The sequence below is a fragment of the Acinetobacter sp. YH12023 genome (assembly GCF_013420135.1).
Classification (GTDB): domain Bacteria; phylum Pseudomonadota; class Gammaproteobacteria; order Pseudomonadales; family Moraxellaceae; genus Acinetobacter; species Acinetobacter amyesii.
The window spans coordinates 1-115,343 of sequence record NZ_VOYU01000004.1 but is presented as its reverse complement, the minus strand read 5'-3'; the positions used below and the strand labels follow the sequence as shown (position 1 = coordinate 115,343).

Annotated in this window: 101 protein-coding genes, 7 tRNA genes and 1 pseudogene (1 of these 109 running past the window's edge); 69 read left to right on the top strand and 40 right to left on the bottom strand. The window is 41.9% G+C overall.

The genetic code is table 11. The annotated features are described in order from the left end of the window. A protein-coding gene (gene hisB / locus FTT92_RS05830) for an imidazoleglycerol-phosphate dehydratase HisB (protein ID WP_078190487.1) crosses the window boundary here: on the bottom strand, positions 1 to 199 show its beginning. 395 nt of this gene lie to the left of the window's left edge; only the first 199 of its 594 coding nucleotides appear in the window; its start codon is at positions 197 to 199; its stop codon lies off the left edge, out of view. A gap of 97 nt (positions 200 to 296) precedes the next feature. Here hisB and FTT92_RS05825 point away from each other — a divergent pair, with 97 nt between their 5' ends. The 10 genes from FTT92_RS05825 to FTT92_RS05780 all read left to right on the top strand — a co-directional run bounded on the left by FTT92_RS05825 (position 297) and on the right by FTT92_RS05780 (position 7,057). Then, positions 297 to 686, top strand: coding sequence for a GNAT family N-acetyltransferase (locus FTT92_RS05825; RefSeq protein ID WP_078190486.1), 390 nt, complete (start codon positions 297 to 299; stop codon positions 684 to 686). Positions 687 to 892: 206 nt separating this feature from the next. Continuing rightward, a tRNA-Phe gene (locus tag FTT92_RS05820) sits at positions 893 to 968 on the top strand. A gap of 138 nt (positions 969 to 1,106) precedes the next feature. Next, a tRNA-Phe gene (locus FTT92_RS05815) sits at positions 1,107 to 1,182 on the top strand. Positions 1,183 to 1,338: 156 nt separating this feature from the next. Then, positions 1,339 to 1,788, top strand: a complete 450-nt coding sequence (locus FTT92_RS05810) for a hypothetical protein (protein ID WP_180025927.1) — start codon at positions 1,339 to 1,341, stop codon at positions 1,786 to 1,788. Next, positions 1,788 to 2,510 carry a hypothetical protein gene (locus tag FTT92_RS05805; RefSeq protein ID WP_180025928.1) on the top strand — a complete coding sequence of 241 codons (723 nt, stop codon included), beginning with the start codon at positions 1,788 to 1,790 and terminating at the stop codon, positions 2,508 to 2,510. The genes FTT92_RS05810 and FTT92_RS05805 overlap by 1 nt, the downstream gene beginning before the upstream one ends. A 104-nt stretch (positions 2,511 to 2,614) precedes the next feature. Then, positions 2,615 to 3,349 carry a class I SAM-dependent methyltransferase gene (locus FTT92_RS05800; protein WP_180171644.1) on the top strand — a complete coding sequence of 245 codons (735 nt, stop codon included), beginning with the start codon at positions 2,615 to 2,617 and terminating at the stop codon, positions 3,347 to 3,349. A gap of 193 nt (positions 3,350 to 3,542) precedes the next feature. Beyond that, a complete protein-coding gene (locus FTT92_RS05795; RefSeq protein ID WP_257231611.1) occupies positions 3,543 to 4,070 on the top strand; it encodes a hypothetical protein in 528 nt (175 codons plus the stop codon). Positions 4,071 to 4,262: 192 nt separating this feature from the next. Continuing rightward, positions 4,263 to 5,012 (top strand): hypothetical protein, encoded by a 750-nt coding sequence (locus FTT92_RS05790; protein WP_180171643.1) that lies wholly within the window; start codon positions 4,263 to 4,265, stop codon positions 5,010 to 5,012. A gap of 79 nt (positions 5,013 to 5,091) precedes the next feature. After that, positions 5,092 to 5,370, top strand: a complete 279-nt coding sequence (locus FTT92_RS05785; protein WP_078190480.1) for a hypothetical protein — start codon at positions 5,092 to 5,094, stop codon at positions 5,368 to 5,370. A 376-nt stretch (positions 5,371 to 5,746) separates the two neighbouring features. Further along, positions 5,747 to 7,057 carry a GGDEF domain-containing protein gene (locus FTT92_RS05780; RefSeq protein WP_180171642.1) on the top strand — a complete coding sequence of 437 codons (1,311 nt, stop codon included), beginning with the start codon at positions 5,747 to 5,749 and terminating at the stop codon, positions 7,055 to 7,057. A gap of 106 nt (positions 7,058 to 7,163) precedes the next feature. Here the strand turns inward: FTT92_RS05780 and FTT92_RS05775 are convergent, their stop codons facing one another. Beyond that, positions 7,164 to 7,751 (bottom strand): hypothetical protein, encoded by a 588-nt coding sequence (locus tag FTT92_RS05775; RefSeq protein ID WP_180171641.1) that lies wholly within the window; start codon positions 7,749 to 7,751, stop codon positions 7,164 to 7,166. A gap of 297 nt (positions 7,752 to 8,048) precedes the next feature. Here FTT92_RS05775 and tehB point away from each other — a divergent pair, with 297 nt between their 5' ends. Continuing rightward, positions 8,049 to 8,921, top strand: a complete 873-nt coding sequence (gene tehB / locus FTT92_RS05770; protein ID WP_180171640.1) for an SAM-dependent methyltransferase TehB — start codon at positions 8,049 to 8,051, stop codon at positions 8,919 to 8,921. 149 nt (positions 8,922 to 9,070) lie between these two features. On the opposite strand, the gene FTT92_RS05765 is transcribed toward tehB, so the two are convergent. The 3 genes from FTT92_RS05765 to fadB all read right to left on the bottom strand — a co-directional run bounded on the left by FTT92_RS05765 (position 9,071) and on the right by fadB (position 13,499). Beyond that, positions 9,071 to 9,790, bottom strand: a complete 720-nt coding sequence (locus FTT92_RS05765; protein ID WP_180116105.1) for a hypothetical protein — start codon at positions 9,788 to 9,790, stop codon at positions 9,071 to 9,073. A 370-nt stretch (positions 9,791 to 10,160) separates the two neighbouring features. After that, a complete protein-coding gene (gene fadA / locus FTT92_RS05760; RefSeq protein ID WP_180036233.1) occupies positions 10,161 to 11,333 on the bottom strand; it encodes an acetyl-CoA C-acyltransferase FadA in 1,173 nt (390 codons plus the stop codon). A gap of 12 nt (positions 11,334 to 11,345) precedes the next feature. Then, complete coding sequence (gene fadB / locus FTT92_RS05755; protein ID WP_180171639.1) at positions 11,346 to 13,499, bottom strand: fatty acid oxidation complex subunit alpha FadB; 2,154 nt, start codon at positions 13,497 to 13,499, stop codon at positions 11,346 to 11,348. Between the two features lie 471 nt (positions 13,500 to 13,970). Here fadB and lpxO point away from each other — a divergent pair, with 471 nt between their 5' ends. From lpxO to FTT92_RS05740, 3 genes are all read left to right on the top strand, one after another. Continuing rightward, positions 13,971 to 14,885 (top strand): lipid A hydroxylase LpxO, encoded by a 915-nt coding sequence (gene lpxO / locus FTT92_RS05750; protein WP_078190472.1) that lies wholly within the window; start codon positions 13,971 to 13,973, stop codon positions 14,883 to 14,885. A 366-nt stretch (positions 14,886 to 15,251) separates the two neighbouring features. Further along, complete coding sequence (locus tag FTT92_RS05745) at positions 15,252 to 16,334, top strand: diguanylate cyclase domain-containing protein (protein ID WP_180171638.1); 1,083 nt, start codon at positions 15,252 to 15,254, stop codon at positions 16,332 to 16,334. A 181-nt stretch (positions 16,335 to 16,515) separates the two neighbouring features. Then, a complete protein-coding gene (locus FTT92_RS05740) occupies positions 16,516 to 16,929 on the top strand; it encodes a PH domain-containing protein (RefSeq protein ID WP_180171637.1) in 414 nt (137 codons plus the stop codon). A gap of 53 nt (positions 16,930 to 16,982) precedes the next feature. On the opposite strand, the gene FTT92_RS05735 is transcribed toward FTT92_RS05740, so the two are convergent. Beyond that, positions 16,983 to 18,029, bottom strand: a complete 1,047-nt coding sequence (locus FTT92_RS05735) for an AAA family ATPase (RefSeq protein ID WP_180156565.1) — start codon at positions 18,027 to 18,029, stop codon at positions 16,983 to 16,985. Positions 18,030 to 18,207: 178 nt separating this feature from the next. On the opposite strand from FTT92_RS05735, the gene uvrC reads away from it, so the two are divergent. The 3 genes from uvrC to pgsA all read left to right on the top strand — a co-directional run bounded on the left by uvrC (position 18,208) and on the right by pgsA (position 21,630). Continuing rightward, positions 18,208 to 20,007, top strand: coding sequence for an excinuclease ABC subunit UvrC (gene uvrC / locus FTT92_RS05730; protein ID WP_180171636.1), 1,800 nt, complete (start codon positions 18,208 to 18,210; stop codon positions 20,005 to 20,007). Between the two features lie 136 nt (positions 20,008 to 20,143). Further along, entirely contained in the window at positions 20,144 to 20,938 is a 795-nt protein-coding gene (locus FTT92_RS05725; protein WP_180171715.1) for a thioesterase family protein, read from the top strand. Between the two features lie 104 nt (positions 20,939 to 21,042). Then, complete coding sequence (pgsA, locus tag FTT92_RS05720; RefSeq protein WP_078190467.1) at positions 21,043 to 21,630, top strand: CDP-diacylglycerol--glycerol-3-phosphate 3-phosphatidyltransferase; 588 nt, start codon at positions 21,043 to 21,045, stop codon at positions 21,628 to 21,630. 991 nt (positions 21,631 to 22,621) lie between these two features. Here the strand turns inward: pgsA and FTT92_RS05715 are convergent. Both FTT92_RS05715 and argH read right to left on the bottom strand, forming a co-directional pair. Continuing rightward, complete coding sequence (locus FTT92_RS05715; RefSeq protein WP_078190466.1) at positions 22,622 to 22,891, bottom strand: oxidative damage protection protein; 270 nt, start codon at positions 22,889 to 22,891, stop codon at positions 22,622 to 22,624. Positions 22,892 to 22,918: 27 nt separating this feature from the next. Continuing rightward, positions 22,919 to 24,349, bottom strand: coding sequence for an argininosuccinate lyase (argH, locus tag FTT92_RS05710; protein WP_180171635.1), 1,431 nt, complete (start codon positions 24,347 to 24,349; stop codon positions 22,919 to 22,921). Between argH and FTT92_RS05705 the strand changes: the two are divergent. The 30 genes and pseudogenes from FTT92_RS05705 to FTT92_RS05560 all read left to right on the top strand — a co-directional run bounded on the left by FTT92_RS05705 (position 24,340) and on the right by FTT92_RS05560 (position 53,719). After that, positions 24,340 to 25,493, top strand: a pseudogene (locus FTT92_RS05705) (sensor histidine kinase). The gene argH and the pseudogene FTT92_RS05705 overlap by 10 nt on opposite strands. Before the next feature lie 53 nt (positions 25,494 to 25,546). Next, positions 25,547 to 26,287, top strand: coding sequence for a LytTR family DNA-binding domain-containing protein (locus tag FTT92_RS05700; RefSeq protein ID WP_078190465.1), 741 nt, complete (start codon positions 25,547 to 25,549; stop codon positions 26,285 to 26,287). Between the two features lie 95 nt (positions 26,288 to 26,382). Beyond that, the gene (hemC, locus tag FTT92_RS05695; protein ID WP_078193127.1) at positions 26,383 to 27,300 is read left to right on the top strand and encodes a hydroxymethylbilane synthase; all 918 of its coding nucleotides are present in this window, start codon (positions 26,383 to 26,385) and stop codon (positions 27,298 to 27,300) included. A gap of 3 nt (positions 27,301 to 27,303) precedes the next feature. Next, a complete protein-coding gene (locus tag FTT92_RS05690) occupies positions 27,304 to 28,083 on the top strand; it encodes a uroporphyrinogen-III synthase (RefSeq protein ID WP_180109658.1) in 780 nt (259 codons plus the stop codon). Next, the gene (locus FTT92_RS05685; RefSeq protein WP_180171633.1) at positions 28,080 to 28,922 is read left to right on the top strand and encodes a hypothetical protein; all 843 of its coding nucleotides are present in this window, start codon (positions 28,080 to 28,082) and stop codon (positions 28,920 to 28,922) included. Before FTT92_RS05690 ends, FTT92_RS05685 begins: the two co-directional genes overlap by 4 nt. A gap of 6 nt (positions 28,923 to 28,928) precedes the next feature. Next, on the top strand, positions 28,929 to 30,122 hold the full coding sequence (locus FTT92_RS05680; protein WP_180130426.1) for a heme biosynthesis protein HemY: 1,194 nt from the start codon (positions 28,929 to 28,931) through the stop codon (positions 30,120 to 30,122). Between the two features lie 9 nt (positions 30,123 to 30,131). Continuing rightward, positions 30,132 to 30,563, top strand: coding sequence for a thioesterase family protein (locus tag FTT92_RS05675; protein WP_180171632.1), 432 nt, complete (start codon positions 30,132 to 30,134; stop codon positions 30,561 to 30,563). Positions 30,564 to 30,705: 142 nt separating this feature from the next. Further along, positions 30,706 to 31,032, top strand: coding sequence for an H-NS family nucleoid-associated regulatory protein (locus FTT92_RS05670; RefSeq protein WP_078190459.1), 327 nt, complete (start codon positions 30,706 to 30,708; stop codon positions 31,030 to 31,032). Positions 31,033 to 31,199: 167 nt separating this feature from the next. After that, positions 31,200 to 31,943 (top strand): type II secretion system protein N, encoded by a 744-nt coding sequence (gene gspN / locus FTT92_RS05665; RefSeq protein WP_180171631.1) that lies wholly within the window; start codon positions 31,200 to 31,202, stop codon positions 31,941 to 31,943. Continuing rightward, complete coding sequence (locus FTT92_RS05660; RefSeq protein WP_180171630.1) at positions 31,943 to 32,809, top strand: type II secretion system protein N; 867 nt, start codon at positions 31,943 to 31,945, stop codon at positions 32,807 to 32,809. The genes gspN and FTT92_RS05660 overlap by 1 nt, the downstream gene beginning before the upstream one ends. Positions 32,810 to 32,851: 42 nt before the next feature. After that, a complete protein-coding gene (gspD, locus tag FTT92_RS05655) occupies positions 32,852 to 35,083 on the top strand; it encodes a type II secretion system secretin GspD (RefSeq protein WP_180171629.1) in 2,232 nt (743 codons plus the stop codon). A 77-nt stretch (positions 35,084 to 35,160) separates the two neighbouring features. Next, a complete protein-coding gene (locus tag FTT92_RS05650; RefSeq protein WP_180171628.1) occupies positions 35,161 to 35,910 on the top strand; it encodes an FHA domain-containing protein in 750 nt (249 codons plus the stop codon). A 77-nt stretch (positions 35,911 to 35,987) separates the two neighbouring features. Next, positions 35,988 to 36,656, top strand: coding sequence for a phosphoglycolate phosphatase (locus FTT92_RS05645; protein WP_180171627.1), 669 nt, complete (start codon positions 35,988 to 35,990; stop codon positions 36,654 to 36,656). 117 nt (positions 36,657 to 36,773) lie between these two features. Further along, on the top strand, positions 36,774 to 38,267 hold the full coding sequence (gene trpE / locus FTT92_RS05640; RefSeq protein ID WP_078193306.1) for an anthranilate synthase component I: 1,494 nt from the start codon (positions 36,774 to 36,776) through the stop codon (positions 38,265 to 38,267). A 98-nt stretch (positions 38,268 to 38,365) separates the two neighbouring features. Further along, positions 38,366 to 38,441: transfer RNA gene (locus FTT92_RS05635), tRNA-Thr, on the top strand. A gap of 54 nt (positions 38,442 to 38,495) precedes the next feature. After that, positions 38,496 to 38,579: transfer RNA gene (locus tag FTT92_RS05630), tRNA-Tyr, on the top strand. Between the two features lie 38 nt (positions 38,580 to 38,617). Next, positions 38,618 to 38,693, top strand: a tRNA-Gly gene (locus tag FTT92_RS05625). 23 nt (positions 38,694 to 38,716) lie between these two features. Further along, a tRNA-Thr gene (locus FTT92_RS05620) sits at positions 38,717 to 38,791 on the top strand. 155 nt (positions 38,792 to 38,946) lie between these two features. Beyond that, a complete protein-coding gene (gene tuf, locus FTT92_RS05615) occupies positions 38,947 to 40,137 on the top strand; it encodes an elongation factor Tu (protein ID WP_180077405.1) in 1,191 nt (396 codons plus the stop codon). Between the two features lie 55 nt (positions 40,138 to 40,192). Beyond that, a tRNA-Trp gene (locus FTT92_RS05610) sits at positions 40,193 to 40,268 on the top strand. 76 nt (positions 40,269 to 40,344) lie between these two features. Then, positions 40,345 to 40,785 (top strand): preprotein translocase subunit SecE, encoded by a 441-nt coding sequence (gene secE / locus FTT92_RS05605; RefSeq protein WP_078189832.1) that lies wholly within the window; start codon positions 40,345 to 40,347, stop codon positions 40,783 to 40,785. 7 nt (positions 40,786 to 40,792) lie between these two features. Continuing rightward, a complete protein-coding gene (nusG, locus tag FTT92_RS05600) occupies positions 40,793 to 41,326 on the top strand; it encodes a transcription termination/antitermination protein NusG (protein ID WP_078189831.1) in 534 nt (177 codons plus the stop codon). 115 nt (positions 41,327 to 41,441) lie between these two features. Next, the gene (rplK, locus tag FTT92_RS05595; RefSeq protein WP_004868049.1) at positions 41,442 to 41,870 is read left to right on the top strand and encodes a 50S ribosomal protein L11; all 429 of its coding nucleotides are present in this window, start codon (positions 41,442 to 41,444) and stop codon (positions 41,868 to 41,870) included. 3 nt (positions 41,871 to 41,873) lie between these two features. Further along, positions 41,874 to 42,569, top strand: a complete 696-nt coding sequence (gene rplA, locus FTT92_RS05590; RefSeq protein ID WP_078189830.1) for a 50S ribosomal protein L1 — start codon at positions 41,874 to 41,876, stop codon at positions 42,567 to 42,569. A gap of 301 nt (positions 42,570 to 42,870) precedes the next feature. Then, the gene (rplJ, locus tag FTT92_RS05585) at positions 42,871 to 43,377 is read left to right on the top strand and encodes a 50S ribosomal protein L10 (RefSeq protein ID WP_111885844.1); all 507 of its coding nucleotides are present in this window, start codon (positions 42,871 to 42,873) and stop codon (positions 43,375 to 43,377) included. A gap of 48 nt (positions 43,378 to 43,425) precedes the next feature. Beyond that, positions 43,426 to 43,797 carry a 50S ribosomal protein L7/L12 gene (gene rplL / locus FTT92_RS05580; RefSeq protein WP_078189828.1) on the top strand — a complete coding sequence of 124 codons (372 nt, stop codon included), beginning with the start codon at positions 43,426 to 43,428 and terminating at the stop codon, positions 43,795 to 43,797. Between the two features lie 304 nt (positions 43,798 to 44,101). Next, a complete protein-coding gene (gene rpoB, locus FTT92_RS05575; RefSeq protein WP_180024736.1) occupies positions 44,102 to 48,190 on the top strand; it encodes a DNA-directed RNA polymerase subunit beta in 4,089 nt (1,362 codons plus the stop codon). Between the two features lie 140 nt (positions 48,191 to 48,330). After that, entirely contained in the window at positions 48,331 to 52,530 is a 4,200-nt protein-coding gene (gene rpoC, locus FTT92_RS05570; RefSeq protein ID WP_078192842.1) for a DNA-directed RNA polymerase subunit beta', read from the top strand. 159 nt (positions 52,531 to 52,689) lie between these two features. Then, positions 52,690 to 53,232 (top strand): hypothetical protein, encoded by a 543-nt coding sequence (locus FTT92_RS05565; protein ID WP_180101530.1) that lies wholly within the window; start codon positions 52,690 to 52,692, stop codon positions 53,230 to 53,232. 130 nt (positions 53,233 to 53,362) lie between these two features. Next, positions 53,363 to 53,719: a DNA transfer protein p32 gene (locus FTT92_RS05560; RefSeq protein ID WP_078192840.1), complete on the top strand. Its 357-nt coding sequence runs from the start codon at positions 53,363 to 53,365 to the stop codon at positions 53,717 to 53,719. A 50-nt stretch (positions 53,720 to 53,769) separates the two neighbouring features. Here the strand turns inward: FTT92_RS05560 and FTT92_RS05555 are convergent, their stop codons facing one another. Beyond that, positions 53,770 to 54,252, bottom strand: a complete 483-nt coding sequence (locus FTT92_RS05555; RefSeq protein WP_078189823.1) for a DUF4442 domain-containing protein — start codon at positions 54,250 to 54,252, stop codon at positions 53,770 to 53,772. A 128-nt stretch (positions 54,253 to 54,380) separates the two neighbouring features. Here FTT92_RS05555 and FTT92_RS05550 point away from each other — a divergent pair, with 128 nt between their 5' ends. The 6 genes from FTT92_RS05550 to FTT92_RS05525 all read left to right on the top strand — a co-directional run bounded on the left by FTT92_RS05550 (position 54,381) and on the right by FTT92_RS05525 (position 60,588). Beyond that, positions 54,381 to 55,256 carry an alpha/beta fold hydrolase gene (locus tag FTT92_RS05550; RefSeq protein ID WP_180101528.1) on the top strand — a complete coding sequence of 292 codons (876 nt, stop codon included), beginning with the start codon at positions 54,381 to 54,383 and terminating at the stop codon, positions 55,254 to 55,256. A 96-nt stretch (positions 55,257 to 55,352) separates the two neighbouring features. Continuing rightward, on the top strand, positions 55,353 to 56,720 hold the full coding sequence (locus tag FTT92_RS05545) for a Na+/H+ antiporter family protein (protein WP_180007047.1): 1,368 nt from the start codon (positions 55,353 to 55,355) through the stop codon (positions 56,718 to 56,720). A 306-nt stretch (positions 56,721 to 57,026) separates the two neighbouring features. Next, positions 57,027 to 57,617, top strand: coding sequence for an OmpW family protein (locus tag FTT92_RS05540; RefSeq protein WP_078192836.1), 591 nt, complete (start codon positions 57,027 to 57,029; stop codon positions 57,615 to 57,617). 158 nt (positions 57,618 to 57,775) lie between these two features. Further along, positions 57,776 to 58,123 carry a lysozyme inhibitor LprI family protein gene (locus FTT92_RS05535; protein ID WP_078189819.1) on the top strand — a complete coding sequence of 116 codons (348 nt, stop codon included), beginning with the start codon at positions 57,776 to 57,778 and terminating at the stop codon, positions 58,121 to 58,123. Positions 58,124 to 58,240: 117 nt separating this feature from the next. Beyond that, the gene (gene htpG, locus FTT92_RS05530; protein WP_180065892.1) at positions 58,241 to 60,160 is read left to right on the top strand and encodes a molecular chaperone HtpG; all 1,920 of its coding nucleotides are present in this window, start codon (positions 58,241 to 58,243) and stop codon (positions 60,158 to 60,160) included. 152 nt (positions 60,161 to 60,312) lie between these two features. Next, positions 60,313 to 60,588, top strand: a complete 276-nt coding sequence (locus FTT92_RS05525; protein ID WP_180092879.1) for a hypothetical protein — start codon at positions 60,313 to 60,315, stop codon at positions 60,586 to 60,588. 68 nt (positions 60,589 to 60,656) lie between these two features. Here FTT92_RS05525 and FTT92_RS05520 read toward each other — a convergent pair whose 3' ends face one another. The 5 genes from FTT92_RS05520 to FTT92_RS05500 form a co-directional block, all read right to left on the bottom strand. Continuing rightward, positions 60,657 to 61,766, bottom strand: a complete 1,110-nt coding sequence (locus tag FTT92_RS05520) for a hypothetical protein (RefSeq protein WP_373684099.1) — start codon at positions 61,764 to 61,766, stop codon at positions 60,657 to 60,659. Between the two features lie 149 nt (positions 61,767 to 61,915). After that, the gene (locus tag FTT92_RS05515; protein ID WP_180171625.1) at positions 61,916 to 63,364 is read right to left on the bottom strand and encodes a hypothetical protein; all 1,449 of its coding nucleotides are present in this window, start codon (positions 63,362 to 63,364) and stop codon (positions 61,916 to 61,918) included. Positions 63,365 to 63,375: 11 nt separating this feature from the next. Further along, positions 63,376 to 63,555 carry a hypothetical protein gene (locus FTT92_RS05510; RefSeq protein ID WP_078189814.1) on the bottom strand — a complete coding sequence of 60 codons (180 nt, stop codon included), beginning with the start codon at positions 63,553 to 63,555 and terminating at the stop codon, positions 63,376 to 63,378. 350 nt (positions 63,556 to 63,905) lie between these two features. After that, a complete protein-coding gene (locus FTT92_RS05505; RefSeq protein WP_180171624.1) occupies positions 63,906 to 64,094 on the bottom strand; it encodes a hypothetical protein in 189 nt (62 codons plus the stop codon). A 234-nt stretch (positions 64,095 to 64,328) separates the two neighbouring features. Next, entirely contained in the window at positions 64,329 to 64,577 is a 249-nt protein-coding gene (locus FTT92_RS05500) for a glycine zipper domain-containing protein (protein WP_218951560.1), read from the bottom strand. Positions 64,578 to 64,814: 237 nt separating this feature from the next. On the opposite strand from FTT92_RS05500, the gene FTT92_RS05495 reads away from it, so the two are divergent. Beyond that, positions 64,815 to 65,015, top strand: coding sequence for a dodecin family protein (locus FTT92_RS05495; RefSeq protein ID WP_067761311.1), 201 nt, complete (start codon positions 64,815 to 64,817; stop codon positions 65,013 to 65,015). Positions 65,016 to 65,091: 76 nt separating this feature from the next. On the opposite strand, the gene FTT92_RS05490 is transcribed toward FTT92_RS05495, so the two are convergent. From FTT92_RS05490 to ompR, 5 genes are all read right to left on the bottom strand, one after another. Further along, positions 65,092 to 65,778 carry a DsbA family protein gene (locus FTT92_RS05490; protein WP_180171623.1) on the bottom strand — a complete coding sequence of 229 codons (687 nt, stop codon included), beginning with the start codon at positions 65,776 to 65,778 and terminating at the stop codon, positions 65,092 to 65,094. A gap of 149 nt (positions 65,779 to 65,927) precedes the next feature. Beyond that, positions 65,928 to 66,347: a GNAT family acetyltransferase gene (locus FTT92_RS05485; RefSeq protein WP_180084369.1), complete on the bottom strand. Its 420-nt coding sequence runs from the start codon at positions 66,345 to 66,347 to the stop codon at positions 65,928 to 65,930. Positions 66,348 to 66,473: 126 nt separating this feature from the next. After that, positions 66,474 to 67,991, bottom strand: coding sequence for an acetyl-CoA hydrolase/transferase family protein (locus tag FTT92_RS05480; RefSeq protein WP_078192882.1), 1,518 nt, complete (start codon positions 67,989 to 67,991; stop codon positions 66,474 to 66,476). 206 nt (positions 67,992 to 68,197) lie between these two features. After that, complete coding sequence (locus FTT92_RS05475) at positions 68,198 to 69,658, bottom strand: ATP-binding protein (RefSeq protein ID WP_111885830.1); 1,461 nt, start codon at positions 69,656 to 69,658, stop codon at positions 68,198 to 68,200. A 246-nt stretch (positions 69,659 to 69,904) separates the two neighbouring features. Then, a complete protein-coding gene (gene ompR / locus FTT92_RS05470; protein WP_078189809.1) occupies positions 69,905 to 70,669 on the bottom strand; it encodes a two-component system response regulator OmpR in 765 nt (254 codons plus the stop codon). Between the two features lie 335 nt (positions 70,670 to 71,004). Between ompR and FTT92_RS05465 the strand changes: the two genes are divergently transcribed. Together FTT92_RS05465 and FTT92_RS05460 are read left to right on the top strand one after the other, a co-directional pair. Next, on the top strand, positions 71,005 to 73,368 hold the full coding sequence (locus FTT92_RS05465; protein ID WP_180171622.1) for a Tex family protein: 2,364 nt from the start codon (positions 71,005 to 71,007) through the stop codon (positions 73,366 to 73,368). 246 nt (positions 73,369 to 73,614) lie between these two features. Then, a complete protein-coding gene (locus FTT92_RS05460; protein ID WP_180035013.1) occupies positions 73,615 to 75,795 on the top strand; it encodes a SulP family inorganic anion transporter in 2,181 nt (726 codons plus the stop codon). 70 nt (positions 75,796 to 75,865) lie between these two features. Here the strand turns inward: FTT92_RS05460 and FTT92_RS05455 are convergent, their stop codons facing one another. The 7 genes from FTT92_RS05455 to FTT92_RS05425 all read right to left on the bottom strand — a co-directional run bounded on the left by FTT92_RS05455 (position 75,866) and on the right by FTT92_RS05425 (position 82,165). Next, positions 75,866 to 76,180, bottom strand: coding sequence for a hypothetical protein (locus FTT92_RS05455; RefSeq protein WP_078189807.1), 315 nt, complete (start codon positions 76,178 to 76,180; stop codon positions 75,866 to 75,868). Between the two features lie 72 nt (positions 76,181 to 76,252). Further along, on the bottom strand, positions 76,253 to 77,332 hold the full coding sequence (locus FTT92_RS05450) for a patatin-like phospholipase family protein (RefSeq protein ID WP_180035012.1): 1,080 nt from the start codon (positions 77,330 to 77,332) through the stop codon (positions 76,253 to 76,255). A gap of 106 nt (positions 77,333 to 77,438) precedes the next feature. Then, positions 77,439 to 77,846 carry a hypothetical protein gene (locus tag FTT92_RS05445; protein WP_180035011.1) on the bottom strand — a complete coding sequence of 136 codons (408 nt, stop codon included), beginning with the start codon at positions 77,844 to 77,846 and terminating at the stop codon, positions 77,439 to 77,441. Positions 77,847 to 77,957: 111 nt separating this feature from the next. Next, a complete protein-coding gene (locus tag FTT92_RS05440; RefSeq protein ID WP_180035010.1) occupies positions 77,958 to 79,577 on the bottom strand; it encodes an AarF/ABC1/UbiB kinase family protein in 1,620 nt (539 codons plus the stop codon). 18 nt (positions 79,578 to 79,595) lie between these two features. Then, positions 79,596 to 80,264: an SCP2 domain-containing protein gene (locus FTT92_RS05435; RefSeq protein ID WP_180115931.1), complete on the bottom strand. Its 669-nt coding sequence runs from the start codon at positions 80,262 to 80,264 to the stop codon at positions 79,596 to 79,598. 16 nt (positions 80,265 to 80,280) lie between these two features. Then, positions 80,281 to 81,225, bottom strand: a complete 945-nt coding sequence (ubiE, locus tag FTT92_RS05430; protein ID WP_078192823.1) for a bifunctional demethylmenaquinone methyltransferase/2-methoxy-6-polyprenyl-1,4-benzoquinol methylase UbiE — start codon at positions 81,223 to 81,225, stop codon at positions 80,281 to 80,283. A gap of 226 nt (positions 81,226 to 81,451) precedes the next feature. Then, a complete protein-coding gene (locus FTT92_RS05425) occupies positions 81,452 to 82,165 on the bottom strand; it encodes a hypothetical protein (RefSeq protein WP_180156614.1) in 714 nt (237 codons plus the stop codon). 205 nt (positions 82,166 to 82,370) lie between these two features. On the opposite strand from FTT92_RS05425, the gene FTT92_RS05420 reads away from it, so the two are divergent. Beyond that, entirely contained in the window at positions 82,371 to 83,789 is a 1,419-nt protein-coding gene (locus tag FTT92_RS05420; protein WP_180171621.1) for a phosphate--AMP phosphotransferase, read from the top strand. Positions 83,790 to 83,930: 141 nt separating this feature from the next. On the opposite strand, the gene FTT92_RS05415 is transcribed toward FTT92_RS05420, so the two are convergent. Further along, positions 83,931 to 84,452 (bottom strand): hypothetical protein, encoded by a 522-nt coding sequence (locus FTT92_RS05415; RefSeq protein ID WP_180024754.1) that lies wholly within the window; start codon positions 84,450 to 84,452, stop codon positions 83,931 to 83,933. A 179-nt stretch (positions 84,453 to 84,631) separates the two neighbouring features. Between FTT92_RS05415 and FTT92_RS05410 the strand changes: the two genes are divergently transcribed. The 6 genes from FTT92_RS05410 to FTT92_RS05385 all read left to right on the top strand — a co-directional run bounded on the left by FTT92_RS05410 (position 84,632) and on the right by FTT92_RS05385 (position 99,011). After that, positions 84,632 to 88,417, top strand: a complete 3,786-nt coding sequence (locus FTT92_RS05410) for an exodeoxyribonuclease V subunit gamma (protein WP_180171620.1) — start codon at positions 84,632 to 84,634, stop codon at positions 88,415 to 88,417. Then, positions 88,414 to 92,184, top strand: coding sequence for a UvrD-helicase domain-containing protein (locus FTT92_RS05405; RefSeq protein ID WP_180171619.1), 3,771 nt, complete (start codon positions 88,414 to 88,416; stop codon positions 92,182 to 92,184). The genes FTT92_RS05410 and FTT92_RS05405 overlap by 4 nt, the downstream gene beginning before the upstream one ends. Before the next feature lie 194 nt (positions 92,185 to 92,378). Further along, a complete protein-coding gene (recD, locus tag FTT92_RS05400) occupies positions 92,379 to 94,106 on the top strand; it encodes an exodeoxyribonuclease V subunit alpha (RefSeq protein ID WP_257231617.1) in 1,728 nt (575 codons plus the stop codon). An 867-nt stretch (positions 94,107 to 94,973) separates the two neighbouring features. Continuing rightward, positions 94,974 to 95,243, top strand: coding sequence for a 30S ribosomal protein S15 (gene rpsO / locus FTT92_RS05395; RefSeq protein WP_067761248.1), 270 nt, complete (start codon positions 94,974 to 94,976; stop codon positions 95,241 to 95,243). Positions 95,244 to 95,516: 273 nt separating this feature from the next. Further along, complete coding sequence (gene pnp, locus FTT92_RS05390; protein WP_180092946.1) at positions 95,517 to 97,604, top strand: polyribonucleotide nucleotidyltransferase; 2,088 nt, start codon at positions 95,517 to 95,519, stop codon at positions 97,602 to 97,604. 138 nt (positions 97,605 to 97,742) lie between these two features. Further along, on the top strand, positions 97,743 to 99,011 hold the full coding sequence (locus FTT92_RS05385) for a magnesium transporter CorA family protein (protein ID WP_180171618.1): 1,269 nt from the start codon (positions 97,743 to 97,745) through the stop codon (positions 99,009 to 99,011). 35 nt (positions 99,012 to 99,046) lie between these two features. Here the strand turns inward: FTT92_RS05385 and FTT92_RS16700 are convergent, their stop codons facing one another. The 11 genes from FTT92_RS16700 to FTT92_RS05335 all read right to left on the bottom strand — a co-directional run bounded on the left by FTT92_RS16700 (position 99,047) and on the right by FTT92_RS05335 (position 108,621). Beyond that, positions 99,047 to 99,253, bottom strand: a complete 207-nt coding sequence (locus FTT92_RS16700; protein ID WP_249748506.1) for a DUF2147 domain-containing protein — start codon at positions 99,251 to 99,253, stop codon at positions 99,047 to 99,049. Continuing rightward, a complete protein-coding gene (locus tag FTT92_RS16695; RefSeq protein WP_257231603.1) occupies positions 99,250 to 99,495 on the bottom strand; it encodes a hypothetical protein in 246 nt (81 codons plus the stop codon). The genes FTT92_RS16700 and FTT92_RS16695 overlap by 4 nt, the downstream gene beginning before the upstream one ends. A 158-nt stretch (positions 99,496 to 99,653) precedes the next feature. Beyond that, positions 99,654 to 99,917 carry a YdcH family protein gene (locus FTT92_RS05375; protein ID WP_078192816.1) on the bottom strand — a complete coding sequence of 88 codons (264 nt, stop codon included), beginning with the start codon at positions 99,915 to 99,917 and terminating at the stop codon, positions 99,654 to 99,656. Between the two features lie 81 nt (positions 99,918 to 99,998). After that, complete coding sequence (locus tag FTT92_RS05370) at positions 99,999 to 100,337, bottom strand: chaperone modulator CbpM (RefSeq protein ID WP_111885626.1); 339 nt, start codon at positions 100,335 to 100,337, stop codon at positions 99,999 to 100,001. Positions 100,338 to 100,347: 10 nt separating this feature from the next. After that, positions 100,348 to 101,310: a DnaJ C-terminal domain-containing protein gene (locus FTT92_RS05365; protein ID WP_078192879.1), complete on the bottom strand. Its 963-nt coding sequence runs from the start codon at positions 101,308 to 101,310 to the stop codon at positions 100,348 to 100,350. Positions 101,311 to 101,451: 141 nt separating this feature from the next. Next, entirely contained in the window at positions 101,452 to 101,916 is a 465-nt protein-coding gene (locus tag FTT92_RS05360; protein ID WP_180171617.1) for a DUF2147 domain-containing protein, read from the bottom strand. Between the two features lie 188 nt (positions 101,917 to 102,104). After that, positions 102,105 to 102,569 (bottom strand): DUF2147 domain-containing protein, encoded by a 465-nt coding sequence (locus tag FTT92_RS05355; RefSeq protein WP_180171616.1) that lies wholly within the window; start codon positions 102,567 to 102,569, stop codon positions 102,105 to 102,107. 284 nt (positions 102,570 to 102,853) lie between these two features. Further along, on the bottom strand, positions 102,854 to 103,306 hold the full coding sequence (locus FTT92_RS05350; RefSeq protein WP_180171615.1) for a DUF2147 domain-containing protein: 453 nt from the start codon (positions 103,304 to 103,306) through the stop codon (positions 102,854 to 102,856). A gap of 245 nt (positions 103,307 to 103,551) precedes the next feature. Beyond that, entirely contained in the window at positions 103,552 to 104,427 is an 876-nt protein-coding gene (hslO, locus tag FTT92_RS05345) for an Hsp33 family molecular chaperone HslO (RefSeq protein ID WP_111885623.1), read from the bottom strand. Between the two features lie 50 nt (positions 104,428 to 104,477). Then, complete coding sequence (locus FTT92_RS05340; RefSeq protein ID WP_180035001.1) at positions 104,478 to 106,319, bottom strand: monovalent cation:proton antiporter-2 (CPA2) family protein; 1,842 nt, start codon at positions 106,317 to 106,319, stop codon at positions 104,478 to 104,480. A 79-nt stretch (positions 106,320 to 106,398) separates the two neighbouring features. Beyond that, the gene (locus FTT92_RS05335; RefSeq protein ID WP_180171614.1) at positions 106,399 to 108,621 is read right to left on the bottom strand and encodes a primosomal protein N'; all 2,223 of its coding nucleotides are present in this window, start codon (positions 108,619 to 108,621) and stop codon (positions 106,399 to 106,401) included. Positions 108,622 to 108,771: 150 nt separating this feature from the next. Here FTT92_RS05335 and gspF point away from each other — a divergent pair, with 150 nt between their 5' ends. From gspF to FTT92_RS05315, 4 genes are all read left to right on the top strand, one after another. Then, positions 108,772 to 109,977, top strand: coding sequence for a type II secretion system inner membrane protein GspF (gene gspF, locus FTT92_RS05330; protein WP_180089615.1), 1,206 nt, complete (start codon positions 108,772 to 108,774; stop codon positions 109,975 to 109,977). Positions 109,978 to 110,013: 36 nt separating this feature from the next. Further along, entirely contained in the window at positions 110,014 to 110,451 is a 438-nt protein-coding gene (gene gspG / locus FTT92_RS05325; protein ID WP_078189784.1) for a type II secretion system major pseudopilin GspG, read from the top strand. A 283-nt stretch (positions 110,452 to 110,734) separates the two neighbouring features. Further along, entirely contained in the window at positions 110,735 to 111,070 is a 336-nt protein-coding gene (locus tag FTT92_RS05320; protein WP_078189783.1) for a hypothetical protein, read from the top strand. A 236-nt stretch (positions 111,071 to 111,306) separates the two neighbouring features. Next, positions 111,307 to 111,645 carry a tRNA-binding protein gene (locus tag FTT92_RS05315; protein WP_180171613.1) on the top strand — a complete coding sequence of 113 codons (339 nt, stop codon included), beginning with the start codon at positions 111,307 to 111,309 and terminating at the stop codon, positions 111,643 to 111,645. Positions 111,646 to 111,728: 83 nt separating this feature from the next. On the opposite strand, the gene lnt is transcribed toward FTT92_RS05315, so the two are convergent. Beyond that, complete coding sequence (gene lnt / locus FTT92_RS05310) at positions 111,729 to 113,288, bottom strand: apolipoprotein N-acyltransferase (protein WP_180171612.1); 1,560 nt, start codon at positions 113,286 to 113,288, stop codon at positions 111,729 to 111,731. Further along, positions 113,285 to 114,124, bottom strand: a complete 840-nt coding sequence (locus FTT92_RS05305; RefSeq protein WP_078189781.1) for an HlyC/CorC family transporter — start codon at positions 114,122 to 114,124, stop codon at positions 113,285 to 113,287. The genes lnt and FTT92_RS05305 overlap by 4 nt, the downstream gene beginning before the upstream one ends. 200 nt (positions 114,125 to 114,324) lie before the next feature. Here FTT92_RS05305 and tusA point away from each other — a divergent pair, with 200 nt between their 5' ends. Both tusA and FTT92_RS05295 read left to right on the top strand, forming a co-directional pair. After that, positions 114,325 to 114,582 (top strand): sulfurtransferase TusA, encoded by a 258-nt coding sequence (gene tusA / locus FTT92_RS05300; protein WP_078189780.1) that lies wholly within the window; start codon positions 114,325 to 114,327, stop codon positions 114,580 to 114,582. A gap of 133 nt (positions 114,583 to 114,715) precedes the next feature. After that, on the top strand, positions 114,716 to 115,343 hold a 628-nt coding region (locus tag FTT92_RS05295), incomplete at its 3' end, for a phage late control D family protein (protein WP_180171611.1).

Genomic DNA, 115,343 nt, shown 5'->3' with positions numbered 1-115,343 from the left:
GATGATCGTCAATTTCAAGATCGCCATCACAATGAATATCAATATCAAACAGACCATGTCGCTTGATTTGATCAATCATATGATCTAAAAATGGAACACCAGTGTTTAAAGTGCCTTGACCAGTACCATCAAGATTCACACGAACTCGAATTTTGGTTTCGTTGGTGTTTCTTACCACTTCACTGATACGATCTGTCATAGACACGTTCCTCAAATACGTCAAAATGATTGATGTAAAAATATTTTCGCTGTGACGAAAAGTCACCGCATATTAGATTGCTCAGGAGGGTTTATCAATGCCTATTACCGTACATGCCTATACTTCTTTGGAAAATGATGAAGTGCGCAGCCAGCTTGAGCGACTGTATGACACCAGCCCTGAGTTTAGCGACGGTTCCGATGCGATTGAACAACTTGAGCAGAACTTAGCTCAGTATACCTTAGTTTATACTGCAGAATTTAATACAAAATTGATTGGCGCGATTTGGTGTACAGGCCAAGGTGAAAGCAAAACCCTTGAATATATTGTGGTACACCCTGCAAATCGTGGGCGTGGTGTTGCAGAGCGCTTGGTCAGTGAGGCTACCCGTATGGAAGAAGAAAAAGGGGTGAAGACTTTTGAGCCGGGTTGTGGCGCGATACATCGCTGTTTGGCGCACATTGGTAAAATTACTGCGGCTGAATAACTGGTCCCCCAATTGAAAGCAGCCATTGAGCTGCTTTTTTGTTGGATAAATACGTTGTCGTCACAGTAATTTCAGCTGTGGAAATTTAAAAGCACTCAAAAAATAAGCAAATAATGTGAAATATTGATTTAAAAATAAACATTTGCACAAAAAAGTGCAACGGATGCTTGACGCCATGAGACTGAAATTGTTTAATACGCCCCATCGGCGTGATAGCTCAGTAGGTAGAGCAACGGATTGAAAATCCGTGTGTCCCCAGTTCGATCCTGGGTCTCGCCACCATATTCAAAACTGATTTTTCAGTTTATCAATCCCTGATCCCATCAGGGATTTTTTTTTGCCTAAAAAATATGCATACGAAAAATATTTTTATAAATATGATTGACTAATTGACTGAGATACGGCTTAATACACCGCATCGGCGTGATAGCTCAGTAGGTAGAGCAACGGATTGAAAATCCGTGTGTCCCCAGTTCGATCCTGGGTCTCGCCACCATATTCGAAAAAACCTCAAACCATTGTTTGAGGTTTTTTTTTGCCTGTTGTTTTTTCGGTTGTTTATCATTTACACAATTTAACTGCTACAATCTACCGAATATAATTTGACTAATAGTTAAAAAAATTTTTAAAAATAAAAGGTATGACAATGCATATGAACAAAATGTTAATGGCTTTAACTGTAATGACAAGTGCTTTATTAACAGCATGTGGTGGTGGAAGCAGTGGGAGTTTTAATTCATCTTATGAAAAAGAATTTACTTTTGGTACTCAAACCTATATTTGCCGCAGTGAAAAAGCAGCAAATGCATGCGGTAGTGCAAGTCGAGATTGTTCAGCGTGTGATCTTAAAACACCGTCTACAAATGTGATCACGGCAATATGTACTCAACCTGTAGCAAATACCCATAAAGTGACAACAGCAGGCTGTGTATTAAAGCTAACAAATGATACCCAGACAGGAATCTGTACATCAGAAGGATTAAGATTATTGTCAGGCAGTAATCGAACTAAAGAAGAAGTGAATCAGGGGGCATTATTTACAAATGGAAGTTTGAAAATCACGCTGGCGAATAACGTGACTGAAACGATTACGTGTAATTAATGCTGATGAAATTCATTGTGCCAATGTTGATTGGACTCGTCTGTTTTGGATTGGGCTATTTAATAGCCCCGTCTAATACTGTATCTGATGATCCTACAGTTATAGAAAGTAATAGAGATCAGACAGGGATTAGGTTTATTCAAAACCTTCAGCAGAATATACCTGAGCAGTCTGAAAATAATATCGAATTACAACAGCAACTTAAAAATCAAATGACTCAGGTGAATGCCGTCATTGATCAGGCGACACCACAACAGTTGGATCAATATTTAAAACAAGCTTTTCCCAGCTATGATTTATCGGCAATAAAAAACAAACGCGAATTTGCGAAGCATCTTGTACGCGAATTTGTTGATGCAAAAAATAATCCTCATGAGCCTATGAGTGGACGAGCCGCGGTTATGGCACAGCAAGAATATGGGGTTGAAAATGTACTGCCGCGTGACATTTATGCAGAGCAGCAGTTGTTTGCTCACTTTGATACTTTAGGAAAAACTCCGAATAATGAGCAGGTTTTTGTACGTTGGAGCGATCAATCTACTGGAGAAGTGCTGTTTTTTATGCCTCAACGGATTAGTGCTCAGCGTGAACAGAATTGGGTCAGTTTTAGTCCTGTCGCTGGCTGGAAGCCAGGGCACTATGATGTGAAATATTATCAAATGAATGATCAATTAAGCCCGATTGCACAGACCAGTTTTTATATACAGCACGTGATTGAGTAAATATTTGAAGCTCAAATTTTATCGCTGAAGCTATGACTTAAGTGCTAGTTTCCGACCCTAAAAATTCGATTAAACTGATAAAAAACGACCAATGAATCCCCGCAATGAAAGATCTTTTCTCTACAGGGAGTGCGCTGTATCAACAAGCACGTCCAAGTTATTCTGCTGAAGTCGTCGATAGCATCTTGCAGCATGTTGCCGTGCGTGAACTGGCATGGGACTGCGGTGCAGGTTCAGGTCAATTTACCAAAGGTTTAGCACCCTATTTTCAACAGGTTTTAGCGACAGATCTGAGTGCTGAACAATTGGCACACGCACACCAATTAGACAATGTGCGTTATGAGCAAGCCAGCGCAGAACATTGTCCGCTTGCAGACCATTCAGCGGATTTAATCACAGTTGCGCAAGCGATTCATTGGTTCGATTTTGCTGCCTTTTATGCAGAAGTACGACGAGTATTGAAACCCCATGGTCACATCGCCATTGTGGGCTATGGTCTGATTCAATTTGAACATGCGGAATTGAACCAGCTTTTACAGGATCTGTATTTTGTCACCTTAAAAGGCTATTGGGATGCTGAACGTCGTTACATCGACGAAGAATATCGCAGTATTCCGTTTCCATTTCAGGAGTTAGCGACACCTCAACTGTTTTTAAATTATAGGTGGAGTGCACAGCAAATTTTAGACTATTTGCAAACATGGTCTGGATTAAAACACTATCAACAGCAACATCCAACACATCAACCGTGTGCAGCTTTGAACGACTTCTTTAGCCGTCATCCGCAGCAAGAGTTTGCTTTGTCATTTCCTGTGCTATTAAGAATCGGGACCGTATAAAAAAGAAAAAGTAGCCGCAATATAGATAGATAAAGGATGAAATCTTAAGTCTAGAATGAGCAACGTGAGGTTTGAATCGGCTGTACTTTCGTGCCGTTTGTCGGGGTTAAATCTAGTTAATTGATTAATTGTTGTACAATAATAGCAGTATAAATTTTTTCAATTTTCTATTTTTAAATCTCTCGGAATGAACATGATGAATCTCCCTAAATCTATTTCCTTTTTGGTTTTTGTTAGTGCAGCAATGACGGCTATGAGTACTTTGGCTGCGGAAAAAGCCATTACAAAAGCTGAGGATACCGAACAACAAGCTATTCAGATGCCTGCTTTAACCATTATGGCAGAGCGTGAAATGCGTGCAGAGACGGGCATTGTTGAGTATCAAGAGCAGGTGGATCGCCGTAAAGCCTTACAGCAACGGGTGATGCAACTTGAGCGCGATACGCAAAACAAAGGTGTCGATGCAACAATCGTGTCAAATGTAGATGTCTTGCCTGCCACAGCAGTGCCTGATATGTCGAATTTATCGCCTTTGATGCAGCAGCATGTTTTAGATATTGCCGCAGGTTTGCAGTCTTCTGACCCACGCAATGGTTTATATATTATGTTGCAACCCTTTGGGATAGACCGAAATTCGACCAATGTGCAAATCAGTCGTGATCAAATCAATCTCGGCAATATTGACCGTCAGTTAAATACCAATCCGATCAAGACCCCATAATCGAATACATCTCTACAGCAAATTGAAGGCGAAAATTCATGTTTTATCCATGAATTTTCGTTTTGATGACATGCGCAATTTAAGACTTTCTATATTGATGCTTTCAAATAGCCTCCTTAAAAAGCATGGCTATTTTATCGTCAATCTTCAAACTTTTGGTTAAACTGAATAAAAGGGCATTCGGAGCTCATTATGCCGCGTATCTTTGTTGTCTTAGCCAGTGCTACGGTATTGGTCTTTGGATGGATGTTTTATCAATATTCAGTACAGCAAAAAGAAGCTGTGCAACTCTCGACCTATGAAACGGTTTTGCGCGAAAAAACCGAGCAAATTTTTCAGCAAGCTCAGCACTGGGAAGAACCGATACAACTTAATGTGACAGATGCACGGCTAACGGGTGATTATAAAATCATGTCGGATTTTATTTTGAGCCAAATGCTGCAGCGTGCAGAAGCGCGAAATCAATATATTCGTGATCTTAAAGCACTGAATTGGGATAAATTTCTCGACATCGATCGCTTGTTGCAAGATAAAAAAAACCAATATCAAGAGACTGAGCAAATGCTGCAGCAGGTGCATGCAGTGGTCGATGCTTATGAACAAAAAACCACTCAACAAGAGGAAAATGGTTTAGCTCAGGCCAAACAGTTGGCGGTCAAACAGGTGTTTCGTCAGCAAATTGCCCAGAGTTTAAGAGACAGTCGTGATAGTGATGAGTCGCATGCTTTATTTGAGTTAGAAAAGCAAAGCTTGGCGAAGGCTGATGAGGTCTTTGATGTGCTGAAAGCCAATAAATGGGAAAAGAAAAATAAATTATTTATGTTCTATGAAGATGCGCCTTTAAAGCAGTTTAATCAGCTTTATACAGAGATGTTGGCGCTCAATGCGCAAATGGATGAGATCCGCCAAAAGAACCGTTCAGAGTTGAAACAAAAGCTTTAACTGACTGTCATCACTCTTTCAAATTTGCGCGATAAAGTGGCTTATAGCAGGGTTTTACATCATATAGAGGTTCATGCTCATGCGAGCTATTCAGATTTTTGATGATATTCAGCAGGTCTATATCGACTTTATTGCGAACCGCCAATATCCACGTTTGGAAAGTTTAAACAATTGGGGCAAGAACCGTTTTTTCTTCAGTCAGTATTTTCGCATGATTGAAGATTGGCATCTGACTGAACAGATTGTGATTGAATTTAATCAACAATTTTATAGTTTGGATACAGGGACGGCGCCTGACTTTATGGATCAAGATAAATACATGGCTTGGTTGATGGAACAATTACAAATATTAAAATAAGTCCTTTTCATTCAAATTATTCAGCACAGCTTCAAGACATGTTATGCAATTGAAAGCCATCCTTTAGCGGATGGCTTTTTTGTTGCTATCGAGCATCATTTTGGGAACTGAGTTCCGAACTAGCATGAATAACGCAAAAAACATTGGCTTTAAAACAGTCTTCGATTGTTTAAATTGCAAATTTAATACAACTATTAATCAATAGTGTGACTTAAATCACTTAAAATGCGCCGAAAATTTAAACATAAATTTTTAGCCAGCAGCCCATAACGCATAAGAAGCTGAGCTGTATTGAACTTGCAAACATTCTAACCTTAGACCGATTGGCTTTGAATGAAAGGTTTATCGCCATTTTTAGAGACGATTTTTTTAGCGTATGAAAAAATTAATACTGCTATGGCTTGCCATATGTGCGGTTTCATTGGTGTCGATAGGCTATACCTATGAATTATTCATTAGCCCTGTTTGGGTGGTAAATGTATTCGCGGCCTATGGCATGATTTTAGTGCGGAAGCATTTAAGCCACGATTTACTGATCGTGCTCTATGCTTTTAGTGCGATCTTTGTGGCTTCGCTGATGGTCGATCCCGCCAAAACCTTAGAAGATAAATTTCTCCTGTGTGCGATTTCAGCATTTCAGATTTGGGTATTTATTAAAGCCTATTTGGCACTGAGCCATTTAAAAAAACGACGCTTTAAGCGAACCCTGATGTTGGCTGTTCCGAGTATCGTGAGTGCTTTTGCAGGCAGTCTATTGTTCGTGGCGTGCTTTCAGATGGACAACCAATACTTTGCCTTTGTTGATTATTTTCTAGAGCAATTTGCAACAAGTTTGGCTGTGGTGTGTTTATTATTTGGTGTTCAGCGCTGGATGAATGTACCGTGGATGGATTATGGCTATCTGATCGTGGCACTGGCAGTGCAATATGTGATCTCAAATGATCAAATCTTCTATGCCTGCATGGTTTTGCCTTTATTGATGTGTTACTACGCGATCAAATACGACCTCAAAACCTTTTGCTGGCTGATTGGCTTAATGACGCTGATCTGTGGTTGGTATGGTGCCATGCCATTGGCTGGGGAATATTGGTCGGATGCACAGGTACATATGCTCTCGCGGATCAGTTCTTATCGTTTGGCATTGGGTATTTATCTGATTATTTTTCTGTTTATTTGTGAGCTGTATGCACGAAATAAACGCCTGTATTTGGCTTTGCAACGTGTAAGTTTTTGCGATGAGTTGACGGGGCTGAAAAATCGCCATGCCTTTAAAGAACAAATATTTATAGAGGGTGCGGTTGATAAAGGCTGTGTCATTTTGCTCGATGTCGATAATTTTAAAAAAATTAATGACCAATATGGGCACCAAATGGGGGACTGTGTTTTGGTGCATTTGGCAAAAATCTTAAAAAATTGTAGTCCACGCGCGAGTTTTATCAGTCGCTGGGGCGGTGAAGAATTTTTAATTTTGCTCGAAGGTGCCGATTTGGAGCAGGGTAAAATGTTGTGTGAAGCAATTTTGGAACGCTGCGAACATGTACCGTTTCGAAAAGATCAATTAAGGCTAGATGTCAGCTTTAGTATGGGCTTGGCCGAGTTTCAACAGTTGAGTTTGTCTAATTACTCCACGACTCTACAGCATGTCGATGCCTGCCTATATCAGGCGAAATCACAGGGGAAAAATTAGTTTGTTTATCAAAAGATTATTCCGTTAGCAGAAAGCAGTATTGCAGTCTAAATCGGCATAAAAAAAGATGCCGTGAAGGCATCTTTTTTTAGCATTTAATCAACGATTAAGCTGCTTTTTTGAACCAAGAAAAGAAACCTTTTTTCTCAGCTTTTGCTGCTTCAGCTTTTTTCTCTGCACATTTTTTAGCGCAGTCTTTTTTCGCTTCAGCTTTTACTTCTTCAGTTTTAGTGTCAACAGCTTCTTTTGCATCAGTTGCTTTTTCTACAGCTGCATCTTTTGCTTCAACAGTTTTTGCTACAGTCGCGTCTTTTGCTGCAACAGTATTCGCAACAACAGCGTCTTTAGCCGCTACAGTTTTTGCTACAGTTGCATCTTTTGCTGCAACTGCAGTTTCTTTAGTTGCTGCTGCTTTTTCTACAACTGCTTTTTTCATGTCAGCAGTTTTTGCTTTAGTAGTTTCTTTCACTGTTAAAGTTTTAGTTTGAGTCGCTTTTTCTGCAATAGCCACTTGAGTTTTAGCAGCATCTTGAGTTGCTTGAGCAGCAGCTACAGTTGCAGTTTTCGCTTGTGCAGCTTGAGCTTTTACAGCTTCAACAGCAGTCGCAGGTTTTTGTTCTACAGCAGTAGTTGCCATAGCAGAAGTTGTAGCAGCAACTAAAGCAACAGCTAAAGTAGTTTTGATCGCGTTCATAGTCATCACTCTATAAAACTTAGTTAAAATAAGGCATTGTAAATTTTATGCCTTATCAACAGCGCTTAGGTTACACGGCACAGAGTGAGGGATTTGATTGTGTGAATATTCCACCAATGTTACAAACGAATAACATGGTGTTACGCAGAAAAACAAACAAAAACAGCGTGCATTGCACAGCATTCGAAATTTTCAATTCAAAGCTGATTTAAAATCACTGTTAAAGCCGTTATGGTGAATATACATTTCCGCCATTGGTATGGCATAAAAATAACGTCGCTTGAGGGATAACTACAGATGCAGCAGCTTATTTGTTATAAACAGCTCCCTGTGTGGACGCAGCAATCGATTCCACAAGGTTTTAAACAACAGCACAATACCAAAGCAGGGACATGGGCAAAACTCACCGTGCTGCAAGGTGAAGTAAATTTTGCCATGTTAGATGCGTCTGGAAATGTCCTCTCGACGCATGTATTTAGTCCAGACCTACCACCGCCGTTTATCGAACCGCAGGCGTGGCACAAGATTATCTCTGCGAGTGACGATGTGCAATGTCAGTTGAGTTTTTATTGTTTAGCGCAGGACTATTTTTATAAGAAGTATCAACTCAGCCCAACACATTCAGAAATTTTGGCTGCAACACCGTATTTGCATGGTGGACGTGCTTTGGATGTCGGCTGTGGGCAGGGGCGTAATTCGCTGTACTTAAGTCAGCTGTCTGAGCAGCGTTTTGAGGTGGATGCATGGGATGTCAATCCACACAGTTTGCACAAGCTGCAAGAGGTGATCGCTGCGGAAGGCATTGAAAATATTCATGTACAGCAGCGTGATCTAAACGCTGACCCAAGCATTACAGGTACATACGACTTTATTTGCTGTACCGTGGTGATGATGTTTTTAGAGGCCAATACAGTCAAGCCGCTGATTCAGCAGATGCAGCAAGCGACAAATATCAATGGTTATAACCTGATCGTTTGCGCGATGGATACGCCTGATCTGCCTGCGCAGCCTGACTTTCCTTTTGCGTTTAAAGCAGGGGAGTTAAGTGCGTTGTATGAAGGCTGGAATATTGTGAAATACAATGAAAATGTCGGTGAGCTGCATCGGGTGGATGCTGAAGGGCAGCGGATTCAACAGCATTTTGCGACTTTGTTGGCGCAGAAAATTTAAGCCAAGAATTGTAGGATGTTGAGTTGAAGGATTGGTGATCAACTCAACACTTACTTTACTTAAATTGGAAAAAGGGAACCATTTTTGAGCTAGTCAGGGTGTATGTGTACTTAGAAAATTCAACCAATTGAATATGATCATACTCTGATTTAAGGCTGATAAATAAAGCCTAAAGCTTTTAAAGGCAATTGAATGATGTCGATTGTGAGTGTTAAAGGCAATAGTGGTAATTCTGCCAATTTTTCTTGCCCTGACTTTTTGACATAGCCACTTTGGTCTTCGTAATGCTGGATACGGATCTTATATGGATGGCTTAAGGGCTTTAAATCTGCGGCATTCGCAACTTTTGGGTAAACCGTACCTGCAATTTCTAAGTTAAAGAGATGATCTTGCTGTTCTGCCTTTGAACAATCACATGGTGCTACGCCATATTGGTTGAATAATGCCCTTTCCGTAGGACTTAGTGTTCCATTGGGAGGCGCATAATAAAATTTAAAGCTTCCGCTAAATTTAGTGCTGTTCGGGCTCGGAGAATTAAAGTCAAGTTCTCGATGGAGACGAATATATTGTGGATTGAGTTGGCTAATCAGTTGAATAAAATCAGCACCGCCTTTATTGATCACATAGCTGTATTTATTGCCTGCGACTACGATGCTATCGATTGGTTCATTGGGTATTGCTTTAGCGGGTTTGCCAAATGCGATCACATCATCTTCAAGGATTGTTCTCCATGCATATTTTGTTTCGTATTTTTGAAACAGATCACGGGAGAGTTCACCGATTTCATTATTTGTAGCGCAAGCTGTAAGAAAAATAAAAGTGCTTAGGCAGCTCATCTTTAAGAGGTAGTGAAGTCGTTTATTTATCATTGTTATGCATATTTAAGTTTTAGTTCAGGCCTTACCATAATTCAAAAATCGCTGAAAATCGAGAATTAACGTATTAACTTTAAAAATATGCTGAGACGTTTTTACGGTTTGTTTAGCACGGTTTATTGTTGAAGATTTTTGAACAAAATTTATTTCACTATGAAATTTCCCTCTCCTTTTAAGGAGACTTGCGCAGAATACCGCTCAGGGAGAGGATTTATATGAAAAAATTCCCTCATCCTCTTGCGGAGCATGCTGCTCATCCTAGAGGGAGAAGGGATTTTCAGTATGTATTCATGTGAGTTTAGTTAACAAATAAAAAAACCCCGCAATAAGCGGGGTTTCTTTTATCTCAGTATTTAATTAAACATTAAACACGTTCGATAATGGTCGCGATACCTTGACCAAGACCGATACACATGGTCGCAAGACCGATTTGCGTATCTTGCTGCTCCATTACGTTTAGAAGCGTAGTCGTGATACGCGCACCAGAACAACCCAATGGGTGACCAAGTGCGATCGCACCACCGTTCAAGTTCACACGGTCTTGTTGGTCATAAATGCCTAAGCCTTTAAGAACAGACAAACCTTGTGCTGCGAACGCTTCATTCAATTCAAACGTTTGAATATCAGCAATTGACAAGCCAGCACGTTTAAGCGCTTTTTGAGTTGCTGGTACAGGACCATAACCCATGATCGCAGCATCACAGCCTGCAACCGCCATAGAACGAATCACAGCACGTGGCTTAAGACCTAAAGCTTGAGCACGTTCAGCAGACATCAGCAACATTGCAGACGCACCATCAGACAATGCTGATGAAGTCGCAGCAGTTACTGTACCGCCTTTCGGATCGAATACTGGACGTAAAGCTTGGAATGCTTCAAGGTTTGCATCAGGACGAATCACTTCATCGATATCGCACAGAATTTTGAAGCCATTTGCATCGTGACCTTCAACGCCCACGATTTCATTTTTGAAACGACCTTCTTGTGTTGCAGCCCAAGCACGGCGGTGTGATTCAACACCAAACGCATCTTGTTCTTCACGCGATATACCGTTCATACGACCTAACATTTCAGCCGTTAAGCCCATCATGTTAGACGCTTTTGCATAGTGCTTAGACGCTTCTGGGTTGATGTCGATGCCGTGCATCATGCCAACGTGACCCATGTGCTCTACACCACCAATGATGAAGATATCACCTTGGTTGGTTGCAATTTGCGCAGCCGCTGTGTGGATTGCTTGCATAGAAGAACCACAAAGACGGTTCACTGTTTGACCTGCAACAGTCTTTGGAAGATCAGCCAATAACGCAATGTTACGACCAATGTTCATACCTTGCTCTAGGGTTTGGTTTACACAGCCCCAGATTACGTCTTCAACTTCATTGGTATCAAACTGGTTACGAGCAACAAGCGCGCGTACTAATTCAGCAGATAAGCTGTCAGCACGTACGTTACGGAACATACCATTTTTGGTTTTACCCATTGCTGAACGTACGCCATCAACGATGACAACGTCACGTGGATTTAAAGTAGCCATTCACGTTGCTCCTTAACCGTAGAATTTTTTGTTGTTTGCAGCCATGTCACGCAACATTTGTGGCGCTTCATAAGCCTTACCTAAATACGCATATTTGTCGCAAAGCGCTACGTATTCAGCGACACCTGTTTGGTCGATGTAACGGCATGGACCACCACGGAATGGAGGGAAACCTACACCCATGATCATCGCCATATCTGCTTCAGCAGCCGTTGCAACGATGTTGTCTTCTAGACAACGAACAGTTTCGTTACAGAACGTCAGCATCATACGGTCAATGATTTCTTGAGCATCAAATTCACGTTTTTCCGCAGTTGCAACAGAAGCCACAAGTTCGTAAGCCACAGGATCAACCACTTTGGCTTTCTTACCTTTACGGTCAAGTTCGTATTTGTAGAAACCAACGTCATTCTTTTGACCCAAACGTTTTGCTTCATACATCGTTTGAATTGAACCTTTGAAGTCAGGCTTCATACGGTCAGGGAAACCTTCCGCCATTACTTCTGCACCGTGTACGCCTGTGTCGATACCCACAACGTCGATGAGGTAAGCAGGACCCATTGGCCAGCCGAATTTTTCCATGACTTTGTCGACTTGTTGGAAGTCAGCACCGTCTTTCAGTAGAAGGTCAAATGCACCGAAGTAAGGGAACAATACGCGGTTCACCAAGAAGCCCGGGCAGTCATTGACAACGATTGGGGTTTTACCCATTTTCTGAGCAAGAACCACAGTCGTTGCGATTGCCTCAGCAGATGTTTTCTCACCACGGATCACTTCAACCAATGGCATCATGTGAACTGGGTTAAAGAAGTGCATACCTACGAAGTTTTCAGGACGCTCTAGGTTTTCAGCCAAACGTGTGATTGAAATGGTTGATGTGTTAGACGCAATGATCGTGTTTTCACGAACATTCTTCTCAGTTTCAGCAAGTACGATACCCTTAACTTTCGGGTTCTCTGTAACTGCTTCAATCACGATGTCCACTTCTTTAAACTCGTCATAGCTTAAAGTCGGACGGATGCGCGCAAGAGTTTCACCCATTTTCGCCGCAGTCATTTTTTTGCGATCAACTTGTTTAGTCAACAATTTGTTCGCTTCAGACATACCTAACGCCAATTGTGGGTTACCAATGTCTTTCATGATGATTGGTGTGCCTTTGCTTGCCGCTTGGTAAGCAATACCACCACCCATGATACCTGCGCCTAGTACAGCAGCTTGGTTGACAGGGTGAGCACCTTTTTCATATTTCTTCGAAGTTTTCTTCACAATTTGGTCGTTAAGGAATAAACCAATTAACGCACCTGCTTGTGGAGTCACAGCCGCTTTAGCAAAACCTTGCGCTTCGATTTTCAATGCTTCATCACGTGGAAGGCTTGCACCTGCTTGTAATGAGTCTAGAAGAAGTTTTGGCGCTGGGTATTGAGCAGGATTTGCTTTTGCAAGAACTGCACCTTTCGCTGTATTGAATGCCATCATTTGTTCAAGCATGTTCAATTTAACAGGATCTAATTTTTCTTGGCGTTTTGCTTTCCAGTCTACGCGGCCAGCGATCGCTTGTTTCACAAGGTCAATTGCAGCGTCTTGTAGTTTGTCTGCAGCAACAACTGCATCAACAGCACCGTCTTTGAGCGCAGCAGCAGGCTTTTTCGGCGCAGCCATTGCCATCCATTCAACCGCATTGTCGATACCAATCACGCGGCTTAAACGAACCGTACCACCAAAACCAGGGTAGATACCCAGTTTGATTTCTGGAAGGCCAACTTGTGCAGCTTCTGACATCACACGATAGTCACACACTAAGCACATTTCAAAACCGCCGCCCAATGCCATACCATTGATTGCAGCAACTTTAGGAACGTTTAGATCTTCAAACGCATTGAAGATGTCGTGAACAGGCAATGCCCAATCCACAATCGCTTGTTCGCCTTGAGCGAAGTTTTCACCGAATTCAGTGATATCTGCACCCACGATAAATGTAGATTTACCTGAAGTAACGATTAAACCTTTGATGTCACCGTTTGCTTTAACAGCGTCAATTGCAGCTTTAAAATCTTCAATTGTTGCGCGGTTAAATTTGTTGACCGACTCACCTTGTAAGTCAAAGCGGAATTCTGCAATTCCGTCCGAAAGCATTTGGACGGTAATGGCATTGCCAGCGTGGATCATGCCTGATCTCCTTTATTTTGGAGGACTTCTAAGTTGATGTTGTGAAGCGAGTACGCGGTTCCTGCGTACACTTTATGCCTCGCTAATCTTACGATAACTATATCTAAAAAGAACATAACAAGTTGTATCAAGCCGTGACGCTAGGGTCATCAAAATTTCTTTTGGAAATAGCCTTCGGATCTGCCTTTAAACGCTATCGCTCTAATTAAATATGTTGAAGCTTATGTTTCAGTTCACATTTTTTTATAAATGTAAGCTATAGATTGAGATGCAAAAGAAAAATTCAAGAAAAAAGCAAGTGTATTTTTCGGCAGAATGGTCAATTCACTTTTAACATTGTCATCCATCTTTGCTGAGACACAGTGTTCTATGCTGCTTATTTAGGCATCACTGAGCACTATGCTATACTCGCCGCGTTCTCAAAAGTTAATTTTTCATTAAGCACAATGCTTATTAGCACCAGGTCCTCATATGATTAAGTGGATTATCCTGGCGGTCTTTGTCATTTCTGCGTTTTATATCCAGCAACGCGGTAAAGTCCGTCATTCATTTTATCGTCAGTTTTTTGATCACTCGACATTGCTCGCACCGATCAATTTTCTCATGTACATGTTTTCAAAAGTGCCGAGTCAACCCTATATCGACACGCAGCATTTTAAAGATTTAAAAGTCTTAGATGAAAACTGGGAAATGATTCGTGATGAAGCCAAGGCCTTGTATGAAAAAGGGGGCATCAAAGCATCGAGTACTTATGATGATCTTGGATTTAACTCGTTCTTTAAAACAGGTTGGAAACGCTTTTATTTAAAATGGTATGACTCAGCTCATCCTTCGGCTGCTGAACTTTGCCCAAAAACTACGGCCTTGTTAAAAAATTTACCCACTATTAAAGCCGCGATGTTTACTGAGTTGGCGCCCGACAGTCGTTTAGTCCGTCATCGAGATCCCTATGCTGGTTCATTGCGTTATCACTTGGGCTTACTGACGCCCAATGATGACCGCTGTTTTATTGATGTCGATGGTCAGCGGTACTCATGGCGTGACGGCGAGAGTGTGGTGTTTGATGAAACCTATATTCACTATGCTGAAAATAAAACGGATCAGAACCGGATCATTTTCTTTGCAGACGTTGAACGGCCATTAAAGTCGAAGTGGATGGAAGCTTTTAACCATTGGTTTGGTAAAAATGTCATGACTGCTGCAAGTTCACCGAATGAAAGCGGTGATAAAACGGGTGGTTTAAATAAAGTATTTGGCTATGTCTATCAAATTCGCATAAAAGCCAAAGCCTTGAAAAAAACCAATCGTTCACTGTATTACTTTTTAAAGTGGTTCCTGATGTTGGGGCTGTTTTTCCTGATTTTTGTACGTCCATATTTATTTTAAAAGTAGAATAAATATTGAAAAAATGCGCCCTTAGGGGCGTTTTTTTATGCTGACAGTCAGCGAAATATCAGTTATCGTGCAAGCAGAATAAAAATAATCATGCAGAGCAAATCAGCCAAAAGCAGAAATAGCGTTAGCCAGAATAAGCCAGAAAAAATGAGCCAATAGACGAGGAATATGATGTTGACGTCCAAACTTAAGCCCATGCAAAACCGTTGAGCTGAAAGAAAAGTGTCATCATCAATGATAGCCAAAACCCAAGGGTGAAAACGGTGGAAGCTTTGCATGCAGGCATGAAGACCTACTGCATAGAAACCCTGTGTAAACGCCTGAAGGGATTGATTTGGCGGGAAGGGTATCCGATTCATGAAAGCAACCAACCAAACATTGATGCATCAAATGCATATTTCGATGCAAGATATAGAACGACGTAAACAGTTGCTTGGCTTGACTGATTTAGAGCTGGCGGAACTGGCTTCGATTGGTGGAATTGTGGCGCCGATCCTCGACAGTATGGTCGATGAATTTTATGAAAATCAGACCTCAATTCCAGAAATTGCAACATTGATTGGTGATCTTGATACCTTGAAGCGTTTGCAACGCGCGCAGCACCAGTATTTATTGGACTTATTTTCCGGGCGCTATGACAGCGCTTATGTGAATAACCGTTTACGGATTGGTTTGGTTCATAAGCGCATAGGTGTAGAGCCGAAGTTGTATCTCTCTGCGGTGCATACCCTAAAGACCATGTTGTTTCGCTTAATTCAGCGAACCTTTAATGATACGGAACAATATCAGCGGATTATTAACACCTTGGAAAAGCTCTTTATGTTCGACACCACATTGGTGGTGGAAACTTATGTGTGGAGTTTGATTAATGAGGTGAAGATCTCCCGTGAAAAAATGGAACAGTATGCGCATGCGCTAGAGTTTCGTGCACAAGAAATGGAAGAACTTTCACAGCGCGATCCATTAACAGGACTGTTAAATGTCCGGCATTTATCGACCTTATTGACCAGTATTTTATATACCGCACAGCGTAATCATGAACCCGTAACAGTAGTGTTTATTGATATCAATGATTTTAAAAAGATCAATGATGAACAAGGTCATCCACGTGGAGATCAGGTACTACAAACGGTTGCTGCGGCCATAAAGTCGGTTGCACGTTTAGATGATCATTGCTTCCGTTATGGCGGAGACGAATTTTGTTTGGTCTTGCCAGGATGTAGTGAAAAGCATGTGGAAGCGAGTTTTATCCCGCGTTTATTAGAAGCGGTGGCTGAAATGGAAGCAAGCTTAAGTTTAAGTATTGGGCTGTGTCAAACAGACCATCAGCAAGGCTATATAGATGCCATGAGTTTGGTACAACAAGCCGATGCTAAAATGTATCAAGAGAAAAAGAATTATAAACGTTTGCAGGAACAACCTATATCGAAAGAAGCGTGATTCGAGCGTAAAGAACGCCAAAAATGACAATTGATGAATAGCGGTACTTGAGCGAAATGGTTCTCCATATTCTTGAAAATAATGTGATAAATACGCTTATTTCCTGCAAAAATAAAAGCTGAAATAGCAGATGCATCCTTCAAAATCTTGTATAGAATAAAAGCAGTTGATGGGGGATAAGATGCAAGTTTTTCGTTCAAAAAAAGATTGGTGGGTGGTGGCGTTTATTGTTTGTATGAGCGGTTTACTCATTCAATTATTACTCACCATGCATGCCAAAGGCACGATGCAACAATATCCTCTTCATACCGCGGTGTATATTTTGACGGTGTTACTGCTGTGGTGGCCAATACTCAATACACGTTATCAAATTTCCGCTACAGAATTAAACATCCGTAGCATGTTTCTACGTTGGCAGATTCCTTTGCAGGATATCCAACGCATCAGTGCAAGTCAGGATTTGTCTGCGGCACCTGCGCTTTCCATTAAACGTTTAAAAATTGAATATCTTCGAGATGGCAAAACCAAATTTGTCATGGTTTCAACGAAAGATCCGCAAGCTTTTGCTAAAGCGATTGGTGTTCCAATCCAATAAATATAAGAATGCTGAATAAAGGTATGTGAGCATGCCTTTTAAAGACCAGTGAATTATTTAATAATAACCAATTGTCCAAGTTGTGCATCTAGGTGTATTTTAGTTTGTTCGGGATGATTCAAAAAATACACCGCCAAAATAGGCTCAAGCTCGACCCGCATTTTTCGTGCTAAATGTCGTGCGCCATAACGAATATCATGGTTCTGATAAAAATGTGCTTTGGCTGCATCTGTGAGTTTGATACTGCGTTTTTGATGTTGTAGGCGTTGATTAAGTTTTTCCAGTTCAATCTCCACCAAACGGGGCAAGGCATCATCTTGAACGGGTTGATATTGCAGTACACGGTCAATACGGTTAATAAATTCAGGGTCGAATTTACGTTGCATGACTTTTTCAATAATGCTACTGACCGGCACGCGTTTGAGAAAAACCTTCTGTATTTTTTCGGGTAAAAAATTTAACTTATCTAGATATTGCTGTGCCGCTTGTGCACCGACATTGCTGGTCATAAAGATCATACAATTACGAAAGTCGATTGTTTTTGTACCCGAGGTTAGGGTTAATTTTCCGCTATCTAGCACATTCATTAAGCCGCGAAGCACTTCGGTTGACGCTTTTTCCAGTTCATCAAAAAGCACGATGCCCGGTCGGGTATGACTACCTGCAATGGAAACTTCATCAAATAAACTATGGCCTTCTTTAGAACCGACATAGCCCGGAGGCGCACCAGTAATGGCAGCCGCATAATGTTCCTGTGCGAGCGTGTTCATATCAATACGGCAAAAGGCATCAGGTCGGCCATAAATCACTTCACTGATTAAACGCACAGTTTCGGTTTTACCAACACCTGTCGGTCCAAGCATTAAGGTTACGGAGAGCGGTCGTTCAGGACTGGAAAAATCAGCCTTGACCACATGCAGCATTTTTTCAATTTCGTCTAATGCTGCTTCTTGTCCAATGATCCGTTGCTTTAAGCGTTGCATAACGTCATGCGGTTCAAAATGAAAACGCGGCTTACCCATCAAACGGTTTTTTTCAGCAGTGCTCTGCGTCGAAGTTGTCGGGTGTACGACATGGATGGCGGGATTGGCGTTCGTCATGCATCATGTTCCTAAAGCGTGATGTTTCGAGCATAGCAAATTTAGAATTTTGCATTAATAGCTTTTAGCAATCAGATCATTGCTATGAGCAACAATAAATTTGCGGGATTGCTTGAAAATGTAGGTAAAAGCATCACATCATGTCAAAGAGCAATATCGAAGACGGAACAAGGCAAAAGTGAACGAAAACGCACGCGAACATATTGAAAAAATTCTTGCCAATATGACGACTCTACCCGGTGTTTACCGCATGCTGGGTAAAGATGGTGAGTTGCTGTACGTGGGTAAAGCAAAGAATTTAAAAAATCGTGTGTCGAGTTATTTTGTTAAAACCATTGAGCATCCCAAAACGCAGGCTTTGGTTGCCCGTATTTATGATATTGAAACACTGGTGGTGCGTTCCGAAACTGAAGCACTGTTGCTGGAACAAAACCTGATTAAGCTGCATCGTCCGCCGTATAACATCATGCTGCGTGATGATAAGTCTTATGTTTATATTTTTATCTCTGCTGATAAGCCCTATCCACGCATTGCCGCAGGACGTGGGAAAGGTAAGCATCAAGCTGGTAAGTTTTTTGGACCTTATCCGAGTGCCTATAACGCACGGGATACCTTGGTGGTATTACAAAAACTTTTTAATGTACGCCAATGTGAAAATAGCTATTTTTCTCAGCGCAAACGACCGTGCCTGCAATACCAAATTAAACGCTGTTCTGCGCCATGTGTTGGTTTGATTGCACCCGAAGATTATAAAGAGGATGTGAATAACTCGATTCGCTTCTTGCAAGGCGATACCAAAGAACTTAACCAAGAGTTGATTGCCAAAATGGAAGCGGCAGCCGAAGCACTCGAGTTTGAAAAAGCCGTATTTTACCGTGACCGAATGGCGCTACTGCGTGATGTGCAAACCCAACAGGCGATTTATAAGGTTAAAGGTGAAGCCGATATTATTGCGATTGCTTATCAAGCAGGGGTGACCTGTGTGCAGATTATGCATGTACGCAATGGTAAAATGCTGGGTGGGAAAAGCTATTTCCCTGATATGCAGGGCGATGATTTAGGACAAATGCTATCAGACTTTATTGCTAATTTTTACTTTCAGGTGGCAGATGAAATTCCTGCTGAGTTGATTGTTAATGTAGAGATTCCAGACCGCAAAGACATGGAAGATGCACTACATCAGCACTTTGATAAAAAAATTCAAATCAAACATAAGGTGCGAGAAACCCGTGCCGAATGGCAAGAGCTTGCACAAATGAATGTGCAGCACGCCATTAAAGGCAAATTGGCCGATCATTTTGAATTGAATGAACGTTTTCATCAGTTAGAGCAAGTCGTTGGGCGACCAATTGACAGTATTGAGTGTTTTGATATTTCTCACACTATGGGGGAGGCAACTATCGCGTCTTGTGTGGTCTTTGATGCTGGCGGTGCAAGAAAGCGCGACTATCGCCAATTTTCCATCAATGACATTACCGAAGGCGATGATTATGCTGCCATGCGTCAAGCACTGACCCGCCGCTATAAAAAGCATATGTTGCCCGATTTGCTATTAATTGACGGAGGCAAAGGTCAATTACACATGGCGATGGAAGTCATGCAGGAGCTCGAGCTCGATGCCTTTATGGTCGGGGTGTCCAAAGGTGAGGGGCGTAAACCAGGTTTGGAAACTTTGCACTTTACCGATGGTGAAAAAATTCAATTGCCCGAAGACCATAAAGCCCTGCATTTGATTCAACAGGTTCGTGATGAAGCCCACCGCTTTGCTATTACCAAACACCGAGCGAAACGAGATAAAAAGCGTGGCTCATCGGTACTTGAGGTGATTCCGGGCTTAGGGCCAAAACGTCGTCGGGATCTGTTGACCCATTTCGGCGGCATTCAAGGGGTGTTGAAGGCTTCTGAACATGATCTAAAACTTGTACCGGGTTTAGGTGATGTGATGGCGCGCACCATTTATAAAATCCTGCATGAATAGCGCGAACTAAGCCCAATCGATGACGGGTCAATCCTGAATTTGCCAAAATGATCATTGACGCATGAGTCACTGATCATTCACATCATTTAATTTTTATACAATGATATAAAAATCAAAAATATGATCAGGGATGATGATGTCACTCGCACAGTTGTATCAACATATTGAACACAATGAATGGGTTGAGATTCCAGAAGGATGGTTGCAAGGACGTACGATCTATGGCGGCTTAGTGGCTGGCATGATGATGCACAAAGCCGTTGCCACCATTGCAGATCCGCAGCGACGTTTACTCAGTTGTAATGTGACCTTTGTTGGGCCAGTACAATTGGCGCCCGTGCGTTTAAGTGCGGAAATTTTAAGACAGGGCAAATCCGTCACCACCATCGAAGTTCGACTTTGGCAAGATGATGCCGTACAAAGCATTTTATTGGCGAGCTTTGGTGTTCCACGTGAATCAAGCATTGCCGTCAATCAGGAGCGTCAAGCACCCAATTTTCCTGAAGTGAGCAGCTTAAAGATTGCCGAACATCATCCACTTGCACCCCAGTGCTTTCAGCAAATGGATTTGGTCTGGGTAGATGGGCAGTATCCATGTACAGCAAGTCAAAAGCCTGACTTTAGTGGTTGGATGCGTTTTAACCCAGAACGTCATGATAACCGTAAGATGACTGTTGCTGACCTAATGGTCTCGATGGATATGTGGCCGCCCGGTGTACTGCCTATGTACAAAACCATGGCACCTGCTAGTTCTTTAACGTGGACATTGACCTATGTACATCCCTTGCAATCAAACTTACATAATTGGTTTAAATATAAAGTATTTACCGATTATGCAGCGGATGGATACGCTACAGAATATGCTCATTTATGGGATGAAAATAACCAGTTGATAGCGATTGCGCGACAGACTGTTACGGTGTTTGCCTAGTGACACTGCGGGGCATTTCGTATAAAGTGAGTGCAACTAACGATGGATAAATCCTCAAATTATTTTGCATTTTCATCGTGCATGAGGGGAAAACTGGGGTGTCTATGACAACAGGTCGAATCCTGAATATTCCTAATATTTTAACATTGGCACGAATTGCTTTAATTCCTGTGTTTTTGTTGGTGGCGTACTGGCCACCTGCAATGGGCGTGGGTGAGCATGCTGCAAGCATGTCACGTCATATATTGCTGACTGCTATTTTTGTGATCGCAGCTGTCACTGACTGGTTTGATGGCTACCTTGCAAGAAGTTTAAATCAGACTTCAGCATTTGGACGTTTTCTCGATCCTGTTGCAGATAAACTGATGGTCGCAACTGCGTTGATCGTCTTGGTGCAATGGCAACCTACCATTTCGATGGCCTTTGCAGCGATTGTAATTATTTCACGTGAAATCACGGTGTCTGCCCTACGTGAGTGGATGGCTGAATTAGGCGCGCGTACCAGTGTTGCGGTTTCAACCGTTGGTAAATATAAAACAGCATTTCAGATGATTGCGATTTCAGTGTTCTTGCTAAATTGGCAACCCCTAGAAATGTTGGCGTATGGATTGCTCTATACAGCCGTAGTTTTAACGTTATGGTCGATGTTTATATATTTGAAAGCCGCATGGCCGTATTTAAAGCAACCTTGATTTAAAGTAAGTTATTAAAAGCTCCGTGATCGGGGCTTTTTTATTGCCGAGCTTTTAAAAAAATTGAGGGTATGTCTAGTTTGAACAGCGCTTCATTTGATTAGAGCTTGACGTTAAATGTGAGACGTTGGCGCAAATTTTGGATAAAAAAATTCCCAGATTTTGGGGGAAATCTGGGAAGGAAAATCGGGGTTACTTATCGCTATTATGGAAGATGTTTCCATCTCCTTGATTGCTATTATAGGAAAGCAGATTTAGAAATACATGGAGTTTCTTGTAGTGTAATGTTGTGTTTTATTGAGAAATGTATCACAAATTTACATTAATAATTTTTGATACAAATTGGCCAATAACTTTGGTAGGTTTTGTTTGGATTTAAACAATAAAAATCGATATATGTAATGATAAAAATACAATTAACATTATTTAAATAATAAATTCATTTATTTAAGTTTAAATAAAATTGATCAATGGATAAAAGATTTTCCAGCAATGATGAAGATCATTTCTGAATGAAAGCTTACACAGACGTCATCTTTGTTTTGCGAAAATAGCAGTGCTCCGAAGCAAAAAAAGGAGTCCTTTCAGACTTTATTTTGAAATTACGCACTTCGCTTGTCTTGCGTAATTTTTAGAGCAATAAAAAAGAATCCCCAAGATTAGAGATTCTTTTCAATTCAAGCCTACGCGCAGCATAGCTGCTTGTCTTGCGGCGTGGCAGTACTCCTAAGCACAAAAAAAAGGAGCCCCTTTGGACTCCTTCATGACATTTGAAGCTAAGCGCTTCGCTTGTCTTGCGTAATTTTTAGAGCAATAAAAAAGAATCCCCAAGATTGGAGATTCTTTTCAATTAAAGCCTACGCACAGCATAGCTGCTTGTCTTGCGGCGTGGCGGAGTATAAAAATAGGAGCCCCTTTGGGACTCCTTCATGACATTTGAAACTACGCGCTTCGCTTGTCTTGCGTAAAACTTAAAGCAACGCTTTAAGTTTTACTCAGGCTTTAGGCCTTCGGCTTTTTCTAAAGATTCATCATTGCTGAAGAATTTTTCACGTTGCTCTTCAAGGAACTTTTTCGCGTCAGCTTCAAACACGTTTAAACGTTTTTCATTGATCAACGTCGTTTGGTGTTTTAGCCATTCTTGCCAAGCTTGTTTAGATACAGTATCAAACAATTCTTGTCCCTTCGCACCCGGGAATGGTGCAAAGTCTAAACCTTCCATTTCAGCCTGATATTTACGGCAAAACACTTGTCGAGACATATCAATACTCCATTTAACTTGAAAAAGTTATGCGTAAAGTTTTTCTAAACGTGCGTGTGCGCGTTCAATTGCTGCTTCAACTTGAGCAGGTGCAGTACCACCAATGTGGTTACGTGCATTGACAGATGCTTCAAGTGTTAATGCTTTTTCGAAGACATCGGCCTGAATCAAGTCAGAGAACTGTTGAAGTTGCTCAAGGGTTAATTCTGAAAGATCTTTGCCTTCTTGAACACCGAGAGCAACTGCTTTACCCACAATCTCATGTGCATCACGGAATGCCACGCCATTTTTAACGAGGTAGTCGGCAAGGTCAGTTGCAGTTGAGAAGCCACGCAGCGCTGCTTCACGCATGATGTCAATGTTTGGCACTAGTGCAGGAATCATATCGGCAAATGCCATGAGTGAGCCACGAACAGTATCGATTGCATCGAATAGTGGTTCTTTATCTTCTTGGTTGTCTTTGTTGTATGCCAATGGTTGACCTTTCATCAGGGTCAATAGGCTCATCAAGTCACCATATACACGGCCAGTTTTACCACGGATCAACTCAGGAACGTCTGGGTTTTTCTTTTGCGGCATGATTGAAGAGCCAGTGCAGAAACGGTCAGGGATGTTCACAAATTTGAACTGAGCCGATGTCCAAAGAATCATTTCTTCTGACATGCGTGATAAATGCATCATGATGAGTGATGCTGCCGCATTGAATTCAATACCAAAATCACGGTCAGATACGGCGTCTAAAGAGTTTTCAGCGACAGCTTCAAAACCTAGTAATTCGGCAGTGAATGCACGGTCAATTGGGTAGGTTGTTCCTGCAAGTGCAGCAGAACCTAAAGGCATACGGTTGGTACGTCTACGGCAGTCGATTAAACGCTCTGAGTCACGTACCAACATTTCAAACCACGCCATTAAATGGTGACCAAAAGTCACTGGCTGTGCAGTTTGTAAATGCGTGAAGCCCGGCATGATGGTATTGGTATTTTTCGCCGCTAAGCCTAGGATGCCTTTTTGTAATTTTTTCAATAATTCTAAAATTGCATCGATTTCGTCGCGAACATACAGACGGATATCGGTTGCAACTTGGTCATTACGACTACGACCGGTGTGTAGTTTTTTACCTGTAATACCGATACGTTGAGTCAAGCGTGACTCAATATTCATGTGCACATCTTCTAGGTCAATGCGCCATTCGAAGTTACCCGCTTCAATTTCTGCTTTAATGGTGTTTAAGCCATTAATAATATCGTCACGCTCTTGTTCAGTTAGAACGCCAACTTTTGCAAGCATGGTTGCATGTGCAATTGAACCTGCAATATCTTGTTTATAAAAGCGTTGGTCAAACTGTACAGATGCTGTAAATTCAGCAACAAAAGCGTCAGTAGCTTCGGAAAAACGACCGCCCCACATGCCTGAAGTTTGGGCTTGTGACGGATTTGAGGAATTAGAAGATGTGGTCATGTCGGCTCAATAAGATAAAAAGCATAGAACTGAGCAAGAGTATAGCAAATTCGAACCCAGTTGCCGAAGGGCAAGTTGATCAAACTTTTAGACAGGGTTTAGGTTTATGACAATTTCTGTATTTTCAGGAAAAATGGGCCGTTGGCACTATCTGTGGGAGCTGTTTCTTGCGGGCAATATCTTGGCTTTGGTTTTGGTCTTGGCACAAGCTCAATCGTGGCAAGCCTTAAGTGTTTCCAGTGTCATGCAGCATGTGTTGTTTATTAACTGGATTTTATTGGCCTTTGCTGCATTTTCAGAGCTTTTGCAGACTAAGACGCGTGGTTTAAGCATGAAAATGCTCATGTTTAGCGGGTTTGTTTTATTGCAAGCTTTGGTGTTATTCACCACCTTAATTTTAAATGTTTTGATCTATTTTGGTGAAAATTTCAGTTTAGCTGGTTTGAGTGCAGACGTTTTAACTGCTGGTGTGGTTTTAAATCTGAGCTATGGGGTATTACTTGGGGCATTTTGTTTTCGATATTTATATTTAAGAGAACAGTGGGGTCGACAACATCATAGTGAATTAAACTCACGCATTCAGGCTATGCAAGCTCGGATTCATCCACATTTTTTATTTAATAGCTTAAACAATGTGATTAGCTTGATTGCGATTGACCCAGATAAAGCGGAGCAAATGTTACTGAATTTATCTCGATTGTTCCGTGCAAGTTTTCAAGAATTGAAGTTGGTAAGTCTCAAAGATGAGATCGATCTGTGTCAGCGTTATTTGGCCATTGAACAAATGCGTTTAGGTGATCGGCTTAAGGTGGAGTGGAAACTAGAAGGTATTGAACAATCCGCTCAAGTACAAATTCCACTATTAACTTTACAACCTTTATTAGAAAATAGTATTTTTCATGGAGTTGAAAAGATTTTGACAAAGAGTACGATAAATATATTGATTGAAATATTACAAAATCAAATTAATATCGTTATTACAAATCCCTATACACAGGATACAATTAAATTACGTCAGGGGAATGGTATTGCCATCGAAAACGTGAAACAGAGACTTGAGGCATATTATGGTCAGCATGTCACTTTTCAAACCTACGCAGGCGAGGGAATGTATACGACTGTGGTGCAATATCAATATAAATAGAAATCTCAGTTGACCAATAAAAATAAATGACGTTAACGAGATAAGGAGGAGAAATGGACATCCTAATCTGTGATGATGAGCCTCTAGCAGTAGAGCGATTGTCACGTTTAGTCACTCAACTTGGACATCAAGTGGTTGCGAAAGCTTCACATGGTCAACAAGCGATTGACTTGGCTCAAAGCCTCGAGCCTGATGTCATCTTACTAGATATACAAATGCCTGAAATGGATGGGTTGACTTGCGCGAAATTGTTGCGTGAATTAGACCCCATGCCCGCTATTATTTTTTGCACTGCATATGATCATCATGCACTTGATGCATTTAAATCGAATGCAGAGGGATATTTACTAAAACCAGTTATGCAACAGGAATTGCAGCAGGTTTTAGATCATTTAACTAAATTAACCCAAGCTCAATTGAGCACGATAAAACAAAAAGAAAATATGGACGAAATTAAAATCAGCCGCCATCAAATCGCGGCAAAGACCTATCGTGGTGTAGAGTTGGTACCTGTGGAAAATATTTACTATTTTCTTGCAGATCAGAAATATGTCACTGTTCGGCACAAAAATGGCAGCGTACTCATTGATGAAACGCTGAAAGATTTAGAGCATGAATTTGGTGATCGCTTTATACGCATCCATCGTAATGCCTTGGTGTCTGTGAGCTTTTTAGATGGTTTAGAAGTCGTAAGCTCAGGGCAATATCAGGTGCGTTGTCGAGATTTAGAAGAACGTTTGGCGGTCAGTCGTCGACATTTACCGAATTTACGCGAGCGAATACAAAAATTATAGGGCAAGGGTTAAAGCACATTGCGAATTAAGCTTGCATTTTCAACTGAGCAAGTTAAGTTTAGAATAATAGCCCTATAGACTGTATTTTAAAATTTATGAATATCCTTAAGATCGCAACTCGACAAAGCCCGCTTGCACTTTGGCAGGCGGAACATATTCGTGCACGCTTAGAAGCACTTCATGCAAATTTGAAAGTTGAGTTGGTGACCTTTGTGACTCAAGGTGACAAGATTCTAGATACCCCCTTAGCCAAAATTGGGGGGAAAGGATTATTTGTAAAAGAATTAGAAGCGGCATTGTTGGATGGTCGTGCAGACTTGGCAGTTCATTCGATGAAAGATGTGCCAATGGCCTTGCCTGAAGGTTTAAGCTTGGCCGTGATTTGTGAGCGTGAAGACCCATTAGATGCTTTCGTTTCAAATACCTATAACAGTTTTGATGAGTTGCCACAGGGTGCGAAGGTGGGGACATCGAGCTTGCGCCGCAAATGCCAAATTTTAAAACAACGTCCAGACCTTGAGATTATTGATCTGCGTGGCAATGTGGGTACGCGTTTATCTAAACTCGATGCGGGTAACTATGATGCGATTATTTTGGCCAGTGCTGGGTTGAAGCGTCTGGGTTTAGCAGAGCGTATTCGTCATACTCTTGAGCCTGTTGTGAGTTTACCTGCAGTTGGACAAGGTGCATTGGGCCTAGAATGTCGTAGCCAAGATCAAACTGTATTGGATTTAATTTTGCCCTTAATGCATACAGAGACCAATGCCTGTGTACGCGCAGAACGTGCATTTAATGCATATCTAGAAGGTGGCTGCCAAGTACCGATTGCAGGTTATGCAACCTTAGAAAATGGTCAGATTCATTTGGAAGGTCGTGTCGGTAGTGTTGACGGTCAAACCTTGTTGAAAGCACAGCAAGTAGGTCTTCCTGAACAAGCTGAACAGCTCGGTGTCAAATTGGCACAAGACTTGTTAGCCCAAGGTGCAGGTGAAATTTTAAAGGCACTGTATTAATACATGCTTTTTATCAATACACGTCCAGCAGATCGTGCAACGCAGCTTAGCTTGACGCTGCGCTCTGCGGGTGTTGCTGTGGCTGAGCTTCCATTACTTGAGCTCAAGCCACGGGCATGGTCAGAAGCATTGGCAGCGTGCTACGCCCAGTTGAGTGCTGCGGATGTATTGGTTGTGGTGAGCCCCTCTGCGGTTACCTTTGGAATGCAAGGTTTGCGTAAGGCAGGCATTTTACTTGATCAGCTTGAACATATTCAATGGGTTGCAGTCGGTGATGCAACCGCAGCAAAGCTAGCTGATTATGGCATTCACAGTGTCGTACCGCAGGTGGAAACCTCGGAGGGAATGCTCACCTTAAGCCATTTAGAACAATTGGAGACTGGGGCTTGCGTTGCATTTTGGCGCGGTGAAGGCGGTCGTCAATTTATGATGCAGCAGTTGCTAGCACGTGGCATTCAGGTTCTCAATTTTGTGCTATACGAACGGCATCTACCGGAAGAGACCACTCAAAAAGTAAAAACACTCATTTCTGAACATCAGTTGTCATCTCCATATTGTATGTTGATCACCAGTGAGGCCAGTTGGCTCAATTGGCTTGACCTGATTCATTCGCATTTATCAGTGCTGAGTCATGCACATTTTTTAGTTTTAGGTGTAAGGTTGTTCGAGCTACTTGAGCAAAGTCGTATAACACTGAACAAAGATTTTAAAATTATTCAACTCGAAGATTTAAACGCGACACACATATTGCAGCATGTGCAAGTCGTGCAGGGAAATACATGAAGAAGTTGTTTGTCGTTATGGTCATTGTCGCCGTACTTTGGTTGGCTAAACTCAGTTTTGATCTATTCCAAGTCAATGCTCAACAAACCGAACTGATGCAACAGCAAACTTTATTGCAACAGCGCAATGCAGGTTTGAATGATCAGGTCGTGGCTTTGAAACGTCAGTTGAGCGGCACAACGACCGAGATGTCGGCTGCAACGACATCGAATGCTTCGATTGCTGCTGAGGCGACCCATAGTATTGAGCCGATGTTGGTTGTGGGCCAGCAACTTGATTTGGTTGAATTTGCCATGCAGCAACAACAATTTGCTGTCGCCTTGGAAAAATTAAACCAATTAGACCAACAATTAGATCAGTTGAGCTTGGCACCTGCACTGCGCATGAGTTTGCATCAGGTAATTCAAAAAGACCGTGAAACCTTAAAGCAATATGTGACAGAGCGTCAGTTGCAGTCTGATAAAGTGAAAAATACTCTGCAATCGATCGATCAATTGTTAGAAAAAGAAATATTAAAGCCCTATAGTTCAAAAGAGCAGCAAAAAGGTCTTTCTTTTTGGCAAAAATGGATTCAAGTCGAATCAGTCGAACAACCGAGTCCCGTATTAATGCAGCGTAGCTTGGTATTAAAAGAAATGCAGTTACGTTTAATTTTGGCTCAGCAGGTTTTAAATCAAGGACAATATCCTCAATTTCAACAAGAAATCACTGAAATTATTAAAATTATGCAGCAATTGCCAGATGCTTCATTAAAACCAATACGCCAACGTTTAGAACAATTAAAGGACATTCCGGTTATTTCTGTACCGCTGTTAAATACTCGGGCACTCATAGGATAATCGACTATGAAACATATTTTATTGGCCTATTTATTTATTAGCTTATTGGTTGTTGCCATTATTAGTTTGCTGAGTTTTGGGCATGGTGCAGGCTATGTGTATTTATACTGGCGTGAATGGCAAGTTCAATCCAATATTTGGTTTTTAGCATTATTGCTGGCACTACTGAGTTTGATCGTGCAAATGTTTTGGTATGCGGTTAAACGTTATTTAAGTCGAGAACAACGTAAATCTGAAACGGTCTTTAGTTTTAATAAACTACATCCCTATGAGCAATTGGCTGTCATTTGGCTTTTAAATGCTGCACAAGATCAAAAAAACTTTATTCAGCAAGCTTTTACTGAGTCTGGATTATTAAAAGGGGTGATCGATGCGCGTTTATATTGGATTCAGCAGCAATATGAAACAGCACTAAATGCATTAACTCAGACCAATCCAATGGCTTTTGAGCTTGCAGAATTGCAACGGATTGAAATTTATTTATCCCAACAAGAGGGTGAAAAGGCTTTAACGCATCTTGAATTTTTAAATCAACATGAACTATCGCCATGGTTGCAAAAAGTCAGCACTGCCTATGAGCAGCGTTTAACCACGCTATGGGGCATGTTTGCGTTGCAGTTTCCTTGGTTGTATTTGCGTTCGACACGTTATGGACATTTAGATGAGCTGACAAAACAAGCTTGGTTGGAACAATTATTATCTGCATTTGATCAAGCTGATGTCGATGACTTACAGCATTTAAAGCAGCGTTATTTGGATTTGCAAGATCAAATTACAGAGCGTAAATATGCGGTCAAGGTGCTATGGTTGAAAGTCTTGTCTCGTATGCCAGAGATGAGTCAGGAGCATGAGCAATTGGCTATTCATTTGCTGGAACAGCAATTTAACAAAGAAGTGTTCTTTTTGTGGTTCCAGCAAAAAATGCTGAAGCAAAACCCTGACTATGTGGCTGTAGAACAGCAGATTCGACGTTGGGAAGAAAAGTATCCTGCGCTGCCTGTTTTTAGTTTTGCAAAATGGAATATTTACCAAGCGACAGCACGCCAAGCTGAAGCAGATGCATTGTTAGAATTATATCCAGATGATGTATTAATGAGTTATTTACGCATCAAGTCAGCCTTAAATCAGCAGGATGACTTGATCAAACAATTAAATTTAATATTTGAAAATAATGCCAATTTTATGGAAATTCGAATATAAGGACATTATATGCGAGAAGATTTAGCTCAATATTCATTGGTTCATACTCAATACGTCGCTTGGGGGGATATGGATGCTTTTGGTCATGTAAATAACGTGCATTATTATCGTTATATGGAAAGTGCGCGGATTGGTTATTTAGATCAGTTGGATATATTTAATCAGTCTGTGGTTACGGTTGTGGCTTTAAGCCAATGTAAATATTTAAGCCCAGTGGTTTATCCTGATATTTTAAAAGTGGCAACGCGCGTTGAAGAATTAAGAAATAGTGCATTTCGTATGAGTTATATATTATGGAGTGAAAAGCAACAAAAAATCGTTGCAACAGGCGATGCGGTTATTGTGTGCGTGGATAAAACTACCCTACAAAAAACTTCAATTCCAGAAAGTATAAAAACTAAAATAAAAGCTTTGGAGATTTCAGTCGGAAATAATATTTAAATACAATTTAACTTTATATATTTTAAGGAGTCGTGTTAAAATATTGTAGTAAAATGAAAATTATTTATTGAATAAAAATTTTATTATAATATTATGAGCGAGTTTTCATAAGCATTATTAAAATGAAATTTCGGAGTTAAAGATTATGCCTGATATTAGTAATTTATCAGTTGAAGAGTTAAAGAAGCTTCAAGTAGAAGCTGAAGCACTGATTGCATCTAAAAAAGATCAAGCGATTGAAGATGCGTACAACCGTATTGTTGAAATTGCAGAAAATTTAGATTTAAGTGTTGAACAAATCCTTGAATTTGGTTCAAGCAAACGTAAAAAATCAACTCGTAAAGCTGTTGAGCCACGTTACCGTAGCAAAACCAATGCAGATGACACGTGGACCGGTCGTGGTAAACAACCGCGTTGGTTAGTGGCTGAATTAGAAAAAGGCGCGAAACTAGAAGACTTCTTAATTTAAGAATAATTCATGAAATCGTCATATCCTGAGTTCAGGATAATTAAACCAGGCAAATGCCTGGTTTTTTTATCTCTTTGAATTGGCTATGCAGAAAAAGTATGCATAATGTGTTTATAAAGAAAAATGTTTAAATGATGGAAAAAAATTGATGGATCGGTTGTGGTGGGATGATCAATAAAACTAATAATATTCGGTGGCTCATTTTTGCTGCGATCAGTTTTTTAATTTTCGTTATGCTGCAAGTACCAGCAGCGTGGCTCATTACAAAGTTTTATAAAAATAACCAAATGCTACATAACGTCAGTGGCAATATTTGGCACGGGCAAGCAGATTGGACACGAGGAAATTTGAAAGGCTCGTTAAACTGGAACACGCGCCCGTGGGACTTGATTTTATTGCGCTTGGGTGCAAATATTGAAATTCATAGTGGCAATACCAAACTGCAAGGTGTGATGGGGTATGGTTTTGGCAAAAGAATCAGCATCAAAAACTTAGAGGGTCAAATTGCTCCTGAAACCTTAAAAAGTTTTGCCGATTGGCAATGGCCAATGAATGCCATTCAATTAAAAGATGTGCAGTTTAAATATAAGCCACAACAGGGATTTAGTCGTTCATCAGGCGAGATACAGTGGGCAGGCGGGGATTTATCCTTTAGCTTTGCACAGCGTCAAGAGTCAATGAATGTGCCTGCCATGTTGGCCCAATTAAAAGATGATAATGGCAAATTATCGATTGATGTTCGAGATCAACGTGAACAAAAAATGATGAATTTGTCACTTGAGCCAGACCTCATGTTGGATGTGCAATTAACCCAGCGCTTTTTGATGAATGTTGCTTCCTATGAAGGTAAGGCAGGATTAGATACGTATGTGATTAGTTCGCGTCAACCCCTATTGAGTGGGGTGAACTGATGGCTGACTATTTCGAAAAAATCCGCGAGATCAATTGGAAGCAAACAGATCGACTTGCACCTGTGGTCTTGGTTTTAATAATTTTGTACCTGTGCTGGAAGTTAGCCGCTTTATTTTGGTTATTGATTGCACCGCCACAAGCCATTCAGTTAGACCGAGTTGAATTGGGTTCACAGCAAACGCAAGTTCCTAATATTAGCTCTTTTGCCTTGTTTCAGGAAAACCGCAGTTCAGCAGCTGACGCGCAGTTAAATATGGTGTTACAAGGTGTGGTGGTTGGACAGCCAAGTCGCTACTCGTCGGCAGTGATTAAGGTCAATGAGAGTTCAGATCGCTACTTGGTTGGAGAAACCATTCAAGGTTCATCATATCAACTGGCTGAAGTTTATTGGGATAAGGTGATTTTAACGCAGGGTAATGGTGCACGGCGTGAATTGGCGTTCCAAGGTATTGAAAACGGATTAGATCAACCGATTGTCCCTACAGCCAATGCAACATCAGGCGGATCTTTGCAGAATAACAGCATGCAAAATACAACTGATCCTGCAAATTTAGGGCAAAGCACAACGCAGTCCGCGATTGGTCAGGCCGTACAGCGCATGACTGAAAATCGTGAACAATATATGCAGGAAATGGGGGTAAATCCATCAGGTAATGGTGGGTTTGAGGTTTCAAATCGAACACCTGCAGCCTTGAGAAATAAATTGGGTTTGCAGCCGGGTGACCGCATCATGTCTTTAAATGGGCAGGCGGTCGGTGCGGGACAATCTGAGGCGCAATTATTAGAACAAGCCCGCCGTGAAGGGCAGGTGAAACTTGAAGTCAAACGTGGTGATCAAGTGATGACCATACAACAGGATTTTTAGTGATGTCTCATCACTTTATAGGGTTAGGAAACACAGGCGTATATGGCTTTATTTAATAATAACCGTTCAACTTTAGCTGCCTATGCCATGGTGCCCTTGGTTGCTATGGTCAGCACAGTAAGTTATGCACAAACTTGGAAAATCAATTTACGTGATGCAGATCTTACGGCATTCATTAATGAAGTCGCAGATATCACGGGGAAAAATTTTGCAGTTGATCCACGGGTACGAGGAAATGTAACGGTTATTTCCAATAAGCCTTTAAATAAAAATGAAGTCTATGACCTGTTTCTCGGTGTGTTGAATGTGAATGGTGTAGTGGCAATTCCATCGGGCAACACCATTAAACTGGTTCCAGACAGTAATGTAAAAAGCTCGGGCATTCCTTATGATGCGCGCCACCGTGCGTCTGGAGACCAAATTGTCACTCGAGTGATTTGGCTTGATAACACTAATGCCAACGACTTAATTCCAGCGTTGCGCCCATTGATGCCGCAATTTGCACATTTGTCAGCAGTGGCGGGGACCAATGCGCTTATCGTCTCAGATCGTGCAAGTAATATTTATCAGCTCGAAACGATTATTCGTAATTTAGATGGAACGGGTCAAAATGATATCGAAGCAGTGACGCTGCAATCGAGTCAGGCCGAAGAAATGATTGGACTGTTAGAGTCGATGAGTTCGACCGGCGCATCAAAAGACCCGAAAGGGTCACGAATTCGTATTATCGCGGACAATCGAACCAATCGCATTATCATTAAAGGTGATACAGCGACACGTAAGCGCATTCGTAAGATTATTGAAACCTTAGATGTGCCTGCAGCAGATCGATTGGGTGGATTGAAAGTTTTTCGTCTAAAGTATGCCAGTGCAAAAAACTTGTCGGAAATCTTACAAGGCTTGGTCACGGGGCAGGCCGTTTCGAGTACGAATTCATCGAATAGCTCAAATAGCAGCACGATGAACAGTTTAATGAATGATAATAACAGTTCAAATTCACAGTCATTCAGTTCACAAAATAACACCAGTTCAGGTATTAACCTCAACAGCAATAACTCTTCCAATAATACGCAAAATGGTATTTCAAGTTTTAATGCCAATGGCGTCAGTATTATTGCCGATACCACACAAAATGCACTGATTGTGAAAGCAGATCCGCAGCTCATGCGTGAAATTGAATCTGCGATTTCTCAGCTGGATATTCGTCGTCAGCAAGTGCTGATCGAAGCGGCGATTATTGAAGTCGAAGGCACGGATACCGATCAACTCGGTGTGCAATGGGCGTTGGGTGATATCAGTAGTGGTATCGGCTTAATTAACTTTGATAACTTTGGTTCTAGTTTAAAGAATATTGCCGCAGGATATTTAACTGGTGGCGCTGCGGGTGCAGGTAGCGCGGTGAGTGCCGGTACTTCTTTGGTCCTTGGTGATTATCGTGAAGGTAGTGATGGTTCACGCAAACTCTATGGTGCGATGATTCAGGCTTTAAAAGAAAAAACCAAATCGAATCTATTATCTACACCGTCAATTGTGACGATGGACAACGAAGAAGCCTATATTGTGGTGGGTGAAAACGTTCCATTTGTGACAGGTTCGGTCACCACCAATGGTGGCACAGCCAATCCATACACATCGATTGAGCGTAAAGATGTCGGTGTTACTTTGAAAGTTGTGCCGCATATTGGCGATGGTGGTTCGGTGCGTTTAGAGGTAGAGCAAGAAGTTTCTGATGTAAAAGACAATAAAGGCCAAGCGTCGGATTTGGTTACGACTAAACGCGCGATCAAAACCTCGATCTTGGCAGAGCATGGTCAAACGATTGTGTTGGGGGGGTTGATCTCTGACAATACATTGCATGGGCGCCAATCTGTTCCAGGGCTAGGGGCTATTCCTGTACTGGGCAAACTTTTTAGCTCGGAAGGAAAATCCAACAGTAAACGCAATTTACTGATCTTTATTCATCCGACTATTGTTGGAAATTCTGCTGATGTGAAGAAAATGTCTCAGCAGCGCTACAGTCAGCTCTATAGTCTGCAACTGGCATTGGATAATGAGGGTAATTTTGCGAAATTACCTGAAAATGTTGATGATGTGTATCAGCAGCGCATACCTGTTTCAAAAGGTACAGCGCCAGCCCCTGTGTATAAGACGGTACCGACAGCACCACAAATGACACAGCCAGCGGCAGTGGTCTCCACGCCAGTCGCCATTGAACCTGCGGTGAAGCGCCAAACCATTACCGTACCGAATGGCAAAGTGGCGGGCATGCCTTAGGTGAGACAGCAGGGTGGTTTAGCTTTGAAACCACAGCATGCTATGATGAAAAAAACGAGCAATAGAGAATTAACTTCATGACTTGGAAAATTCAAGCAATTTCTGGTGATTTAACAGGACAAGAAATTAGTATTGAGCGAGATATGTTGGTGGGTCGTCATCAACAAGCAGATATTGTTTTACAAGAATCTGATGTATCGCGTAAACATGCTGCCTTTGTACTGAAAGATCAGGCACTCTGGTTGCAAGATCTCAATTCATCTAATGGGACGTTTATTAATGATGTCCGTTTGACTGGTGAATCACTTTTAAAAGAAGGTGATATTGTACAGTTTGCCAGTGTGAAGTTTAGTTTATTGGCTCCAGCTAAAGCTGTTCAGATCCCAGCGGATATCGAACAAAGCGTTGAAGCATTGCAAACAGAAGAAATTACACCTGTTCAGCAGCCGTCTGAAGCTGTTGCAGTTTCTGAAACTGTGGCACAAGAGTCTGTGGCAAACACGTCTGAAACTAAGGCACAAGAGCCTGTCGTTAAAACCGCAGCACAACAAATGAATGATCAAGGTATGCCAGAGTTGAAAGAGCGAGATGGCTCGGTTCAATTGACTCGTGATGGTATGCCGACCAATGTAGGTGTGCCTAAACCTGCGCCAATCCCTGAGGGGATTGACATTACTGCTGCTCCGAAAAATGAAGCATGTGATGTAGAAATTCCAGCGACATGTGTAGAGCAAGAGCGTGAAGCGCAAAAAAATGCCTCTGTGGGTTTAATCTCAGTCATTGTTTTAATCATTCTTGCAATTATTGCATGGGTGTTGTTTAAATAAACCGAGACATTCCTCAAAAGGCATGCATGGGCATGCCTTTTTTATGGGGAAAATTTACAAAAAAATAGAGGGACATTATGTTTGAAGTTCGTTTAGCAGAACGCCAAATGATTTTATTTGATCTGGATGGAACGCTAGTCGATTCAGCATCTGACTTACATCGTGCGATGAATATGAGTTTAAATGCGTTGCAATTACCGTTGGTCACAGAAGCGCAGGTGCGAAACTGGATTGGGAAAGGAACTTCATTGTTTTGTCATAGCGTACTTGAATACTTGACCGGGAAGGTGGATGCCGCACAGCACCATCTTTTACTGGAAACTTTTCTAAAGATTTACAATGCAGATCCTTGTGTCTTGACGCAGCCCTTTGATGGCATTCTAGCGTTCTTGGATTGGGCAAAAGCAGAAGAGAAAATTCTGATTTGTGTGACCAATAAACCAGAGCAACCGGCACGCAGTATTTTGCAGGCACTAGGTATGCATGAATACTTTGATGATGTGATTGGCGGAGATCGTTTTGAAGAGCGTAAACCACATCCCAAGCAGCTAGAGTATTGTGCGGAGCATTATGCCTTGCCGAAACAGCAAATTTTGATGGTGGGTGATTCTGTCAATGATGTAGAGGCAGCACGTCGTGCGGGTATTGATTGTATTGTGGTCAGCTATGGCTATAATCATGGTGAAAATATTCGAGATTGTCAGCCGCAGCACGTGGTTGATAACTTAAAAGAATTATTGGGTTGAAATAAGTAGGGTTAAGGAAGTGAAAATGAGCAAGTGTGTAGTATTTCGATGGCGTCACTCAATCAGCATGAGAAGAAATTAACTGAAATTGACCACGCGAAATATAGAGAAACCCAAATGACTACACAAACTCAATTTGAACAACTGAAAACTGCTGGATATAACTTGATTCCAGTATATCGTCAGCGCTTGGCAGATACAGAAACTCCACTTTCTGTCTTTGCGCGATTAAAACAACATAAACAAGCCTATTTATTTGAATCTGTAGAGGGTGGCGAAAACTGGGCGCGTTACTCCATTATTGGCTTGGGCGAGTCCACCGTATTTTCGTGTAATGAAGGGCAGTTGACCGTTCAACATGCTGATGGCTCGGTTGAAAAACAACAATGTGCTGACCCATTTCAATACATTCGTGACTTCCAAGCACAATATAAAGTGCCTACACAGCAAGATTTGCCAGCGTTGCCGAGCTTTACCGGTGGATTGGTTGGATACTTTGGTTATGATGCTGTACGTTATATCGAACCAAAGCTCAATAACGTTCCAGAAGCTGACCCGGTCGGGATTCCGGATATTTGGATGATGCTATCAAAAACCGTCATCGTCTTTGATAACCTTAAGGATACCTTATTTTTAATTGTGCATGCCGATGTAAATGATGCTGAGGCCTATACCAAAGCGCAGCAACAATTGGATGAGCTAGAAGAACTTTTGGCAACCCCAATTGCACTCAAAGCAAATAAGCATACTGCACCACAGTTTGAATCCATCACCGGACACGATAACTTTATTGACTCTATTGCAAAAGTAAAAGAGTACATTAAAGCCGGTGATGTGATGCAGGTTGTGCCAGGTCATCGTATGGTATCCGATTTTGATGGTGAGCCTTTACAGGTCTATCGTGCACTACGTCACCTCAATCCATCGCCATATTTGTTCTTGGTGCAAGGGCAGACACTAGAAAATGACATTCCTTTTCATATCGTTGGTTCATCACCTGAAATTTTGTCCCGTTTAGAAAATGGTGTGGCAACAGTTCGTCCTTTGGCGGGAACGCGACCACGGGGTAAAACAAAAGAAGAAGATTTAGCGCTAGAAAAAGATTTGCTATCTGATGAAAAAGAAATTGCAGAGCATTTGATGTTGATCGATTTGGGGCGAAATGATGTTGGACGCGTTTCTAAAATCGGTAAAGTTCACGTGACTGATCAAATGGTGATCGAACGTTATTCGCATGTCATGCACATTGTGTCAAATGTGCAAGGTGAGGTACGTGATGATGTCGATGCTTTGGATGTTTTTAAGGCAACATTCCCTGCGGGTACGCTTTCAGGCGCACCAAAAATCCGTGCTATGGAAATTATTGACGAAGTTGAACCAGTAAAACGTGGAATTTTTGGTGGTGCTGTTGGTTATTTAGGCTGGCATGGCGAAATGGACATGTCGATTGCGATTCGTACCTGTGTAATTCGAGAAAATAAGGTCTATGTTCAGGCTGGAGCAGGGGTGGTTTATGACTCAAATCCTGAATCAGAGTGGAATGAAACCCAAATAAAAGCTCGCGCAGTGATCAAAGCGGTTGAATTATCATCAAATGGATTGATTTTATGAGTTTTTCACGTTTTTTTTAGAAAAAACACTTGCAAGGATTTCAAGATTTGCTAAACTGCACACCGTTCCGATACGAAACGTACGAAACACTAGGAAACGCCGGCATAGCTCAGTTGGTAGAGCAACTGACTTGTAATCAGTAGGTCCACAGTTCGAATCCGTGTGCCGGCACCATCTTAGAAAGTTTGAGAGTGAGTAGAAAGAACAACACTGAAGTAAGTGTAAAATGGTGAGGTTCCCGAGCGGTCAAAGGGGGCGGACTGTAACTCCGCTACGAAAGTTTCGAAGGTTCGAATCCTTCCCTCACCACCAATTTTAAGACTTCAATAAGTGGTTTGTACCAACATCGTGCGGGAGTAGCTCAGTTGGTAGAGCGGTAGCCTTCCAAGCTACATGTCGCGAGTTCGACCCTCGTCTCCCGCTCCATATCTATTGAAGTGCTTATATTTGCTCTTATAGCTCAGTGGTAGAGCACTCCCTTGGTAAGGGAGAGGTCTCGAGTTCAAATCTCGATAAGAGCTCCAGATTTTACAGTTTAGCAACTTTAAATGTTGCGCAAGATTCCAGAAGCAGGCTTTTTAGTCTGCTTTTCAAGTATTGGGTGTTTATTTTTTTTAGGCGATATGTCGGAGCTGGGTTTTACTCAGAATTGTGTTCGACGTAAACGAGGAAGAAAAGCATGGCTAAGGCTAAGTTTGAACGTAATAAGCCGCACGTTAACGTGGGCACAATCGGTCACGTTGACCATGGTAAAACGACTTTAACAGCTGCGATTGCAACTGTGTGTGCAAAAAAATTCGGTGGTGAAGCGAAAGATTACGCTGCAATCGACTCTGCACCAGAAGAAAAAGCACGTGGTATTACAATTAATACTTCACACGTAGAATACGATTCTCCAATCCGTCACTACGCTCATGTAGACTGCCCAGGTCACGCCGATTATGTTAAAAACATGATTACTGGTGCTGCGCAAATGGATGGTGCGATCCTTGTTTGTTCGGCGACTGATGGTCCAATGCCACAAACTCGTGAACACATCCTGCTTTCTCGTCAAGTAGGTGTACCTTACATTGTTGTGTTCTTGAACAAATGTGACATCGTTGATGATGAAGAGCTAATTGAACTAGTAGAAATGGAAGTTCGTGAACTTCTTTCTACTTATGACTTCCCAGGCGACGACACTCCAGTAATCCGTGGTTCTGCTCTTGCAGCGCTTAATGGTGAAGCTGGTCAATACGGCGAAGATGCTGTAGTTGCTCTTGTTGAAGCTCTTGACTCTTACATCCCAGAACCAGAACGTGCTATCGACCAAGCATTCCTTATGCCAATCGAAGACGTATTCTCAATTTCAGGTCGTGGTACAGTAGTAACTGGCCGTGTTGAAACTGGTATCGTGAAAGTAGGCGAAGAAGTTGAAATCGTTGGTATTAAAGATACAGTTAAAACAACTGTAACTGGCGTAGAAATGTTCCGTAAACTTCTTGACGAAGGTCGTGCGGGCGAGAACTGTGGTGTTCTTCTACGTGGTACTAAACGTGAAGACGTTCAACGTGGTCAAGTACTTGCTAAACCAGGTACAATCAAACCGCATACTAAATTCGACGCAGAAGTATACGTACTTTCTAAAGACGAAGGTGGCCGTCATACTCCATTCCTTAACGGTTACCGTCCACAGTTCTACTTCCGTACAACTGACGTAACTGGTGCGATCTCGCTTAAAGAAGGCGTTGAAATGGTTATGCCTGGTGACAACGTAGAAATGTCAGTAGAATTAATCCACCCAATCGCAATGGACGCTGGCTTACGCTTTGCAATCCGTGAAGGTGGCCGTACAGTTGGTGCGGGTGTTGTTTCTAAAGTAACTGCATAATATAATACAGTTATCTTTGTACAGATCGAGAGTTTCGACTCTCGATTTGCTCTGCAGGTCAGTAGTTCAATTGGTAGAGCGTCGGTCTCCAAAACCGAATGTTGGGGGTTCGAGTCCCTCCTGGCCTGCCAAATTTTTTTAAAAAGAAGCTTGATGCTGGCTCAACTGGTCATATAATAAGTCGCGAATCCTACGACGAGTACAAAAATGTCGAATGATAAATCGCGTGACGCATTAAGCGACGCGCCAATTCCTCAAAGAAATAATCCTGCTGAAGTTGTTAATTCTGGTTCCCCTTTAGACTATGTTCTGTGGGTTATCGCGTTGATTTTACTCGGTAGTTCTATGATGGTGAATCAACATTTGCCAGCATACTGGGCACCAGCGAATGATGTTTGGGTCCGTGTTGGGGTAATTTTGGCTTGTATCATCGTGGCTTTAGGTTTATTATACGCCACCCATCAAGGCAAAGGCTTTGTTCGATTGTTGAAAGATGCTCGAATTGAGTTACGTCGAGTGACTTGGCCAACCAAGCAAGAGACCATGACCACATCTTGGCAGGTACTTGCGGTAGTCTTAGTGGCATCTATTTTATTATGGTGCTTTGACTATGCTTTGAGCTGGTTAATGAAGTTTATTATCGGGTAAGAGAGCTATGAAACGTTGGTACATTATTCATGCCTATTCTGGTTATGAAAAACAAGTGTTACGCTCACTTAATGATCGAATCCAGCGTAGCGCTGTAGCCGATAGCTTTGGTGAAGTCCTTGTCCCTACTGAAGAAGTAGTGGAAATGAAGGATGGTAAGAAACGTAAATCTGAGCGTAAATTCTTTCCCGGCTATGTGTTAGTCGAGATGGAAATGAATGATGAAACTTGGCACATTGTTAAAGAATGTCCAAAAGTATTAGGTTTCATCGGTGGTACTGCAGAAAAGCCTGCACCAATTACGCAAAAAGAAGCTGATGCGATTCTTGCACGTGTACGTAATACTGGCGAAGCACCTCGTCCTAAGACGATGTTTGAACCAGGTGAAGAATTACTCGTAATTGACGGTCCATTCACCGATTTTAAAGGCGTGGTGGAAGAAGTTCTATACGATAAGTCACGTTTGACGTTGACGATTAATGTATTTAATCGACCAACTCAGGTTGAGCTGGAATTTCGCCAAGTCGAAAAATCGGTTTAATTTAACTTGGTTGATAAACGCCCGATTTGTTATGAGTCGGGCATTGTTGTTGTAACGGTATCGTTACTTATATGTATGGGGAGCCTAGCGGCGTTAGTACCCAGAGGTAATTGAAATGGCTAAGAAGATTGACGGCTATATCAAGCTGCAAGTTCCAGCTGGTAAAGCAAATCCATCTCCACCGATTGGTCCTGCACTAGGTCAACGTGGTGTTAACATCATGGCATTCTGTAAAGAATTCAATGCTGCGACACAAAAAGTTGAAGCTGGTCTTCCAATTCCAGTAGTGATCACTGTGTACAACGACAAGTCGTTCACATTCATCATGAAAACTCCTCCTGCTGCGATTCTTCTTAAGAAAGCTGCGGGCATCCAAAAGGGTTCAGCTGTACCTAACAAAACTAAAGTTGGTAAGTTGACTCGCGCTCAATTAGAAGAAATTGCGACTACTAAAGAACCAGATCTTACTGGTGCTGATTTAGACGCACGTGTACGTACCATTGCTGGTTCTGCGCGTTCTATGGGCTTGGAAGTGGAGCTATAAGACATGGCTAAATTAACTAAACGTCAAAAAGCCATTGTTGCTGCTGTTGAAGCTAACAAAGTTTACACTTTGGAAGAAGCAGTTGCAGTTCTTAACGGCCTTCCAGCAGTAAAATTCAAAGAATCTTTGGATGTTGCTGTAAACCTAGGTGTTGATCCTCGTAAATCTGACCAAGTTGTTCGTGGCGCGACTACACTTCCTGCAGGTACTGGTAAAACTGTACGTGTAGCTGTGTTTGCTCAAGGCGCTGCTGCTGAAGCTGCTAAAGCTGAAGGCGCGGACGTTGTTGGTTTTGATGATCTTGCTGAAAGCATCCAAGCGGGTAACCTTGACTTTGACGTAGTAATTGCAGCTCCGGATGCAATGCGCGTTGTTGGTAAGTTAGGTACGATTCTTGGTCCACGTGGCTTAATGCCAAACCCTAAAGTGGGTACTGTAACTCCTGACGTAGCTTCTGCTGTTAAAAATGCGAAAGCTGGTCAAGCACGTTACCGTGTAGACAAAGCAGGTATCATCCACGCTGCGATCGGTCAAGTAGGTTTCACTGCTGAAGCTGTTCGTTCAAACGTTGAAGCTCTTGTAGCAGACCTTAAGAAAGCAAAACCTGCTACTTCTAAAGGTGTTTACATCCAAAAGATCACTCTAAGCTCTACTATGGGTCCTGGTCTTGTTGTTGATGTGGCAAACGTTTCTAAATAAGTTTCGACTTATTACAGAATTTTAAAGCCCTGAGTAATATTTGAAGCACCGCTTTAAATATTACGCAAGAAACGCTCCGTCGTATATTGCGTGATTCAGGCAAACTTTGAATTGATAAATTTAGATTTATCAGCGTCAAAGACCTCAGGCGAGGGGAGTTTTATGCTTTCTTCTTAATAGCCCAGCCTGAGTAGACGCGGTGGTGTGATTTGTTCCTCCTCCGCGTGTTGGTTCAGTGATGAGCTAACGAATTGGGAGTGCATCTGTATAGGTGCATAAATCACCGTTAGGAGGTTTTACAATGGCTCTTCTTATCGAAGGCAAAAAACAGATCGTAGCTGAAGTAACTGAAGTTGCTTCTACTGCGTATGCTGCTGTTGTTGCTGACTATCAAGGTTTAACTGTTGAGCAATTAACTGCTCTACGTGTTGAAGCTCGTAAACTAGGTGTTGCTACTCGTGTAGTTCGTAACACTTTGGCTAAACGTGCTCTTCAAGATACTCAATTCAATATCTTGAGCGACAACCTTGTTGGCCCAACAATCTTAGCTTTCTCAACTTCTGAAGACGATATGGGCGCAGCTGCTCGTTTGTTCGAAGAATTTGCTAAAACTAATAAAGCATTTGAACTTAAAGCTGCTGCATTTGACGGTAAAGTTTATCAAGGTGCTGAAGTTAGCGTTATCGCGAACCTTCCAAACCAAGAGAAAGCGCTTACTATGCTTGCAAACGTTCTTCAAGCTCCTATTTCGAAATTGGGTCGCCTTATTACTGCGCTCAAAGAGAAAAACGAGTCAGAAGCTGCTTAAGCTTAAATCAATTTACACACCATTCAATACCCATTTGGAGTTACTCTCATGGCTTTAACAAACGAAGAAATCTTAAACGCAGTTGCTGAAAAAACTGTTCTTGAACTTGTTGAACTTATTTCTGCTTTCGAAGAAAAATTCAACGTATCTGCTGCTGCTGTAGCAGTTGCTGCTGCTCCTGGCGCTGCTGGTGCTGCTGCTGAAGAACAATCAGAATTCAACGTTGAGTTGACTTCTTTCGGTGCTAACAAAGTTGCTGTAATTAAAGCAGTTCGTGAAGCTACTGGCCTTGGTCTTAAAGAAGCTAAAGATCTTGTTGAAAGCGCTCCTTCAGTTCTTAAAGAAGGCGTTTCTAAAGAAGAAGGCGAAGAACTTAAGAAAAAACTTGAAGAAGCTGGTGCTACAGTTACACTTAAGTAATCTTAAGGGGAGTCGATTTTTTTATAATCGGCTCCAAAAAATGGCTGGTGGCCCTTGGGTCATCAGCCTTTTTGCGTTACAATAATCGGCTCGATTTTTGTTTGCATGATATAAAAATCATACAAATTAAAAATAATTTATAAAACCAAACGCTTACCAATATTTTTCAGTAAAAAAATATTGTTAAGCGTTTTAATACCACTAAAAATTGCAGCATTTGTGAAAGTGGTGGCCATATCGGCCTGCGTAATTCCTTCTAAGTTCGTTCTGCAGGCGGACTTAGTTTACTTTCCGAGGACTCCAGATGGCATACTCATATACCGAAAAGAAACGGATCCGTAAGAATTTTGGTAAATTGCCCAAGGTAATGGATGTTCCGTACTTGCTCGCGATTCAAGTCGACTCGTACCGAACTTTCCTTCAAGACGGCAAAACTCCAAAAAACCGCGAAGATATCGGTCTCCAAGCCGCATTTCGTTCAGTTTTTCCTATTGAAAGTTATTCTGGCAATGCTGCTTTAGAATTTGTTGAGTATAGTCTTGGTAAGCCTGAATTTGATGTGCGCGAATGTATTCTTCGTGGCTCAACTTATGCGGCGCCAATGCGTGTAAAAATTCGTCTGATCATTAAAGATCGCGAAACTAAAACAATCAAAGATGTGCGTGAGCAAGAAGTCTACATGGGTGAAATGCCACTTATGACAGACAACGGTACCTTTGTGATCAATGGTACTGAGCGTGTAATCGTATCTCAATTACACCGTTCACCAGGTGTATTCTTTGACCACGATAAAGGCAAAACTCACTCTAGCGGTAAAGTTCTTTACTCTGCTCGTATCATTCCTTACCGTGGTTCATGGTTAGACTTTGAATTCGATGCAAAAGATCTTGTATATGTTCGTATTGACCGTCGTCGTAAATTACTTGCGACTGTTGTGCTTCGTGCCTTGGGTTATAACAACGAACAAATCCTAGACATGTTCTACGAAAAAGTACCTGTATATCTTGATATGGGTAGCTATCAAATTGACTTGGTTCCAGAACGTCTACGTGGCGAAATGGCACAGTTTGATATCGTGGGTACAGACGGTAAAACAATTGTTGAACAAGGTAAACGTATTAACGCGCGCCATGTTCGTCAAATGGAAGCAGCAGGTCTTGAAAAACTTTCTGTTCCTGATGAATACCTATATGAACGTATTGTTGCTGAAGATGTAACGTTACGTGATGGCGAAGTAATTGCTGCAAATACAGTACTAAGCCATGAAATTATGGTGAAATTGGCTGAAGGCGGCGTTAAACAATTCAACGTACTTTATACCAATGACATCGACCGTGGCCCATTCATTGCGGACTCTTTACGTGCAGATACTACAACTGGTCGTGAAGAAGCACTTGTAGAAATATACAAAGTGATGCGTCCGGGTGAGCCACCAACAAAAGAAGCTGCTGAAAACTTATTCAACAATTTGTTCTTCTCTTCTGAACGTTATGACTTATCACCAGTAGGTCGTATGAAGTTCAACCGTCGTTTGGGTCGTCCTTACGAAGTGGGTACGGATCAGAAGTCTCGTGAAGTTGAAGGTATTCTTTCGAACGAAGACATCACTGATGTATTGAAAACATTAGTTGAAATCCGTAACGGTAAAGGTGAAGTCGATGATATCGATCACTTGGGTAACCGTCGTGTTCGTTCTGTTGGTGAAATGACAGAAAACCAATTCCGTGTTGGTCTAGTTCGTGTTGAACGTGCTGTTAAAGAACGTTTATCTCAAGCTGAAACTGATAACTTGTCTCCGCAAGATTTAATCAATGCGAAACCAGTTGCTGCTGCAATCAAAGAATTCTTTGGTTCAAGCCAGTTGTCTCAGTTCATGGACCAAAACAACCCGTTGTCTGAAATTACACACAAACGTCGTGTATCAGCATTGGGCCCAGGTGGTTTGACTCGTGAGCGTGCGGGCTTCGAAGTACGTGACGTACATCAAACTCATTATGGTCGTGTATGTCCAATTGAGACTCCTGAGGGTCCAAACATTGGTTTGATCAACTCACTTTCTGTTTATGCGAAAGCGAATGATTTTGGTTTCTTAGAAACGCCTTACCGTAAAGTTGTTGATGGCCGTGTAACGGATGACGTTGAATACCTTTCTGCGATTGAAGAAGTAGGTACTGTGATTGCACAGGCCGATTCAGGTGTAGATAAAGACGGTAATTTAACAGAAGAATTTGTTTCTGTACGTCACCAAGGTGATTTCGTACGTATGCCTCCTGAAAAAGTGACGCATATGGACGTATCTGCACAGCAGGTTGTATCTGTTGCTGCATCACTTATTCCATTCCTTGAACACGATGATGCCAACCGTGCATTGATGGGTTCAAACATGCAACGTCAGGCAGTACCTACGTTGATCGCTGACAAGCCGCTTGTTGGTACAGGTATGGAAGCAAACGTAGCGCACGACTCAGGTGTATGTGTTCTTGCGAAACGTGGTGGCCGTATTGAATTCGTCGACGCGTCTCGTGTTGTTATTCGTGTAAACGAAGACGAAATGATCGCGGGTGAAGCAGGTGTAGATATCTACAACCTGATCAAATATACACGTTCTAACCAAAACACTTGTATTAACCAAAAAGTGCTTGTAAGCCTTGGTGATCAAGTGGGTCGTGGTGACGTATTAGCTGATGGTCCATCTACAGATGGTGGTGAATTGGCATTGGGTCAAAACATGCGCGTAGCATTCATGACTTGGAACGGTTACAACTATGAAGACTCGATCTTATTATCTGAGCGTGTGCTTCAAGAAGATCGTTTAACATCAATCCACATTCAAGAATTGTCATGTGTAGCACGTGATACTAAATTGGGTGCGGAAGAAATTACTGCCGATATCCCGAACGTGGGTGAAGCAGCACTTTCTAAACTTGATGAGTCAGGTATTGTTTACATCGGTGCAGAAGTAACAGCGGGCGATATCCTTGTAGGTAAAGTAACACCTAAGGGTGAAACCCAACTTACTCCGGAAGAAAAACTTCTTCGTGCAATCTTCGGCGAAAAAGCGGCTGACGTTAAAGATTCATCTTTACGTGTATCTTCTGGTGTTAAAGGTACTGTTATTGACGTTCAAGTGTTTACACGTGATGGTCTTGAAAAAGACGAACGTGCTCAAGCAATTGAAAAAGCTCAATTAGATGCTTACCGTAAAGATTTGAAAGAAGAATTCAAAATCTTTGAAGAAGCAGCTCGTGAACGTATTGTTCGTTTGTTGAAAGGTCAAGAATCGAATGGTGGCGGTACAACTAAACGCGGTGACAAATTAACTGAAGAGTTATTGTCTGGTCTTGAGTTGGTTGATCTTATTGAAATCCAACCAGTCGACGAAGCGATTGCTGAACGTTTAACTCAAATTCAAGTGTTCTTGAAAGAGAAGAGCCTTGAAATTGACGAGAAATTTGCAGAGAAAAAACGTAAATTGTCTACAGGTGATGAGCTGACAACTGGTGTACTAAAAGTTGTTAAAGTTTACCTAGCTGTAAAACGTCGCATCCAACCGGGTGATAAAATGGCGGGTCGTCACGGTAACAAAGGTGTTGTATCAAACATCCTACCTGTAGAAGACATGCCACACGATGCAAACGGTGTTCCAGTTGATGTTGTACTTAACCCACTGGGTGTACCATCACGTATGAACGTGGGTCAGATTCTTGAAACTCACTTAGGTATGGCGGCTAAAGGTCTTGGCGATCAAATCGACAAGATGATGAAAGAGCAACGTACTGTACTTGAGCTTCGTGATTTCTTAGACAAGATTTACAACAAAGTTGGTGGCGAACAAGAAGATCTTGATAGCTTGACTGATGAAGAAATCTTGGTGCTTTCAGGTAACTTACGTAAAGGTGTTCCTTTAGCAACACCAGTATTTGATGGTGCTGAAGAATCACAAATCAAAGAATTGTTAGAACTTGGTGGCATTTCACGTACTGGTCAAACAGTATTGTATGATGGTCGTACAGGTGAGCGTTTTGACCGTCCAGTAACTGTAGGTTACATGTACATGTTGAAATTGAACCATTTGGTTGACGACAAGATGCATGCGCGTTCTACTGGTTCTTACTCTCTAGTAACTCAACAGCCGCTTGGTGGTAAAGCACAATTCGGTGGTCAGCGTTTCGGTGAGATGGAAGTATGGGCACTCGAAGCTTACGGTGCAGCATACACACTTCAAGAAATGCTTACTGTGAAGTCGGATGACGTTGAAGGTCGTACCCGTATCTATAAGAACATTGTAGATGGTAACCATTACATGGACCCAGGTATGCCTGAATCGTTCAACGTATTGACCAAAGAGATCCGTTCTTTAGGTATCAACATTGAACTGAAAAATGGTGACTAATTAGCTCCATTGAATCTCCCTTGCGAAGCAGTGCTTCTCACCTCTTTAATCAAGAGGGGCAAGGGGGATTTCTCAGTTAAAAAACAATATTTGTGACCCAGTTGTGAAGTGAAAATCTCCACAACACACGGAGAAAAAAATTGAAAGACTTGCTCGATATCATGCGCAAAAAGACGGATTCAGACGGTCATGCTCCTGTAGAGTTTGATCGCATCCGTATTGGTCTTGCGTCACCAGAAATGATTAAGTCGTGGTCTCATGGTGAAGTTAAAAAGCCTGAAACCATTAACTACCGTACGTTCAAACCTGAACGTGATGGTTTATTCTGTGCCAAAATCTTTGGTCCAGTAAAAGATTACGAATGCTTGTGTGGTAAATACAAGCGTATGAAATACAAAGGCGTCATTTGTGAAAAATGTGGCGTTGAAGTAACAACTGCAAAAGTACGTCGTGAGCGTATGGGTCATATTGACCTTGCTTCTCCAGTTGCGCATATTTGGTTCTTAAAATCACTTCCTAGCCGTATTGGTCTGCTTTTAGACATGACTTTACGTGATATCGAACGTGTATTGTATTTCGAATCATACGTTGTAACTGACCCAGGTATGACTCCACTTGAGAAATACCAACTTCTAAACGATGAAGAATACTTCACTGCTTTAGAAGAACACGGTGATGAATTCACTGCGAAAATGGGTGCAGAAGCAGTTCAAGATTTGTTGAAAGACATCGATCTTGAAGCTGAAATTTCACGTCTTCGTGAAGAGATTCCAAATACAACTTCAGAAACGAAGCTTAAAAAAGCCTCTAAACGTCTGAAATTGATGGAAGCGTTCAAAGAGTCGAACAACAAGCCAGAATGGATGGTGATGAATGTACTTCCAGTACTTCCACCTGATCTTCGTCCGCTTGTACCGCTTGAAGGCGGTCGTTTCGCGACTTCTGACTTGAACGATCTTTACCGTCGTGTAATCAACCGTAACAACCGTTTAAAACGTCTTCTAGACCTTGCTGCACCAGACATTATCGTACGTAACGAAAAACGTATGTTACAAGAGTCTGTTGATGCATTGCTTGATAACGGTCGTCGTGGTCGCGCGATTACTGGTTCGAATAAACGTCCTCTTAAATCTTTGGCAGACATGATCAAAGGTAAACAAGGTCGTTTCCGTCAAAACTTATTGGGTAAACGTGTCGATTACTCTGGTCGTTCGGTAATTACTGTAGGTCCAACTTTACGTCTGCACCAATGTGGTCTTCCGAAAAAAATGGCACTTGAATTATTCAAACCATTCATTTTTGCGAAACTACAAGCATCTGGCCAAGCGACAACCATTAAAGCTGCGAAGAAAATGGTTGAGCGTGAAACTCCAGAAGTTTGGGACGTACTTGCTCACGTAATTCGTCAACATCCAGTGATGTTGAACCGTGCGCCCACACTTCACCGTTTGGGTCTTCAAGCATTTGAACCAACCCTGATTGAAGGTAAAGCGATCCGTCTTCACCCATTAGTTTGTGCGGCATTTAACGCCGACTTCGACGGTGACCAAATGGCGGTACACGTACCATTAACACTTGAAGCTCAGTTAGAAGCTCGTGCGTTAATGATGTCAACAAACAACATTCTTTCTCCTGCGAACGGTGAGCCAATCATCGTACCTTCTCAGGACGTTGTCTTAGGCTTGTACTACATCACTCGTGATGCGATCAATGCCAAAGGTGAAGGCATGGTGTTTGCGGATACTGACGAAGTAAACCGTGCACTTGCAACAGGTCAAGTTGATTTACACGCTCGCGTAAAAGCACGTGTACACCAAACTGTCATTGACGAAAATGGTAACCGTGAACAACAAACCATTGTTGTAGACACAACTCCAGGTCGTTGTTTACTTTGGGAAGTTGTACCTGAAGGTATGGATTTCCAACAAATCAACGTTGAGATGACTAAAAAGAACATCTCTAAATTGATCAACTCTTGCTACCGTAAATTAGGTCTTAAAGATACTGTTATCTTCGCTGACCAATTGATGTATTTGGGCTTCCGTCAAGCGACTCACTCAGGTGTGTCTGTTGGTATGGAAGACATGTTGATTCCGCCACAAAAACAAGCAATTATCGAAAAAGCTGAAGTTGAAGTTCGTGAAATTGAACAACAATTCGAGCAAGGTTTCGTAACTGCCGGCGAACGTTATAACAAAGTTGTCGATATTTGGGCGCGTACAAACGACCAAGTAGCGAAAGCGATGATGGATAACTTGTCTTTCACAACTGTTAAAAACAAACAGGGTGAAGACGAGAAACAAAAATCATTCAACTCGATCTACATGATGTCTGACTCAGGTGCCCGTGGTTCGGCAGCTCAGATTCGTCAGTTAGCGGGTATGCGTGGTTTGATGGCGAAACCAGATGGTTCGATCATTGAAACACCAATTAAAGCGAACTTCCGTGAAGGTTTGACCGTACTTCAGTACTTCATTTCAACACACGGTGCACGTAAAGGTTTGGCCGATACTGCATTGAAAACTGCGAACTCAGGTTACTTGACTCGTCGTTTGGTTGACGTTGCACAAGACTTGGTAATTACTGAGCCAGATTGTGGTACTTTCGACGGTCTTGTAATGACTCCGTTCATTCAAGGTGGCGATGTCATCGAGAACTTAGGTACTCGAGTATTGGGTCGTGTACTTGCTGAAGATGCGAAGAAACCAGGTTCGGATGATGTGATTCTTCCACGTAATACTTTAATCGACGAAAAACTTGCAAACTACTTAGAAGAGCAAGGTGTCGATGAAGTGAAAGTACGTTCAGTTGTAAACTGTGAATCTACTTTCGGTGTATGTGCGAAATGTTACGGTCGTGACCTTGCTCGCGGTCACTTGGTGAATCCAGGTGAATCTGTGGGTGTAATGGCTGCTCAATCAATTGGTGAGCCAGGTACACAGTTAACAATGCGTACGTTCCACGTAGGTGGTGCTGCGAGCCGAACTTCTGCTGCTAACAGCGTACAAGTTCGTAACAAAGGTACAGTACGTTTCCACAATGTGAAAACAGTACAACACGCTAAAGGTCACTTGGTATCAACTTCACGTTCAGGTGAAATCGGTATCGCAGATGACATCGGTCGTGAACGCGAACGTTACAAAATTCCATACGGTGCTTCAATCATCATTAAAGATGGCGAAGCTGTGGAAGCTGGCGGTATCGTAGCGACTTGGGATCCGCATACACATCCACTTGTTACCGAAGTTGCAGGTAAAGTGCGTTTCAGCCAAATCGCTGATGGCGTAACTGTGACATCGAAAACTGATGATGCAACAGGTATGACGACTATTGAGGTACTTCCAGTAACTTCACGTCCAGCATCTGGTAAAGATATGCGTCCAGCTGTTGTATTGGATACAACAGATGGTGGCGAACAGTTCTACTTCCTACCACAAAACACGATTCTGACTGTGCGCGACGGCGAAACAATTGGTGTCGGTGACGTTATTGGTCGTGTACCACAAGAATCTTCACGTACACGTGATATTACCGGTGGTCTACCGCGTGTAGCTGACTTGTTCGAAGCACGTAAACCGAAAGAACATGCGATCCTTGCTGAAATTTCAGGTATCGTAAGCTTCGGTAAAGAGACCAAAGGTAAGAACCGTCTTGTGATTACTCCGGATGATGGCTCTGAGATTTACGAAGAGCTAATTCCGAAATGGCGTACGATTAACGTGTTCGAAGGCGAGCATGTGAACCGTGGTGAAACCATTTCTGATGGTCCGCAAAACCCACACGACATCTTACGTTTGAAAGGCGAAGTTGCACTGACAAACTACATCGTGAACGAAGTTCAGGACGTATACCGTCTGCAAGGTGTAAAAATCAACGACAAGCACATTGAAGTGATCGTACGTCAAATGCTTCGTAAAGTTGAAATCACTGACGGTGGTGATACAAGCTTCATCAAAGGCGAGCAAGTGGAATACATCCGCGTTGTTCAAGAAAACCAAGCTGTGGCAGCTCAGAACAAGTTCCCAGCGAAGTTTGAACGTCAATTGATGGGTATTACCAAAGCGTCGCTTTCTACTGACTCGTTCATTTCTGCTGCATCGTTCCAGGAAACAACTCGTGTGTTAACTGAAGCTGCTGTAACAGGTAAAGAAGATGAATTACGTGGTCTGAAAGAAAACGTAGTTGTAGGTCGTCTGATCCCAGCGGGTACAGGTTTGGCTTACCACTTAGAACGTCGTCGTCAAGAGTCTGAAGCTGCAGAGCTTGAGCTTCACAATGATTTCTCTGATGTAGATCAAGCATTAAGCCAAGCATTTAGCGATGAATTTAACGGTCTTTAATTAGCCCTTAAATTATTCAAAAAAGCCACCTTTGGGTGGCTTTTTTTATGCGGATGAATTGAAAATTAAAGCTTTCCTAATGTTGATTTATTTCCTATAGTAAAAATAGAACATAACAAATCTCTTGATTTTTAAACTTAAACATAACGGGGTCTTTTGATGAAATTCGCACAGCAATTATTCGCAGTTTCTGCATTATTCAGCTCATTGACAGCGATTGCTGCACCTATGCCCAATTCGATTGTGGTGGAAGATAAAGCTGTAGTTCCAGTACTAAAAACAGAAGTGATTCGCCGTGTTGCAGGTCAAGAACCTGTACGCCAAGTGACTGCAACAGTGTTAGAAATGACCAATAAAGGTCAGGATGTCGTGGCACGTGAAATTGAACTTTCAGACCATCAAAGTGATTTTTCTGAAAAGAAATTATCGATTCCAGTACTACAACGTGGTGGTGTCATCGTCCCGACTTCTAAAATTGAAACCAAGACTACGGTGAAGCAGGACGGTCAGATTATTCGTCAAAACACCAATATTGATGCAGAAGGTGTAGAGTTTAAGAAAGGGCAAGACCCGATTAAACGCACGCTAAAACTAGATCAGGCAACAGATCCAGAAAGCAAAGCCAAACTCTCTCATGCTGTGCTGACTGAAAATGGTGAAACCACAAAAGATTTGATGATTTTGGATGAAAACCCTGAGTGATTCGTGAGCGATTAGGCGTGATTTTTTACAAAATGCAGCATTTATGCTCCAAGCCGTAACAAGCTATGTTTAATTGTTTCATACAATGGTTTTAGAATCATAGGTATTGAAGAAGACAAGGAACATCACAATGAAAAAAGTAATGAGCGTATGCGCAGTCGCGATGATGTCGACCCTAATGCTTGCTGGTTGTGAAAGCATGTCGCCAAATGAACAACGTATTGGTGCTGCAGCTTTAGGTGGTGCCATAGGTGGTGGTGTGGGTAATAATGTCGGTGGTGGTGTAGGTGCAGCCGTTGGTGGTGGTGCTGGTGCAGCTGTCGGTAGTAAAACTCAAAACGGTTCAAACCGAAATGCCACATATAGTGGTGTAGGTGGTGCGATTGGTTCTGCAGTCGGTAAAAGTATCTTTGGTGGTAACACTGGTGCTGCGATTGGTGGTGCAATCGGTGGTGGCGCAGGTGCTGCAATTGAGCAAAATCGCTAATCCAATCCGATAAATTTGAATGAAAAGGCGCTTAAAGATAAGCGCCTTTTTTATTTGCGTGGACGGGGTTGCTTGCGACGAATGTATAGGGTTTTTTGAACTTCAGCGATACGTAAGCCTGCTTCATCAAAAATATTTAAGCTATAGTTCCGTAGTACAGGTGCGTGGTTATCTGCTAAGTTTTTAATATGGTTGATTTCATTTGGGTCGAGCTGGATGTCAGCGTATACCGTTCCACGCCCAGGGGATAAAAATTGGATATTTGCAGCTTTGTCCCACACGATATAACGTGAGCCAAGGTGATGCATCAAAATCAACATATAAAATGGGTCAACCATTGAATAAAGACTACCGCCAAAATGTACACCGACGATATTTTGATTTTTACGAGTTAATGGCATTTTGACGCGAATGTGATAATTGGCGAGATCAATTTTATCAATCGAAATGCCAGCACCTTTATAAGGGGCATAATGATTGAGTAAGAATTTAGAGACAATAGGCATTGTCATTATTTTCTGGATTATGCTCATACTGGGTCAATTTTTTTTTATGCTGAACTTTGCATACTAAATGAGTTTCAAAACTGTGGCATTGATCACATTGCCCATGTTCACAAATAAAACGTCAATTCGATGGAATCGATAAAAGGACTAGAAGAATGCAACCACTAAATACGCAATGGGTGAATACCACAGATCAACAACGGCTCTATGTAAAGACATGGGGTGATGAAACCAAGCCCGCTTTGGTTTTGGTTCATGGTTATCCTGATAATCAGGAAGTATGGGAACCGGTTATTGAACATCTTGGTTCTGAATTTTATATTGTGAGCTATGACGTGCGAGGTGCAGGGCAGTCATCTGTGCCCCGTAAAGTACGAGATTATCGTTTGGAGCAATTATCACTTGATTTGGATAGTGTAACGCAAGGGGTATTAGGCGAACGTAGTTTTCATTTGGCCGCGCATGATTGGGGCTCTATCCAATCTTGGGAATCGGTGACTGAGCCAAAATTTCGCTCACGTATTTTGTCTTATTCAACTATTTCTGGGCCATGTTTGGATCATGCGGCATTTTTGCTCAGAAATAGCTTTAAGCATCAGCAGAAAAAATTACTCAAATTATTAAGTAAGTCATGGTACATCGGGGTATTCCAATTACCATTTTTGGCACCGACGGCGTGGCATTTTTTGAATGCTGAACGTTGGGGAAAAATTGTGAATGATTTAGAACGTACTCAAGAATTGCCTTTGAATCATAATATTCAGCATGATGGTAAACACGGTATTGCGCTTTACCGTGCTAATTTTATTCCCCGCTTAACTCAGCCTAGACAACGTCATGCGGTCTGTCCTGTACAAGCGATTGTGTTGAAACATGATAATTTTGTCAGTCCAGATTACATTAAAGAATTACCTAAATGGGTTGAGGATTTATCTGTAGTTGAAGTCAATGCCAATCATTGGGCCGTGCTGAGCCAACCCGAAAAAATTGCAAGTTACATCGCTCAATTTGCGCAATCACAGCAGCTTTAAGTAAATCGTTCAACAGTGGCAGTTTCATCGATAGGGGGCTAAATAGCGAGCAAATTCTGATAAAATACGGTTTTTTGTCAGACTCCCTTTTTTCTTATGTTTGCTATTCTTGCCGCAATTACAGTCATGTTTGGACTGTCGCTGGCACGCGTGCCTGTTGTATTTGCACTGATCATTGGTGCAGTAACAGGTGGCTTGTTAGCTGGCCTTGGTATTCATGGCACCATCGAAGCGTTTAATAGTGGCTTAGGCAACGGTGCTCAAATCGCACTTGCTTATGGCGTGTTGGGGGCATTTGCTTTGGCACTTGCGCGTTCAGGTTTGCCAGATTTACTGGCTTATCAACTCATTACTAAACTCAAAGGTAACAGTAATGTGAAAGCCCAGAATCGCGTGAAATACGTCATTTTCGCTACTATCGCTTTAGCCGCCGTATGTTCACAAAACGTGATTCCAGTGCACATTGCGTTTATTCCAGTATTAATTCCACCATTACTCAGTGTATTTAATCATTTAAAACTTGACCGTCGTTTGATTGCTTGTGTTCTGACTTTTGGTCTTGTGGCGACTTATATGCTGGTACCTTTTGGTTTTGGTGCTATTTTCCTTAATGATATTTTAGGTCAAAACATCAATACCTTTGGTAAGCCATACGGTTTCAACATCAGCTATGATCAAATTCCAACTGCTATGGCAATTCCAGTATTTGGGATGTTTGTTGGCTTATTAATTGCTGTTTTTTATAGCTACCGTAAACCACGAGAGTATGCTGACGTTCAGGTTAAGGAATCACAGCACACCATCTCATCTGATGTAAAAGCAGATGAAAATGGTAAACCACAAGTCGCTAAATTTACTTTGATTATGGCTGCGGTTGCAGTGGTTGCTACGCTTTCTGTTCAAGTCATATCTGAGTCGATGATTTTGGCCGGTCTCGTTGGTGTTGCGATCTTAAGCTGTGCAGGTATCTTTAAGTGGAAAGAAGCCGACGATGTCATTATCAGTGGTATGCGCATGATGGCACTGGTGGGTTTCATTATGATTTCTGCGCAAGGCTTTGCATCTGTGATTGAGGCTACGAATCAAGTACCAATACTGGTACAAGCTTCGGTTGAATGGATTGGAAACAGCCGAGGTTTAGCTGCATTTTGGATGCTATTGATAGGGCTATTAATTACCTTAGGTATTGGTTCTTCATTCTCAACAATCCCAATTTTGGCCATTATTTATGTACCACTTTGTATTCAATTTGGTTTTAGCCCAGCGGCAACGATTGCAATTATTGGTACAGCAGCAGCTTTGGGAGATGCAGGTTCTCCAGCATCAGACTCAACTTTAGGGCCAACATCAGGTCTTAATATGGATGGTCAGCATGACCACATGAAAGATAGTGTGGTACCGACCTTCATTCACTACAATATTCCATTAATGATCTTTGGTTGGATTGCCGCAATGGTACTCTAAAAAATTTTCAAAGATAAATAAAAAGGCGATTATATAATCGCCTTTTTTGTTATTTAATCCTGAGGATTTTGGTTGGATTAAAATAATTCGTTTTATTAATTCTGATTAAAAAGGTTGGTATATTATGAATAATAAATTAATTATAACGGTGAAAATATAAAACCAAGCATTGCACTATGATTAAAATAAAAATATTTAATTAATAATAACTTATATAATAATGTAATAAATTATTAAATAATGTTATTGCATAATTTTAATACTAATGTTTAATATTAATTATTCATTCTAGAAGGTTGCTTTAAAATGTTAAAACAAGCTGCTCTTATTGCATTATTGGGTATGTCTGCTTCAGCGATGGCTGGTCAATGGCAGGTAAAAGTTGGTGGGTCTGTAATCGCGCCAACAGCAGATACTGATATCCTAGACGGTGCTGCGACTGTAAAAGCAGACAATGAATATGCATTTACACCATCGGTGGAATATTTCTTTAACGACAACATTTCAGCAGAATTGCTTTTGGCAACTCCAATCAATCATGATGTGCTGTTAAACGGTGATAAGGCTGTTAAGCTTAAACACTTACCGCCAACGATTACTGCGAAATATAATTTTAAAAATTCAACACGCTTTACACCATATATCGGTGTGGGTGGTACAGCCTTTGTTGCTTGGGATGAAGAATCAGATCTAGGTAAAGTTAAAGTAAAAGAAGATTTTGGTTTTGCTGGTCAAATCGGCTTTAACTACCAGCCAGCTGATGCTAAAAATTGGGGTGTTTTCTTTGATGCGCGTTATGCACAGATCAGCCCAGAAGTTGAAATTAAAGATGTTACAACTTTTGATTTAGATATCGATCCAATGGTGTATACAATTGGTTATAGCTACAAATTCTAAGCTGTAACTGATCTTAAAACCCTGCCATTAGGCAGGGTTTTTTTTATGCAGCATATTCCATTCATCAGTTGATCGAATTGAACAAATAGGCAATAGAAAATTTAGGTGGAACTGTTAGAGTCGAAATAAATCAGCAAGTTGGAAGAAGAGAAAAGTCGATGAAAAAAATTATTCAGGGTATGCTGGTCTTGGGCAGTGCTTATTTTATTTCGACAAGTTATGCCGCAAGTTTTGATTGTAAAAAGGCGAAAACCATTACCGAACATGCGGTTTGTGATAACCGGAGTATTAATGATGCCGATGTCAAAATGGCCACGACCTATACGATTATTCGTCATTTAGTTCCCATGGGGACACGTGGTGCAATTCAAGATCAACAAATAAAATGGCTACAACTACGCGATCAGTGCCGTGACAATGTCAGTTGTTTAAGTGATGTATATAAAATGCGGCAGCAAAAACTGGATCTCTACATGGACCGCGTTTATAAACAAGGACCTTTTTAAACCTTAAAATTTAGTGCGACAGAATAAAAATTTTCCATTCACACTATTGAAAAATAGTGAAGTCCCTCCATTCATATAGGCAATTGATAATTTTACTCAGTATGAACGGAGAGACTGATGAGCGAACAACAATCTCAAAAACACAGCTTCCAAGCGGAAGTGGCTCAGTTACTGCATTTAGTAACACATTCTTTATATTCAAATCCTGAAATTTTCCTTCGTGAGTTAGTATCAAACGCATCTGATGCCTGTGATAAATTACGTTTTGAAGGGATTAACCATCCTGAATATTATGAAAATGATCCAGATTTACATGTGCGTATTCATTTAAATAAAGAGCAGAAGACAATTACCATTTCGGATAATGGTATTGGTATGACACAACAAGAAGCGATTGATCATTTGGGTACGATTGCTAAGTCTGGCACTAAAGATTTTATGTCGAAGCTTACGGGTGATCAAAAGTCAGATGCACAATTGATTGGTCAATTTGGGGTGGGCTTCTATTCAGGTTTTATTGTTGCTGAAAAAATTACAGTGGAATCACGTCGTGCTGGGGTAAATGCCGCTGAAGGGGTACGTTGGGTTAGTAATGGTACAGGTGAGTTTGATGTAGAGCCAATTGATAAGGCTTCACGTGGAACCGACATCATTTTGCATTTACGCGAGGATGCTTTAGATTATTTAGATCGTTACAAAGTTAAGCAGATTATTAATAAATACTCTGATCATATTAGTTTGCCAATTGAGATGCAGAAAGAAGTTTGGCAACAAGAGGAAGCTGCCGAAGGCGAAGAAGCAAAACCTGGTCAATATGTACTGACGGATGAGTGGGAAGCGATTAACTCAGCAAGTGCATTATGGACGCGTAATAAAAATGAGATCAGTGAAGAACAATATACTGAGTTTTATAAAAACCTGAGCCATGATTTTGAAGCCCCGCTTGCATGGACACACAACCGTGTAGAGGGAAGTACGGAATATACACAGTTACTTTATATTCCATCTCGCGCACCAAGCAATATTTTCACACGTGAAGCTAAAGCAGGAATTAAGCTGTATGTGAAACGTGTATTTATCATGGATGATGCGGATAATTTGATTCCAAATTATTTACGTTTTGTTCAAGGTGTGGTGGATAGCGCAGACTTACCACTTAATGTAAGCCGTGAATTATTACAAGAAAGTCGCGACGTTAAAACGATTCGTGAAGGTAACGCCCGCCGTATTTTAACGGTGCTAGATGGTTTGGCGAAATCTGAAGATGTTGCTGATCAAGAGAAGTTTGCAAAATTCTACGCTGAGTTTGGTTCAGTCTTAAAAGAAGGCTTAGGCGAAGACATGGCGAATCGTGAGCGTATTCTAAAATTATTACGCTTTGCTTCGTCAAATAATGATGAAGTGAAAACATCATTTGCAGACTATAAAGCCAATATGAAAGAAGGCCAAAAGGCAATTTACTATGTGACTGCTGATAGTTTAAATGCTGCGAAAAACTCACCACAACTTGAATTGTTCAAGAAAAAAGGTATCGAAGTGCTGCTCATGACTGAACGAGTGGATGAGTGGGCGATGGAATTTGTTTTTGAGTTTGATGGAACACCATTACAGAATGTATCAAAAGGTGCAGTTGATTTGGGTGATCTACAAGATGCTGAAGAGAAGAAAGCACTTGAGGAAGCTGCTGAGCAGTTTAAACCTGTTGTTGAAAAACTGTCGGATGCGTTAAAAGATAAGACCTCTGAAGTGCGTGTAACAACACGTTTAGTGGACTCTCCTGCGTGTTTGGTGGTTGCTGAGGGTGAGTTGTCACCGCAACTGGTTCGTATGCTGAAACAAGCAGGCCAAGCGGTACCTGAATCAAAACCAGTCTTGGAAATCAATCCATCCCATCCGTTGGTACAAAAATTAGAAAGTTCGGTGCAGTTTGATGACTTAGCAAATGTTATTTTTGATCAGGCGTTGATTGCTGAAGGCGGTTTACCCGAAGATCCTGCCCAATACATCAAACGGATTAACAGCTTATTGCTGAAGTAACGGTAGATATGAAATGAACCTCCTTCGGGAGGTTTTTATTTGGTTTTTCGATAGAGCACATGAATAAAAACGTCCATGTTTCAATCTTTAAAATAGATTAAAAATAGATAATTAATCTATAATAACGATCATTAAGTGTTGGGAATCTTAAGATGAAAATTTTAGTGATCGCTGTAATGGGCTCGCTGCTCTCTATGGGCCTCATGCAATCTGCTCAGGCAGACAGCGCTAAGCAAAAAATGGTGCGTAATGACCGTGTGCAGGTTTCAAAGCAGATCGCACAATACGATATCAACCCTTTTGTTGATAGTCGCCGTGTGATGCGAAATGATCGTGTTCAGTATAGTTTTCCTAAAGTGAAAAAAGTCGCTGAAAAACAGCCAAGTATTGTACGTAATGATCGTGTACGTGTGATTAATAAAAATTGAAGCTGATTTATTTAAAAAAAGCCCATCCTGTTGAGATGGGCTTTTTATTCGCTGTGAAATAGCGGGTTCTAGAACAAGGCTTCAAGGCGCACTAAAGCGCCCACAAAGTGGCTTTTATCGTCACGATGGTTGTTGAGGTAGTTGAGATCACCTTGGATATAAAACCATTCGCGCAGAAAGGGCTGTCGCCATGATACATAGGGTCCCCAACTGTTTAAACGCAGTTGATCGTTATTGTAAAAACCACCTGTATATAGGCCGTAGTTGAATCGGTTACCTTTAAAAAATTGGTGTTGGCGGTAACTGAAGTTATCCCATTTCAGATCATCATCCTGTGCATCTGCATAGGTCAGGTTGAATTGGTTTGAGATAAAGGGTTGGCCTGGACGGGCATGGGTTAATTCTAAATTGGTTCTTAGATAATTTTCACTATCAATACCATAACGATAAATTTGTTCGGCTAAAAAACTGTAATCATTGTCGAGTTGCCATTTTTTAGCTGCTTTTAAGCGGACATATAGGTCATCACCAGAACGTAAACCTAGATCAACGTCAGTTTCGAAAGGCAGTCGATCTGAAATTTCTGACCAACGTAACGCGAGCGAACTGTTATCTTCACGGGTTTGCTTATTGTCATAATTTTTATCACTACGCCCCGCAGGGTTTTCATTGGTAATTGCAGCATTATTTTCTAATTCATTATCAAGTGAGTCATCACCAAAGACCACACTCAATTTTTTTTCTAAAGTGGGAAGCTTAATTTTACCGCGAATACGTGGCTTAATTTCGTATTCATCGTGCTTATTCCAACTGTTGTCTAAAATCACCCGTAGGGTTGCATTGGCAGGCTTTTCTGGCTCACTTTGCCCAAACCAGTTATCCATGCGAACGGCCGTTCGATCTGCCCAATTTCGGACTTTCTTCTGTTGTCGATCGGTCCAGCTATTATTTTCCGTTTGTTCTGTTGTCGGAACAATGGGGTGATCTGATTGTTCAGGTAAGAAGGTCGGTGTTGCATCAATCCAACGTGGAATTTGATCTAAAAAATCATAGGTCTTTGGCGTGATATACGGTGAACTTTGCTCGGTTGCAGGCACATCCTGCGAATGTTCACCCTCAGTTTCATTGACGACAGCATCAGTTTCATTGGCCCAAGCAACTTGATGCATCAAGCTCATTGATGCGGAAAAAAGCAAAGTCCGAATAAAGTACTGTTGTTTTTTATGCATATGTTTTGGCTCTATTTAATTATCATCTGAGTATCCTGCATCTGTAGTTTTGTTATTTTTGTCGGATAAATGCAAGCCAAACTACAAAATAAATGCAATTAATCTTCGGTCATTTGCTTAAGTGCTTGATAAAGCGAAATCACATCAATGGGTTGAGGCAATTGTTGGATCACATTTTGGATGCTTTGCCAATTTAAACCATGCTGTCGATGGAGGATCAAATAGGGAAGGGCTTGTTCGGTACGCAAGAGTGCCATGCGTTTTTGACCGTGGATTAAACGTATTTTTTGACGTTCTTGTAATAATAACAGCGGGGTATGTAGCGTCGGTTCAGGTTCATCAAAATGAATGAATTTTTGCGTATGAATTAACTGTGCCGGGATAAATGGATAATAGTCGTTTTGCGACCAAATTATTTCAGCCTGCTGAGACTGTTGATAGAGCTGATCAGGTGCAGCACAGAGTTGCTCTAGATTGTCCCATGTCATGACTTTAATCGCGGCAAGTTCATGTTGATGTTGTTGGCAAAACAGTTGAGAGAGTCGAATGGCTTCCATCTGCGTTTGCGCACCAAACAACAAGAGATATTTGATGAAGCGGCCCTCGGTATTGATTTGCTCTGCTAAATACAGCGGCTGGTTTTTCCAATCTGTACCATCTATCGTATGCAATAGAACATCAAGTTGTGTTGTGAGTTCAGGCTGATCTATAAACTGCAATTCATACAAGGCCAATTGCGCATCGATGTTTTGCAGCGTTTGAACGCGAGCGGTGTATTGAGCGATTTGAATCTGTTCAGGAAGTTCAACGACTGCCGCTGTCGAGTTGAGATGTTCCTCTGATGGCGCATGTGTTGGCTGCTTAATTAGAACAAGAGGAGCGGTATCAGGTGCAGAAGGCTCCGGTTTATTTGTATTTGAGTTATCGAGCAATAGATCCGCTTCATCAATTTGCTTATCGCGATGATCTGGATCGACAGATACGTCATTATTTATCGTTTCAATCGGCAGTAGGGCATCCACACTTGCTGCAACAGTGTTTGGTGCTGTGCTGACTTCTTCTTTTAGGCGTACGGCATGTAGACGTAGATCAGTATCACTGATTAAACATTTATATAGCTGTTGTTGCTCAATTAACCAATCATAGCATTCGCTAAAATTGCCCCATTCACTGAGTAATGCCGTACGCTGTTTGGCTGGAATCATCCATACTTGCCAACCTAACTCATGGTCATGCAGCAAGGCCCAACCCATCTCAGGATATTGATATAAAGCACTTTCGAGTGCAGCGTCATGGTTAAAATAGCCACGAAATAACCATGAATATGGCGTCTGTTTGGCAAATTCAGTGGCAGCCATCTGTGGTTCAGTTAATGCGCGATAACTTAATATTTGCTTTTGAAAAATCGGTTCGTCACATAAGGCAAAAATTTCATGAATCCGACGTTTAGAAAGCGCAGTTTCATAAAAACTCAAAGCACGATGTTCAAGTTGATGGGTCAGTACATGGATTTCTTTTATTAATTGTACTTTCTCTTGTAGATTCATTTGTCCGCTTCCTAAAGGACTTTTTGTGCTTTTTCTAAATATTTAGCCAATACAATATTGGTTGCAAGTTCCACTAATTTATATTCAGCCGAGTTCGGGTTTCGATATGTATTGGCCAATTCAATCAGGCGTTCAATATCGATAACCTGCGGTGAAATTTTTCCTTGTATCAGTGCCTGAAGTTCTTGCATAGGACAATGTAAATTTAAAAATAAAGAAGTCGATTAGTTCATTTGATTATAGAGATTTCATTAAAAAAAACATGGAAATAAATGTCAGCTTCTACAAATTAAGCGTTAAATATGACAATTAATGCGCATTTTGTTTAAAAATAATACCAAATCATTAGCTTAAAGATAGGTTTTGCAAAAGATATAGCGGTATGGTTTGATCAATTTTTTTGAAGTCATCATCAGCGATCGAGCGCTTTTAGATGTTCATTTTTAATGTTAAGTAAAGAATAAAGCTCAAAGAAAAGGCACAGAAAATAAAAAACCGATGGTGGGAGCCATCGGTTTTTTATAGAAAAATCAGCTAAAAATTAAGCTTTTTTTTCTGTATTTGTTACAACTTCAGTTGTATCAGCAGCTGGAGCTTGGCTCTCTGCGTTGGCAGTTTCTGCAGCTACAGCTTTTTTTACTGGAAAATCTGGTACGTAAACGATTTGTGCAGAAACAGTTGCAGAAAGCGCCATCACAGCAACAGCCATAGCATATTTGATTGCGTTCATTTGTGTATTCCTATCAATCATTAGTGACTCAAAAATTGAGTCAGGGAGAAAATTAATCACTTGAATTTATGTGAAAATAATATCAAAAAATAATCAATTAAAAATGATCGATTCGGCAACGCAAGATAAACGGTATGAATTAATATTTATATAAAACAATCTATTAGAGTTATTGCTCTAGAGCTTTTGGTGGCTGAGTGACAGCGGTGTATCACTCAGATAAAGATGAAAAATCTATGAATGTTTGGCACATTTTTTTTCATAGACTTTGCCTGCGATACCACCAATAATGGCACCGCTGATCGTGCCAAAAACGGGCAAAATACTGCCTGCAACAGCACCGATCGCAGCACCTTTGACGGTCGGAGAAAAACGTGAGAGAAAGTTATTCTTCCCTGTTTGGGACTCGTTGGTGGTTGTTTGAGGGGTTGTATTGGTAGATAGTTCGGTTTCAGCAGAAGTTGCTTGAGGTTCAATAGTCATGACATTACTCCCGAGCATGATCGTTAGAAGAATGAAGCTTTTAGCCTAATCGGTAGTGGCCTTGGCTTAAACAGAAAGCATGTAATAAATGATGGTCAGTTTGTAATCCCTCGAAGTGGAATTCACTCCTGTGTAAGACATGTAATATTTTGCTGTTTTGATGTTTAAAAAATAACCAAAATAAGTGACTTAATCATATGATGAAGTTTCAAAATCATAACAATGAGGATAAATACAATGTCTGTTGCTAAAGTCGTTGAAGTAAATGCAAGTAGCACAAAAAGTTTTGAAGATGCCATCCAAACGGGAATTAATAAAGTCACTGAAACCGTAAAGAACGTTCAGGGTGCATGGATTAATGAACAAAAAGTTGTGGTGAAAGACAATAAAATTGCGGAATATCGAGTGAACTTAAAAATCAGCTTCTTGGTTGAATAAGTTTAATTTTATTGAAGTTAAAAACTGATCATAAAAAATCCCCGAAGTTCGGGGATTTTTGTTTGAACACGCTGAATTATTTTTCAGGTGTTTCACAGCTTTCATCATTACACACAGGTGTCGGAGCAAGCTCAGGAAGTTCCGCAGCTTTATCCATCACTTGTTTAAATACGTCTTTCGGTTGAGCGCCTGCTAAAGCAATACGTTGCTCAAAGACAAAGAACGGTACACCGGTGACTTTGAGTTGGTCGCGCGCCACTTCTTCGTCGTATTTGACGAAATCTGCAAATTCATCTGAGTCTAATAAGTCATCGACTTCAACAGGGTTTAGACCAATACGAGATGCAACATCTTCTATGGTTTCACGTTCACCAATGGCCAAGCCTTGGGTCATATAGCTATAGAAGAACGCTTCTTTGGCTTCACTGCCGAGACCTTTGCTTTGTGCAAGATGAATCAAGCGGTGCGCATTGAAGGTATTGCCTGAATTGGCTTTTTGCCAGTTAAATTCAATACCTTCAGCTTTTGCCATTTCGGCAATATTGCGCTGCATTTCCTCTACTTCTTCAATACTGCGGCCATATTTTTGAGCCAGACGTTCAGTATTGGAAATTTCTAGGCGAGCGGGCGCATCTGCATCAAGTTGATAGCTATGCCAAAACACTTCAAGCTCTACACCCGATTTTTCGGCAGCAGCTTCAAGGCGTTTTTTCGCAATATAACAAAATGGGCAAACCACGTCTGACCAGATATCTACACGCATGGGAAATCTCTTTTCTATGTTCTGGGAAAATGATGGGGGCAAATCCTAAAATTTAAAGCCAAGCAATGCAATCCATTTTTGTTTCGATGGCGCAATGTCGTTTTTTTTTTGATTTTGTTACAAGGATTGAATGAAGATTTGTCGAACGATTAATCCGTGATTAAACGTTTACCCAAACAAATTACTTCAACCTCTTCATAGCCCAATTGTTCATAAAAGTTTTGTACGTCAATGTTGTCTTGGCGAATCAGTAATTGAAGTTTTGGGCAGCCTAGAGCAATTAAGCGTTTTTCTAATTGCTGAATGAGAGCGGTAGCGACGCCATTTCGCTGAAAATGTGGATGTACGGCAAGATAATTGACCCAGCCTCGGTGTCCATCATAGCCACCCATCACAGTTGCAATCAGTTGATCATCTTTGACCGCCAATAAAAATAGTTGGTCGCGTTGCGCTAGTTTTCGAAATATATCAATTTCAGGGTTATTCCATGGGCGGGTCAGATCACACAGTTCCCAAAGTGCAATCACATCGTCTAAATCAGTTTCGAGATAGGGGCGGATAATAAACATAATTTTTGTTTTAGCATGTATTTTGACCAATTTAGATTAGTCGAGTTTTGCAGACTTGATAAGTCATATTGAAAAATAAAAGCCATAAAAAAACGCTCCGAAGAGCGTTTTTTATTTCACTGTCAATTAAGCCGTTTTCACTTCAGGTTGAGCAGCTAACATATGGCCGTTCTCTTCGAAGTTGATGTGCCAAGACAATGCTTCACGTAGAAGGTGAGGTGTTTGACCACCTTTCGCACAAGCACGGTCGAAGTAATCATTTAATGCTGCACGGTAGCTTGGGTGTGCACAGTTGTCGATTACAGCACGAGCACGTTCACGTGGAGCAAGACCACGTAAGTCAGCAAGACCTTGTTCAGTAACCAAGATGTCAACGTCGTGTTCTGCATGGTCAACGTGAGAAGCAAATGGAACAACAGAAGAAATGTCGCCGCCTTTTGCAATTGATTTGGTCACGAAGATCGCCAAGTGCGCATTACGTGCGAAGTCACCTGAACCACCAATACCGTTCATCATTTTTGTACCGCAAACGTGAGTTGAGTTCACATTACCGTAAATGTCAAACTCAAGTGCTGTGTTGATACCGATGATACCTAAACGACGTACAAGTTCTGGGTGGTTAGAAATTTCTTGTGGACGTAATACAAGTTTATCTTTGTATTGTTCAAGGTTATTAAATACTTTTTCGCCATATTTCGCAGAAAGCGTAATAGAAGAACCTGAAGCAAATTTCATTTTGCCTGCGTCGATCAATTCAAATGTACAGTCTTGAAGTACTTCAGAGTACATGATCAAGTCTTCAAAGTTTGAATCTTTAAGACCAGTCAATACTGCGTTTGCAATTGAACCAATACCTGCTTGTAATGGACCTAGGTTTTTCGGTAAACGACCTTCAGCGACTTCTTTTTCAAAGAAAGCGATAAGGTGGTTTGCAATACCTTGAGTTTCATCATCAGGGGCAGTAACTGTAGATGGAGAGTCATGCAATTCGTTGTTAAATACGATACCTACGATTTTTGAAGGATCGATGTTGATTGCATGTGTACCAATACGTTCGTCAACATGAGTCAATGGAATAGCTTGACGTGTTGGACGATATGTTGGGATATAAATATCGTGTAAGCCTTCAAATGCTGGGCTTAAGTTGGTGTTGATTTCAACAATCACTTTTTCAGCAAAAATTGCGAAGCTTGCAGAGTTACCTACAGAAGTTGTAGGGATGATGCCACCATCTTCAGTGATCGCAACAGCTTCAATAATTGCTACATCAGGCTTTTTAAGCTGAAGGTTACGCATTTGTTCAACTGTTTCAGACAAATGCTGATCGATGAACATTACTTCGCCTTTGTTGATCGCTTTACGTAATGTATTGTCTACTTGGAACGGTAAACGACGAGCAAGAACACCTGCTTCAGTCAATTTTTTGTCCAAATCGTTACCCAAGCTCGCGCCAGTAATTAGGGTGATTTTAAGAGGATTAGCATGAGCCTGTTGAACCAACGCTAAAGGTACAGCTTTCGCTTCACCTGCGCGTGTGAAACCACTCATACCTACCGTCATACCATCCTGAATGAATTCAGCAGCTTTTTCTGCGCTGATAACTTTGTCGTGAAGGGCAGCTAAACGGATGCGATCTAAAGACATCATATACTCTCGTGAAATTCTCAAAACTGATACGGATTGTACCGATCAAAAAAGCCATTTTGCATCCCTGTTAGGCTAAGGTCTAATTTTTTGAAAAAATGTGGGTATAAGATTTTATTATGATTTTTAAGCTACTGAATAATAAACTTAAAAATAACAATGGTTAAGGATTAAACAAAACTGTTCGTTGCTTTTTTGAACGCTTGTTAAAAGCGTTCAGTTAAACTTTGCTTAATTTTTTCCAATGGGCTGTTGTTTAATATTTCATCATTTTCGAGTTTTTGCAGTGGTAAAGAAATGATCGCTTCGAGTCCACCTTCTGCTCGATTGTGAATTGAAAGTTGACCTTCGTGAATATCCACAATACGTTTTACAATGGCTAAACCGAGTCCACTACCTTGGATGGTACGTGCATCATTACCACGTACAAAAGGTTGCATCAGGTCTTCAATTTGGTCTTCAGGAATCCCTTCGCCATTATCGGCAACGCGAATTTGAATATGGTCACCTTCATATTCGGTAGACAGTTCAATCGGCTCGGCACCATAGCGTTTTGAGTTATTGATTAAGTTGCCTATTAGTCGTTTTAAGGACAGGCTACGTGCTTGAATAATCGGTAAGTCTTGAGGTTCAAAGCGAATATCTAAAGGTTTAAATTGAATCACTAATTCCTGCAATAGCGCATTTAAATCGGTATCTTGCGGAACTTCATCTGAACCATCTCGCATATACGAAATGAACTGATTCAGAATCGCATCCATATCTTCAACATCGTAAATCAGACCTTCTTTTAGGAAGTCATCATCAGGCATCATTTCTGCGCTGAGTCGAATACGGGTCAGCGGAGTACGCAAATCGTGGGAAATACCGGCCAACATGATGCGACGATCACGTTCAGTTTGTTCCAGCGTGTAGACCATGTGGTTAAAGGCTTGGTTTACTTCACGGATTTCTTGTGGCCCATGGTTGGTTTCTAAATAAGGTGCAGTGCCGTGTTTACTGTAGTTGTTTGCCGCATCTTGTAAACGTTTTAGTGGACGGTTGAGCTGACGAACCAAGGTTAAGATAATGATGCCAGCAATCAGCGGAATACCCAATAACCAGCCTAAAATCAGCTCTGCGCTATAGTTGGCATAGGTTTTTAAAGGCTCGCGAACCCAGTTGCCATTCATTTCTGGAGTTTGAATCCAGATGCGTGGGTCAGGTTTAAATTGGAAATACACGGTCGCATTATCAATGCGCATTTCTTTGGCCAGTTTCTTTTCAATTTGATTGGTAAAGAACTCTGCAATGACTTTGTCTTTGACATTGGGGAATTCTTTCGGATCGGTCACATATTCGATCCCGACACGGTTGCGCATCCAGTCGTCGACATCCACTTCGGCATTGTTATGAAAAATCCGTAAATCAGGATTGTTAATGATTTCAAGTTCGACCGCGAGGTAACGAGCATGTTGTTGAATTTCGGGTAAATAGAGTGTGCGCCAAAAGAACCATAAGGACATAAACAGGCTAAAAAACACCACAAATAAGACCAATACGGTGGTCCGCATGGCTGCAGAGCGGGGTTTGATTTTATCGAGGAAGCGTTCCCAAGGTGTCCGTTTTTTTTCGGAGTAGGTAACGTAGTCGGTAAATTCCTGTGGGTCGATGGGTTCGAGTTTCACGCAGAATCCTTTAAGCAAATTTTTTGAAAGGCAGTTTTTATTCTTTGCGATGGAATCTTACTGCTGGAACGTTCTTCGGGAGGAGTTCGTTATGTTACTTTTTAAAAAAGTAACCAAAATTTTTGCCATTCGCTGAACTCGCGCACATTACTTTTATTCATTCAATTTCAAGTGGCTCAGACAGCAGCGAATGGTATTTCCGGACATGAGGTACGGTGACTCGATTCTCAGGTCTTATTTTATGGCTTATTCAGCACCATCTGGAACAAAGACATAACCTACGCCCCAAACGGTTTGAATATAGCGCGCACGTGCTGGGTTTTCTTCAACCAAACGACGCAGGCGAGAAACCTGAACGTCAATTGAACGTTCCATCGCGCCCCATTCACGACCACGAGCAAGATTCATTAACTTGTCGCGTGTCAGTGGTTCACGAGGGTGTTGAACTAATGCTTTGAGTACGGCAAATTCACCCGTTGTTAATGTGACGACTTGACCTTCACGGGTTAATGTACGAGTAGACAGGTCGAGTGACCAAGGACCAAAAGACACCACTTCCATTTGTTGGCTTGGTGCGCCCGGAACTTCACGCACTTGGCGACGTAGGACCGCACGAATACGAGCTAATAGCTCATTCGGGTTAAATGGTTTTGGTAAATAGTCATCTGCACCGGCTTCAAGTCCTGCAATACGGTCTGAATCGCTACCACGAGCGGTCAGCATAATGATTGGGGTATCGATGCTAGATTGGCGCAGACGGCGACAAATACTCAAGCCATCTTCAACAGGTAACATAAAGTCGAGCACAATCAGGGAAAAGAGTTCCCGCTGCAACAGACGATCCATCTGAGTCGCATCATGTGCGGTTTTGACCACAAAACCTTTATCTTCTAGGAAGCGTTGTAAGAGGGTGCGTAGACGCACATCATCATCGACAACCAGAATGCGTTCGACTCGGTCGGTTTCGGCTTGTACGGCATCTGTTTTTTCAGCAGGTACAACTAAACTCATGACGTGCTCCTTATTCTTTATTGTCATCGTAAACAAAAAGTCGATTTCACTTGAGTATACGATTCATTTATATAAATTTACTATGCTCTAAAGCAACAAATATTGCAGTTAAAATCAAGACATAGATACCAAATGTATACATGTTGTTCGAATCAGTTTGCTTGTCTAAGTCTCGCTAATTTGCTGTTTCATAGTCAGTTTCGTAAAAAAATGTGTATTTGAGATGAATTGGCATTAAAAACCACGAATAAATTTATAAAAACAATTGTGGATTTTATGGTCTTGGTCTTTATAATCATGGCTTTTAGAACTTATCCTTGCAGGGATCTAATACGATGACTGACTTAGTTCAGCAGTTGGCAAAAGAAATTGCCGTACGTCCAAATCAAATTGAAGCTGCCATCAAGCTCATTGATGAAGGTGCCAGTGTTCCATTTATCGCACGTTACCGTAAAGAAGTGACGCAAGGTCTGGACGATACTCAATTACGTCAGCTCGATACACGTCTGACTTACCTGCGTGATTTATTTGAGCGCCGTGAAAAGGTAATCGAATCTCTAAAAGAACAAAACAAGTTATCTGATGACTTACTTGCTCGTGTGAATGCAGCAGAAACGAAAAATGCTTTAGAAGAGATTTACGCGCCGTACCGTCCAAAACGTACAAGTAAATCATTTAAAGCCAAAGAAGCGGGTTTAGGCCCAATCGCTGAAAAAATCTTTAATGAAGCGGTTGATCCAACCGAAGCTTTAGCTGGTTTTAGTCATGAAGATTATGCTGATGATGTTGAAAGCCAATTAGACGCGATTCAACACATTTTAATTGATGACTGGGCACAAAATATTGCATTAACCACTGAACTCAAAGCGACATTTGCAAAAACAGCAATGTTAAAAAGTTTAGTGGCAAGTGATGAGAAAAAAGAAGTTGGTAAAAAATTCCGTGATTACTTTGATTTCTCTGAAAGCTTAAACAAAGTCCCTTCACACCGTTTACTGGCGATGCTCCGTGGCCGTCAAGAAAATGTCTTGGGCTTAAAAGTCGATGGTGAAGATGAAGCAGCATTGGCACGTATTGAAACTGAATATAATATAGAAACAGCTCAGCCACAAGCGCGTGCAGATTTCTTAAAACAAACAGCAAAACTGTTCTGGCTCGGTAAAGTTCGTCCTGCCATTGAACATTCATTATTGACTGAAAAACGTTTGGCTGCTGAAGCTGAAGCGATGGATGTCTTTGCTGAAAATCTACGTCATTTATTACTTTCTGCTCCTGCAGGCGCACGCTGCACCTTGGGTGTAGACCCTGGCATCCGTACGGGTGTGAAATTGGCTGTTGTGAATGCATCAGGTGATGTCCTTGCACATAGCACGATTTACCCGTTTGCCCCGAAAGAAGACAAAGCAGGTTCAGTTGCTGAACTTGCGCGCCTTTGCCGCGAATTCAATGTTGAATTAATTGCGATTGGTAATGGTACTGCAAGCCGCGAAACTGAAGCGGTTGTGGCTGAAATGATGGCTGCGAATACGGATTTGAATTTGATTCGTGTGTCTGTCTCTGAAGCGGGTGCATCTGTTTATTCAGCATCTGAATTGGCATCTCAAGAATTGCCAGAGCTAGATGTATCTATTCGCGGTGCAGTGTCGATTGCTCGTCGTTTACAAGATCCATTGGCGGAGCTTGTGAAAATTGATCCGAAATCGATTGGTGTGGGTCAATATCAACATGACGTGAACCAAACCGGTTTGGCAAAAACGCTAGAAGCGGTTGTGGAAGACTGTGTGAACTCAGTAGGTGTCGATGTCAACACTGCATCATCTGCAATTTTGGGTTATATCGCGGGTCTAAACAAAGCGATTGCACAGCAAATTGTTGAATTCCGCAAAGAAAATGGTCGTTTTGATAACCGTCAAAGTTTGAAGAAAGTACCTCGTTTAGGCGAACGTACCTTTGAACAAGCAGCAGGTTTCTTACGTATTCAAGATGGTTCTGAACCATTGGATGCATCTGCAGTTCACCCAGAGTCATATGACTTGGTGGCAAAAATTGTGGAAGCAAAAGCAACCACAGTCAAAGATATTATTGGTAATACTGAAATTATCCGTCAGATCGATGCAGCAGCATTTGTAAATGATCAATTTGGTTTGCCAACGATTCAGGACGTTTTATCTGAACTTGAGAAACCAGGTCGTGACCCGCGTCCAGAGTTCCGTACGGCGAAGTTCCGTGAAGACATCACTGAAGTGGCGCAGTTGACTGAAGGTTTACAGCTTGAAGGTGTGGTTACGAATGTGACGAACTTCGGTGCATTCGTGGATGTGGGTGTACACCAAGACGGTTTAGTGCATATTTCTGAACTTGCAAATGAATTTGTTGCAGATCCGCACAAAGTCGTGAAACCAGGTCAAATTGTTCAAGTTCGTGTCTTGAATGTCGATGTTGAACGTAACCGTGTCAACTTGTCTATGCGTGCAGAAGGTGCTGCTGCAGCGAAACCACAACGTCAACCACGTCGTGACAATGCGCAGCAAGAACAACGTGGTGAGCGTAAGCCACATGCGAAACGTCCACAGCATGCCCGTCCGCAAGGCGACCGCCCACAAGGTCATAAAAAACCTCAAGCAGCGAAACCACAAGAAAATAAAATTGGTGGTTTAGGTGCGTTGTTATTACAAGCAGGGATTAAAGGTTCGAAGTAATCTTTAATTGTTAAAAAACCTCCCAAATGGGAGGTTTTTTTATTTCTATTACGGCCTATCAAAGATATATGAGCTGAATCTTAAACTTCGCAATTAAGTGTAAAAATCACACAAATCATGTATCAAAACACACTATAGAATCGTTCGATTGTCAGACAATATAAGTCACGCCATAAAGTGGTCACAAACTTTAGGCTTTACATACTTACATCTAATTATTTGATATTTATTATAAACGGTAAAATGATGACATCTAAAATTGAACGACATCGATTTCATATTCACGACTTTTTATCTGGAACAGTGGTATTTCTCGTGGCTTTACCACTATGTCTAGGCATTGCATTGGCTTCTGGCGCACCGATTCTCTCTGGCATTATTGCCGGCATTGTCGGTGGTATTTTAGTTGGGGCACTGAGTGGCTCACATATCAGTGTTGCAGGGCCAGCAGCAGGTTTAACAGCAGTCATTTTGGTACAGCTTGAATTACTGGGCGGCAACTATGCCGCCTTTTTATTGTGTATTGTTTTTGCCGGTATCTTACAGATTGGATTTGGCATATTTCGGCTCGGTTTCTTTGCCAACTTTATTCCGAACAATGTCATATTGGGTTTATTGGCAGCCATTGGGCTGATCTTGATTGGGAGTCAAATGCCTTATCTGTTTGGCTTGAACCAATTTTCATGGTCAGTGTTGTGGCAGTCACAGCCGCTCAATTTGCAATGGGATGTGGGTGCCATTGTGATCGGTATCGGTAGCCTTGTACTGATGTTGCTTTGGGAGCAGAGCCCATGCAAAAAATGGGTTTTGCCTTCAGCCTTGGTTGCTGTAGTCCTCGCTGCACTATGTAATGCCGTGCTGGTGCTTAGTGGCTCGTCTTTTGCAGTTCATCCATCAAATCTCATCCAACTTCCTAACCTTTGGGATCAGCCACAAAATGTGATGATCTTTCCGGATTGGACCGCATTAAATAATCCTCTGATTTATACGGGGGCTATCACTTTGGCGGTTGTGGCGTCATTAGAAACTCTATTGAATTTAGAAGCAGCAGATAAATTGGATCCGCATAAGCGCTCTTCACCCCCCAACCGAGAGTTATGGGCGCAAGGCATCGGCAATGTCGTTTCGGGTGCTATAGGCGGGATGCCGCTAACGTCAGTAATTGTTCGTAGTTCTGTCAATGCCAGTGCTGGAGCTAAAAGTAAATGTTCTGCCATCTTTCATGGCGTATTGCTCTTGTTTGCCGTACTGTGTTTAGTGCCTTTGATGAACATGATTCCGCTTTCAGCATTAGCCGCAATTTTAATTCTCACAGGGTTTAAACTGACACATCCCAAATTGTTTAAACAGTTGTATTTAAAAGGTTGGAAACAATTTATTCCTTTTATCATTACCTTACTGGCGATTTTATTCACAGACTTATTGCTCGGAATCTTGATTGGTTTAGCCAGTAGTGCGGCCTTTATTTTATACGCCAATTTTAATAAGGGACTGAAGGTGTATAAAGAGCATCATTTACATGGGGTGATTACACGGATTGAATTGCCTTCACAAGTCAGTTTTCTCAACCGTTCGGCATTAATATCTGCATTGGAACATATCCATCGCGGCGAACAAGTGGTGATTGATGCCACACATGTGAGTGATATGGATGCTGATATTTTCCAACTCATTCAAGAGTACCAACAGGAAAAGGCAGCACAGCGTAAAGTGCAAGTGCAGTTGATTGGTTTCAAGACACACTATGCCGATGCGCAGGAGGCGGCATTAGATATAGATATTAGTACCGCAGCTTTACAGCAACGTTTGAACCCAGAGGACGTGCTCGCTTTGCTTAAAGCAGGCAATGAACGTTTTGTACAAAATGAGCGTTTGCAACGAGATATCTATCGGCAACTGCGGGTGACCGCTGAAGAAGGGCAGCATCCGATTGCGGCAGTGTTAGGTTGCATGGATTCTCGTGCGCCGACTGAAATGATCTTTGATGTTGGAATTGGCGATTTATTTAGTTTACGCATAGCGGGGAATGTCGCAGGGCAAAAAGTATTGGGTTCTTTAGAATTTGCCTGCGAAGCCAAAGGCGCCAAAGTGATCGTAGTGCTTGGTCATACGGACTGTGGTGCGGTTAGCAGTGCTTGTCAGTTGCATTTAGCCGGTCAATCGATTCAGAGCTTGACGCGTATGCCGCATATTCAATATGTGCTGGGGCCACTCAATGAGTCTGTATCGCGTGTTGCCGAATTGATGCAACCACAAACGCTGAGTCCGGCATTTTTAGAGCAAGTGACGCAAATGAATGTACATTACAACATCCGCTATATTTTGCAAAATAGTGAAGTGCTACAGCAGTTGGTGCAAGAAGGTAAAGTGGCGATTGTTGGTGCAGTGTATGATGTAAAAACTGGACGGGTTAATTTCTTCGGATAAATAAAATCCGATGACATAAAAAAGGATCATCATGAACACATGATGATCCTTTTTATTGAACTAAAATACATTAGCGAATCATCGGTACAATCCAACTGGTAATGATCAGCAAAATACCGAAATGTCCCAATTTACGGGTGACATATACCAATTTTGACGGCTTTTGTTCCAATTGTTTCGCATAGTCTTCGATGCTAATGCCTTGTTTTGCATTACTGGTAAATAAAAACACCGCCAAATCGATACAAATTAAAATGGTACCGACATCTGCTACCACTTCCATTAAATCGTATTGGCCGCTGATCAAGGCGGTTGACACTTGATAAACAAGGAAAAGTGCAAAAGCGATGCAGGCATACTGCAAAACAGTTAAAAATATCCGCATAAATCTATACTAAATAAGCTCAAAATTCTGAAACAGGATTATAGCGTCCCTCGCAAGAGATTACTGTAACGCTTAGAGTGCTTGCATGACTGCTGGGAAATGTTGCTTTTCAACTAACTCCAAAAACTCATCGCCCATACGCTGACTTTCAGCCACACATTGATTCCACATTTTAATGCGTTGTTGGTTGTCTAAGCCTCTGAGGGTAAAGTCTTTACGATCAGGCAGTCGGCCAAGCGGCAAGCTTGCAAGGTACTCTTGTGAAGGTGACAGCAACAGGGTACGCGCCTGATTTTCAGGATTGGCTTGGCGTTTAAATAATTTATCAAACCAACCTGGGGTGATGCTATCCGTGAAATGCGGATACAGCACGATGCCCTGACTTTGGAAGGGTAGGTCAATATGATAGTCAATCAGGCCGCCATCGCGGTAACTGCCTTGTGGCGCATCAGGGATATCACGTATCGCGGCCATGACACCGGGAATAGATGCAGAAGCCATAAGCCACGGCATGACACTGTCTTGAGTCAATGCATGGTAATGCGTGGTAAAGCCATCATCCGCCACGGTAAATTGATGACCTGACACAGGCTGACTAATCACACGCTGCATGAAATAACGACTGTGTTTACGTGCAAGCGCTGTCGTGCCCACGATCCCTGCGACAGAGGCTAACAGCGGCAGGGCTTTATCACTTTGGAAAATATGCTGAGCTTTGACCGAAAGCACAGTGAGGTGATAATCAGGATGATTAACCAGTGCAGCTTCTTGACCTTGAATCAAATCGATCAGCATGCCACGACACACATCGCTGACTTCTTGACGACTCATCTTTTTATGAAAGCTCAGATTGGTATACAGCTCAGAGAGGCGTTTCGTGCCTTCGATAGCTCCCCAAGCAGCAATACTGGCAAAGCGCCAACTGCCAATCGATGAACCAATTAAAGTACGCTTTTGTTGCGCACGTGGCAAAAAGTCAGCAAAAATCGCCTGATCTAAACCTTGAATACCAATGCCTTTCGGGCCACCAGCAGCACCGGGCAGGATATCCACTTGAGCAGCGTTTAAACCTTCTTGTTCAATCAGTTGGCGTGCTAAATGGCCAGCACGGATATTGAGCGCAGGCGGTTTTTTTTGCAAAATTTGAGTCATGGCAGTCGCTTAAAATACAGTCGTAGAATTATTCTAGTGCGTTTTTGCACAGACCCAATGGCTGAAACTTACGACAAATGACTTCTCAGTCATATCAGGGCACCGCTCACGAATGCTGTAATAATTGTTCATTATGCCGATGCAATTGAAACAAACTGAGGCAGACGATTGCCCATGTCGCCATTAGGAAGACCGCCCAAGCAAATAGATTAATGATAAAAACCACGGCCCCAGCTAATAACCAATAATTTAACCCGGCCATCAGTTTTTGCTGTGGCAAACAAAGCAGGAATATACAGGGAAGTGCATTAAAGAGAATGATCCACCAAAATGCAGCGCTATGCTGCATCCGATACAGGGTGGTGTTGGCTGTCGGTTGCCAGTTCAGAAAAGATAAGTGCAAATTCAATTGAACCAACACATCGAGCAGGGTCGAAAAACTATATAGCAAGGCCGTTGCACAAGCTCGGAGTGGATTTCGACCATACAGTACCCCTAAATAACTGTATGACATGGCGTTCAGCCTTATTTTATTTTTTGAATTTTTTGTTTTTATAGCTTTAAGCCCTTTATTGTCAAAAGGCTTAAAGGATTTATGGATACATCAAGATCATTTAAATACAGATTATTTAAACACACGCCAAATGGCAAGTAAGCTTGAAAGTGCAATTAATACGATGGAAACGTACCATGGCGCAATTATCGCAATGGAGAGGAAGATGGCCATAACACTGCCAAAGACCCAACTACGCTTTTGCTGATGTTCCATTTGCAAGCGCATGCTTTGCAGTTCATTGAGTTGTTTGGCATGCCAAGCCGACTGATTTTTTAAACCATTCAGACTGTCGATCATCAGCGTTGGTAAATCTTGCGCACCTAAAAGTAAGTCTGGAATTTTTTGTCCGAGTTCTTTTAAGTTTTTCTGCGGATTCATTTGCGCTTTAATCCAATCGGTGAGGATTGGTTTTGCTAAACTCCAAATATCCAATTCAGGATAGAGATCCGTTCCTAAGCCTTCGACATGGACCAAGGTTTTGAGCAGCAACATCAGTTGTGGCGGAATCTCTAAATGGAAACGACGCGCAATATCCATCACTTGAATCAGAATGCCGGCGAAGTCCAATTCATGCATTGGTTTAGAGACCATTGGGCCAACAGTGCGACGCATTTCACGTGCTAAGGCATCTTGATCTGTACCCGGTGGAATCCAACCCGCTTGATGCACGATTTGAATCAGCTGCATAAAGTCGCTGTTCATAACCGCAAGTAGCATGCGTGCTACGGTCATTTGGTCGTGCTTTGAAAGCTCACCCATAATCGCGCAGTCCAAGGCAATAAAGCGTGGATTGCTAGGATTGATGGTTTCGACGAAGACATTCCCCGGATGCATGTCTGCATGGAAGAAGTTATCGCGGAACACTTGGGTAAAGAAAATGGTGAGCCCTTTTTCGGCTAAATCTTTACGATCCATGCCCAAACGATCAAAGGTCGCAATATCTGAAATAGGCACACCCGTAATACGTTCTTCGACCATGACATCACGGCTGTCCATATAGACTTCAGGCACGTACATCATGCTTGAACCGGTGAAGTAATGACGCATACGACGGGTGTTATCCGCTTCTAAAGTCAAATCCAACTCATTGAGAATAATTTGACGGTAGTCCTGAATAATTTCAGATAAATGCAGGGCACGAGCGGCTTCTAGACGTTTTTCAAGGAACTGACCAAGCCACTCTAATATTTCAAAATCTTCCAGAATTTGATTGCGAATATTTGGGCGAGTCACTTTTACCACGACTTCACGGCCATCATGCAGGGCTGCAGTATGCACTTGCGCAATAGATGCTGCTGCTAAAGGTTGCTCGTCAAAGCGTGCAAATAAGGTATTCACATCCGCTTTGAGTGACTCCTGAATACGCATTTTGGCAACGTCATTCGAAAAAGGTTTTACACGGTCTTGTAGTAATACCAATTGCTGTAAAACTTCAGGTGGAATCAAGTCACGACGGGTAGACAGTAATTGCCCCATTTTAATGGCCAGCGGGCCCATATCTTCCATGGCTTCTTTGAGCTTGAGCGGATTTTTACGCTCGCGGCTTGACCATGCCGCAGGGTGCATGCGAATGAGAGAAAGAATATGACGGGCTTTTTCCGGTAATTCTTCCGCAGGAAACAACGTGTCGAGTCTATAGTGCGCAGCGATGCGCCAAAGGTCGAGTAAACGTGAAACGTGCGGAATCATATGTGCAATTACCTAGTCTTAAGTGTTGTCTTGTAATGAGTCAATTTGGCTATGCAGTTGCTGAATTTTTGCTTCTGCACGGTCCAGATTTTGATTCAAAATTCGTGTGTCTTGATTCAGGTCATCCATCTGCCAACGTGGGGCAAACAAGCCAGAATCTTCTTTTAACGCGTCTTCAGCAAAGAACAAATGGCTTTGTAAAGTACGTTTGAGATATTTGGGTGCAAGTTGCAACTTACCAATTTCATGCGCAAGGCTTGGACCTATCCAAGGGCTTAAATGCGAAGCTAAATCGGGCTCAGCTTGCTGCATAATGCGTTGGATATCCTGCAATAAATGATAATCACCTTGCAATGGGATATTGCCGACATCTTCAGCCAACAGCAGTTTAAGGAGCTCGACGACCGTTTTGACATGCAAGGTCGCCGTTGCTTCGGTCGTACTTGACTGCTGCTCGTAAGGGCGTTGCTCAAAGATAGATGCGGTTTCAGAGTGTCCTGTTGGCGTCGGTTCTAAGCGAACTTTCTGATCGTCAAAAAACACATCCACCGACAACTGTGGTGAGTCGATCACCACACGAAGCATTTTGCCTTGCAATTCATTCAGTTGGATGCGAGTAATAGCATCCAGATCAATGAAATGATGAATTAAGCGTTCAACTGCACCAAGTGCGAGAATCGACCACATAGTTCAGCCTGCAGTATTAAAGTTTGAAACCACGATGTACGGCTACGATACCACCCGTTAAGTTGTGATAATCACAGTTTTGGAAGCCTGCATTTTCCATCATACCTTTAAGAGTACGTTGGTCTGGGTGCATACGAATTGATTCTGCAAGGTATTTATAACTTTCAGAGTCATTTGCTACGATTTTTCCCATAATTGGTAATGCAGTGAATGAGTATAAGTCATACAGTTTTGAGAATGGTTCAAATACCGGTTTAGAGAATTCTAAAATCAGTAAACGACCACCTGGCTTAAGAACGCGGTACATTGCAGCAAGAGCAGCATCTTTGTCAGTCACGTTACGTAGACCAAATGAAATGGTTAATAGGTCAAAACTGTTGTCTGCAAAAGGTTCTAAAGTTTCAGCATTGGCCAAAACGAAATCGACATTGGTACAACCAGCATCAATTAGGCGGTCACGACCGACATTGAGCATCGATTCGTTAATGTCTGAAAGCACCACATGACCTGTCGGACCAACTTCACGACTGAACACTTTAGCAAGGTCACCTGTACCGCCTGCAATATCCAGTACGTGCTGACCGCGACGAACACCTGACATGTTAATGGCAAAACGTTTCCATAGACGGTGAATACCAAATGACATTAAATCATTCATGATGTCATATTTCGCAGCCACTGAGTGGAAAACTTCCGCGACTTTTTGCGCTTTGTCTTCGCTGCTCACGGTCTGATAACCAAAGTGTGTAGTTGGCCCAACATTACCTGTGTTCGCGCCACGTGGCAGATTATATTTGGGTACTGAACCTGTCACAGGTGTGTCGGTCAGACGTTGTTCTAAAGATTGTTGCTGACCTTGCGCTGTCCCTTGTGGTAAAGGTTCAGTTAAGAATGGACTCGCTTTGTCTGTATTTTGTGCCGACTCAGGTGTAGGGACAGGCGTTTGATTCTCGTTAGACATTAGAGTCACTCCTAACTTATAAATAGGGTTAATGTTACTTTGTAAGCATGATGACAGATTCTCTGTTGTTATACAGCAGTCATTTGCATTTGTTGTGAATAATATACAGAAAAAATAAGGGGCTGCTGTAATTGCTTTGCAAAACCCCTATAAAAAATCTGAATTCAGCTTTGAGCGCCCTGTTTGTTTTATATCAAATGTGGGCTGAATGGGGATGATAATTTTGTTAGGCCGCCGGCTGAAACGGGTTAGGGTCTCCAGCATGTACACGGTCAATGATTTGACGTTCTACAGTGGTAAATTCACGCACAAATTTTTCTGCTGACTTAAGTGGTTTCATTGCGAGAAAGCCATCTTGCATAAAGTCATACATCACTTCGAAGTTATATTTTATTGCTGCACCTTTGCACATCTTAAAGGCGGTATAGACCATAAATGAGCGCATATATTTATCTAGATTACGACCTAAATCGTCCAATAGTTGCAGCTGTAACATACGGTCCTTGCCCTGATCGAGCTTAAGATAAGTCTGGCGCATCATTTCATCGGTTAGGGGCAGATTGGATGGATAATCTTCTAATAATTGCATGGCCACTTGTTCATCAAGCTGTACGGCTAAAATGGCAAGTTGTACGCCCGAAGTACCAGTCTTTATAGCATTGTCTGGAATCAATTTTTCAGCTTTGTGTGCATAGCGCGTGAGACGAGCAATTTGTGCTGCTAATGCATCAAAATCAGGACCGCCATATAAACGATTAATAAAATATTCAGACATCAGCACATTGTGTTTTTCAGCAAATTGTATGGCATGTGTGCGTTGCATACGCTGTTTTTGCCACTGCTGGACATCTTGTAAACGCTGTAAAATTTCTGGCTTTTTGTGGTAGTTCAACTGGTAATACAGTTCAAGTAAATCATCTAATACTGCAAGTTTGGACATTGAGTGTCTCAATTATTTTTTAGATGTTTGAATCTTAGTGGGTGTTGTAGCTTAGGGCTATGACAAAGTGACGAAATTACAGGTTAATCTGAGTCAGTTTGTTGCAGAAATGGTCATATTTTGCATTTCAGCATATACATGAAAGCATTGTTGTGTGATGAACGGCATGGTTATACTCAAAACAGAATAAAACCAAGGGTCCGCCATGAGCTTAAAAGAAACAGAATTTCAATTGATGGATGAAGAGCAACTCTCGGTTGAGCTAATTGAAGCGCAATATCAACTGAAAAATACCAGCCGTCAGCCTAATGCCAAAAGCGTGTTGATTTTAGTCAGCGGAATAGAGCTTGCGGGTAAGGGGGAGGCCGTCAAACAGCTCCGTGAATGGGTCGATCCACGTTACTTAAGGGTGAAAGCGGATGCCCCGATCATATTTAATCCAAAACAAACCTTTTGGCAGTCTTATGCACGGTTTATTCCTGCCGAAGGGCAAATCATGGTGATGTTTGGAAACTGGTATAGTGATTTGCTCAGTACCGCCATGCATGTGTCGAAGCCTTTGGATGAAACCTTATTTGATGAATATGTCGAGAACATGCGGGCTTATGAACGAGACCTAAAAAATAATCATGTCGACGTGATTAAGGTCTGGTTCGATTTATCTTGGAAATCTTTACAAAAACGTTTGGATGAAATGGACCCGAGTGAAGCGCGTTGGCATAAATTGCATGGTTTAGATTGGCGCAATAAAAAACAATATGACAACTTGCAACGTTTACGTCAGCGTTTTAGTCATGATTGGATCATTATCGACTGTGAAGATGAGCAAGTCCGTGATCAGCAATTTGCACAGTATATTTTACGCACTTTAAAACATTGTCCAACACATGAAACTAAAGCGGTAGGGCGTTGGAAACAAGCCAAAACACCACAGGCTTTATTGGAGCCAAGTACAGCCGTCGCTGATGAAGCCGATTATAAAAAAGAATTAAAAAAATTAAGCCGTAAGGTGGCTGAAGCTTTACGTTTTGATTCACGCAACGTGGTGATCGTGTTTGAAGGGATGGATGCCGCAGGGAAAGGCGGAGCAATTAAACGTATTGTTAAAAAGTTAGACCCACGCGAATATGAAATTCATACCATAGCAGCACCTGAAAAATATGAACTACGCCGTCCTTACTTATGGCGCTTTTGGAATAAAATTGTCCCTGAAGAGAAAATCACGATTTTTGATCGCAGTTGGTATGGTCGTGTTTTGGTTGAGCGGATTGAAGGATTTGCTAACACCGTTGAATGGCAGAGGGCATACGATGAAATTAATCGCTTTGAAAAGGACCTATATGACAGTCAAACGGTTGTCATCAAGTTCTGGTTAGCCATAGATAAGGATGAGCAAGCTGCGCGGTTTAAAGCCCGCGAAGAAACCGCACATAAACGGTTTAAAATTACTCCAGATGACTGGCGGAATCGTGACCGTTGGGATGACTATCTCAAAGCTGCTGCAGATATGTTGCAACGCACGAATACAGAATATGCGCCGTGGCATGTGATTGCGACCAATGATAAGCATAGTGCTCGTTTACAAGTGCTAAAAACGATTTTAGCGCAGTTGAAAGCAGATTGATTTTATGAAAAAAGCCACGCAATTCGTGGCTTTTTTCTTCATTTTCAAAACTCGCTCATTTTCAGATTTACTTCATCTTTAGATCTATGGTTTAAATCACTTTGATTCTTAAATCTTGTTGATGCGCTATACATCGTTTCGTTAACCATTGTTCGGCGTTGGGACAGGTTGGTTCGGAAATTTCTGTTGAATACGCTTCGCCAATTGGTAGCTTTCTTCTACATGGGTTTCAGCGACTTTTTTCATCACAATATAACCCAAACTGGCTGCCACCAATTGTCCACCTAATGGAATAAATTTAGTGACTTGTTTGGTAATATATTTTGCTGCAATGTTATTTAGCGATTTTTTCATCGCGGTTCGTGCAACCACTAAACCAGAAAATTCGACACCACGTTTACGCAGTTCTGTCCAATGAATTTGTTTGGTTTTTGGATCATACACACTAATTTGATCTGGCGCTAAACCAAAACGCGCATTAATTTCTGGAATGAGCTGTGACAAAATTCCGACGTCAATCACCACATCCAAAAATGGCACAGGAATAATGGCTGCACCTGCTGAAAAATAAGCACGTTTTTTGACGAGCTCTAAGCATTCAGCGCGAATAATGTCCAGATTTAAGTTAGGGTCGATGGAATCAGGAATGTTATCAATTTTCATAAGCAAATACCCTTAATACTGGATTGGTTTTTTTCTCATAAAGTATCATTAAGATACTTGTTTAAAAGCATTTTTTGCAATCTATTCTCTTGTCAAAGTCGCATAGACAGCCCAAGATGTATAGTAAATAATCATTGTTGTTTTGTAGTAGTTGGTCACTCAGGCTGTAAAGGTAATCCATGGCAATACATGTAATTCAGAGTCAAAGAATCGAAGTTTTGGTGGATTGTCTAATCAAAAAATTGAAATCAAATCAGTCGACTAATGCATTATCTGTCTTGCAAGAACGGCATATCGTGGTACCCGATCAAGCCATTGCAGCATGGTTAGAAAAACAAGTTGCTGAAAAAATCAGTATTAGTGCCAATATTAAGCATCATCGTAAAATTTTAGGGTTGCAGTGGAAAGCCTACGATTGGGCCTTGCCGAACAAACAAGACCGTGAGCGAATTAAAGGTATCAACATGCCGCCATTGATTATGCAATGGCGTATTTATAATGCTTTAGCCGGTTTTATTGCCGCTGATAAGTTTGATGCTGCTCAGATTCCGACAGACGTGCAGCCCTTAGTTCAGCGTATTTTTGACAGCACAGCACAACTCTCAGATCGAAAAAAACGTGAGCAAAAGCGCCAAGAAATGTTGTACTGGATCGCTGCTCAAGTCACCCGGCTTTTTACCAACTACATGGCCTTTCGTGGCAGTTGTATTCATACCCCGGATGAAGGTGTTGAGCAATGGATTTGTCCACATTGCGATACCGACTGGCTAAAAGCGTGGAGTCATAACCAGCCATTAAATATTATGCAACTCACAGGTTTGAAACCTGAACAAGCTGATGAATATTTACCGACGCAGGCTCGACAACTAGAGCAGTGGCAGCGTTGGCTGTGGCATCAAGTATTCAAAAAAGATTTTAATGACCGTCAGGAAATAGACAATAAATTTTGGTTTGCCTTGGCGCATGCTGAGCAAAATCGGCAGCAGCAGTTTGATTTGGATGCTGAGGATGATGAACGCGATGATGATGAGCGTCATCAAACCTATAACGGTTTACCTGAACAGATTTTCGTCTTTACTACCTTAGAACTACCACCTGCACAACTCAAATTTTTATATCGTTTGGCGGCGTATACCGAAGTACATTTGTTGTATTTCAACCCATCGCGTGAGTATTGGGCAGACATGGTCGATCCTGTTTGGAAAGATCGTTATAACCTAAAATTGCAACAGCGTTATATTGAACGAAATCCTAATGTCAGCACAGCGCAAATTCAGGCCTATCTGAGTACGACCAATGCGGAATTTCGTGAATCACAGCATTCATTATTGACTCGTTTAGGCAAACGTGCGCGGGATAACTTTGCATTATTGGTGAATATGTCTGGTGGCGAAGGCTGGGAAGATATTTTTCCAGATACTGAGCCGACAACGCTGCTCACTCAAATTCAATATGACATCATGACTCTAGAAGAGCCCGAACAGCATCAATATGCACTCGCGGGTTCAGATGAATCGATTCAATTTCATGTCTGTCATTCTAGCTTGCGTCAGTTAGAAGTTTTACGTGAGCAGTTGGTATATTGGTTGACCGAAGGCTCGGAACAAGAGCCACGCCATCCGAGTGATATCTTGGTATTGGTGCCAAATTTAAAAGAACTGGAACCGCATATTCGGACGGTCTTTTCGACGACTCGAGGCATGGGTCGCAGTGCTGTGGATTTACCTTATATCCCAGTAAAAATTGCAGGAGTGGTTAGTCAAGATATTCAAAATGCATGGAAAGCCTTTGTTGGACGCATTGAAATTAGCCAAGGTCGTTTTACCGCAGAAGATTTTCACGATTGGTTGAATTTGAATGCGGTGCAAGAACTGTATCAGCTCGACCATGTACAAATGGAACGTATGATGGAACTGCTAATTCAAGCCGGTTTCCGTCGTGGTTTAGATGAACAGCACATGTTGGCTTATTTGTCTGAGCAAGACCGAGATTATCGTTATACCTTTAAATTTGCTTTAGACCGTTTGGCGTTAGGGATTGCGATTCCACAGCATGTCGTATTTGAGAATACTTTAAGTTTCGCAGGGGTGCAGAGTAGTGATTTTGAGTTGGTGCAAACCTTAATTCAGATCTATCAAGATATCAGTGTGCGTCGAGATTGGCTTAATCCTAACCTCAGTGCACAGACGGTCAAAGCGTGGTTGCAACAGCTAGATGCAGATTTAAAACCTTTTGTTGAAGCCAGTGGTCGAGCATTTGAAACCATACGCGGTGTGATGCGTGCAATGACACAACGACTGAAAAATGCCCAAAGTGAAAAAGTTGAGTCGCTACCAAATAGCTTTAATTTACCGCTATCTTTATTGCTTAAGGAGATACAACAAGGCATCGATGGTTCTGTCGATCAGATCGAACCAACTGGTTCAGTGACCTTTGCAGACATGGGTAAAATCCGTCAAGTCCCATTTTCACTGGTGGTGTTGTTGAACATGGATAGTGGAAAATTCCCACGTCGTGATCAGAAAGTACCTTTTGATTTAATGGATGTGTTTAAGCCAGTATTGGGTGATCGCTCACGTTTGGAAGATGATAAAGGTGCATTTTTAGATGCCTTGTTATTTGCCCGAAAGTCCTTATGGATTTTCTATAATGGCTTTGATATCAATGGAGGTGAAAGTCGTGAACCATCATCTGTCATTTATGAGTTTAGCCAATTCCTCGCTCGAATGATTCAACCCCAGCAGTTAGATCAGCCACATGATGCCATGTTGGATTTGGATGGGTTACGAATTCCAGAGCAACTCGAACCGCTCTATCATATTTATCCTTTGCAGCCATTTGACCCGACAGGATTTCAGCAGTCGAAAAACGTACGATATAAAGATCAATGGTTTGCTGTGGCGGAACATATTTTAAATCAGTCTGGACAACGCCAACCCTGGATTAACCTTGATTATCCAGTGCATGATACACAAGAAGTAAGGGTGTTAGATGGTCAGGAATGGATTAAAGATGTGGTATTCCCAGCTCGGGCATATTTGAAAACGCTTGGTGTGGCCAGTGTGTATACCGGTGATCAGTTACCACAGAAAGAGCCTTTATTACTTGACCGTTTACAGCAATACCATGTCCGTGAATTATTGCAAAAGCATTATGTGCAGCCTGCATCTCGTGTCAATCAAGCTGAGGATCAGAACTCCACGACTCCATCTGAACCAGACATGGCCTTGTTCCAAGATGTACTGCCTGTGGGACATAGCCAAATAGCAACGTGGAAGCTCAGTTTGCAAGAGCAGACACAATTGTTAGCACGTTTAGATGGACGTTGTGTAACTGCGACCACTTTACAAAACTTACAGCTTGAACCGCATTTGATACTGAGCATCACCGTGCCTGAAGACCGTCAGAGTATGCATTGGTTAAGCTGTATGGCATCTGGGGCAAAGCCTAAACGTCAGACACAAACTTGGCTCGAATATCTACTGTGGTTGAGCTATTTAGACTTAGGTGATGAGGGGGCTGCATATCGTCGTGAAGTGATTTGTAATGATAAAAGTATAGTTTGTTGTGGTTTAAGCTCCGCACAAGCCAAGCTACAGCTCAGTGAATGGCTGGCGATGTGGAAACATGCACAAAAACGTCCTGTGGTGCTGCCTGCTGCCTTAATTCGCCAAGAAAAATGCACTTGGGTGGAAAATGAAACAGGCCAACTCATGCCAGATAATTTTGCAAAACTTCAAGAGGAATGGTTGAAAAATCATAGTTTTGGTGGTGTGGAGTTGGAGTCGAATGAAGCCAATAGCCACCATCGTGATTGGAGCTTTATTTTACAGCAACAAGCGGCAGATGAGCTTCTGGCATTGTCCTGTCGTTATTATGCAGAACGTTTATATCATGTGATGGATACCGAGGCGGATGACGGCCTAAAAAAACTCAATGTCATCAAGCCTGAGGTGAAAAAATGAACAAGCCACAGCAAACAATGAAAATGTCCACCAACCCGATTGCAGACATGAGCTTTACGGGACTGCATTGGATTGAAGCTTCTGCGGGTACTGGTAAAACCTATACGCTTTCCAGTCTGATGGTGCGGATTTTTCTCGATCGCTATATGCCGAATCAGGTCATTGCCACTACCTTTACACGTAAGGCTACAGCGGAACTCAAAGCGCGGGTTCGACTGCGGATTGAAGAAACCCGTGACTTTATTTATAGCCTGTTAGCGGCACCTCAAGATGAGTTGGCCGAACTTCAGCAGAGTTTGAGTGACCCTTTGTATCAGCAGGTGTTGAAAGATCATGGGCATCATTTAGATTATGCCTACAATCGGCTGAACGTGGTCTTACAACAATATGAAGAACTCTTTGTCGGAACTTTAGACAGCTTTAGTCAAAAGTTATTACGTGAATTTGCCTTTGAAAGTGGTCGTATTGAACAGGTGCAAATCAGTGAAGATGAAGATCTACATATTGAACGTATTATTCATGATTTATTAAGAGATTGGATTCAGCAGCAGCCTGCGCATTTGATTGAATATTTGCTGTTGAATCATCAGTTGAAAGGCCCTGAATACTATCTGGGCGTGGTAAAGGAAAGTCTAAACTTCCCATCGGTGGATTTACGTGTCCCTGAATTACCCGAAAATGCTTTGGCACATTTTGAGGCGATGTGTCATCAGCTTGCGCAAATGCTGCCTGCTGCTCGTGTAGAACTTGCAGCGTGTTTTGATGCCGCAAGTCATTATAAGAACCTTGTCGACGCTCGACGTTTTAATAAAGGGGCATTCTTTGTCACCTTTAACACACGCATTCCCGAGTTTTTACAGCACTTTGAAGCTGCGGGTAGCCAAGGGGTTCTGACTCAGTCCGACGTGTTACAACCCACGATGAAAGCCATTCGTTCATTGTTTTATGATCCGAATAAAACTGAATTCAAGCCACGTGTATTTAAAGACAAAGTCATTGAAGAGCAGCCAGATGTCTCAAAAGAATTTTATCAACATGCTTTTGTTCAACAACTCCGAGCGGTGCTCAATGCTTATGAACATATCAATCAAGCAGAACAATTTCTAAACTTTTATTTGGCACAGGAAGTCAAAAAGCGTTTACCTCAAGTGTTGTCCCACGCTGGCGAAACCACCTTTTCACAACAAATTAGGACCTTATCGGAAGCCTTACAGCAAAGCTCAGCAGCAGGGAAAGACAGTTTTGCCGCTCATGTTTTGGCAAGATATCCACTGATTTTAGTCGATGAATTTCAAGACACCAACCAAGATCAAGATGACATGCTATCCAGTATTTGGCGGGTCAAGGAGCGCTTACATCAGGGTTGTATGATTATGGTCGGCGACCCCAAACAGGCGATTTATGGGTTCCGTGGCGGTGACATGCTGACCTATCGTAAAGCGCGTCATGATATTCAAACCAAGGGTGGGCGTTGTTATACCTTGAACAAAAACCATCGTTCAGTCAAAAATTTGGTTGAAGTGGTGGATGCCTTGTTTCATCGGCAAATGGATTTTGGTGAGCATGTTGAATACACCCCAATTCAAGCAGGTGAGCGCGAGCATCCTCCGTTGATTGATCATGATCAAGTCAATCCACAACCGCTGCGTTGGTTGGCTTTGGATGAAACGCTAAATGAAGCTGAACAAGTAGCTTGGCAGATTCAGTCCTTGCTCAACCAAGCTCAGCAAGGACATTTATATTTTCAAGACAACAATACCCAGCGAGCACTGACAGCAAACGATATTGCGGTCTTGGGGCAAAACCATTTCGACTTAGAGCAAGTGCAACAATGTTTATTGCAGCTGGGCGTTCCTTGTTATAAAGCCTCTCGGGACAGTGTCTATAAAAGTTCCGTCGCACAAGATGTTGCCGCTTTGCTGACCGCAATTTTAAATCCTTATCAAGAAGCCAAGGTGAAACGTGCGCTGCTGAGCCGTTTATTGGGTTTTGATCTGAAACAACTGGTCGCACTCGAACAGCAGGCAGATGGACTGAGCGAAATTATCGAAAAACTCGAACAGATCCGACAAATTTGGAATGAGCAAGGATTCCGCAGTGCGTGGAATAGCTGCATGACGGTCTTTCAGGTGTGGACGCGTTTGGTGGCTGGGCAAAGTCGAGATAATGAACGCACAGTGGTGAATTTACGCCATATCGCAGAATTATTAAGTCAGCAAAGTGAACATTACACAGGTGCACATAAGCTTTATCAATGGTTTATTCGCCAAATCAATTTAGGCATCAATAATGAAAGCACCCAAGAGCGAAAATTGACTGGGCAATTGGGGGTGCAATTGATGACGATCCATGCATCCAAAGGCTTAGAGTTTGGTTGTGTATTTTTATTGGGAGCAAATGCCGGCTTAAGTGAAAAAGGCAATTTGAATTTTTCCCTTAAAGACAATCAGCAAAAAAGCCTTGGGTTAGAACGTGTGATTGCTGTGAAGTCTTCTGATTTACCCGAAGATGATATTCAACAAAATGAAGCACGCAATGAAGCAGAGCACCATCGTTTGTGGTACGTGGCGTTGACCCGTGCCAGTTATCGTGTCTATGCCGTGCTACGTCATCATGAAGTAGAAAAGAAACAAATGGCAGAAGCGCGTTCAGGACTGACTTTTTGGCGTGGAAGCGAACCTGATCTGTTCCAACATGCAGAAAGTGTGGATGCTGATGTTTTGCGTGCAGCACCACCAATTTTGACTCAGACTCAGGTTGAAACTGTTGTATTAGACGCGGAAGAAATTCCCAACAGCCATTTTTATCCACGGGAAACCACCAGTTTTACCGCGCTCACGCGTACGGCACATAAGACACATATACAACGTGACCAACTGGCAGCGGTCATGACCGAGCCAGAAGACAGTGCTGCCGATGAAGTTGAACAGCTTGAAATCGTTGAAGCAGAAACGGCAGAGAAAATAAGCTGGATTAAACGGCATTTTCCAAAGGGAACCAAGCCCGGAAGTTTCTTGCACAAGTTGATGGAAAAAGTTCGATTTAGCACTCCAGAAGATAAGTTGGCCAAAGCCATCGCATCGCGCTTTCACAGTGATGTTGAGTTTGATTCGCCGCAAATATTGCAAAATTTGATTAAACAGTTTGGGCAAACGGCGAACCCTGAACAAGATGAAGCTGAACTGATTGAAGAAATGCAGGAATGGTACAGTCAAATCATTCATACACCGTTGCATGATGGTTTTAGGCTGCATCAGTTAAACGATGGTGAATACCGTTCAGAAATGGACTTTCATTTAAGTATGGCGGATCGTGCATTGGCAATACGTAAAATACGCATGCTATTTGAAAGCCTAAATGAGCCAGATTTACAGATACAAGATTTGAATGATGTGTTTACGGCACGCTATCTGACGGGGTCGATTGACTTGGTATATTATGATGGTCAGCGTTATCACATTGCCGATTATAAAAGTAATTTCTTAGGCGATCAGACCGCACATTATAATCATGCCTATATTCGAGAAAGTATGAGTCATTCTAGTTACTGGTTGCAGGCTGCTTTATATTTGGTGGCCCTACATCGTTATTTGAAAGCCGTGATGAAAGACTATGACATGACGCAGCATTTGGGTGGGGCGAGTTATTTATATCTTCGCGGTATGGATGGACAGTCCGATCGTGGAGTATATCACTGGAAGCCGGCGGATACATTCATTCAAAACCTCGATGCAATATTGAGCGAAAAGGTTGTGGCTAAAACGTGAATAAGCACGAAAAAGATAAAAATATTTACGCTGAAACAGTAAGTTGCATTGTGGATAAGTTTGAGGATAACTGTGTGGAAAATGATCAAAAAGCCTTGTCAGCACAGCCTTTGCACGCGGGACAAGAAAATACTGTAGAAACGCAGGTTTTAGTTCCCCAAAATACCCAAGAAAAAGCTGATTTAGATGAGGTTTTGCCGGATTGGATTGACTATTTAATCCAACATTATTTACCCAATCAGGCCAGTCATCCTGCTGCAAATCAGTTAATTCAACAATTGATGCAAGCCGTGGAAAAAGGCGATAGTTGTATTTTGGCCGAAGATGCGCAGATTCAATGTTTGGCTCAGATGGTTCAGCACGAGCAAGCTGAAAAAACACCTGTTGCGCCTTTTATTTTTGATTCACAGCGACTGTATCTCTATCGCTATTGGGCATTAGAAAATGCTTTGGCTAAGCAAGTCGCACGTCTAAAGCAGCAAACCGAGCAAGATCTCAATCAAATGCAGACGCTTAATATTGAAAAGGATTTACTGACCGATCCTCATCAGATCCAAGCACTGCACATGGTGTGTCAGCACAATTTTAATATCATTACCGGTGGGCCTGGGACAGGTAAAACCTATACCTTGGCTCGGATTATTGCCGTGTTGAATGAGCAAAATCCAAATTTAAGAATTGCGATGGCAGCGCCGACAGGAAAAGCGGCGCAGCGAATGGAGGAAGCCTTACAAGCAGCGTTTAAAGATCCTGCATTGCAGCATTATTCGATTATTCACAAACATTTGAAACCCGTGACTTTGCATCGTCTATTGGGATTAGGGACGCGCGCTATCCCGCGGTTTAATGAACGTCAATGCTTACCCTATGACGTCATTGTGGTCGATGAAGCCTCTATGTTGGACTTAAGTTTGGCGCAGATGCTATTCGCGGCGATCCCTCAACACAGCAAGCTGATTCTCTTAGGGGATGCAGAACAGTTGGCTTCGGTCGATGTTGGCGCTGTTTTGGCCAATCTTCAGGATGTCGATGCCTTACAAGCCAACCGTACCCATTTACAGACCAGCCGCCGTTTTGTACAGGGTGCAGCCATTGGTGAGTTTGCTCGTTTTATTCAACAACAAGAACAACAGCAAACAACCACAGAAGTTCTGGTGAAATTCGAACATCAGGTGGTATCTGCATCCGAACTTCAGCCGATTCAACTGACACCGAATATGAGCGATGTGATTCAGTTGCAATATCTCCCCGAAGCCACGAACAGTGCGGCACATTGGGCAAAATATTATGATCAACTGATGTATGGTTTTCAGCCCTATGTGGCATGGTTAAAACAATGGCCAGAGCAACCCGCTGAATATACAGATTGGTTAGCCCAATTGATTCGCTATTTTGATGATTATCGGATTCTATCGGCCATTCGACATGGAAAATTAGGCTTACACGAACTCAATCAGCAGATTGAACTACGGGTCTTAAATGCCTTGGGTGTGTTGAAACAAGGGGATTGGTATGTCGGTCGTCCAGTCATGATGACCTATAACGATTATCAACTTGGACTATCAAATGGTGATATCGGGATTTGCTTAAAACGACCGATGACGGAAAAGTCGCAGTTTGAGGTTTATTTTCCAAGTTTGGATAAATGGGTTGTGGCAACACGGCTACCTAAAAGTATAGAAACCGCCTATGCCTTGACCATACATAAGTCTCAAGGTTCTGAATTTACCCATACGGCGGTAGTTTTGGAAAATCATGCAACTGAAATGATGAGTAAAGAGCTGATTTATACTGCTATCACTCGTGCAAAAAAAGTGGTGAGTTTACTTGTTGCAAAAGATGCATTGGCAAAAGCGCTTATAAAAAGAACAGCACGAGTTAGTGGTTTGTTAGAAAAAATTAACAATCACCTATCTTTGTAAAGCCTGGGAAAAATGTACCGTATTTTGTAAGAAATAGCTTACATTGATTCAGGAGATTTGCGCATAGAGCTTCTTAGAGCTTTTTGAGAAGATGACTTCACAGAAAAAGAACTCAACACGGATGGTTGAGTAAAATCGCAAAAGTATAAGAATAACGTCAAAAGACAGCGAACTTACAGTGAAGTAAGGAAATAGGAAACTTACAGCCGCTAAGCCTTGTAGTTTTGGGAGAGACTACAAGGCTTTTTTATGTATAGAAAATAAGAAATGCCTATATGCTGTAACAGAAAAGAAATAGAGCTTAACCGATGTACGAAAAAGCTTACATATAGATACGAAAAATACGACTTTTATCTAACAGCCGTTGTGGCAAAATCTACCACATAAGGAAGTGCAAGTTAAAACATGGAATGTTTGACATAAGGACGCGGAAAAGCGCCACATAAAACAATAAATAATAAAACAATAACTAAAAAAGAAGAAACTACAGCGCAAAAAAGCCCGAGCCTAGCTCGGGCTTTTTTTTAATTATTCCAGTTTGAGTTTTGTATCCTAAATATCGAGTGGCAAAATGTATCAAAAATAAGTTTAAAATTCATTCAATAATCTGGAATTCAATGTGTTGAAAATATGCAGTTTTGTGTCGTATAGAGTGTCGAAGCATATAAAAAATTTATAATGGAATCGAGAGGAAAAATAAGGCGTTATTGTCATTAAGAAAACCTGACGAAGTCGGCTATCTCTTTTTGCAATTAAGACGATTTTCCCTTAATATAATGCACTTGCTGTAGTGATGCACGGCAGTCAGCTGATTTATCGGTTGATTCGTATCAAAAGTTAACTTTATAAGCATCTCGGAGAAATCGAATGGCTTTAACAAACGCAGATCGCGCAGAGATCATTGCAAAATTCGCTCGCGCTGAAAACGACACTGGTTCACCAGAAGTTCAAGTAGCTCTTTTAACTGCTCAAATCAATGATTTACAAGGTCACTTCAAAGAGCACAAACACGACCACCATAGCCGTCGCGGTCTTATTCGTATGGTTAACCAACGTCGTAAGCTTCTTGACTACCTTAAAGGTAAAGACGCTACTCGTTACAGCGCATTGATTGCTGCTTTAGGCTTACGTCGTTAATTCGATTTAAACTTTTATTTTCGGACTATTGCATGCTAAGTGCCGTATTACTGAAAACTAAAGTCTATCCAACCTTGGTTGGATAATGGGGAAGGGGCGATGATTCGCTCCTTCTTTGTGTCTTAAATTAGTATTTTAAATTAATGTTTTTAATCTCTAGTGAGGTCGGCTTCTAAGCTTTGTCATTTATGTTACAGCGTTTGGGGCGTTGAATGAATGCCAAACCTTAGGGGTCTCCACTAGAATAAAATCAGGAAAAAATAAAACATGTCGATGTTTAATATTATTCGTAAAGAATTCCAATATGGTCAGCATCAAGTTGTCCTAGAAACAGGTCGTATTGCGCGTCAAGCGAATACTGTGATCATCACTATGGGTGGTGTACAAGTTCTTGTTGCTGTTGTTGCTCAGCCAACAGCGAAAGCAGGTCAAGACTTCTTCCCATTGACTGTTAACTACCAAGAAAAACAATATGCTGCAGGTCGTATTCCGGGTGGTTATGGTAAACGTGAAGGCCGTGCGTCTGAAGCTGAAACGCTTATTTCACGCTTAATTGACCGTCCAATTCGTCCATTGTTCCCAGAAGGTTACTACAACGAAATCCAAGTGACTGCGACTGTTATTTCTTCTGATAAGACAATGGAAGCTGACATTGCTGCAATGTTAGGTACTTCAGCTGCTCTTGCAATTGCGGGTACACCTTTCCGTGGTCCAATCGGTGGTGCACGCGTTGGTTTAATCAACGGTGAATACATCCTAAACCCGAACCACGAACAGCTAAAAGAATCTGACCTTGACCTTGTGGTTGCAGGTACAGAATCTGCGGTATTGATGGTTGAATCAGAAGCGAAAGAACTTTCTGAAGACCAAATGCTTGGCGCTGTATTGTTCGGTCATGACGAAATGCAAATCGCGATCCAAGCGATTAAAGAATTTGCTGCAGCTGCTGGTGCAACAGAGTCTACTTGGACTGCACCTGCGAAAAACGAAGACCTTCGTGCGAAATTAAAAGAAGCGTTTGAAGCGAAAATCTCTGAAGCATACACAATCGCGGTTAAACACGATCGTTATGCAGCACTTGATGCGCTTCAAGCTGAAGCTGTTGCTCAATTCGTTCCAGAAGAAGACGTTGATGGTATCGCTGACGACTTAGCTGAATTATTCGAAGACCTTAAATACCGTACAGTACGTGACAACATCTTGTCAGGTAAGCCACGTATTGATGGCCGTGATACGAAAACAGTTCGTGCGCTTGACGTACAAGTTGGTGTATTAGACCGTGCTCACGGTTCTGCATTATTTACACGTGGTGAAACTCAGGCGTTGGTAACAACAACTTTGGGTAATACACGTGATGCGTTAATGGTGGATACATTAGCAGGTACGAAAACTGACAACTTCATGTTGCACTACAACTTCCCTGCATACTCTGTAGGTGAAACTGGTCGTGAATCTGGTCCTAAACGTCGTGAAATCGGTCATGGTCGTCTAGCGCGTCGTGGTGTACAAGCTGTTCTTCCTGCAGCTGACCGCTTCCCGTACGTGATTCGTATCGTATCTGATATTACTGAATCAAACGGTTCATCTTCAATGGCGTCTGTATGTGGTGCTTCTTTATCACTTATGGATGCTGGTGTGCCAATTAAAGCGCCAGTTGCTGGTATTGCGATGGGTCTTGTGAAAGAAGGCGAACGTTTCGCAGTGCTTTCTGACATCTTGGGTGATGAAGACCACCTTGGTGATATGGACTTTAAAGTAGCCGGTTCTGCAAACGGTATTACTGCACTTCAAATGGATATCAAAATCGAAGGTATCACTGAAGAAATCATGGAAGTTGCATTAAACCAAGCGTATGCAGGTCGTATGCACATCTTAAATGCAATGAACCAAGTGATTTCCCGTGCTCGTCCTGAAATTTCAATGCATGCACCTACATTCCAAGTGATCAACATCAACCCTGATAAGATCCGTGACGTGATTGGTAAAGGCGGTGCAACAATCCGTCAAATCACTGAAGAAACCAAAGCGGCAATTGATATCGAAGACAACGGTACAGTTCGCGTATTTGGTGAAACTAAAGCGGCTGCATCTGCTGCTGTTGCGAAAATCCAAGCGCTTACTGCTGAAATCGAACCAGGTACAATCTACACTGGTAAAGTGATTCGTATCGTTGAATTTGGTGCGTTTGTAAACATCCTTCCAGGTACTGATGGTTTACTTCACATCTCTCAAATTTCTAACGAACGCATTGCGAACGTTTCAGACGTATTGTCTGAAGGTCAAGAAATCAAAGTACAAGTTGCCGATGTCGACAACCGTGGTCGTATCAAATTAACCATGAAAGACATCGAACAAGCTTAATGGTTTGTTGATTCACAGGGTTACGGCTCTGTGAATGGATTCTAAAAAGCCTTGAGTGTAGTCAGAGTATGAACTTTGACTTGCTCAAGGCTTTTTTTATGGCATCATGCAAAAAGTAAACACAATAATAAATGAGATATGCAAACCTATTATTTTTTTCAGCATCCAACAGCCGCGCATATCTATGTGCAAGACCAAGCGCAATGTGAGCATCATCCTGAACTTGAGCCTGAGTTTATTTGGATTGATTGTACCCGTGAAGATGTCGTCAACCGCCCAGAGCAGTGGCAGAGTGATATTTTTCAGGCATCAGATCTACGGATCAATGAATACCATCTGCGGGATATTTTAAATTTAGAGCATCCGTGTGCCTTTGACACACTCGATGATTATGATTTATTAATTTTTAGAAAAATGGTCACACCCGATGACCAAATTGTTGCAGGTGCAGAAGCTCTTGAAAAGCATGAGCGGGTCTTTGGTTTGGCGACCACCCCGATCAGTTTTTTGATCACGCCCCAAGTGCTGATCACGGTGCGCGAAAAAGGCAACAAAGCCATTGAAAGTTATATCCAACGGATTGAAACTTTAATTTCTCGTCCGATTGATGAACAAAATAAACCACGAAAATTAGCCATTACACCCTTAGATTTGGCATTACGCTTACTGAATAATATGGTAGATGGATACTTGGATTTACGTGTTCCTTTGACCCGCCGTGTCGAGTTTTGGCAGCGAGAATTGCTGCAAGGCCATCGACGTTTTACCAAGTGGCATCAGTTGTTGCAGGAAAATATGGCCTTTCAGCAAGTGGAAAATTTGTGTGAAGAGCAAATTGAAGCTTTACAAGAACTGCGTGATGAAGTTGTGGATAATTACCCACATTTGAAAGGCAAAAAGCGCAGTGAAAAGCAGGATATCATGCTGGTTCGGGTAGATGATTTAACCAGCCATATCGAACGCATTCAAAAACACACCACACGATTACGCAGTGCTGTGCAGGCCGCCATTGATCTGCATTTTTCAGCCGTTGCTAACCAAACCAATGAAAATATGCGGATTCTGGCGATTATTACGGCAATTTTCGCACCATTAACCTTATTAACCGGTATATACGGTATGAACTTTGAGTTTATTCCGGGACTCAAATCGCCAACCGGTTTTTGGATCATGCTCGGCATCATGCTGATGACCACGATTTTACTACTGTATTATTTTTATCGACGGCATTTGGTCGGGCGCGGTGAAAAAAGCGTGATTGATATGTTGGCACAGCAGCACGGCGATCAACACATGAATCTGTTTTGGTTTATGGATTATGAACCAATCAAACAGACGGTGAAGGGCACAGTCAAAGGTACGGTTAAAACCATGAAAGAAATTGAGAAGCTGACGAAACTCAAATAGTTCGCGTCAGTTTCTCTGATGGGTGGGTTTAGTTGCTAATCATTACGAATCCATGTGGTACTACGTCCGAGTGCAGACACGCCAATATAGCCGCGCATGGTTAAACGTTTGCCATTTGCACTCAGCTTGCCTTTGCCTTTATAGATATTGCCCGAGAGGGGATCCAGCACGTTTCCATTGCTATATTGATTTGGATATTGTGGGTCTGGTTTAAATTCTTTGATAATTTCGGAACCTATCAAAACCCATTTTTGAGTTTGCCATTACATTTTAAGCATACTTCAACCAAGGGTTTGTACGGCAATGGGCATATTGCAGTGAGTGTTCCACTATACGTCCCGTCGGCATTTTTAACGACGGTGACATCGCCGCGTGAATATTCTGTTTGGTCATCAATTGTTTTCCAAACACTGGTCATATCATTGGCATGTAACAGAGCGCTGAAACTGAGTAATGCTCCAAATAGCACATGATGTATTTGCATGATGAATCCTTTGTCATGATTTTATTGTTTTTTAAAAATCTGCAGTACAACGCGATTTGACCGATCCTTATGGTCTTAGTAATTCAATTGCGTAGCCTCGTGGGTTGTACTGCGAACGACATGCATCGTGCAAAATCCCCTATACATGAATCGATATCTCAAGAGATATCATCATTTTCGTTACTTTTCAGCAAGCGATAAATTTCATCTTTTAGCTTTAATTTCTTACGCTTAATGGTCTCAATATCCGTGTTATGGTGATTGACAGGATTTAATTCCAATTGAATAATTTCACGATCTAACTCATCATGTTCTTCAAAGATCCGTGCAAAATATGGATTTTCATCACGTAACTGAGAGACCAAATCACGGTACTCAGGAAACATGTTTTTGACTTTTTTATTGCAATCTCGTGTTTTCATGGTTGTCGATCACTTCCTCTACAAGACAAACTCTACAAGAAAAGAAAAACGCCCTGCGAGGCAGAGCGTTCATGATTACATTTAATGTGAATGAAACTGTTGGTGTTTGACTTGGCGACGTAGTTGTTGAACTTCGTCAATTAAATCAAGCATCATAGCGACCGCAGTAAAACTGGCATCGAAATCTCGTTGAAGCCGATACGCACGCCGTGCGCGAGATATATCATCGCCAAAAAATTGATGAATCCTGTCTTCTGAACGGCTAGGCAGAATATCGTATTCGAGTAGTTGCAGAACCCATTCTGGACTTTGCCCACAGGCAGAGGCAAAGTGTTGTAGATCAAAACTACTTTTTTCGTCTACGATTTCAGTCTGTTTACATCCGTCACAGACAATTTCACGATAATGAATTGTTGTCATGGTGCTCTCCTTAAGACTGTCGTGGATTAAATGACGGAAAAGCTTGAGCAAAAGCCGCATATGCTTGTTGCTCTTGTTCGGTTTGTGCAGCTGGTATCTGTATATTTAAAATCAGGTAAAGGTGTCCGGGTGTTTTATTTGGTATCCCTTTGTCCTTTAATCGTAGCTGCTGACCAGTACGTGCATTTTTAGGAATTTGTAGTTCTAATGTTTTGCCATCAGGACTGGTAAATGCAATTTTTTGACCCAATGCGGCTTCCCATGGACTGATATTCAGTTGTTGGAAAATATCAACGCCTTCTACACGGGTTTGCTCAGTTTGTTTATACAAAATTTCAATGTATAAATCGCCGGCGGCTCCACCGTTATAGCCAGCTTGCCCTTGGCCGGAGAGTCGAATTTGTTGACCTGATTTCATACCTGCAGGAATTTTGACTTGCAGGGTTTTACGTTGGACTTCAGGCTCACCATGGGCGTTGAGGCTTGGAATCTGTAAGGTGATATTCTGCGTTGCACCATGAAATGCGATTTCTAAATCCACTTCTAAACTGGCGTGTTGGTCTTCACCACGGAAGCTCTTGGTTTGGCGGTTTGCACGTTGATACTGATAGTCACCGCCACCAAAGCCTTGCCCAAAACGACCAAACAAGTCTTCAAATCCACTAAAGTCCGCATGCTGACCATCACTCGTCGATTGGCGATAAAACTGAGATTGGTCAAAACCACCTTGGTTGCCAGCATTAAACCCAGCAAATCCTTGAGGATGATCGAGTTCAAAATCGTATTGTTTTTTCTTTTCGGCATCACTTAAAGTGTCGTATGCAACATTAATCGCTTGCATACGCGTTTCAGCATCAGCTTCTTTGCTGACGTCAGGGTGATATTTACGCGCCAATTTTCGATAGGCTTTTTTAATTTGATCTGCCGAAGCATCTCGGGCGATCCCTAAAGTTTGATAGTGATTGTCTGGCATACTCTCTGTATAAATATTGATCATGTTTTAATCAATATAGAAGGGTTCATCAAACTGTCATAGGGGCAAACTGCAGCTTATTGTTTCAAAACATGACAATAAAAAAGCCTCACGAGGAGGCTTTTAAAAACACATTTAAAATTAATATTTTATCCAAGTGACACTACGACCAATCACAGATACACCAACATACCCACGTATAGTTAAATGTTTTCCTGAAGCACTAAGTCTTGCTTTGCCTTTATAGATTTTTCCACCAATCGGGTCCAGAACTTTACCGTTTTGGAATTCACGTGGATTTTTTGGATCTTGTTTAAAGTCCCAAATAAATGGCAAGCCGATAAAAGGTTTACTTTTCAATTCACCTGGGCAGTTCGAGCAGACGCCCATTTTTTCAGTGCCTGGGACATTGCGTGTGGTGACAATGATGCCTTCATAGCTTCCATCGGCTTTTTTGCGAATTTCAACGTCTGCACGTGAATATCCTGTGCGGTCATCGACGGTTTTCCACTTCCCCACTAGCGGATCGGTTTCCGCAGCGATTGACAATCCTGACAAAGTGCTAAGTACTATTCCGGCAAATAATTGTTGATATATTTTTTTCATTTCATCCCCTGAAAATTCAGAATTGTGTTTTTAGAGTAAGTTGCCTAATTTATATATAAAGCCCTACAAAATCAATGTGATGGTTTGTGATGTATTTGGCAGATTTTTTTAAAACACTGCTTTAATATGGAGTTTTTACTCTAATTTTTAAGTTAAAAAAGGCCTTTAATGATTTAAAGGCCTCGTGCTTAGTTTTTGACCCAAGTGACATTGCGTCCAATTGCAGAGCCTTCAGTACGACCATTGATGATCAAATGCTTGCCATTATTCATCAAACGAGCGCGTGCATTGTAGTGCTTGCCTGATTTGGGATCGAGCATCACTCCACCCACAAATTCATTGGGCTTTTCTGGATCAGCGCTTAAGCCGCTTAAAGTGGTTAAACCGACCATGGGTTTATTTTTCTGAGCACCGGTGCATTGCGTGCATGTCGAAACATTTGCTGTTCCGGGTACGCTTCGGCTTTTGATAATGGTGGCCGAATACAGGTCATGCTTATCTTTGCGAATCACCACATCGGCAAGTGAATAACCTGTTCGATCATCAATGGTTTTCCATGTCCCCACTAAGGGGTCAATCGCTGCAAAAGCAGAGGATAAACTGCAGATGGAGAACATGCCGAACAGGATAGAAGGGAGGAATTTAACAGCCATATAATTACCCACATTACACAAAAAGCGGATGCCTAAAACTTAAAGGCATAAAAATATTATGGGTTTAATGTAGCCTGAAATAATATGAATATTCTAGTGATTTTTCAAGGATTGGTATTTATATTTTGAGCCAAAACATGAACGAGTTGGCGCTAAATGAGGTTTATGCTGAACGTCTACGCACTAGTAAAATAGTCGGAATTCATCTCAAAGTAGATTGTTATCGGCATGATGAACTCGTCTGGAGTTGAGTTTATCATGCCAATGAAAGCCAAAAGGCCGCTTTAGTTGACGCGGACCCAAGATACCGTCCGGCCGAGGAGCGTGGTTCCAACATAACCTCGAAGTGTCAGCACATTGCCGCGTGCATTCAATTGCCCTTTACCTTGATAAGTATTGCCTGAAAGTGGGTCTATCACCTTGCCATCGGTATAGGCATTCTCTTTTGCATTATGTTTAAAGCCAGAGAAGATCGGTAAACCAATTAAAGGTGCATTTTTGAGTTTGCCTTCGCATTTTTCACAAATGGTGGTGACAGGGCGGTTGGGGATGGCATGCACTTTGGTGATTTTACCGCTATAGCTGCCGTCTTTTAATTTGGTGATTTGGACTTCAGCACGGGCATAGCCTGTTTTGTCATCTATGGTTTTCCATGTCCCGACGAGGTCTGCTGCATGTGCTGTTATTGGGCTAAAGCAGAACATGGCTAAAGCAATAGCGAGTGTTTTGAGTTTCATATTTTATCCAGTTTTTTTACATTATTTTTCTATTAAAAATAAAGCTTTGTTGGTTTTTTGACTTTATTTCTGGCGCGATTCTACTCGAAAAAAAATTGATCGCAAATACAGCTGATCATGTTGAGGTTCTAAATTTCGAAACCATTCGACTAAGCGGAAGAAAGTAGTAGGTATAAATATTTTTCGGGACAATAAAAAAGCACCCCGAGGGATGCTTAGATTTAGGCTTTTAATCATGCAATGATTTAGCTAAGGTGTTGACCAAAAAGGGATAAAGCTTCTTCTGCAGTAAAGGTATATTTTGTATTACAGAATTGGCAGTCCATTTCAATTGGGTTTTGAAACTCTAAGGTTTCACGAACTGCAGCAACACCAATTTGTTCAAGTGCTGTTGCACAGCGTTCTTTTGAACACGTGCAGCCAAATTTTAAGGCTTCAGTTTCAGGAAGACGAACTTCTTCTTCGTTATATAAACGATATAAGATTTCATTTGCGGATAAAGACGTTAACTCTTCTGCTTTTAATGTCTCAGTCAGCATGGTTAAACGTGGCCATAGGTCTTCATCGACACGGCGTTGTTCTTCTTCGTTGTTACGTGGTAATAATTGAATCAGTAAACCACCTGAACGGCTGTTGCTGCTTGCTAAGACGATACGTGTTGGGATCTGTGCAGATAGATCATAATATTGCATCAAGCAACCCGCTAATGTCGGTTTGTCTAAAGGTACAATCCCTTGATAACGCTCACCAAATTCAGGCTCGATATTAATGAAAAGTACTGGGTTTACCAAGGCTTTCAGTACTGTGCTGCTGTCTTCAGCGGCTTGAAAGTGCGGGTCTTCTTCATAATCTGCAAGTGCGCGAACTTCACCGAGATGATTACATTCCGCCATTGCCCATTTAAATGTGCCTGCAGCCTGAATTTGTAAGCTAATACGACCTTTAATTTTTAAGGTACTGGCCAACAAGGCAGTCGCGCTGAGCATTTCACCCAAGAGAATTTGTACAGCAGGTGCATAGTCACGCTGTGCAAGAATCGTTTGTAGGGCTTCTTCAAGATGAACCACTTCTCCACGAACAGGGCTATCTTCAATAAAAAAGCGTTGGCGTAAATCTGACATAAAATTCTCCATAACCCTGCTTTAATGGTGACGATATTGTAAAACACAAGTCATTCATTATCATCTCTTGTGACATCAATACGATGACGTTGTAAGCTTCGTTGTAAATCAACACCTGTAGGTTTTTCACGGGCTTGCGCATCGCTTTCAAACAAATGTTCCAGTTCAGCTAAAGCGTTACGATGCGTTTCATAAATCTTTTGTTCATCGGTATAGATTTGCTGCTGTTGAGTCAGCAGTTTTTCATCATAATCACGGAACAATTCGATACTTTTATAGGCATCTTCATCGCTGATACCTAAGTCACACAGCATGTGATAGGCCATCCCTAAAGAGGATAAATAGGTTTCACGCCAAATATGCTCAATCCCCAAATCACGCAGCAAATGCACCTGATGACGGTCACGCGCGCGGACCAATAATTTTAACTGAGGGTAATTCAGACGAATATGACGCGCCACGTTCATCGAGTCTTCAATATCATCTATGGCAAGGACAAACACTTTGGCATGTTCAATGCCCGCAGCGCGTAAAATATCTGGTTGTGTGGCATCGCCATAATACAGATGACCACCATAATTACGTACGAAATCGACTTTGTCTAAGTTGCTATCAATGGCGGTAAAAGACAAATGCTGTAAATGCGCCACACGAGCAATGATTTGTCCAAAACGTCCAAAGCCCGCAATAATCACAGGATTATGTTCATCCGGAATGTCGTCATATTCGGGGATGGTTTTTGGATTAAAACGCGGCAAAATTTGTGATTGTATTAACCAGTACAACATTGGGGTCAACACCATCGACAAAGTGACGATGAGTGTTAATGGCTCCAAAATGGCTTGTTGTACGACATTTTCACTTTTCGCCACACTAAAGACCACAAAGGCAAATTCACCGCCTTGAGCCAAACAGGTCGCCAGTAAAATACTGTTGCGCCATGAATTTTTGAGATAACGTGCAATTGCGGTAACTGACGCCATTTTGATGAGCATCAGTGCCAACGCACCACCGATAATGAACCATGGCATTTCAACAAACAACGACAGTTCCGTGGTCATGCCCACGGTCATAAAGAACAGACCAAGTAAAAGCCCTTTAAACGGAGCAATACTCGCTTCGAGTTCATGGCGGAATTCCGAGTCTGCCAATAGCACGCCAGTCAAAAATGCTCCGAGTGTGGTACTGATGCCAAGTACATCCATCAACACCACGACACCCAGCACTATAAATAAACCGACAGCGGTGATCAGTTCATGCGCACCACTTTTCGCGACGAAGCGGAAAAAAGGCCGCATTAAGTATCGACTAAATAAAAATAAGCCTGAAAAAGTCGCAATGATTGCAGCGAAATAGGCGATTCCGTGATGTGATGATTCTGTTCCTGCGAGCAGGGGAATGACTGCAATCAGGGGAATCGCGGCCATATCTTGAAACAGCAAAATCGAAAAGGATTGTTGCCCATAGGTGGTGTTTAATTGCTGCTTCTCACTCAGCATCTGCAAGACAAAGGCAGTAGAAGAAAGAGCGAGAGCGAAACCGATAACGATACTGGCTGCAATGCCTTGTTGTAAGGCAAAAAAACTGCCTAGCGCTAAAACAAGACCGGTCAGACCGACTTGTAAACTCCCCATGCCGAAAATAGAACTACGCATACTCCATAGACGCTGTGGACGGAGTTCGAGGCCGATCAGGAACATCAGTAAGATCACGCCAAACTCAGCGAGATCTTGGATCGCTTGGGGATCACTGGCAATGTTAAAGACATCGGGGCCGAGCAAAATACCAGTGAACAGATATCCCAATACCGTTGCAATACCAAAGCGCTTGAGCAAAGGGACAAGCAATAAGGATGCGCCAAGGAAAATTGTGATCTGTAACAGTAGTGACATTTACTCGTCCTAGAGTTGTGTTTTTGGTCGAAAGTTGCAATTCAGTATGACTGATATTTTCAGACTGAATTGTACGCGTTTAACTGAGTTCCTGTGGGTCTATATCGAGGCTCAATTTCATATTTGATGGCTTGTTATGCAAGATGTTTTGCCACCAATAACGCAGATAATAATGTAAGCGCGCACGATCTGTAGACAGTAAAACCATGTGGGATTGGTAACGCCCTGCTTTGCGCTCCATCGGGGCAGGAATCGGCCCCCAAATGTCAATAATTCCAGCAGAGTCCTGACGCAGCAATTGGGCATGTTGCTGTAAAAATTCAGTATTGAGTTCTTGGTTTTTTGACTCACAGCGTACCAATGCGGCATAGCGAAACGGTGGCATTTGTGCCATTTCCCGTTCTTTCATGGTTTCTTTGGCAAATTTTCGATAGTTCTCATTGACCAAAATATTCAAAAGCGGATGGTCGGGTCTTAATGTTTGTAGGAATACATCGCCTTTACGTTCGCCACGGCCGGCACGCCCTGTGACTTGCACAATGAGTTGAGCGGTACGTTCGATGGCACGGAAGTCCACACTCAGCAGACCTGAATCGATATCTAAAATCGCCACCAAGGTGACGTAAGGGAAATGATGACCTTTGGCCAGCATTTGTGTACCAAGTAAAATAGCAGGCTCACTTTTTTGAATTTTTTCATAAATCTTTTGCCAACTACCAACGCGGCTGGTCGAGTCACGATCCACTCGAATGATGTCATGTTCAGGAAACAACTCATTTAAACTTTCTTCAACTTTGGCTGTGCCCATCCCAATAGATTTGAGCTCCTGATGATTACACTGTGGACAGTGATCTGGCATACGGTGAATGGTGCCGCAGTGATGACAATGTAAATGTTGATAAGGTGTGCGGTGTACAGTGAAATTGGCATCACAGTGTGGACATTTGGCCTGCCATGCACAGCTTTCACAAATTAAAACCGGGGCATATCCTCGACGGTTTAAGAACACTAACACCTGTTCTTTTTTCTCAAGTCGCTTACGGATTTCACCAATTAATAATTGGCTGATTCCATGCTGCTTCTGTGCCACTTTCAGATCAAGGATGTGCATTTTCGGCATGACCGCGGTGCCTGCGCGTTGGTTTAGTTCCAAAATTGTCATCTTGCCTTGTTTGGCAAGGGCATAGCATTCAATGCTAGGCGTGGCAGAACCTAAAATTACGGGGCATTGTTCCAAATGCCCACGGTAAAGTGCGACATCCCGAGCGTGATAGCGAAAGCCTTCTTGTTGTTTAAAGGACAGATCATGCTCTTCATCAATCACAATTAAACCTAGATTAGGCAGTGGCGTATAAATCGCAGAACGTGTGCCTAAGATAATTGAAGCCTTGCCCGTTTGCGCAGCTTGCCAAGCTTGCATACGTTTTGAATCGTTTAACCCCGAATGTAATAGGGCAATATTGCAATGAAAACGTGATTGGAAACGGCTAATGGTCTGTGGGGTAAGTCCAATTTCAGGCACTAAAACCAAGACCTGTTTGCCTTGCTTGAGAACCTCTTGCATGATTTGTAAATAGACTTCAGTTTTACCACTGCCAGTTAAGCCATCGAGCAGGAAGGCCTGATATTTTTTACGTGCTTTTAATACGCTATCGATCGCTTTTTTTTGGTCAGGGTTTGCTGTAAGTGGCATTTGCGCCATGCTCATCGGCATCGGGCTAAAGTCTTGTTCTGCTAACACACATTCACAGATGCCTTTTTTCTCTAAGGCTTTGAGTGTTGCTGTTTCCACACCTGACAAATTTAAAAGATTTTCACCTGTGCCTGTGGGATGTAATTTTAGTATTTTATACGCTTCTTGTTGACGCTCTGAACGTTTAATTTTGGCTTCAGCATTATGGTCAATCAGATTCCATGTCCGTGCCAATAAATTATAGGGCTTTCCTTGGCGTAACAGCGTCGGAAGGGCACTTTGCATCACTTCACCAATCGGAAATTGGTAATACTGTGCAGACCATGTCAATAAATTTAAAACTTTCTCATCTAAAATGGCACGATCATCAAGAAGTTCAGTAATGGCCTTGAGTTTAAAGCTTGAATTGAGTGGTGCATCGGGTGCAATTTTTTCCACGATGATGCCGGTCAAATTTTGCCGACCAAAAGATACAGCAACGCGTGCACCTACTTCAGCTTGTTGGTATTGCTCTTGGCTTAAGCTGTAATCGAAGCAGTCGTATAAATATACCGGAACGGCGACTCGAACGCGGTAAATAGGTGTTGCAATGCTCGCTGAATTTGCCATAAAACGTGGATAAGTTCCTGATTAAATTTCGTCGTGATCGTAAAGGAGTTGTGTTAGAGTGAGCTCATATTTTATATCTAAGAATATGAATGATTTTGATGGTCAGACGCAACTGCGCTGATAGAAATTTTGGAAAATTAGAGCATTACAATGCCTGCATATCAGTTTACTGCCATAGACGCTTCAGGGAAGCAGCAGAAGGGTGTACTTGAGGGTGATTCTGCGCGTCAAATTCGTCAACAGCTCAGAGATCAGTCACTCATTCCAGTTGCTGTCGATCCGATAGAGCAAAAAGACAAACACGCGCAGCAGCGCTGGTTTCAAAAAGGGCTGAATGCCTATGACTTGGCTTTATTGACTCGCCAACTTTCAGTTTTGGTTGCCGCTGCGATTCCATTAGAAGAAGCGATTCGTGCTGTGGGAAAACAAAACGAAAAAGCCCATGTGCAAAACCTGTTGATGTCGGTGCGTTCTAAAGTTTTGGAAGGGCATTCTTTAGCCAACGCACTACAACAAGCGGGACGCTTTCCGGAACTGTATATTGCCACGATTGCAGCAGGTGAGCGTTCAGGTCATCTCGATCTCATTCTCGATCAACTTGCCGATTACACCGAAAACCGCTTCGCCATGCAAAAAAAAGTGCAGGGTGCGATGATTTATCCCATCATCCTGATGTTAATGTCTTTCGGTATTGTGATGGGACTCATGACCTATGTGGTCCCAGATATTGTCAAAACCTTTGACCAAAGCAAAGATGCCTTGCCGTGGATAACGATCGCTTTAATGAAAGCCAGTGATTTTATTCGAATGGCCTGGCCATTTTTATTGGTCGGTAGCGTAGTCTCGATTTTTCTCTTGGTTCGATTCCTCAGAACAGCGGCGGGACATTATGCCTTTGACCGATTGACCTTGAAATTACCGTTATTTTCCAAACTGTCTAAAGGCATTAATGCCGCTCGTTTTGCCAGTACCTTGTCGATTTTAACCAAGTCTGGCGTGCCATTGGTCGATGCTTTAAAAATTGGTGCAGCGGTCAGTAATAATTGGGTGATTCGAGATTCGGTCAACCTTGCGGCAGAGAAAGTAACAGAAGGTGGTAATTTAGCAACACAGCTTGAGCGAAGTGGTTATTTCCCACCGATGATGGTACAAATGATCAAAAGTGGTGAAAGTTCAGGCGAATTAGACCGGATGCTCGAACGTGCGTCTACGATGCAAGACCGAGAAGTGACGACTTTAATTTCAACTTTATTGGCGTTGCTTGAACCGCTGATGTTGGTATTTATGGCGAGCATTGTACTGGTGATCGTGATTGCTGTGATGCTGCCAATCGTGAATATGAATAATATGATTTAAGACATTCGAACAATGATGTGAACAGAGATTTGTAACATGCAAGTGAAGACAAAAAATATGAAGCAACAAGGTTTTACTTTAATTGAAGTGATGGTGGTCATTGTCATTTTAGGTGTTTTGGCTGCGCTGATTGTACCGAACGTGATGGGCCGTGGTGAAAAAGCCAAAGTTGATACCACAGCAATTACTTTAAAAAGTGTCGCTGGCTCATTAGATCAATACAAAATGGATAATGGTAAATTCCCTTCTATGCAAGACGGTGGATTAAATGCTTTGGTCACTAAACCTGAGTCTGCTAAAAACTGGTTGCCGGGAGGCTATATCAAAGGTGGCTATCCAAAAGACAGTTGGGACAATGACATTCAATATGTGATTCCAGGTTCTGAAGGCCGTCCTTATGATCTTTATTCATTTGGTGCGGATGGTCAGTCTGGCGGTGAAGAAAATGATGCCGATATTTACTATAAACACTAACTGAGAATAATTATAAATTCAGTTTTAATGGAATTAATCACTTCACTTAATAGGATGTTTCAATATTGAGTGAAGTGATAATAAATCTTAATTATAAAATTAATATTAAGTTATTGAATTTACTTTAAATTGTATAATATAAAATATGTGATATTTATAATAAGAATTATTCCTAATTTTATTGATTACAATAATCGTAAAATATGAATAAATATAGGCTTTTCATTTAAATAAAACCGAGCATAATATCTTTTATGGTACTTTTTTAGCCATGGAGGATAGTATGAAAGCATTATTATTAACGGATGAAATTAACCAATTTCATTGGTCTATGCTGAAATCTGTTCTTTTGATTTTAAGTATTCTGCCGATCAGTCAAGGCATTGTGTATTTATGGCAAAGCACTGAGGGCAGTAGCCAAATTATGGTGGGCTTCTTTGCCATGAGCTTAATGAGTTCATTACTGGCTTTAAGTTTTTGGTCTGCATTAAAAGCGACTGTGGCAAATTTAAAACAAGAACATGCATCTGCCATCGAACAAATGGTTGTTCGTCTTTATCGATATATTCCAATGGTATCTTTAGCTGCCATGCTTTCCTATTTAGTTACGCAGTTATAACCCCAAAATTAAACTTTCCAAACTGGAGCTTGCTCCAGTTTTTTTATGTCTCGTGTTAATGAACAGTTCGTAGCGTACATCAGTGCATACTTCTACATGGTACGCGCTCTAACATAACCTTGCTTTGTCCGTTTTGGCGCATCGAACGTCTGCTTCACATATCGTCAGCCTGAATGAAATTTTTATAATGCATAAATAGTCAGATGAAGTACAACAAAGAATAGAAAGAGGGAAAAATGCAACAGATTGATTGGCACGATTTTGTGAAAGTTGAATTACGTGTAGGGAAAATTGTGCAGGCTGAAGTCTTTGAGCAAGCGCGTAAACCCGCGTACATTCTCCATGTGGATTTTGGAGAGGAGTTGGGCATTAAAAAGTCCAGTGCACAAATTACACAGCTGTATCAGCCGGAAAATCTAGTGGGAAAATTAGTCGTTGCCGTCGTAAATTTTCCAAAAAAACAAATTGGTCCGATCCAGTCAGAGTGTTTGGTCACAGGTTTTCATAATGCAGAGGGGCATGTTGCTCTTTGTGTGCCTGATGCAGAGATTCCCCTAGGCACCAAGTTAATTTGAAAAAGTAGGGTGAGTTGGCACGTTGAAAGTTTATCAATAAAAAACCGAGCCAAAGCTCGGTTTTTTGATCTTTTGTAGCGGAATCAACGGCGTGATTTAAAAGAAATATCAACTTTACGCGGGCGATAAATCCAACCGAGAACCAACAACAAGAATGAGAAAAACAACACAGGCCAATCACTTAAGCGAGTGTAAAGTGTTTCGCCTTGCATGGCAGGTAAATCACCACGCAGTACCGCATCTTTATCCATCGGTGCTTGTTTCACAATGTGACCATTATGATCAATAAGGGCGGTAATACCAGTATTGGTTGCACGGATAAACCAACGGCCATTTTCTTTGGCACGCATTTGAACCATTTGTAGGTGTTGATGCGGACTCGCTGTTCCAGTAAACCAAGCGTCATTGGAAATAGTCACTAGGTAGTCACTTTGACTGGCATTACGGCGCGTTAAGTTAGGATAAGCCACTTCATAGCAAATCGCCGCACCTAAATCATGACCTTTAACATTCAAAGGCTTTTGGTTGTTTGCGCCACGTGAAAAGCCACTCATCGACGGGTCATTTTGTAGGGCAGGCAGTACCCAACTTAACATCCCTGAAAGCGGAATGTATTCACCAAAGGGGACTAGACGTTGCTTCTTGTATAGACCAGAAGATTCATCACCAGTTGCCATGATGGTGTTGTAATACATAGGGTGTTGGTTTTGCTGTGATTCTGCCAAATCCCAATAGGGAATACCTGTCACCCAAGCCGTCCCTGTTTTATTGGCTTGGATTTTCATCGCATCCAAAAACGGCTCAATATCGGTTTGGAACATTGGAATAGAGGATTCTGGCCAAACAATGACATCACGCCCCCATTCGGTCCGACTTAATGACGCATATTTCATTAAGGTTTGAGCTTGGTATTCTGTTAACCATTTTAAATCTTGTGGAATATTGCCTTGAATTAAGGAAACACTCAGCGGTTTTTCATTTTTAGGCTGAACAAATTGCAGTTGCGCTGCACCCCAAGCACCGAGCAAAACAAGGGCAGATGGAACAATCCAAAAGATGCGTTTACGCAGGATTTCAACCAAAGCGCAGGCCAATACAATGACCGCGAAAGATACTCCAAAGATCCCGAATAATGGCGCATAGCCATCGAGGAATCGTTCAGTAAAGGCATAACCTGCAAACAGCCATGGAAAACCGGTAAAGACCCAAGTTTTACTCCATTCGAAAAACACCCACAGTGGCGCAAAGGTCAGTGGTGTTTCTGGAAAGAAGCGGCGGTAGAGCCAACTCTGAACTGCGGTAAACAGCCCCATCACAATCGCCATAATGGCAATCATCAAAACACTCAGTGCTGAATTGGTATCACCATAGACATGGATCGAGGTATACAGCCAAAAAGCCCCGACAAACCATAAGCCAAAGCCATAAGCTAGACCAATGAAAAACGATTGTTTAGGGGCACGCTGACTTAGGCAGGCATACAACAGGGCTGGAGATAAAATTGCCAACCACCAATAATGATAAGGTGCCAGCGACAAGCTGAAGATGGCACCTGAAAATAATGCAATCAGCAAAGGATAGATGAAAGGTAGCTGTTTTTTTTGTTGTGAGTGGTTTAGCAGCTTATCAAAGTAGGTTCTCATTTACGGACAGCTCGGATCAGATGAATAGTACGTGCATCTGCCTCCAAAATGGTAAACTCCCAGTTTTCAAGTTCAATCACTTGACCTTGTAAATCACTGACCAAGCCCATTTCTTGTAGCAGTAAGCCGCCCACAGTTTCTACTTCATCATCTGAAAAATCAGCATCTAAAAGATTGTTAAAGTGTTCAATTGGTGTAAGTGCTTGAACCAACCATGTATTTGCACTTAGTGGGTCTTCATCTGGAATGATAAATTGAGCTTCTTCATCGACTTTGTCATGTTCATCTTCAATTTCACCCACAATTTCTTCAAGAATATCTTCTAAAGTGACTAAACCTGAAGTTGTGCCATATTCATCAATCACTACAGCGATATGGGTTTGGGTATTTTTCAACATCCGTAAAACTTGGTCAGAACGCGCGCTCTCGGGTACAAATAGGGGTTGACGCATTAATGCACGAATATCGACTTTGGTGGTCGGTTCTGTCAAAAATGGCAACAAATCTTTGGCCAACAAAATACCGACAACATTGTCTGGCTGGTCTGAGGAAAAGACTGGGAAACGTGAGTGTGCAGATTCAACAAGTACATGCAAAATATCTAATAGCTCATCATCTTCTTGCAAGCTGATCATCGCAGTACGGGGGGTCATGACCTCGCGGATTTTAGTTGCAGGTAAGTCGAGTACCCCTTCGAGCATGGCAACTGTATCGGGTTCTAAGAAGCGACGTGAATCTTGTACCAATTTCAACAGTTCGTCACGGGTTTCTGGTGCAGTGCCCAGCCATTTACGTAAGCCGCGCATGCCCCACGACGGGCCGGATTCCTCTTGCATGATCTTTCCTAAAGACTCTTAATATCTAATAAATGATGATTTTATCATACCGTAGAAAATACAGTTGTCTATTGTTAATGTTGATCTAGATGATGAGCGATCAAGTCATTTTAAGACGCTATCGTTTGCATTTTTCAAGCTAACATTCAGTCTTCAGGATTATGCTAAAATAGCCTTAGATTTTAATGCTGAGTTTTCTAATGTCTGAGCCTTCTGTGCCCCCATCAATTCAATTAAACACCCGTGGCTTACGTTGCCCTGAGCCTGTGATGATGTTGCATCAAGCCATTCGTAAATCAAAATCGGGCGATATTGTTGAGGTTTTTGCAACAGATAATTCGACCTCTTGGGATATTCCGAAATTTTGTATGCATTTAGGTCATGAGCTTTTGCTTCAAGAAGAACGTCTTGATGAAAATGGAAATAAAGAATTTCATTATTTGGTTCAGAAAGGTTAATTTAAGAGATTGTAAAAAATAATAATTATTAAGATGTTACATTTTTATTAATAAAATAGGCTGGTCAAGTCTGATGGCTAGCCTATATCATTCGCAGCATAATTATACAAAGTTTAAAAAACAGACTTTTAAAATGTTAAATTCGATTGCTCTTATACTTGAAAAATTAGGCTTATCCGCTCAAAAACGTGCCATTCATGTGCAATTTTCCAACCCTGCGTTGAATGATGAGCTTTTTATTCAACGTATTGATGGGGAGCATGTCTTAAACCAAGGCCTGCAAGCGACTTTGATTTGCCTATCTACTAATGCACTTATTCCACTAAAACAATTTATTGGCGTACAAGTCGCCGTTGATCAAGTGACCGATCAGGGCGAACTCTTCCGTACCACGGGTATTATTACCGAAGCGACCCAAGGGCAGAGTGACGGTTCACTCACGCTATATAAACTCACTTTAGAAGATGCAACTTCACTGTGGCATAAACGCCGCAACAGCCGTGTGTTTATGAACAAATCGGTACGAGATGTCAGTGAAACTCTCTTTAAAGAATGGCAAAGCAAAAGTCCGCTCTTTGCTGCCAGTCTAACGCTAGATCTAAGCGGTTTAAGCCAAAACTATGATGTTCGGCCCTTCATCATGCAGTCGAATGAAAGCGATTATGACTTTCTGACCCGACTTTGGCGCAGTGAAGGCATTAACTGGCTCATCGATGAAGCACAGTTGAAATTGCCGCATTCCTCAGCCCAAATTGAAAAAC

What these genes read in the sequence shown, in the direction of transcription:
- FTT92_RS05385 (WP_180171618.1), top strand. Translation starts at nt 97,743, where the DNA reads ATGCAAACCTATTATTTTTTTCAGCATCCAACAGCCGCGCATATCTAT.
- FTT92_RS05560 (WP_078192840.1), top strand. Translation starts at nt 53,363, where the DNA reads ATGAAAAAAGTAATGAGCGTATGCGCAGTCGCGATGATGTCGACCCTA.
- gspF (WP_180089615.1), top strand. Translation starts at nt 108,772, where the DNA reads ATGCCTGCATATCAGTTTACTGCCATAGACGCTTCAGGGAAGCAGCAG.
- FTT92_RS05415 (WP_180024754.1), bottom strand. Translation starts at nt 84,452, where the DNA reads ATGAAAATTGATAACATTCCTGATTCCATCGACCCTAACTTAAATCTG.
- FTT92_RS05500 (WP_218951560.1), bottom strand. Translation starts at nt 64,577, where the DNA reads ATGACTATTGAACCTCAAGCAACTTCTGCTGAAACCGAACTATCTACC.
- fadA (WP_180036233.1), bottom strand. Translation starts at nt 11,333, where the DNA reads ATGGCTACTTTAAATCCACGTGACGTTGTCATCGTTGATGGCGTACGT.
- FTT92_RS05660 (WP_180171630.1), top strand. Translation starts at nt 31,943, where the DNA reads ATGGCTGACTATTTCGAAAAAATCCGCGAGATCAATTGGAAGCAAACA.
- FTT92_RS05535 (WP_078189819.1), top strand. Translation starts at nt 57,776, where the DNA reads ATGAAAAAAATTATTCAGGGTATGCTGGTCTTGGGCAGTGCTTATTTT.
- FTT92_RS05425 (WP_180156614.1), bottom strand. Translation starts at nt 82,165, where the DNA reads ATGTCCAAACTTGCAGTATTAGATGATTTACTTGAACTGTATTACCAG.
- FTT92_RS05320 (WP_078189783.1), top strand. Translation starts at nt 110,735, where the DNA reads ATGAAAGCATTATTATTAACGGATGAAATTAACCAATTTCATTGGTCT.
- fadB (WP_180171639.1), bottom strand. Translation starts at nt 13,499, where the DNA reads ATGATCCACGCTGGCAATGCCATTACCGTCCAAATGCTTTCGGACGGA.
- FTT92_RS05800 (WP_180171644.1), top strand. Translation starts at nt 2,615, where the DNA reads ATGAAAGATCTTTTCTCTACAGGGAGTGCGCTGTATCAACAAGCACGT.
- rplK (WP_004868049.1), top strand. Translation starts at nt 41,442, where the DNA reads ATGGCTAAGAAGATTGACGGCTATATCAAGCTGCAAGTTCCAGCTGGT.
- FTT92_RS05440 (WP_180035010.1), bottom strand. Translation starts at nt 79,577, where the DNA reads ATGATTCCGCACGTTTCACGTTTACTCGACCTTTGGCGCATCGCTGCG.
- FTT92_RS05445 (WP_180035011.1), bottom strand. Translation starts at nt 77,846, where the DNA reads ATGTCATACAGTTATTTAGGGGTACTGTATGGTCGAAATCCACTCCGA.
- FTT92_RS05790 (WP_180171643.1), top strand. Translation starts at nt 4,263, where the DNA reads ATGCCGCGTATCTTTGTTGTCTTAGCCAGTGCTACGGTATTGGTCTTT.
- tuf (WP_180077405.1), top strand. Translation starts at nt 38,947, where the DNA reads ATGGCTAAGGCTAAGTTTGAACGTAATAAGCCGCACGTTAACGTGGGC.
- FTT92_RS05510 (WP_078189814.1), bottom strand. Translation starts at nt 63,555, where the DNA reads ATGCAAGAACTTCAGGCACTGATACAAGGAAAAATTTCACCGCAGGTT.
- FTT92_RS05405 (WP_180171619.1), top strand. Translation starts at nt 88,414, where the DNA reads ATGAACAAGCCACAGCAAACAATGAAAATGTCCACCAACCCGATTGCA.
- nusG (WP_078189831.1), top strand. Translation starts at nt 40,793, where the DNA reads ATGAAACGTTGGTACATTATTCATGCCTATTCTGGTTATGAAAAACAA.
- rplA (WP_078189830.1), top strand. Translation starts at nt 41,874, where the DNA reads ATGGCTAAATTAACTAAACGTCAAAAAGCCATTGTTGCTGCTGTTGAA.
- secE (WP_078189832.1), top strand. Translation starts at nt 40,345, where the DNA reads ATGTCGAATGATAAATCGCGTGACGCATTAAGCGACGCGCCAATTCCT.
- FTT92_RS05735 (WP_180156565.1), bottom strand. Translation starts at nt 18,029, where the DNA reads ATGACGAACGCCAATCCCGCCATCCATGTCGTACACCCGACAACTTCG.
- FTT92_RS05690 (WP_180109658.1), top strand. Translation starts at nt 27,304, where the DNA reads ATGCTTTTTATCAATACACGTCCAGCAGATCGTGCAACGCAGCTTAGC.
- ubiE (WP_078192823.1), bottom strand. Translation starts at nt 81,225, where the DNA reads ATGTCTAACGAGAATCAAACGCCTGTCCCTACACCTGAGTCGGCACAA.
- FTT92_RS05480 (WP_078192882.1), bottom strand. Translation starts at nt 67,991, where the DNA reads ATGTCTTTAGATCGCATCCGTTTAGCTGCCCTTCACGACAAAGTTATC.
- FTT92_RS05365 (WP_078192879.1), bottom strand. Translation starts at nt 101,310, where the DNA reads ATGCCAGACAATCACTATCAAACTTTAGGGATCGCCCGAGATGCTTCG.
- FTT92_RS05765 (WP_180116105.1), bottom strand. Translation starts at nt 9,790, where the DNA reads ATGATAAATAAACGACTTCACTACCTCTTAAAGATGAGCTGCCTAAGC.
- FTT92_RS05550 (WP_180101528.1), top strand. Translation starts at nt 54,381, where the DNA reads ATGCAACCACTAAATACGCAATGGGTGAATACCACAGATCAACAACGG.
- FTT92_RS05455 (WP_078189807.1), bottom strand. Translation starts at nt 76,180, where the DNA reads ATGCGGATATTTTTAACTGTTTTGCAGTATGCCTGCATCGCTTTTGCA.
- FTT92_RS05465 (WP_180171622.1), top strand. Translation starts at nt 71,005, where the DNA reads ATGACTGACTTAGTTCAGCAGTTGGCAAAAGAAATTGCCGTACGTCCA.
- FTT92_RS05360 (WP_180171617.1), bottom strand. Translation starts at nt 101,916, where the DNA reads ATGAAAAAAATATATCAACAATTATTTGCCGGAATAGTACTTAGCACT.
- FTT92_RS05520 (WP_373684099.1), bottom strand. Translation starts at nt 61,766, where the DNA reads ATGAGCTTGATGCATCAAGTTGCTTGGGCCAATGAAACTGATGCTGTC.
- rpoB (WP_180024736.1), top strand. Translation starts at nt 44,102, where the DNA reads ATGGCATACTCATATACCGAAAAGAAACGGATCCGTAAGAATTTTGGT.
- tehB (WP_180171640.1), top strand. Translation starts at nt 8,049, where the DNA reads ATGCAGCAGCTTATTTGTTATAAACAGCTCCCTGTGTGGACGCAGCAA.
- FTT92_RS05785 (WP_078190480.1), top strand. Translation starts at nt 5,092, where the DNA reads ATGCGAGCTATTCAGATTTTTGATGATATTCAGCAGGTCTATATCGAC.
- FTT92_RS05410 (WP_180171620.1), top strand. Translation starts at nt 84,632, where the DNA reads ATGGCAATACATGTAATTCAGAGTCAAAGAATCGAAGTTTTGGTGGAT.
- gspN (WP_180171631.1), top strand. Translation starts at nt 31,200, where the DNA reads ATGATCAATAAAACTAATAATATTCGGTGGCTCATTTTTGCTGCGATC.
- FTT92_RS05825 (WP_078190486.1), top strand. Translation starts at nt 297, where the DNA reads ATGCCTATTACCGTACATGCCTATACTTCTTTGGAAAATGATGAAGTG.
- FTT92_RS05515 (WP_180171625.1), bottom strand. Translation starts at nt 63,364, where the DNA reads ATGAATCTACAAGAGAAAGTACAATTAATAAAAGAAATCCATGTACTG.
- FTT92_RS05745 (WP_180171638.1), top strand. Translation starts at nt 15,252, where the DNA reads ATGAAAGCAACCAACCAAACATTGATGCATCAAATGCATATTTCGATG.
- FTT92_RS05305 (WP_078189781.1), bottom strand. Translation starts at nt 114,124, where the DNA reads ATGCAAGAGGAATCCGGCCCGTCGTGGGGCATGCGCGGCTTACGTAAA.
- rpsO (WP_067761248.1), top strand. Translation starts at nt 94,974, where the DNA reads ATGGCTTTAACAAACGCAGATCGCGCAGAGATCATTGCAAAATTCGCT.
- ompR (WP_078189809.1), bottom strand. Translation starts at nt 70,669, where the DNA reads ATGAGTTTAGTTGTACCTGCTGAAAAAACAGATGCCGTACAAGCCGAA.
- FTT92_RS05565 (WP_180101530.1), top strand. Translation starts at nt 52,690, where the DNA reads ATGAAATTCGCACAGCAATTATTCGCAGTTTCTGCATTATTCAGCTCA.
- FTT92_RS05725 (WP_180171715.1), top strand. Translation starts at nt 20,144, where the DNA reads ATGTCACTCGCACAGTTGTATCAACATATTGAACACAATGAATGGGTT.
- FTT92_RS05335 (WP_180171614.1), bottom strand. Translation starts at nt 108,621, where the DNA reads ATGGCAAATTCAGCGAGCATTGCAACACCTATTTACCGCGTTCGAGTC.
- FTT92_RS05555 (WP_078189823.1), bottom strand. Translation starts at nt 54,252, where the DNA reads ATGAGCATAATCCAGAAAATAATGACAATGCCTATTGTCTCTAAATTC.
- FTT92_RS05805 (WP_180025928.1), top strand. Translation starts at nt 1,788, where the DNA reads ATGCTGATGAAATTCATTGTGCCAATGTTGATTGGACTCGTCTGTTTT.
- FTT92_RS05340 (WP_180035001.1), bottom strand. Translation starts at nt 106,319, where the DNA reads ATGTCACTACTGTTACAGATCACAATTTTCCTTGGCGCATCCTTATTG.
- FTT92_RS05645 (WP_180171627.1), top strand. Translation starts at nt 35,988, where the DNA reads ATGTTTGAAGTTCGTTTAGCAGAACGCCAAATGATTTTATTTGATCTG.
- FTT92_RS05795 (WP_257231611.1), top strand. Translation starts at nt 3,543, where the DNA reads ATGATGAATCTCCCTAAATCTATTTCCTTTTTGGTTTTTGTTAGTGCA.
- rplL (WP_078189828.1), top strand. Translation starts at nt 43,426, where the DNA reads ATGGCTTTAACAAACGAAGAAATCTTAAACGCAGTTGCTGAAAAAACT.
- FTT92_RS05490 (WP_180171623.1), bottom strand. Translation starts at nt 65,778, where the DNA reads ATGCGTGTAGATATCTGGTCAGACGTGGTTTGCCCATTTTGTTATATT.
- FTT92_RS05350 (WP_180171615.1), bottom strand. Translation starts at nt 103,306, where the DNA reads ATGAAACTCAAAACACTCGCTATTGCTTTAGCCATGTTCTGCTTTAGC.
- FTT92_RS05810 (WP_180025927.1), top strand. Translation starts at nt 1,339, where the DNA reads ATGAACAAAATGTTAATGGCTTTAACTGTAATGACAAGTGCTTTATTA.
- gspG (WP_078189784.1), top strand. Translation starts at nt 110,014, where the DNA reads ATGCAAGTGAAGACAAAAAATATGAAGCAACAAGGTTTTACTTTAATT.
- FTT92_RS05505 (WP_180171624.1), bottom strand. Translation starts at nt 64,094, where the DNA reads ATGAACGCAATCAAATATGCTATGGCTGTTGCTGTGATGGCGCTTTCT.
- FTT92_RS05540 (WP_078192836.1), top strand. Translation starts at nt 57,027, where the DNA reads ATGTTAAAACAAGCTGCTCTTATTGCATTATTGGGTATGTCTGCTTCA.
- htpG (WP_180065892.1), top strand. Translation starts at nt 58,241, where the DNA reads ATGAGCGAACAACAATCTCAAAAACACAGCTTCCAAGCGGAAGTGGCT.
- FTT92_RS05680 (WP_180130426.1), top strand. Translation starts at nt 28,929, where the DNA reads ATGAAACATATTTTATTGGCCTATTTATTTATTAGCTTATTGGTTGTT.
- FTT92_RS05460 (WP_180035013.1), top strand. Translation starts at nt 73,615, where the DNA reads ATGACATCTAAAATTGAACGACATCGATTTCATATTCACGACTTTTTA.
- FTT92_RS05700 (WP_078190465.1), top strand. Translation starts at nt 25,547, where the DNA reads ATGGACATCCTAATCTGTGATGATGAGCCTCTAGCAGTAGAGCGATTG.
- FTT92_RS05495 (WP_067761311.1), top strand. Translation starts at nt 64,815, where the DNA reads ATGTCTGTTGCTAAAGTCGTTGAAGTAAATGCAAGTAGCACAAAAAGT.
- FTT92_RS05525 (WP_180092879.1), top strand. Translation starts at nt 60,313, where the DNA reads ATGAAAATTTTAGTGATCGCTGTAATGGGCTCGCTGCTCTCTATGGGC.
- gspD (WP_180171629.1), top strand. Translation starts at nt 32,852, where the DNA reads ATGGCTTTATTTAATAATAACCGTTCAACTTTAGCTGCCTATGCCATG.
- trpE (WP_078193306.1), top strand. Translation starts at nt 36,774, where the DNA reads ATGACTACACAAACTCAATTTGAACAACTGAAAACTGCTGGATATAAC.
- FTT92_RS05315 (WP_180171613.1), top strand. Translation starts at nt 111,307, where the DNA reads ATGCAACAGATTGATTGGCACGATTTTGTGAAAGTTGAATTACGTGTA.
- FTT92_RS05435 (WP_180115931.1), bottom strand. Translation starts at nt 80,264, where the DNA reads ATGTGGTCGATTCTCGCACTTGGTGCAGTTGAACGCTTAATTCATCAT.
- lpxO (WP_078190472.1), top strand. Translation starts at nt 13,971, where the DNA reads ATGATTAAGTGGATTATCCTGGCGGTCTTTGTCATTTCTGCGTTTTAT.
- FTT92_RS05450 (WP_180035012.1), bottom strand. Translation starts at nt 77,332, where the DNA reads ATGACTCAAATTTTGCAAAAAAAACCGCCTGCGCTCAATATCCGTGCT.
- lnt (WP_180171612.1), bottom strand. Translation starts at nt 113,288, where the DNA reads ATGAGAACCTACTTTGATAAGCTGCTAAACCACTCACAACAAAAAAAA.
- pnp (WP_180092946.1), top strand. Translation starts at nt 95,517, where the DNA reads ATGTTTAATATTATTCGTAAAGAATTCCAATATGGTCAGCATCAAGTT.
- FTT92_RS05650 (WP_180171628.1), top strand. Translation starts at nt 35,161, where the DNA reads ATGACTTGGAAAATTCAAGCAATTTCTGGTGATTTAACAGGACAAGAA.
- FTT92_RS05775 (WP_180171641.1), bottom strand. Translation starts at nt 7,751, where the DNA reads ATGAACGCGATCAAAACTACTTTAGCTGTTGCTTTAGTTGCTGCTACA.
- FTT92_RS05420 (WP_180171621.1), top strand. Translation starts at nt 82,371, where the DNA reads ATGAGCTTAAAAGAAACAGAATTTCAATTGATGGATGAAGAGCAACTC.
- FTT92_RS05675 (WP_180171632.1), top strand. Translation starts at nt 30,132, where the DNA reads ATGCGAGAAGATTTAGCTCAATATTCATTGGTTCATACTCAATACGTC.
- FTT92_RS05370 (WP_111885626.1), bottom strand. Translation starts at nt 100,337, where the DNA reads ATGACAACAATTCATTATCGTGAAATTGTCTGTGACGGATGTAAACAG.
- FTT92_RS05355 (WP_180171616.1), bottom strand. Translation starts at nt 102,569, where the DNA reads ATGGCTGTTAAATTCCTCCCTTCTATCCTGTTCGGCATGTTCTCCATC.
- hslO (WP_111885623.1), bottom strand. Translation starts at nt 104,427, where the DNA reads ATGTCAGATTTACGCCAACGCTTTTTTATTGAAGATAGCCCTGTTCGT.
- FTT92_RS05375 (WP_078192816.1), bottom strand. Translation starts at nt 99,917, where the DNA reads ATGAAAACACGAGATTGCAATAAAAAAGTCAAAAACATGTTTCCTGAG.
- FTT92_RS05715 (WP_078190466.1), bottom strand. Translation starts at nt 22,891, where the DNA reads ATGTCTCGACAAGTGTTTTGCCGTAAATATCAGGCTGAAATGGAAGGT.
- FTT92_RS05545 (WP_180007047.1), top strand. Translation starts at nt 55,353, where the DNA reads ATGTTTGCTATTCTTGCCGCAATTACAGTCATGTTTGGACTGTCGCTG.
- argH (WP_180171635.1), bottom strand. Translation starts at nt 24,349, where the DNA reads ATGACCACATCTTCTAATTCCTCAAATCCGTCACAAGCCCAAACTTCA.
- FTT92_RS05685 (WP_180171633.1), top strand. Translation starts at nt 28,080, where the DNA reads ATGAAGAAGTTGTTTGTCGTTATGGTCATTGTCGCCGTACTTTGGTTG.
- hemC (WP_078193127.1), top strand. Translation starts at nt 26,383, where the DNA reads ATGAATATCCTTAAGATCGCAACTCGACAAAGCCCGCTTGCACTTTGG.
- FTT92_RS05485 (WP_180084369.1), bottom strand. Translation starts at nt 66,347, where the DNA reads ATGTTTATTATCCGCCCCTATCTCGAAACTGATTTAGACGATGTGATT.
- pgsA (WP_078190467.1), top strand. Translation starts at nt 21,043, where the DNA reads ATGACAACAGGTCGAATCCTGAATATTCCTAATATTTTAACATTGGCA.
- rplJ (WP_111885844.1), top strand. Translation starts at nt 42,871, where the DNA reads ATGGCTCTTCTTATCGAAGGCAAAAAACAGATCGTAGCTGAAGTAACT.
- tusA (WP_078189780.1), top strand. Translation starts at nt 114,325, where the DNA reads ATGTCTGAGCCTTCTGTGCCCCCATCAATTCAATTAAACACCCGTGGC.
- FTT92_RS05740 (WP_180171637.1), top strand. Translation starts at nt 16,516, where the DNA reads ATGCAAGTTTTTCGTTCAAAAAAAGATTGGTGGGTGGTGGCGTTTATT.
- FTT92_RS05780 (WP_180171642.1), top strand. Translation starts at nt 5,747, where the DNA reads ATGAAAAAATTAATACTGCTATGGCTTGCCATATGTGCGGTTTCATTG.
- FTT92_RS16695 (WP_257231603.1), bottom strand. Translation starts at nt 99,495, where the DNA reads ATGCAAATACATCATGTGCTATTTGGAGCATTACTCAGTTTCAGCGCT.